At 68.1% G+C, this 114,639-nt stretch carries 101 protein-coding genes, 3 pseudogenes and 3 riboswitches (2 of these 107 cut by a window edge); of the genes and pseudogenes, 44 read left to right on the top strand and 60 right to left on the bottom strand.

Annotated elements, in window-relative coordinates:
- Positions 1–358: the end of a phosphoketolase family protein gene (locus tag G6N26_RS04405; protein ID WP_083020058.1), read on the top strand. Its footprint begins 2,018 nt before the window's first position; the window shows 358 of its 2,376 coding nt (coding positions 2,019–2,376); the start codon falls outside the window, past its left edge; the stop codon is at positions 356–358.
- Positions 359–468: 110 nt separating this feature from the next.
- Positions 469–1,230, top strand: coding sequence for a CPBP family intramembrane glutamic endopeptidase (locus G6N26_RS04410; RefSeq protein ID WP_067175596.1), 762 nt, complete (start codon positions 469–471; stop codon positions 1,228–1,230).
- A 6-nt stretch (positions 1,231–1,236) separates the two neighbouring features.
- On the opposite strand, the gene G6N26_RS04415 is transcribed toward G6N26_RS04410, so the two are convergent.
- The 5 genes from G6N26_RS04415 to G6N26_RS04435 form a co-directional block, all read right to left on the bottom strand.
- Entirely contained in the window at positions 1,237–2,265 is a 1,029-nt protein-coding gene (locus tag G6N26_RS04415) for a zinc-binding alcohol dehydrogenase family protein (protein ID WP_083020060.1), read from the bottom strand.
- A gap of 47 nt (positions 2,266–2,312) precedes the next feature.
- Positions 2,313–2,612, bottom strand: coding sequence for a GlsB/YeaQ/YmgE family stress response membrane protein (locus G6N26_RS04420; RefSeq protein ID WP_067175602.1), 300 nt, complete (start codon positions 2,610–2,612; stop codon positions 2,313–2,315).
- A gap of 147 nt (positions 2,613–2,759) precedes the next feature.
- Positions 2,760–3,851, bottom strand: coding sequence for an alanine and proline-rich secreted protein Apa (locus G6N26_RS04425; protein ID WP_163648719.1), 1,092 nt, complete (start codon positions 3,849–3,851; stop codon positions 2,760–2,762).
- 141 nt (positions 3,852–3,992) lie between these two features.
- A complete protein-coding gene (locus tag G6N26_RS04430) occupies positions 3,993–5,096 on the bottom strand; it encodes a sulfate/molybdate ABC transporter ATP-binding protein (protein WP_083019625.1) in 1,104 nt (367 codons plus the stop codon).
- Between the two features lie 9 nt (positions 5,097–5,105).
- A complete protein-coding gene (locus tag G6N26_RS04435) occupies positions 5,106–5,903 on the bottom strand; it encodes an ABC transporter permease (protein ID WP_179960341.1) in 798 nt (265 codons plus the stop codon).
- A gap of 227 nt (positions 5,904–6,130) precedes the next feature.
- On the opposite strand from G6N26_RS04435, the gene G6N26_RS04440 reads away from it, so the two are divergent.
- Positions 6,131–6,811: a DUF2510 domain-containing protein gene (locus tag G6N26_RS04440; protein WP_083019628.1), complete on the top strand. Its 681-nt coding sequence runs from the start codon at positions 6,131–6,133 to the stop codon at positions 6,809–6,811.
- Positions 6,812–6,846: 35 nt separating this feature from the next.
- Here G6N26_RS04440 and modA read toward each other — a convergent pair whose 3' ends face one another.
- A complete protein-coding gene (gene modA, locus G6N26_RS04445) occupies positions 6,847–7,623 on the bottom strand; it encodes a molybdate ABC transporter substrate-binding protein (protein ID WP_067175619.1) in 777 nt (258 codons plus the stop codon).
- A gap of 187 nt (positions 7,624–7,810) precedes the next feature.
- Here modA and G6N26_RS04450 point away from each other — a divergent pair, with 187 nt between their 5' ends.
- The 4 genes from G6N26_RS04450 to G6N26_RS04465 all read left to right on the top strand — a co-directional run bounded on the left by G6N26_RS04450 (position 7,811) and on the right by G6N26_RS04465 (position 11,532).
- Positions 7,811–8,488, top strand: a complete 678-nt coding sequence (locus tag G6N26_RS04450) for an SDR family oxidoreductase (RefSeq protein ID WP_083019676.1) — start codon at positions 7,811–7,813, stop codon at positions 8,486–8,488.
- Between the two features lie 57 nt (positions 8,489–8,545).
- Positions 8,546–9,469, top strand: coding sequence for an LLM class F420-dependent oxidoreductase (locus tag G6N26_RS04455; RefSeq protein WP_179960342.1), 924 nt, complete (start codon positions 8,546–8,548; stop codon positions 9,467–9,469).
- A 101-nt stretch (positions 9,470–9,570) separates the two neighbouring features.
- Positions 9,571–9,951: a DUF4189 domain-containing protein gene (locus G6N26_RS04460; RefSeq protein ID WP_083019630.1), complete on the top strand. Its 381-nt coding sequence runs from the start codon at positions 9,571–9,573 to the stop codon at positions 9,949–9,951.
- A 195-nt stretch (positions 9,952–10,146) separates the two neighbouring features.
- Positions 10,147–11,532: an NAD(P)/FAD-dependent oxidoreductase gene (locus tag G6N26_RS04465; RefSeq protein WP_067175628.1), complete on the top strand. Its 1,386-nt coding sequence runs from the start codon at positions 10,147–10,149 to the stop codon at positions 11,530–11,532.
- A 69-nt stretch (positions 11,533–11,601) separates the two neighbouring features.
- Here the strand turns inward: G6N26_RS04465 and G6N26_RS04470 are convergent, their stop codons facing one another.
- Positions 11,602–12,024 carry a PaaI family thioesterase gene (locus G6N26_RS04470; RefSeq protein WP_067175631.1) on the bottom strand — a complete coding sequence of 141 codons (423 nt, stop codon included), beginning with the start codon at positions 12,022–12,024 and terminating at the stop codon, positions 11,602–11,604.
- A gap of 337 nt (positions 12,025–12,361) precedes the next feature.
- Between G6N26_RS04470 and G6N26_RS04480 the strand changes: the two genes are divergently transcribed.
- The 7 genes from G6N26_RS04480 (at position 12,362) to mbtN (ending at position 19,837) form a co-directional block, all read left to right on the top strand.
- Positions 12,362–12,781, top strand: a complete 420-nt coding sequence (locus tag G6N26_RS04480) for a BlaI/MecI/CopY family transcriptional regulator (RefSeq protein WP_067175634.1) — start codon at positions 12,362–12,364, stop codon at positions 12,779–12,781.
- Between the two features lie 14 nt (positions 12,782–12,795).
- Positions 12,796–13,746 carry a M56 family metallopeptidase gene (locus G6N26_RS04485; protein WP_083019632.1) on the top strand — a complete coding sequence of 317 codons (951 nt, stop codon included), beginning with the start codon at positions 12,796–12,798 and terminating at the stop codon, positions 13,744–13,746.
- Positions 13,747–13,846: 100 nt separating this feature from the next.
- Positions 13,847–15,316, top strand: a complete 1,470-nt coding sequence (gene gndA / locus G6N26_RS04490; protein WP_067175640.1) for an NADP-dependent phosphogluconate dehydrogenase — start codon at positions 13,847–13,849, stop codon at positions 15,314–15,316.
- 39 nt (positions 15,317–15,355) lie between these two features.
- Positions 15,356–16,792, top strand: a complete 1,437-nt coding sequence (locus G6N26_RS04495) for a GuaB1 family IMP dehydrogenase-related protein (protein WP_083019634.1) — start codon at positions 15,356–15,358, stop codon at positions 16,790–16,792.
- Positions 16,793–16,845: 53 nt separating this feature from the next.
- Complete coding sequence (locus tag G6N26_RS04500; protein ID WP_064943034.1) at positions 16,846–17,100, top strand: acyl carrier protein; 255 nt, start codon at positions 16,846–16,848, stop codon at positions 17,098–17,100.
- Positions 17,093–18,661, top strand: coding sequence for a long-chain-fatty acid--ACP ligase MbtM (gene mbtM / locus G6N26_RS04505; RefSeq protein ID WP_083019636.1), 1,569 nt, complete (start codon positions 17,093–17,095; stop codon positions 18,659–18,661). Before G6N26_RS04500 ends, mbtM begins: the two co-directional genes overlap by 8 nt.
- Positions 18,662–19,837, top strand: a complete 1,176-nt coding sequence (gene mbtN / locus G6N26_RS04510) for a mycobactin biosynthesis acyl-ACP dehydrogenase MbtN (protein ID WP_083019638.1) — start codon at positions 18,662–18,664, stop codon at positions 19,835–19,837.
- Here mbtN and G6N26_RS04515 read toward each other — a convergent pair.
- Positions 19,804–20,427: a GNAT family N-acetyltransferase gene (locus tag G6N26_RS04515; RefSeq protein WP_067165957.1), complete on the bottom strand. Its 624-nt coding sequence runs from the start codon at positions 20,425–20,427 to the stop codon at positions 19,804–19,806. The two genes, mbtN and G6N26_RS04515, sit on opposite strands and share 34 nt — an antisense overlap.
- Positions 20,428–20,737: 310 nt before the next feature.
- Between G6N26_RS04515 and G6N26_RS04520 the strand changes: the two genes are divergently transcribed.
- The 8 genes from G6N26_RS04520 (at position 20,738) to G6N26_RS04555 (ending at position 31,626) form a co-directional block, all read left to right on the top strand.
- Positions 20,738–22,108, top strand: coding sequence for a hemolysin family protein (locus tag G6N26_RS04520; RefSeq protein ID WP_067165961.1), 1,371 nt, complete (start codon positions 20,738–20,740; stop codon positions 22,106–22,108).
- A complete protein-coding gene (locus tag G6N26_RS04525; RefSeq protein ID WP_067165965.1) occupies positions 22,105–23,145 on the top strand; it encodes a hemolysin family protein in 1,041 nt (346 codons plus the stop codon). The genes G6N26_RS04520 and G6N26_RS04525 overlap by 4 nt, the downstream gene beginning before the upstream one ends.
- A gap of 316 nt (positions 23,146–23,461) precedes the next feature.
- Positions 23,462–25,666 carry a malate synthase G gene (locus G6N26_RS04530; RefSeq protein ID WP_083019640.1) on the top strand — a complete coding sequence of 735 codons (2,205 nt, stop codon included), beginning with the start codon at positions 23,462–23,464 and terminating at the stop codon, positions 25,664–25,666.
- Positions 25,667–25,769: 103 nt separating this feature from the next.
- Positions 25,770–27,872 (top strand): substrate-binding domain-containing protein, encoded by a 2,103-nt coding sequence (locus G6N26_RS04535; RefSeq protein ID WP_083019642.1) that lies wholly within the window; start codon positions 25,770–25,772, stop codon positions 27,870–27,872.
- A 203-nt stretch (positions 27,873–28,075) separates the two neighbouring features.
- Positions 28,076–28,927: an oxygenase MpaB family protein gene (locus tag G6N26_RS04540; protein WP_083019644.1), complete on the top strand. Its 852-nt coding sequence runs from the start codon at positions 28,076–28,078 to the stop codon at positions 28,925–28,927.
- Between the two features lie 28 nt (positions 28,928–28,955).
- Positions 28,956–29,846 carry an oxygenase MpaB family protein gene (locus tag G6N26_RS04545; RefSeq protein ID WP_067168347.1) on the top strand — a complete coding sequence of 297 codons (891 nt, stop codon included), beginning with the start codon at positions 28,956–28,958 and terminating at the stop codon, positions 29,844–29,846.
- A 31-nt stretch (positions 29,847–29,877) separates the two neighbouring features.
- A complete protein-coding gene (locus G6N26_RS04550) occupies positions 29,878–30,861 on the top strand; it encodes an oxygenase MpaB family protein (RefSeq protein ID WP_083019646.1) in 984 nt (327 codons plus the stop codon).
- A 120-nt stretch (positions 30,862–30,981) separates the two neighbouring features.
- The gene (locus G6N26_RS04555) at positions 30,982–31,626 is read left to right on the top strand and encodes a TetR/AcrR family transcriptional regulator (RefSeq protein ID WP_067168345.1); all 645 of its coding nucleotides are present in this window, start codon (positions 30,982–30,984) and stop codon (positions 31,624–31,626) included.
- 22 nt (positions 31,627–31,648) lie between these two features.
- Here G6N26_RS04555 and gcvP read toward each other — a convergent pair whose 3' ends face one another.
- The 12 genes from gcvP to G6N26_RS04615 form a co-directional block, all read right to left on the bottom strand.
- The gene (gcvP, locus tag G6N26_RS04560) at positions 31,649–34,489 is read right to left on the bottom strand and encodes an aminomethyl-transferring glycine dehydrogenase (RefSeq protein WP_083019648.1); all 2,841 of its coding nucleotides are present in this window, start codon (positions 34,487–34,489) and stop codon (positions 31,649–31,651) included.
- Positions 34,490–34,544: 55 nt separating this feature from the next.
- Positions 34,545–34,665, bottom strand: a riboswitch (glycine riboswitch).
- Between the two features lie 3 nt (positions 34,666–34,668).
- Positions 34,669–34,766: riboswitch (glycine riboswitch) on the bottom strand.
- 108 nt (positions 34,767–34,874) lie between these two features.
- Positions 34,875–35,504 carry a MerR family transcriptional regulator gene (locus tag G6N26_RS04565; RefSeq protein WP_067168343.1) on the bottom strand — a complete coding sequence of 210 codons (630 nt, stop codon included), beginning with the start codon at positions 35,502–35,504 and terminating at the stop codon, positions 34,875–34,877.
- A gap of 257 nt (positions 35,505–35,761) precedes the next feature.
- Complete coding sequence (locus G6N26_RS04570; protein WP_008256980.1) at positions 35,762–36,256, bottom strand: bifunctional nuclease family protein; 495 nt, start codon at positions 36,254–36,256, stop codon at positions 35,762–35,764.
- Positions 36,257–36,367: 111 nt separating this feature from the next.
- Positions 36,368–37,117 carry a transcriptional regulator FtsR gene (gene ftsR / locus G6N26_RS04575; RefSeq protein WP_067168342.1) on the bottom strand — a complete coding sequence of 250 codons (750 nt, stop codon included), beginning with the start codon at positions 37,115–37,117 and terminating at the stop codon, positions 36,368–36,370.
- A complete protein-coding gene (gene garA, locus G6N26_RS04580; protein WP_014382626.1) occupies positions 37,117–37,590 on the bottom strand; it encodes a glycogen accumulation regulator GarA in 474 nt (157 codons plus the stop codon). The genes ftsR and garA overlap by 1 nt, the downstream gene beginning before the upstream one ends.
- A gap of 237 nt (positions 37,591–37,827) precedes the next feature.
- Complete coding sequence (gene gcvH, locus G6N26_RS04585) at positions 37,828–38,226, bottom strand: glycine cleavage system protein GcvH (protein WP_067168341.1); 399 nt, start codon at positions 38,224–38,226, stop codon at positions 37,828–37,830.
- Between the two features lie 27 nt (positions 38,227–38,253).
- Entirely contained in the window at positions 38,254–39,111 is an 858-nt protein-coding gene (locus tag G6N26_RS04590) for a DUF881 domain-containing protein (protein WP_067168340.1), read from the bottom strand.
- A gap of 24 nt (positions 39,112–39,135) precedes the next feature.
- On the bottom strand, positions 39,136–39,468 hold the full coding sequence (locus G6N26_RS04595; RefSeq protein ID WP_007170008.1) for a small basic family protein: 333 nt from the start codon (positions 39,466–39,468) through the stop codon (positions 39,136–39,138).
- A 49-nt stretch (positions 39,469–39,517) separates the two neighbouring features.
- Positions 39,518–40,444: a DUF881 domain-containing protein gene (locus G6N26_RS04600; RefSeq protein WP_067168339.1), complete on the bottom strand. Its 927-nt coding sequence runs from the start codon at positions 40,442–40,444 to the stop codon at positions 39,518–39,520.
- The gene (locus tag G6N26_RS04605) at positions 40,437–41,066 is read right to left on the bottom strand and encodes a CDP-alcohol phosphatidyltransferase family protein (RefSeq protein ID WP_083019650.1); all 630 of its coding nucleotides are present in this window, start codon (positions 41,064–41,066) and stop codon (positions 40,437–40,439) included. The genes G6N26_RS04600 and G6N26_RS04605 overlap by 8 nt, the downstream gene beginning before the upstream one ends.
- Before the next feature lie 198 nt (positions 41,067–41,264).
- Entirely contained in the window at positions 41,265–43,589 is a 2,325-nt protein-coding gene (secA2, locus tag G6N26_RS04610) for an accessory Sec system translocase SecA2 (RefSeq protein ID WP_083019652.1), read from the bottom strand.
- Positions 43,590–43,684: 95 nt separating this feature from the next.
- A complete protein-coding gene (locus G6N26_RS04615; protein WP_083019654.1) occupies positions 43,685–45,334 on the bottom strand; it encodes an acetolactate synthase in 1,650 nt (549 codons plus the stop codon).
- 70 nt (positions 45,335–45,404) lie between these two features.
- Here G6N26_RS04615 and G6N26_RS04620 point away from each other — a divergent pair, with 70 nt between their 5' ends.
- Positions 45,405–47,324, top strand: coding sequence for an ABC transporter ATP-binding protein/permease (locus G6N26_RS04620; protein WP_083019656.1), 1,920 nt, complete (start codon positions 45,405–45,407; stop codon positions 47,322–47,324).
- A 59-nt stretch (positions 47,325–47,383) separates the two neighbouring features.
- On the opposite strand, the gene G6N26_RS04625 is transcribed toward G6N26_RS04620, so the two are convergent.
- The 3 genes from G6N26_RS04625 to G6N26_RS04635 all read right to left on the bottom strand — a co-directional run bounded on the left by G6N26_RS04625 (position 47,384) and on the right by G6N26_RS04635 (position 50,246).
- Positions 47,384–48,877 (bottom strand): FAD-binding protein, encoded by a 1,494-nt coding sequence (locus G6N26_RS04625; RefSeq protein WP_083019658.1) that lies wholly within the window; start codon positions 48,875–48,877, stop codon positions 47,384–47,386.
- Between the two features lie 49 nt (positions 48,878–48,926).
- Positions 48,927–49,430: a VOC family protein gene (locus tag G6N26_RS04630; RefSeq protein ID WP_083019660.1), complete on the bottom strand. Its 504-nt coding sequence runs from the start codon at positions 49,428–49,430 to the stop codon at positions 48,927–48,929.
- 132 nt (positions 49,431–49,562) lie between these two features.
- Positions 49,563–50,246 carry a TetR/AcrR family transcriptional regulator gene (locus G6N26_RS04635; protein ID WP_194164298.1) on the bottom strand — a complete coding sequence of 228 codons (684 nt, stop codon included), beginning with the start codon at positions 50,244–50,246 and terminating at the stop codon, positions 49,563–49,565.
- Positions 50,247–50,369: 123 nt separating this feature from the next.
- Between G6N26_RS04635 and G6N26_RS04640 the strand changes: the two genes are divergently transcribed.
- Positions 50,370–50,816 (top strand): nitroreductase/quinone reductase family protein, encoded by a 447-nt coding sequence (locus G6N26_RS04640; protein WP_083019662.1) that lies wholly within the window; start codon positions 50,370–50,372, stop codon positions 50,814–50,816.
- A 10-nt stretch (positions 50,817–50,826) separates the two neighbouring features.
- Here G6N26_RS04640 and G6N26_RS04645 read toward each other — a convergent pair whose 3' ends face one another.
- From G6N26_RS04645 to G6N26_RS04770, 26 genes and pseudogenes are all read right to left on the bottom strand, one after another.
- Complete coding sequence (locus G6N26_RS04645; protein WP_067171917.1) at positions 50,827–51,504, bottom strand: Rv1815 family serine proteinase; 678 nt, start codon at positions 51,502–51,504, stop codon at positions 50,827–50,829.
- 94 nt (positions 51,505–51,598) lie between these two features.
- Positions 51,599–52,525: a sterol desaturase family protein gene (locus G6N26_RS04650; RefSeq protein WP_067171919.1), complete on the bottom strand. Its 927-nt coding sequence runs from the start codon at positions 52,523–52,525 to the stop codon at positions 51,599–51,601.
- A 31-nt stretch (positions 52,526–52,556) separates the two neighbouring features.
- Positions 52,557–53,264: an MgtC/SapB family protein gene (locus G6N26_RS04655; RefSeq protein ID WP_276058275.1), complete on the bottom strand. Its 708-nt coding sequence runs from the start codon at positions 53,262–53,264 to the stop codon at positions 52,557–52,559.
- A 131-nt stretch (positions 53,265–53,395) separates the two neighbouring features.
- Entirely contained in the window at positions 53,396–53,713 is a 318-nt protein-coding gene (locus G6N26_RS04660) for a DUF732 domain-containing protein (RefSeq protein ID WP_067171923.1), read from the bottom strand.
- A complete protein-coding gene (locus G6N26_RS04665) occupies positions 53,710–55,110 on the bottom strand; it encodes a PPE family protein (RefSeq protein WP_083019679.1) in 1,401 nt (466 codons plus the stop codon). Before G6N26_RS04665 ends, G6N26_RS04660 begins: the two co-directional genes overlap by 4 nt.
- A gap of 169 nt (positions 55,111–55,279) precedes the next feature.
- Complete coding sequence (locus tag G6N26_RS04670) at positions 55,280–56,524, bottom strand: PPE family protein, SVP subgroup (RefSeq protein WP_082991462.1); 1,245 nt, start codon at positions 56,522–56,524, stop codon at positions 55,280–55,282.
- A 297-nt stretch (positions 56,525–56,821) separates the two neighbouring features.
- Entirely contained in the window at positions 56,822–57,145 is a 324-nt protein-coding gene (locus tag G6N26_RS04675) for a DUF732 domain-containing protein (protein ID WP_067172112.1), read from the bottom strand.
- Positions 57,146–57,246: 101 nt separating this feature from the next.
- Positions 57,247–57,570 (bottom strand): DUF732 domain-containing protein, encoded by a 324-nt coding sequence (locus tag G6N26_RS04680; protein WP_067172110.1) that lies wholly within the window; start codon positions 57,568–57,570, stop codon positions 57,247–57,249.
- Between the two features lie 61 nt (positions 57,571–57,631).
- On the bottom strand, positions 57,632–59,032 hold the full coding sequence (locus tag G6N26_RS04685) for a PPE family protein (RefSeq protein ID WP_083019666.1): 1,401 nt from the start codon (positions 59,030–59,032) through the stop codon (positions 57,632–57,634).
- Between the two features lie 67 nt (positions 59,033–59,099).
- The gene (locus tag G6N26_RS04690; protein WP_083019668.1) at positions 59,100–60,359 is read right to left on the bottom strand and encodes a PPE family protein; all 1,260 of its coding nucleotides are present in this window, start codon (positions 60,357–60,359) and stop codon (positions 59,100–59,102) included.
- A 619-nt stretch (positions 60,360–60,978) separates the two neighbouring features.
- Positions 60,979–61,214, bottom strand: a pseudogene (locus G6N26_RS04695) (type VII secretion protein EsxI); the annotation flags it as partial.
- A gap of 274 nt (positions 61,215–61,488) precedes the next feature.
- Positions 61,489–62,658 carry a PPE family protein gene (locus tag G6N26_RS04700; protein WP_083019670.1) on the bottom strand — a complete coding sequence of 390 codons (1,170 nt, stop codon included), beginning with the start codon at positions 62,656–62,658 and terminating at the stop codon, positions 61,489–61,491.
- Between the two features lie 412 nt (positions 62,659–63,070).
- Positions 63,071–63,246: riboswitch (M-box (ykoK) riboswitch) on the bottom strand.
- A 141-nt stretch (positions 63,247–63,387) separates the two neighbouring features.
- Positions 63,388–65,217 carry a type VII secretion system ESX-5 AAA family ATPase EccA5 gene (gene eccA5 / locus G6N26_RS04705; protein ID WP_083019672.1) on the bottom strand — a complete coding sequence of 610 codons (1,830 nt, stop codon included), beginning with the start codon at positions 65,215–65,217 and terminating at the stop codon, positions 63,388–63,390.
- Entirely contained in the window at positions 65,214–66,413 is a 1,200-nt protein-coding gene (gene eccE, locus G6N26_RS04710; RefSeq protein WP_083019674.1) for a type VII secretion protein EccE, read from the bottom strand. The genes eccA5 and eccE overlap by 4 nt, the downstream gene beginning before the upstream one ends.
- A gap of 16 nt (positions 66,414–66,429) precedes the next feature.
- Complete coding sequence (locus G6N26_RS04715) at positions 66,430–68,253, bottom strand: type VII secretion-associated serine protease mycosin (RefSeq protein WP_145013633.1); 1,824 nt, start codon at positions 68,251–68,253, stop codon at positions 66,430–66,432.
- Entirely contained in the window at positions 68,231–69,742 is a 1,512-nt protein-coding gene (eccD, locus tag G6N26_RS04720) for a type VII secretion integral membrane protein EccD (protein ID WP_067172093.1), read from the bottom strand. The genes G6N26_RS04715 and eccD overlap by 23 nt, the downstream gene beginning before the upstream one ends.
- A 266-nt stretch (positions 69,743–70,008) precedes the next feature.
- Positions 70,009–70,911, bottom strand: a complete 903-nt coding sequence (locus G6N26_RS04725; RefSeq protein ID WP_067172095.1) for an ESX secretion-associated protein EspG — start codon at positions 70,909–70,911, stop codon at positions 70,009–70,011.
- 109 nt (positions 70,912–71,020) lie between these two features.
- Positions 71,021–71,305 carry a WXG100 family type VII secretion target gene (locus G6N26_RS04730; protein WP_020824001.1) on the bottom strand — a complete coding sequence of 95 codons (285 nt, stop codon included), beginning with the start codon at positions 71,303–71,305 and terminating at the stop codon, positions 71,021–71,023.
- Between the two features lie 51 nt (positions 71,306–71,356).
- Positions 71,357–71,653 carry a WXG100 family type VII secretion target gene (locus G6N26_RS04735; RefSeq protein ID WP_036454244.1) on the bottom strand — a complete coding sequence of 99 codons (297 nt, stop codon included), beginning with the start codon at positions 71,651–71,653 and terminating at the stop codon, positions 71,357–71,359.
- Between the two features lie 318 nt (positions 71,654–71,971).
- Positions 71,972–72,271 (bottom strand): PE family protein, encoded by a 300-nt coding sequence (locus G6N26_RS04740; RefSeq protein WP_067167504.1) that lies wholly within the window; start codon positions 72,269–72,271, stop codon positions 71,972–71,974.
- Positions 72,272–72,646: 375 nt separating this feature from the next.
- On the bottom strand, positions 72,647–73,804 hold the full coding sequence (locus G6N26_RS04745; RefSeq protein ID WP_083020610.1) for a PPE family protein: 1,158 nt from the start codon (positions 73,802–73,804) through the stop codon (positions 72,647–72,649).
- A gap of 331 nt (positions 73,805–74,135) precedes the next feature.
- Complete coding sequence (locus tag G6N26_RS04750; RefSeq protein WP_083020613.1) at positions 74,136–75,350, bottom strand: PPE family protein; 1,215 nt, start codon at positions 75,348–75,350, stop codon at positions 74,136–74,138.
- A 497-nt stretch (positions 75,351–75,847) separates the two neighbouring features.
- On the bottom strand, positions 75,848–77,041 hold the full coding sequence (locus G6N26_RS04755; protein WP_163648721.1) for a PPE family protein: 1,194 nt from the start codon (positions 77,039–77,041) through the stop codon (positions 75,848–75,850).
- A 7-nt stretch (positions 77,042–77,048) separates the two neighbouring features.
- A pseudogene (locus tag G6N26_RS04760) lies at positions 77,049–77,195 on the bottom strand (PE domain-containing protein); the annotation flags it as partial.
- A gap of 56 nt (positions 77,196–77,251) precedes the next feature.
- Positions 77,252–78,472, bottom strand: a complete 1,221-nt coding sequence (locus tag G6N26_RS04765) for a PPE family protein (RefSeq protein ID WP_083020118.1) — start codon at positions 78,470–78,472, stop codon at positions 77,252–77,254.
- A gap of 499 nt (positions 78,473–78,971) precedes the next feature.
- Positions 78,972–79,166 (bottom strand): ferredoxin, encoded by a 195-nt coding sequence (locus tag G6N26_RS04770; protein ID WP_067167329.1) that lies wholly within the window; start codon positions 79,164–79,166, stop codon positions 78,972–78,974.
- A 189-nt stretch (positions 79,167–79,355) separates the two neighbouring features.
- On the opposite strand from G6N26_RS04770, the gene G6N26_RS04775 reads away from it, so the two are divergent.
- A complete protein-coding gene (locus G6N26_RS04775) occupies positions 79,356–80,519 on the top strand; it encodes a cytochrome P450 (RefSeq protein ID WP_067167332.1) in 1,164 nt (387 codons plus the stop codon).
- 49 nt (positions 80,520–80,568) lie between these two features.
- Here the strand turns inward: G6N26_RS04775 and eccCa are convergent, their stop codons facing one another.
- Both eccCa and eccB read right to left on the bottom strand, forming a co-directional pair.
- Complete coding sequence (eccCa, locus tag G6N26_RS04780; RefSeq protein WP_083020120.1) at positions 80,569–84,732, bottom strand: type VII secretion protein EccCa; 4,164 nt, start codon at positions 84,730–84,732, stop codon at positions 80,569–80,571.
- Positions 84,729–86,246, bottom strand: a complete 1,518-nt coding sequence (gene eccB, locus G6N26_RS04785; RefSeq protein WP_067167336.1) for a type VII secretion protein EccB — start codon at positions 86,244–86,246, stop codon at positions 84,729–84,731. The genes eccCa and eccB overlap by 4 nt, the downstream gene beginning before the upstream one ends.
- A gap of 426 nt (positions 86,247–86,672) precedes the next feature.
- Here eccB and malQ point away from each other — a divergent pair, with 426 nt between their 5' ends.
- From malQ to G6N26_RS04810, 5 genes are all read left to right on the top strand, one after another.
- Positions 86,673–88,856: a 4-alpha-glucanotransferase gene (gene malQ / locus G6N26_RS04790; protein ID WP_083020122.1), complete on the top strand. Its 2,184-nt coding sequence runs from the start codon at positions 86,673–86,675 to the stop codon at positions 88,854–88,856.
- Between the two features lie 35 nt (positions 88,857–88,891).
- Positions 88,892–89,773, top strand: coding sequence for an LLM class F420-dependent oxidoreductase (locus tag G6N26_RS04795; RefSeq protein WP_067167341.1), 882 nt, complete (start codon positions 88,892–88,894; stop codon positions 89,771–89,773).
- A 5-nt stretch (positions 89,774–89,778) separates the two neighbouring features.
- Positions 89,779–90,249, top strand: coding sequence for a nuclear transport factor 2 family protein (locus G6N26_RS04800; protein WP_169925539.1), 471 nt, complete (start codon positions 89,779–89,781; stop codon positions 90,247–90,249).
- A gap of 194 nt (positions 90,250–90,443) precedes the next feature.
- The gene (locus tag G6N26_RS04805) at positions 90,444–92,297 is read left to right on the top strand and encodes a molybdopterin-dependent oxidoreductase (RefSeq protein WP_232067534.1); all 1,854 of its coding nucleotides are present in this window, start codon (positions 90,444–90,446) and stop codon (positions 92,295–92,297) included.
- A 93-nt stretch (positions 92,298–92,390) separates the two neighbouring features.
- Positions 92,391–92,672, top strand: coding sequence for a hypothetical protein (locus G6N26_RS04810; protein ID WP_067167344.1), 282 nt, complete (start codon positions 92,391–92,393; stop codon positions 92,670–92,672).
- 5 nt (positions 92,673–92,677) lie between these two features.
- Here G6N26_RS04810 and G6N26_RS04815 read toward each other — a convergent pair whose 3' ends face one another.
- The 4 genes from G6N26_RS04815 to G6N26_RS04830 all read right to left on the bottom strand — a co-directional run bounded on the left by G6N26_RS04815 (position 92,678) and on the right by G6N26_RS04830 (position 96,097).
- Positions 92,678–93,106, bottom strand: a complete 429-nt coding sequence (locus tag G6N26_RS04815; protein WP_082991312.1) for a type II toxin-antitoxin system Rv0910 family toxin — start codon at positions 93,104–93,106, stop codon at positions 92,678–92,680.
- A 108-nt stretch (positions 93,107–93,214) separates the two neighbouring features.
- Positions 93,215–93,772 (bottom strand): hypothetical protein, encoded by a 558-nt coding sequence (locus tag G6N26_RS04820; protein ID WP_067167349.1) that lies wholly within the window; start codon positions 93,770–93,772, stop codon positions 93,215–93,217.
- Positions 93,773–93,947: 175 nt separating this feature from the next.
- Positions 93,948–94,757: a DAPG hydrolase family protein gene (locus tag G6N26_RS04825; RefSeq protein ID WP_067167351.1), complete on the bottom strand. Its 810-nt coding sequence runs from the start codon at positions 94,755–94,757 to the stop codon at positions 93,948–93,950.
- A complete protein-coding gene (locus G6N26_RS04830; protein WP_083020168.1) occupies positions 94,757–96,097 on the bottom strand; it encodes an FAD-binding oxidoreductase in 1,341 nt (446 codons plus the stop codon). Before G6N26_RS04830 ends, G6N26_RS04825 begins: the two co-directional genes overlap by 1 nt.
- Positions 96,098–96,177: 80 nt before the next feature.
- On the opposite strand from G6N26_RS04830, the gene G6N26_RS04835 reads away from it, so the two are divergent.
- On the top strand, positions 96,178–96,924 hold the full coding sequence (locus tag G6N26_RS04835; RefSeq protein WP_083020124.1) for an IclR family transcriptional regulator: 747 nt from the start codon (positions 96,178–96,180) through the stop codon (positions 96,922–96,924).
- A 225-nt stretch (positions 96,925–97,149) separates the two neighbouring features.
- On the opposite strand, the gene G6N26_RS04840 is transcribed toward G6N26_RS04835, so the two are convergent.
- Together G6N26_RS04840 and G6N26_RS04845 are read right to left on the bottom strand one after the other, a co-directional pair.
- Positions 97,150–97,437 (bottom strand): ANTAR domain-containing protein, encoded by a 288-nt coding sequence (locus G6N26_RS04840; protein ID WP_067167356.1) that lies wholly within the window; start codon positions 97,435–97,437, stop codon positions 97,150–97,152.
- 266 nt (positions 97,438–97,703) lie between these two features.
- A complete protein-coding gene (locus tag G6N26_RS04845; protein WP_083020126.1) occupies positions 97,704–98,927 on the bottom strand; it encodes a CaiB/BaiF CoA transferase family protein in 1,224 nt (407 codons plus the stop codon).
- 284 nt (positions 98,928–99,211) lie between these two features.
- On the opposite strand from G6N26_RS04845, the gene G6N26_RS04850 reads away from it, so the two are divergent.
- From G6N26_RS04850 to G6N26_RS04885, 8 genes are read left to right on the top strand one after another with little or no spacing between them, the layout of a single operon-like run.
- Entirely contained in the window at positions 99,212–100,075 is an 864-nt protein-coding gene (locus G6N26_RS04850) for a mycofactocin-coupled SDR family oxidoreductase (protein ID WP_083020127.1), read from the top strand.
- Positions 100,075–101,079, top strand: a complete 1,005-nt coding sequence (locus tag G6N26_RS04855) for a thiamine pyrophosphate-dependent dehydrogenase E1 component subunit alpha (RefSeq protein WP_179960291.1) — start codon at positions 100,075–100,077, stop codon at positions 101,077–101,079. Before G6N26_RS04850 ends, G6N26_RS04855 begins: the two co-directional genes overlap by 1 nt.
- Positions 101,080–101,083: 4 nt before the next feature.
- Positions 101,084–102,082: an alpha-ketoacid dehydrogenase subunit beta gene (locus G6N26_RS04860; RefSeq protein WP_083020131.1), complete on the top strand. Its 999-nt coding sequence runs from the start codon at positions 101,084–101,086 to the stop codon at positions 102,080–102,082.
- On the top strand, positions 102,075–102,311 hold the full coding sequence (locus G6N26_RS04865) for a biotin/lipoyl-containing protein (protein WP_067167369.1): 237 nt from the start codon (positions 102,075–102,077) through the stop codon (positions 102,309–102,311). The genes G6N26_RS04860 and G6N26_RS04865 overlap by 8 nt, the downstream gene beginning before the upstream one ends.
- Positions 102,312–102,329: 18 nt before the next feature.
- The gene (locus G6N26_RS04870; protein WP_083020133.1) at positions 102,330–103,202 is read left to right on the top strand and encodes an enoyl-CoA hydratase-related protein; all 873 of its coding nucleotides are present in this window, start codon (positions 102,330–102,332) and stop codon (positions 103,200–103,202) included.
- Between the two features lie 9 nt (positions 103,203–103,211).
- Entirely contained in the window at positions 103,212–104,747 is a 1,536-nt protein-coding gene (locus tag G6N26_RS04875) for an acyl-CoA synthetase (RefSeq protein WP_083020134.1), read from the top strand.
- A gap of 12 nt (positions 104,748–104,759) precedes the next feature.
- Positions 104,760–106,112 carry an aromatic ring-hydroxylating oxygenase subunit alpha gene (locus tag G6N26_RS04880; RefSeq protein ID WP_083020137.1) on the top strand — a complete coding sequence of 451 codons (1,353 nt, stop codon included), beginning with the start codon at positions 104,760–104,762 and terminating at the stop codon, positions 106,110–106,112.
- On the top strand, positions 106,109–107,785 hold the full coding sequence (locus tag G6N26_RS04885; protein WP_067167379.1) for an FAD-binding protein: 1,677 nt from the start codon (positions 106,109–106,111) through the stop codon (positions 107,783–107,785). Before G6N26_RS04880 ends, G6N26_RS04885 begins: the two co-directional genes overlap by 4 nt.
- A gap of 7 nt (positions 107,786–107,792) precedes the next feature.
- Here G6N26_RS04885 and G6N26_RS04890 read toward each other — a convergent pair whose 3' ends face one another.
- Complete coding sequence (locus G6N26_RS04890) at positions 107,793–108,629, bottom strand: enoyl-CoA hydratase-related protein (protein WP_067167381.1); 837 nt, start codon at positions 108,627–108,629, stop codon at positions 107,793–107,795.
- A 112-nt stretch (positions 108,630–108,741) separates the two neighbouring features.
- Between G6N26_RS04890 and G6N26_RS04895 the strand changes: the two are divergent.
- The 4 genes and pseudogenes from G6N26_RS04895 to G6N26_RS04910 form a co-directional block, all read left to right on the top strand.
- A pseudogene (locus G6N26_RS04895) lies at positions 108,742–108,927 on the top strand (nitrile hydratase subunit beta); the annotation flags it as partial.
- Positions 108,928–109,019: 92 nt separating this feature from the next.
- Positions 109,020–109,730: a thiocyanate hydrolase subunit gamma gene (gene scnC / locus G6N26_RS04900; RefSeq protein ID WP_083020142.1), complete on the top strand. Its 711-nt coding sequence runs from the start codon at positions 109,020–109,022 to the stop codon at positions 109,728–109,730.
- A 7-nt stretch (positions 109,731–109,737) separates the two neighbouring features.
- The gene (locus G6N26_RS04905) at positions 109,738–110,109 is read left to right on the top strand and encodes a thiocyanate hydrolase (protein WP_083020144.1); all 372 of its coding nucleotides are present in this window, start codon (positions 109,738–109,740) and stop codon (positions 110,107–110,109) included.
- Between the two features lie 316 nt (positions 110,110–110,425).
- Positions 110,426–111,802, top strand: a complete 1,377-nt coding sequence (locus G6N26_RS04910; protein ID WP_083020146.1) for a DEAD/DEAH box helicase — start codon at positions 110,426–110,428, stop codon at positions 111,800–111,802.
- 18 nt (positions 111,803–111,820) lie between these two features.
- On the opposite strand, the gene G6N26_RS04915 is transcribed toward G6N26_RS04910, so the two are convergent.
- Complete coding sequence (locus G6N26_RS04915) at positions 111,821–112,366, bottom strand: SAM-dependent methyltransferase (protein WP_083020148.1); 546 nt, start codon at positions 112,364–112,366, stop codon at positions 111,821–111,823.
- Between the two features lie 119 nt (positions 112,367–112,485).
- On the opposite strand from G6N26_RS04915, the gene G6N26_RS04920 reads away from it, so the two are divergent.
- On the top strand, positions 112,486–113,100 hold the full coding sequence (locus G6N26_RS04920; RefSeq protein WP_067167393.1) for a TetR/AcrR family transcriptional regulator: 615 nt from the start codon (positions 112,486–112,488) through the stop codon (positions 113,098–113,100).
- A gap of 43 nt (positions 113,101–113,143) precedes the next feature.
- On the opposite strand, the gene G6N26_RS04925 is transcribed toward G6N26_RS04920, so the two are convergent.
- Positions 113,144–114,639 carry the 3' portion of an N-acyl-D-amino-acid deacylase family protein gene (locus G6N26_RS04925; RefSeq protein WP_083020150.1) on the bottom strand. The gene runs 268 nt beyond the window's last position, so the window shows 1,496 of its 1,764 coding nt (coding positions 269–1,764); the start codon falls outside the window, past its right edge; it ends in the stop codon at positions 113,144–113,146.

A 114,639-nucleotide genomic window follows, 5' to 3' on the forward strand; every position in this document is an offset into this window, starting at 1 on the left:
CGACGCGCTGTTCACCCCGGACCGGCCGGTCATCTTCGCCTACCACGGCTATCCATGGCTGATCCACCGGCTCACCTACAGCCGCACCAACCACGCGCATATGCATGTGCGCGGCTTCAAGGAACGCGGCACCACGACGACGCCGTTCGACATGGTGATGCTCAACGATCTGGACCGCTTCCATCTGGTGCTCGACGTCATCGACCGCGTCGACGGATTGGCCAGCCGCGCCGCCATGCTGCGCCAGCGCATGGTCGACGCCCGCCTGGCCGCGCGGATGTACACCCGCGAGCACGGCGAGGACGACCCGGCGATTTCGGGATGGACCTGGGGAGCCGAGCGAGCAGAACGAGCGTAGTGAGTGATGCGAGCGAGGCGACCCATCCGACCGGAACAAAGGGGCAATGAGACATCTGTGACGGCAATCGCGTAGCCGGTCGGGCGCCGGCCCGCCGGTAGACTGGCCGGATGCTTGAGGCCACCGAGACAGCCGACGTTCACCCCGTGGCGTCTCAGCCCTCGGCGTTGCACCGGTTCCGGATCCATCTGGACATCGCCGTCGTCGTCGTCGTTCTCGTCCTGACGGATCTGATCGCGCACTTCACCACGCCGTGGGCGAGCGTGGCCACCGTCCCGGCCGCCGCCGTCGGGTTGGTCATCCTGATGCGGTGCCGTGGTTTGGGCTGGGTGGACCTCGGTCTGGGCCGCGAGCACTGGAAGCCGGGACTGGGTTATGCGCTGGCGGCCGTGGCCGTCGTGGCCTCGGTGATCGCGGTGGGCGTGCTGCTGCCGGCGACCCGGCCGATGTTCCTGAACAACCGCTACGCCACGATCTCGGGCGCGATGGTCGCCTCGATGGTCATCATCCCGCTGCAGACCGTCATCCCCGAGGAGTTGGCGTTTCGCGGTGTGCTGCACGGCGCGCTCAACCGGGCGTGGGGTTTTCGCGGGGTCGCGCTGGCGGGCTCGCTGCTGTTCGGTCTGTGGCATGTGGCCACGTCGTTCGGACTGACCAGCAGCAACGTGGGCTTCACGCGGCTGTTCGGCGGCGGGATCGTGGGGATGCTGACCGGGGTGGCGGGCGCCGTGGTGGCGACGGGAGCCGCGGGGTTCGTCTTCAGCTGGTTGCGCCGGCGCAGCGGCAGCCTGATCGCGCCGATCGCCTTGCACTGGTCACTGAATGGGCTGGGTGCGCTCGCCGCGGCGTTCGTGTGGCACCTGTCCACCTGAGACCGGTCACGCCAGCAGCACCGCCGCCCCCGCGATGCGCCCGGCGCTCAGATCCGCCAACGCTTGATCGGCTTGTCCAAGAGGGTATTCCGGCGTGGTCACCTCGATGTGGTGCTCGCCCGCGAAGTCGAGGAAGGCGCGCGCGTCGGCACGGGTGTTGGACGTGACCGATCGGACCTGGCGTTCCTGAAACAGGTGGCGCTGGTAGTTCAGCGTCGGGATGTCCGACAGGTGGATCCCGGCGATCGCCAGGGTGCCACCGCGATCCAGCGCCTCCAGCGCGGGCAACACCAGATCACCGACCGGAGCGAACAAGATCGCGGCGTCCAGCGGCAGCGGCGGCGGATCCGCCGCGCCCTGGGCGGATGCCGCGCCGAGTTCCAATGCCAACTCGCGGGCCCGGGATCCGCGCGTCATCACGTGCACCTCGGCGCCCTGGGCCAGGGCGACCTGCGCGGTGATGTGTGCGCTGCCGCCAAAACCGTAGAGCCCCAGGCGCCCACCGGGCGGCAACTCGGCGCGAAGGAGCGAGCGGTAACCGATGATGCCCGCGCACAACAACGGGGCGAGTTCGCTGTCACTGTAGCCGGCGGGTAGGGGGTGTGCGAAAGCGGCTGGGACGGTGGCGAATTCGGCGTAGCCGCCGTCAGCGTCCCACCCCGTGTAGCGCGACTCGGGGCACAGGTTCTCGTCGCCGCGACGGCAGTATTTGCACACGCCGCAGGTGTGGCGCAGCCAGGCGATGCCCACCCGGTCCCCCACCCCGAACTCGTCTCCCGCCTCGGAGCCGACCTCGACGACCTCGCCGACCACCTCATGTCCGGGCGTGACCCGGTCGCGGTGGACGGGAAGGTCGCCTTCAGTGACGTGCAGATCGGTGCGGCAGACCCCGCAGGCGCGCACCGCCACCAGCAGTTCGGACGGCCCCGGCCGCGGCACCTCGGTGATGACCTGCTCGAGCGGGCCGGTAGCCATCGGCCCGGGTCGACGCACGCGCCAGGCGTGCATTGCCGTGGTGGTCACCGGTGGGGCCATCGCTCCATCATGCCGCTGACCACCACGGCCGCAACGGGTTCGGTCGGCTAGGTCCTGCGCACCATGCCGACGATCCAGAGCAGGATCAACGAGCCGAGCAACGCGGTGAAGAAGGTGAAGAAGTAGCCACCGCTCGCGGTGTCGACGAAGAAGCTCAAGATGAAGCCGCCGACCAGCGCGCCCACGATGCCGATCACGATGTCCATCAGGATTCCGGCTCCGCTACCGCGGATGATCTTGCTGGCGATCGCACCGGCGATACCACCGATGATGATGTAACCGATCCAGCCCACGCTGGTGAGTGTGCTTGATCGAGCGAGGAATTCCGTAGCTGCCAAGATGTCCATTGCGGGTCTCCTTGCAATCGCTGGCAAAGCCCAGCGCTTTGCTGGGCCGTCACTTCGGTATACCCAGTTTGGGTCACGAAACGAGTGCCGAAACGGAGACGGTTGCCCAACCGGTTTTCCGGCCGGGCCCGCGAAGGGTCCGGCCGGTCAGGCCGACAGCGTTTGCTGCGGCGCCGGCGCGGGGGTGGGGCTGACCTCTACGGCCGGCGCCTGACCCGGGACCGGTGCGGGCGCCGGCGCCGGTGCTCCCGGAGCCGCCGGTGCGGCGGGCGCGCCCGGAGCGGCCGGTGCTGGTGCTGGTGCGGGCGCACCCGGCGGCGCCGGGGCGCCCGGGGGCGGTGGCGGAGCTGCCGGCGGTGTCCACGCCTGGATCGACTCGGTGAGCGCCTTGGCCGCGCCGCGGTCCACCGGGTCGTTGGAGGTGCCGAGCCAGACCACAAACCAGCGTTGCGCGTTCCCGCCATTGGCCGACCCGATCACGCCGGTCCAAATCTGGCCGTTCGGCTTGGAGGCGTCACTGAATTTGACCTCGTAGTACGACCCACTCCCGGTGCTTCCGTTGGCGCCGGCCAATGGGGTGCTCTCCTGGTTGATCCGCGTGCCGGGATAGGGCATGAAGAACTCACCCATGTCCGAACCCAGCCGCACCGCGGCCTTGGCGTTGTCGGCTTCCGCGCTGGCGTAAAGCTTTTGGTCGAGGCGGCCCATCACGATGCGGGTGTCGTTGGCCACCAGCGGTGGCTGGTCGGGCATCGGGGGCGGACCCGTCACCTTGCTCAGCAGCGCCGAGCCGTAGTCCAGGTGGGAGGCGTCCGACTCCACCCAGCCGGCGGGCAGGACATAGCTGAATCCCCCGACGGCGTTGTTGATCCGCCCGGCGTTCGGGTCGACCGGCGGTGGCGGAGGCGCGTTGGGGTCGACCGGCGGCGGGGGCGCGTTGGGGTCGACGGGCGGTGGCGGCGCCCCGTTCGGGCCGAGGGGCGGCGGGACCGCGTTGGGATCACCCGGTGCCGGTTGCGCATTCGGCGCGGGCGCGGCGGGCGCTGCCGGCGCGGCAGGCGCCCCAGGTGCGGGCGGGGCCGTGGCCGTGCTCGGCGGGACGGGGGTCGGGACTTCGGGATCGGCGTTCGAGGTCGCCGGCAACGCGATGGCGAGTGCGCTGGCACCACTGACCGTGGTGATGGCCAGCGTCGTCCACAGTCCTTTGCGGCGTGTCGAAATCGGTTCCACCTGCTCCATGGCGACGAACCTACCGTGTTACCGCTGTGACGCAAGGAGCTTTGCGGACTAATGCAGCGCAGTTGTGTCGATGTTGCCAATGTGCAACCTGCCGCGCGCCGTCCGGACATCGGGTGCCGCCCGAACCTTTTTCGCCGGCGCTCAGTGGGCGGCCGGATACAGCGTCACCTCATGGGCTTTCACCGAGAACCACACCCGATCCCCCGGCGCCAATCGCAACTCCGCGGCGGCGTCCGCGGTGATCTCCGCGGCCAGGCCCGGGGCCCCGTCGGGTTGCTGAGCGCCGCGCACCAACACCGCCGACCCGCGGATATCCAGCTCGGCCACGGTCACCTCAACGGCGTTGCGGGGGCTGCCGTGCGGCTGATCGCGGTAGACGGCGACCACCGTGGGCGGGAACACCGCGATCGCATGCTGCTCGGGTGAGACCAGGTCGCCTCGCGCATCATGGGCCGCGTACCAGCGGTCGCCCGAGGGCGCGAGCAGCGAGCCGTCGCGATCGACCGTTCCGTTGACCAGGTTGATGCCGGCGATGCGGGCCGCGAAATGACTGCGAGGCGCGGTGAGCACCTCGGGCACCGGGCCGATTTCGGCGGCCTTGCCGGACTCGAGCACCAGCACTCGATCGGCCAACGTGAACACGTCCAGCAGGTCGTGGGTGACCAGGATCGCGGCGCAGCCGGTGCGGGAGATGACCTGGCGCAGCACGGCCCGGATCGCGGCGGCCGCGGCGACGTCGAGGCCGGCCAGGGGTTCATCGAGGAGCAACACGTCGGGTTCGGCCGCCAGCGCCCGCGCGATCGCAACCCGCTGAGCCTGCCCGCCGGAGAGCTGTCGCGGTTTTCGGTCGGCGAGGCGCTCGGCGTCCACCTCGCGCAACCAGCGGGCCGCCGTCGCTTTCTCCGCCGCGCGGGCCGGGCGCAGCCTCGCGCGACGACTGTGCGGTCCGAAAGCGACGTTGGCGGCAACGCTCATGTGCGGGAACAACAATGCGTCTTGCAGCAACAGCCCCACCCGGCGGTCGTGCGTCGGGACGTTGATCCCGGCCGCGGTGTCGGTCAAGACCCGCTCGCCCAACCGCACCGCCCCGCGGTCGGGCCGAAGCAGGCCCGCGATGACATGCAGGACAGTCGATTTGCCCGCGCCGTTGGGACCGAGCACCGCGAGCACCTCTCCCGCGGCCACCGAGAACTCCACATCCACCTGACGTTCGGCGACGACCGCGCGCAGCTGCAATTCGCTCATGACCCCGCCCTACCTGGCGTCGGCCCCGGTCAGCCGGCGCGCGCCCAGCCCCAGCACCACCAGGGCCGCCACCACCACCAGCAGGATCGACAACGCCACGGCCGCGTCGGCGTCGGTCACGCGCTGCAAATAAATCTCCAGCGGCAGCGTGCGGGTCACGCCTTGCCGCGAGCCGGCGAAGGTCAGGGTGGCGCCGAACTCCCCCAGCGAACGGGCGAACGCCAACACCGCGCCCGAAACGACCCCCGGCACCAACAGCGGCAGGGTGACGCGCCACCACACCGCGCTCGGCCGCGCCCCCAGCGTCGCGGCCACCACCTCGAAATCGGCGCCCGCGGTGCGCGCGGCGCCCTCCAGCGAGATCACCAGGAACGGCAGCGAGACGAACGTCTGCGCCAGCACGACGGCGGTGGTGCTGAAGGCGATGCTGATGCCGGCGGCCTCCAGGTACCGGCCGAGCAAGCCGAGCCGCCCGAACGCGTACAGCAGGGCGATGCCCCCCACGACCGGCGGCAGCACCAGCGGCAGCAGGATCAGTGGCCGCAGCAACCGCACCGGCCGCGCCGTGCTGCGGGCCAGCACCAGTGCCATCGGCACGCCCAGCGCCACGCACAACGCGGTGCTGGCGGTGGCGGTCTGCAGGCTGAGCGCCAGCGCGGTGCGCGACGAGGAACTCGTGATCAACGACCAGAAGTGCGGCCAGTCGACCTTGATCGCGATGGCCAGCAACGGCAATACCACGAAGACGGTCCCGACGGCCGCGGGCAGATACACCCAGCGGGGCAGATCCGTGCTGTGTGCGCTAATACCTACCCTCCTGCCGGCGGTCACCTCGACAACTCACGCGGGAACAGCTCACCCGCTCCTCGCATTACACCGGAATGCCGTGGGCTGCGCGCGTAGTGGGAGCGAGACCCGCCGACGGGCGTAAGTGGCGCCCCGGCGACCGGTGGTCAGCCGGAGCGACGAGAATGGTTTTGCGCGGCCATCGCCACGGGTAGCCGGAAGATCACCGCCAGGACGAAGGTGCATGGATGCCATCTGAACAGGCGCCGCCCCCGCCCAAATCGGCGCCGGGCTGGTACCCCGATCCCGCAGGGGTTGGACACGGGCTGCAACGGTATTTCGACGGCACCAACTGGACTAGCGAATGGGCTTTCGCCACCGAGCCGCCCCAGAAGGGCGTCTCGGGAAAGGTCGCCCTGGCGCTGTCGGTACTCACCGTGCTGGTTCTCCTCGTCATCGTCGGTAAAAGCTGGGGTTTCGGCGACAGAAACGACAGCCAACCCTCATCGGGCGGTACGACCACGGCGGGGCCGTCGACACCCGCCGAGGCGGCCCCCTCGACGCCGGCCGGCCCCAAGAAGCCCGACGGCGTCACGTTCACGACCGCAGCAGGCCCGGACGGCGAACTCGTCGACGCGTTATTCGCCATCCGCGACAACTACACCGAGCTGCTGATCAAAGACGGTGCGCGGCTGGACACCATCGACATCCTCCGGTACGCCCGGGCGACCTACCCCGACGCCGCCGCGGTGAACGTTCAGGGCACCTTCCCGATGACCGACCCGTACGGCAATACCTCGACCCAGGTCGCCATCGACCTCACCTACTCGCGGGCGACGTTGAACAAGATCAACTTCGACGGCGTGACCAAGAACAGCATTTGGGAGATCCGCGATTCCGGCTCGATCCTCCCGGCGTTCCAGCCTTAGGCGACGACGAGCACCGTCGCCGCGGTGGATCGCGATCAAGGCTTGGCGAAACCCGCCTGGGCCAAAATCTGCTGGCCGGCCGGGGAGGTCACCAAATCGACGAACTTCTGCGCCTGCGCGGAATGCGGAGCCTTCTTCAACACCCCGATGGGATAGACGTTCACGGCGCCGGCGGCCTCGGGGAAGGCCACGGTCGCGACCTTGTCGCCGGCCGCCTTGGCGTCGGTGACGTAGACCAGCGCGGCGTCGGCCTGGCCGCTGGTGACCTTGTTCAGGGCGTCCGTCACGCTGAGTTCCTCGCTGACCGGGTTGAGGTGCACCCCGGTGCTGTCTTCGACGCGATGGGTGGCCGCGCCGCACGGCACCGGGTGCTGGCACGTCACCACGGTGCGGCCCGGCTCGGCCAGATCGGCGAAGGAGCCGATCTTTTTCGGGTTGCCCGGCGCGGTGACGATGACCAACGTGTTCGACGCGAAGTTCCTCGGGTCACCGCTCAGCAGGCCCGCCTTGCTGACCGTGTCCATCTGCGCGGTATCGGCCGACGCGAAGACGTCGGCGGTGGCGCCCTGTGTCAACTGGGTGGCCAGCTCGGAGGAGCCGGCGAACTCGAATTCGACGCCGCCGCCCGGGTTTTCGGCCGTGAACTGCTGGCCGAGCCGCGTGAACGTCGGTTTGAGCGACGCGGCGGCAAACACCATCACCTTCCCAGGGGCTTGCGACGACTGCGCCGGCGGCGGTGGGGAACCGCACCCGACCAGACCCGCCAGCAGCACCGTCGAAAGCAAACCGGCCAGGAACCCGATCCGACGCATGGATGCACCCTAGCCCGCCGATGATGCGGTCGCCCTGGCGGCCGAATCGCCGCAAAAAGTGTCGCCCAAAGAGTTACCCAAATGATCCGCGCGTCGCGGCGGCAAAAATTTCGTCAGCTAGCTACTGTCCAGTAACATATACGGGGATTGACGCCATAACGTGCTGAGGTCCCAGGCAGAGGAGGTCATGGCAGTGGAGGTACTGGTTACCGGCGGAGACACGGAGCTGGGACGCGCGGTGGCCGAGGGCTTCCGCGACGACGGCCACAAAGTGACCCTCGTGGGCGCCCGCAAGAGCGATCTGGAGATCGCCGCCAAGGAACTCGAGGTCGAGGCGATCGTCTGCGACACCACCGACCCGGCCAGCCTCGAAGAGGCCCGCCCGCTGTTCCCCCACCACCTGGACACCATCGTCAACGTGCCCGCGCCCACCTGGGAGGCCGGGGACCCGCGCACCTACTCGATCGCCGACACCGCCAACGCGTGGCGCAAAGCGCTTGACGCGACGGTGCTTTCGGCGGTGCTGACGCTCCAGACCGTCGGCGATCATCTCCGGTCGGGCGGGTCGATCATCAGCGTGGTACCCGAGAACCCGCCGGCGGGCAGCGCCGATGCCGCAATCAAAGCGACGCTGACGAATTGGACCGCGGGGCAGGCCGCCGTCTTCGGCACGCGCGGAATCACGGTCAACGCCGTCGCCAGTGGGCGCAGCGCCCACGCCGGCTACGACGGACTCACTCGCACCCCCGCGCCGGTGGCCGCCGAGGTCGCGCGCCTGGCGCTGTTCTTGACCACGTCGGCGGCGCGCCACATCACCGGTCAGACGTTGCACGTGAGCCACGGCGCGCTGGCTCAGTTCGCCTGAGGCGTAACCCGCGCCGGTCGCAAACCCTTCTCCCCCGCCCGGCCGATCGCTACGGTGATCAGCGTGGCTATTCGACTTGGTTTGCAGATTCCCAACTTTTCCTACGGCACCGGGGTAGAGGAACTCTTCCCCACCGTCATCGCCCAGGCGCGCGAGGCCGAATCCGCTGGATTCGACTCGGTTTTCGTGATGGACCACTTCTACCAACTGCCGATGTTGGGGTCGCCCGACCAGCCGATGCTGGAGGCCTACACCGCGCTGGGGGCGCTGGCCACCGCCACCGAGCGGGTGCAGCTGGGCACCCTGGTGACCGGCAATACGTATCGCAACCCCAGCCTGCTGGCGAAGACCATCACCACGCTGGACGTGGTGAGTCAGGGCCGCGCGATCCTGGGCATCGGCACCGGTTGGTTCCAGCTCGAGCATGACCAGCTGGGTTTCGAATTCGGCACCTTCACCGACAGATTCAACCGGCTCGACGAAGCACTGGAGATCATCTTGCCGATGATCAAGGGCGAGCGGGCGACCTTCTCGGGCAAGTGGTATCGCACCAGCGAGGCGTTCGCCAATCCCCGCTTCCGAGACCACATTCCGCTGATGATCGGCGGCAGCGGCGAAAAGAAGACAATCCCGCTCGCCGCACGGCATTTCGACCACCTCAACGTGATCGCGGGCTTCGACGAACTGCCCGGCAAGTTGGAGGTGGTGCGACGCTCCTGCGAGGAGGTGGGCCGCGACCCGGCCACCCTGGAGACCAGCACGCTGACCACCGTCATGATCGACGAAAACGCGAGCCTCGACCAGATTCCCGCGGAGATGAAACAGCGCATGGTGGTCGGCAACCCGGACTCGGTCGCCGATCAGATCAAGACCAAGGTGATCGACGCGGGCATCGACGGCGTGATCATCAACCTGCCGTTCTACACACCGGGCATCGTCGAGGCGGCCGGCGCAGCGCTGCGCCCGCTCGTCGGGCTCTAGGCCCTACGCGGCTCGCGGATTCGTCGTGGCGCGGTAATACTTCCCGAATAGCGTTTACCTGCGCCACAGTCGCGCAGCGCACAAGAAAAGCCGGGGAGGCCATGAAGAAACGAGCATGGGCCGCGCTCGCCGTCGGCGTGGCGTTGGCCCCCGCCCCCCTCGCGCATGCCGACGACACCTGGATCGCCATGGCGATATCGGACTCCACCGGGCACATCAGCATCGCCGATGGCGCGGCCAGCCAGGGCGCGGCCGAAAAGGCGGCCATGGATACGTGCCGCAAGAGCATCAGCGACTGTCGTCTGCTGGCCAGCGGCCAGGGCGGCTGCGTGGCCCTCGCCTTGAACGGGGCCAAATCCCGATATTTCGGGGGCTGGGGTCCGACGCGCGAGGACGCCGAGGCGGCGGCGCTGGCGCGCGCACCCGGCGGAATGGTCCAGGCCGGCCACGACCACTGCGCGGGAGAAGGTGCCCCCCAATGACGGCCACGCGATGCGCGGCGCTGCTGTCTCAGCGGGATTGATAACTTCACCACAGCGCCGGTCGACGACCAGGCGTGATGCGCACGGTGTGGTTGATTACACATGTTGCCAGTTAGGTTTCGGGTATCCGTCTGACTAGCGTGGTTGCTATCTGCAGTCGCGCGTCCAAAAGCCCTCGTCAGGAGCAGCGGAAACATGAGCCCCCAGCCAGGTAACGCAGCTGGACCGGAGCGTCGCCACCAGGTCGTCATCATCGGGTCGGGCTTCGGCGGGCTCAACGCTGCCAAGAAACTCAAGCACGCAGGCGTCGACATCAAGCTGATCGCGCGCACCACGCACCACCTCTTCCAGCCGCTGCTGTACCAGGTGGCGACGGGCATCGTGTCCGAAGGCGACATCGCTCCGCCGACCCGGGTCGTGCTGCGTCGGCAGCGCAACGTCCAGGTGCTGCTCGGCGACGTCACCCACATCGATTTGGCCGGCAAGTTCGTCGTGTCCGATCTGCTCGGCCACACCTACGAAACCCCTTACGACAGCTTGATTGTCGCCGCCGGCGCGGGCCAGTCGTACTTCGGGAACGACCATTTCGCCGAGTTCGCCCCCGGCATGAAATCGATCGACGACGCGCTCGAGGTCCGCGGCCGGATCCTGTCCGCCTTCGAGCAGGCCGAGCGGTCCCGTGATCCGGAGCGACGGGCCAAGCTGTTGACCTTCACCGTGATCGGCGCCGGCCCCACCGGCGTCGAAATGGCCGGGCAGATCGCGGAATTGGCGACCTACACGCTCAAAGGCTCGTTCCGCCACATCGACTCCACCAAGGCGCGCGTGATCCTGCTCGACGCCGCCCCCGCGGTGCTGCCACCCTTCGGCGACAAGCTGGGCCAGCGGGCCGCCGACCGGCTGGAAAAGATGGGCGTGGAGATTCAGCTGGGCGCCATGGTCACCGACGTCGATCGCAACGGCATCACCGTCAAGGACTCCGACGGCACCGTGCGGCGCATCGAATCCGCTTGCAAGGTATGGTCCGCCGGCGTTTCGGCCAGTCCGCTGGGCCGCGACCTCGCCGACCAATCGACGGTCGAACTCGACCGGGCGGGGCGGGTCAAGGTGCTGCCCGACCTGTCCGTCCCGGGCCACCCCGACGTGTTCGTCATCGGCGACCTGGCCGCGGTCGAAGGCGTGCCGGGCGTCGCGCAGGGTGCCATTCAGGGCGCCAAGTACGTCGCGAACACGATCAAGGCCGAGCTCGACGGCGCCAACCCGGCCGAGCGGGAACCGTTCCAGTACTTCGACAAGGGATCGATGGCCACGGTGTCGCGATTTTCCGCGGTGGCCAAGATCGGCCCGGTCGAATTCAGCGGCCTGTTCGCCTGGTTCGCGTGGCTCGTGCTGCACCTGGTCTACCTGGTCGGGTTCAAGACCAAGATCAGCACGCTGCTGTCCTGGACGGTGACGTTCCTGAGCACCCGACGGGGCCAACTCACCATCACCGAGCAGCAGGCGTTCGCCCGCACCCGCCTCGAGCAGCTGGCGGTGCTGGCCGCGGAGACCAAACGCCCGGTCGCCAGACGGGCCAGCTAGCTCACGTTCCCCAGTCCTGTTCCCGGACTTGGGTATTCGGCGACCCGGGTCCTGGACTCAATCCCTTGATCAGCTGTCGCGCAGCTCGAGATTCTGCAGGCGCACCTGGCCTCGGGCGACCACGCGATCGTCGTCGTCGGTGATGGTGACCAACCACAATTGCTGGCGCCGGCCGCGGTGGATCGGTTCGACGACGCCGTAGACCATGCCCGAGCCGATCGAGCGCAGGAAGTCGGTGTTGTTGTTGACTCCCACGACATTTCCGCCACCACGGGTGGCCAGCCACGTGTAGGCCGCGACGCTGGCCATGCTTTCGATCATCGAGCAGTAAACGCCGCCGTGCACGAGCCCCATCGGCTGCAACAGCTTGGGCGTCACCTCGAGCTGCGCGCGGGCCCCGTCGGGGCTGAGTTCGGTGAATTGCAAGCCGATCTCGCGGTCGAAGGGCGCGGAGAAATGCGGCGGAATGATCGGTTCCTGCGGCTCTGGCACGTCCCTGTGTCTACACCATCGCGGGCGGGACGTCTTTCGCGGCAGGGCAACTGGCTCGAGAACACCCCCGAAAACGGCTGAGCCCCGTGCACAAGGCACGGGGCTCGCCGATCGAGTAGACCGGGGGTCACTGCAGCCCTCAGGACTCTCACGCGGTCCGTTATCGCTCGACTCGATTAGCATAGGCAAGGCTGCCCTAACTTTGCAAGGGGTATTGTTCAACTTGTTCGCGACGGGGCGCGCACGGTGGCCGGCACAGTGATTTGTCAGCTTTCCGTACGACGGCCGGTAGTAAGCGGGAGTAGTCTGGTTTCGACGCTCAGGAGATGAACGAACTATGGCCAAACTGACACGGCTGGGGGATCTGGAACGGGCCGTCATGGACCATTTGTGGTCCACGCCCGAACCTCAGACGGTTCGCCAGGTCCATGAGGCGTTGTCGGCGCAGCGCGACCTGGCCTACACCACGATCATGACCGTGCTGCAGCGGCTGGCCAAGAAGAACCTGGTCTCCCAGATCCGCGACGACCGGGCGCACCGGTACGCCCCCGTGCACGGCCGCGACGAACTGGTCGCCGGCCTCATGGTGGACGCCCTCGCGCAGGCCGAGGACTCCGGGGGCCGGCAGGCCGCGCTGGTGCACTTCGTCGAGCGCGTCGGCGCCGACGAGGCCGAGGCACTGCGGCGCGCGCTCGCCGAACTGGAAGCCAATCAACGCAATAACTTGCCATCTGCTGGCGCGGGCCCGGAGGGCTGAGGGACACTAACAGTGTGTCCGCGCTGGCTTTCATCATTCTCGCGGTGCTACTGACCGGCCCGGTGCCGGCCCTGTTGGCACGCGCGCGCTGGCCGCTGCGCGCGCCACGCGCCGCGATGGTGTTGTGGCAAGCCGTCGCGCTGGCCGCGGTCCTGTCGGCGTTCAGCGCCGGGATCGCGATCGCCACCCGGCTGCTCATGCCCGGACCCGACGGGCGGCCCACGACCAGCATCCTCGGCGCCGCCGACCGGCTCGGCTGGCCGCTGTGGGCGGCCTACATCGGGGTCTTCGCGTTGACTGTGCTGGTCGGCGCCCGATTGGTGGTCGCCGTCGCCCGGGTGGGCATCGCCAATCGGAAGCGGCGCGCCCATCACCGCATGGTCGTCGACCTGGTCGGGGTCGGCCACGGCGCGGCCCTGTCCCAGTCCTGCACCCGCACGCGCGACCTTCGCGTGCTGGATGTCCCCCAACCGCTCGCCTACTGCCTACCGGGTGTGCGCAGCCGGGTGGTGGTCAGCGAAGGCACGCTGAGCACGCTCGCCGACGCCGAGGTCGCGGCCATCCTCACCCACGAACGGGCCCACCTGAGGGCGCGGCACGACCTGGTGCTGGAGGCGTTCACCGCTGTGCACGCGGCCTTCCCGCGGGTGGTCCGCAGCGCCAACGCGCTGGGTGCGGTGCAGCTTCTGGTCGAGTTGCTCGCCGACGACGCCGCGGTGCGTGCCGCCGGCCGCGCCCCGCTGGCCCGGGCGCTGGTCGCCTGCGCGTCGGGGCGGGCGCCGTCGGGCGCGCTCGCGGCGAGCGGTCCCAGCACGGTGCTGCGCGTGCGCCGGCTGGGCGGACGCGGCAACAGCGCCACGCTGTCGGCGGCCGCCTACCTGGCCGCGGCGGCGGTGTTCGTGGTCCCCACCATCGCGCTCGCCGTGCCCTGGCTCACCGAGCTGGAACGCCTGTTCAACCTCTGACGCCGCGCAGGGCCGATCACCCCGGGCGCGCTTGTCTGCGCTGTGCCACAGTGTCACCGAAAGCTTTTCGGAAATGTTCTCCCGATTGAGAGGCGAAGACATGAGTTCGTCGGACACCCAGGCGGGTTCCAAGACCGGCACCGCGCAGATTGGCGTCACGGGCCTGGCCGTGATGGGGTCGAACATCGCCCGCAATTTCGCCCGCCACGGCTACACCGTGGCGCTGCACAATCGGTCGATCGCCAAAACCGATGCGCTGCTCAAAGAGCACGGTGACGACGGCAACTTCGTGCGGTCGGAGACCATCGCCGAATTCCTCGACGCGCTGGAAAAGCCGCGCCGGGTGCTGATCATGGTCAAGGCCGGCGACCCGACGGACGCGGTGATCAACGAGCTGGCCGACGCCATGGAAGACGGCGACATCATCATCGACGGCGGCAACGCCCTCTACACCGACACCATCCGCCGGGAGAAGGCGATGCGCGAGCGCGGCCTGCACTTCGTCGGCGCCGGCATCTCCGGCGGCGAGGAGGGCGCGCTCAACGGCCCGTCGATCATGCCCGGCGGCCCGGCCGAGTCGTACAAGTCCCTCGGCCCCCTGCTCGAGGAGATCTCCGCGCACGTCGACGGGGTGCCGTGCTGCACCCACATCGGTCCCGACGGCGCCGGTCACTTCGTCAAGATGGTGCACAACGGCATCGAGTACTCCGACATGCAGCTGATCGGCGAGGCCTACCAGCTGCTGCGCGACGGGCTCGGCAAGACCGCCGGCGAGATCGCCGACGTGTTCGCCGAGTGGAACTCCGGCGACCTGGACAGCTACCTCATCGAGATCACCGCCGAGGTGCTCAAGCAGACCGACGCCAAGACCGGCAAGCCGCTCGTCGACCTGATCCTCGACGAGGCCGAGCAGAAGGGCACCGGCCGCTGGACGGTCAAATCGGCCCTCGACCTCGGCGTGCCGGTCACCGGCATCGCCGAGGCGGTCTTCGCCCGCGCGCTGTCGGGGTCGGTGACCCAGCGCAAGGCCACCACCGGACTGGCCTCCGGCGACCTCGGCGAAAAGCCTTCCGACGCAACACAGTTCACCGAGGACGTGCGCCGCGCGCTGTACGCGTCGAAGATCATCGCCTATGCGCAGGGCTTCAACCAGATCCAGGCCGGCAGCGCCGAGTACGACTGGGACATCACCCCCGGCGACATGGCCACCATCTGGCGCGGCGGCTGCATCATCCGGGCCAAGTTCCTCAACCGCATCAAAGAGGCCTTCGACGAGAACCCCGACCTGCCGACGCTGATCGTCGCCCCGTACTTCCGCGAGGCCATCGAGGCCTCGATCGACAGCTGGCGCCGCGTCGTGGTGACCGCCACCCGGTTGGGCATCCCGATCCCCGGCTTCGCCTCGGCGCTGTCCTACTACGACGCGCTGCGCACCGAGCGGCTGCCCGCCGCGCTGACCCAGGGGTTGCGGGACTTCTTCGGCGCGCACACCTACGGTCGCATCGATGACGACCCGGACAAGCGCTTCCACACGCTGTGGAGCGGCGATCGCACCGAAGTGCCCGCCTAACTGGGCCACACTGGAGGGCGTAAGGGGGTTCGAGTTGCGATGAGGTTCCTCGACGGGCACCGGCCCGGATACGACTTGACCTACAACGACGTCTTCATCATGCCCAACCGCTCGGAGGTCGCGTCGCGCTTCGACGTCGACCTGTCCACCGCGGACGGCTCGGGCACGACGATTCCGGTCGTCGTCGCCAACATGACGGCGGTGGCCGGCAAGCGGATGGCCGAGACGGTGGCCCGCCGCGGGGGGCTGGTGATCCTGCCGCAGGACCTGCCGATCACCGCGGTCGAGCAGACGGTCGAGTTCGTCAAGGGCCGCGACCTGGTTCTCGACACCCCGGTGGTGCTCGAGCCCGACGACTCGGTCTCCGATGCGATGGCGCTGATCCACAAGCGGGCGCACGGGGTCGCCGTCGTCGCGTTCGAGGGCCGTCCGCTGGGGCTGGTGAGCGAATCGTCCTACCTGGGCGTGGATCGGTTCACCCGGGTGCGCGACGTCGCGATGACCGACTTCGTCACCGCCCCGGTGGGCACCGAGCCCCGCAAGATCTTCGATCTGCTCGAGCAGGCCCCGGTCGGTGTCGCGGTCGTCACCAACGCCGACGGCACGCTCGCCGGCGTGCTGACCCGCACCGGCGCCATCCGCGCCGGCCTGTACACACCGGCCGTCGACGCGCGTGGCCGGCTGCGGGTGGGCGCGGCCGTCGGCATCAACGGCGACGTCGGGGCCAAGGCGCGGTCCCTGGTCGAGGCCGGAATCGATCTCCTGGTCATCGACACGGCCCACGGGCATCAGGTCAAGACGCTGGAGGCGATCCGCACGGTCGCGTCGCTCGACCTCGGCGTGCCGCTGGCGGCGGGCAACGTGGTCTCGGCCGAGGGCACCCGCGACCTGCTCGGCGCCGGGGCGAGCATCGTCAAGGTCGGCGTCGGCCCGGGCGCGATGTGCACCACCCGGATGATGACCGGAGTCGGGCGCCCGCAATTCTCAGCGATCGTCGAATGCGCTTCGGCGGCAAGGGAACTGGGTGGGCATGTGTGGGCCGACGGCGGCGTTCGTCATCCCCGGGATGTGGCGCTGGCGCTAGCCGCCGGCGCGTCCAACGTGATGATCGGGTCGTGGTTCGCCGGCACCTACGAGTCGCCCGGTGACCTGATGCGCGACCGCGAGGACCAGCCGTACAAGGAGAGCTACGGCATGGCGTCCAAGCGGGCCGTCGTCGCCCGCAGCGGCGCCGACACCGCGTTCGACCGCGCCCGCAAAGCGCTGTTCGAAGAGGGCATTTCGACGTCGCGGATGGGGCTGGACCCCGCCCGAGGCGGTGTCGAGGATCTGCTCGATCACATCACGTCGGGGGTACGCAGCACCTGCACCTACGTCGGCGCCGAGACCCTGGCCGAACTGTACGAACGGGTCGTGGTCGGGGTGCAGTCGACCGCGGGCTTCGCCGAGGGGCATCCCCTGCCGCTGGGGTGGTGACACGAGCGGGTAAGGCTAGCCTTGCCTAATAGAGCCTGCTAACCTTCTGCGCCATGACCCCCTCTTCCCCTACCGTCAGCGCCGAACTGCTGAGCATCCTGCGCGAGGACCTCAACGTCGACGCGTCCCGCCTGACCCCCGACGCCCGACTGGTCGACGACGTCGGGCTGGATTCCGTGGCCTTCGCGGTGGGCATGGTGGCCATCGAGGAACGGCTGGGTGTCTCGCTGTCCGAAGAGGAACTCCTCAACTGCGACACGGTCGGCGACCTGCAGGCCGCGATCGCCGCAAAACATCGCGATGAGTGAGCTGGCCGCGGCGCTGACGGACGCGATGCGCGGCGGCACCAGCGATCTGGTGGTCTTCGACCGCGAGGCCTCGGCCTGGCACCGCCATCCCTGGCCCGAGGTGCACGGGCTGGCCGAGAGCGTCGCCGCGTGGCTGCTGGACCGCGGCCGGCCGGCCGCCGTGGGGCTGGTCGGCGAACCCACCGTCGAGTTTGTCGCCGCCATCCAGGGTGCGTGGCTGACGGGCGCGAGCGTCTCGATCCTGCCCGGGCCGGTGCGCGGCGCCGAGGGCCGGCGGTGGGCCGAGGCGACACTGACCCGCTTCCGCGGCATCGGGGTGCGCGCCGTCCTGAGCCACGGCTCGTACCTGGACGGCCTGCAATCGCTGGATCCGGCGGGCCTCGACGAGGGCATGGTCGTCGAAGACGTTGGGCCCGCGGCACACACGGGCCGCTCCTGCGGCGACCTGCCGGCCCGCCCCGGCAACCCCGCGATCCTGCAGGGGACGGCGGGCTCGACCGGTTCGCCCAAGACCGCCGCCCTGTCGGCGCAGGCGGTGCTGGCCAACCTGCGCGGCCTCAACCAGCGCCTCTCGGTGACTCCCGCGGACGTCGGGTGCTCGTGGCTGCCGCTCTACCACGACATGGGTCTGTCCTTCTTGCTCGCGTCGTCGCTGGGGGGCATGTCGGTATGGCTTTCGCCCACTTCGGCTTTCACCGCCTCGCCGTTTCGATGGTTGAGCTGGCTGTCGGAAAGCCGCGCGACGATCACCGCGGCGCCGAACTTCGCCTACAACCTGGTCGGCAGGTACGCCCGGCGGGTCTCCGACGTCGACCTCGGCGCCGTGCGGGTGGCGATCAACGGTGGCGAGCCGGTCGACTGCGAGGGATTCGCGCGTTTCGCCGACGCGATGGGCCCGTTCGGGTTCGACGCCGGCGCCGCGACTCCGTCCTACGGGCTGGCGGAGTCGACGTGCGCGGTGAGCGTGCCCGCCCCGGGCACCGGGCTGCGGTTCGCCGACGTCACCGACGAGACTGGCGCGCGCCGCCACGCGGTGCTGGGCGAGGCGATCCCGGGTACCGAGATCCGGATCGCACCGCGCGACGACGCGCACGGCGACATCGGTGAGATCGAGATCCGCGGCGCCTCGATGATGGACGGCTACCTGGGGCACGACCCCGTCGACCGCGAGAGCTGGTTTCCCACCGGCGATCTCGGCTTCTTCGCCGACGGCGGCCTGGTGGTGTGCGGGCGGGCCAAGGAGCTCATCACCATCGCCGGACGCAACATCTTCCCGACCGAGATCGAGACGGTCGCCGCCGGTGTCCGCGGGGTGCGCGAAGGCGCCGTGGTGGCACTGGCCACCGGCGAACGTTCCGCGCGGCCCGGCCTGATCGTCGCCGCCGAATTCCGCGGGGCAGATCAGGCCGGCGCGCGCGCCGATGTCATTGCGCGCGTCGCCTCCGTGTGCGGCGTCGTTCCTTCCGACGTCATCTTCATGGCACCGGGGTCGTTGCCCCGAACCTCGTCGGGCAAACTGCGCCGCCTGGAAGTGCGGCGCTCTCTAGAGACGGTGGACTAAATGACGGCGCTGCCACAGACATCCCAGACCGACCTCGAGGCCTACCGGGGGCTGCTCGCCGACGCGTTCAACGAGCAAGTCCTGGCGTGGACGACGGACGCCGAAGCGCGGCAACAGTTTCCGCGTGAGCTGATCGAACACCTCGGAGCCCAGGGAGTTTTCAGCGAAAAATGGGGTGAGGGCCCGCTGCCCGACGTCGGCAAGCTGGTCGAGCTCGCCTTCGCCCTGGGTGCGTTGTCCTCGGCCGGCATCGGGGTGGGCGTCAGCCTGCATGACTCGGCCATCTCGGTGCTGCGCCGGTTCGGCAAGTCCGACTACCTGCGGGACATCTGCGAGCAGGCGATCCGCGGGCAGGCCGTGCTGTGCATCGGGGCCTCCGAGGAGTCCGGCGGCTCCGACCTGCAGATCGTCGAGACCGAGATCTCCTCCCGGGACGGGGGTTTCGACGTCCGCGGAATCAAGAAGTTCGTCTCGCTGTCCCCCATCGCCGATCACATCATGGTAGTGGCGCGCAGCGTCGACCACGACTCGTCGAGCAAGTACGGCAACGTCGCGCTGATCGCGGTGCCGACGGCCCAGGTCAGCGTCCAGCGGCCCTACAACAAGGTCGGAGCCGGGCCACTGGACACCGCCGCCGTGCACATCGACACCTGGGTTCCCGCCGACGCCCTGGTCGCGCGGGCCGGCACCGGGCTGGCGGCCATCAGCTGGGGGCTGGCCCACGAGCGGATGTCGATCGCCGGTCAGATCGCGGCGTCGTGTCAGCGGGCGATCGGAATCACCTTGGCCCGCATGATGACTCGACGCCAGTTCGGCCACACGCTGTTCGAACACCAGGCGTTGCGCTTGCGGATGGCCGATTTGCAGGCGCGCGTCGACCTGCTGCGGCACGGCCTGCACGGCATCGCGGCCCAGGGCCGGCTGGACCTGCGCGCGGCCGCCGGTGTCAAGGTGACCGCGGCCCGCCTCGGCGAGGAAGTGATGTCGGAATGCATGCACATCTTCGGCGGCGCGGGTTACCTCGTCGACGAGACGCCGTTGGGTGCGTGGTGGCGCGACATGAAGCTCGCCCGGGTCGGTGGCGGCACCGACGAAGTGCTGTGGGAGCTGGTCGCCGCCGGAATGGCGCCCGATTACAACGGCTATGCGTCCGTGGTCGGGGCTTCCAGCGCGTAGAGCGCCATGCGCCGGTTCGTCGTGTCGTGCTCGCCGAGGAACGCGCATCCGGCGTACTCGCACAGTCTGCGCGCGGCGGTATTGCGGTGATCGGGGTCGAACATGATCCGGCGGCACCGCGGCTCCGCCGCAAGGGCGCTGGCCACGATCCGGGGCAACAGCATCGGGCCCAAGCCCCGGTTCACCAGCTTCACGTCGGCGATGGCGGCGTGCAGCCCCAGATCGTACGGCTCGGCGTCGTAATAGCGAGAGATCAGATCCTTTGCGCCCCAATACAGTTCGAGGTAGGCGCAATCCTTGCCGCGCATGCTCCCGATCAACGGCAGGGAGTAGGTGCCATCGAGTTGGGCATCCAGATGCCGGCGCCAGCGCGTCGCCGGCCAGGCGTACTCCCACGCCTCGGCCAGGTGCGGGCGATTCATCCACTCGGACACCAGGTCCGCGTCCTCGAGCCGGGCGACGCGCAGCGCGAACGGGGCATCCAGCGAGGGCGTCGGCGGCCGCGGGATCTGTGCGACGTCGTCGGCGATGTCGAAGCGTTCGCGCGGCAGGATCTGGACGGGCGGCGTCTCCGGTGGGGCGTCGGGCATAGTGCGCAGAGCGTACCTGAGTAAGGGTAGCCATACCGTGGTTGCCCCCGGTCAGCGGGCGTTTCCGGCGCCACCCCGGACGTCGCCGCGAGCGGTCGGCGCCGTAGCGCCGCGAGCCGGGCTAGCATAAGGCAGCAAAGACGGACGAAACCGCGTCCGCCCGGCCCCCAGGCAGCGAAAGGATCGACGTGCCGCAGGCACCCGCGCAGGCCATCGGCTTGCCGGCGCACGGACCGTCGGACGAGCCGCCCGATGCGGAGCCTCCCCCGGCCACCGGCCCACCACCGTCGACCCGCGGGCGGCGCAATTCATGAACGTCACCGTCACCGTGATCAGCATTGTGGCGATCGCGGTGTTGATCTTCGGCAACGCCGTGTTCGTCGCCGCCGAATTCTCGCTGACCACCCTGGACCGCAGCGCCGTCGAGGCAAACGCCCGCGGCGGCGGCCGCCGCGACCGCTGGATCCGCCGCGCGCACCAGCGGCTGTCGTTTCAGTTGTCGGGCGCCCAGCTCGGGATCTCCGTCACGACGCTGGCCGCCGGATACCTGACCGATCCGATGGTGGAGGACCTCCCGCACCCGTGGCTGGACGCGCTCGACATCCCCGACCGCGTCGGCGACGCGATCATGGCCGCCGTGGTGCTGGTGATCGTGACGTCGGTGTCGATGGTCTTCGGCGAACTCGTCCCCAAATACCTGGCGGTGGCGCGACCGCTGTCCACCGCCCGCGCCGTCGTGGGTGCGCAGGTGTTGTTCTCGCTGCTGCTGACCCCGGCGATCCGGTTGACCAACGGCGCGGCGAACTGGATCGTGCGCCGGCTGGGCATCGAACCCGCCGAGGAGCTGCGGTCCGCCCGGTCCCCGCAGGAGCTGTTGTCACTCGTACGTTCGTCGGCGCGCAGCGGCGCCCTCGACGCCCCGACGGCGGCCCTGGTGCGGCGATCGCTGCAGTTCGGCACCCTCAGCGCCGAGGAGTTGATGACGCCCCGGTCCAAGATCGTGGCGCTGCAGACCGACGACACGGTCGCCGACCTGGTGACCGCGGCCGCCGAGTCCGGGTTCTCCCGCTTCCCCATCGTCGACGGCGACCTCGACGAGACCGTCGGCATCGTGCACGTCAAACAGGTCTTCGCGATCCCGCGGGCCGACCGCGGCCGCACGCTGCTCACGACGGTGGCGCAACCCGTCGCGGTGGTGCCGTCCACGCTCGACGGTGATGCGGTGATGGCCGAAATCCGGGCCAACAGCCTGCAAACCGCGCTCGTCGTCGACGAATACGGCGGCACCGCGGGCATGGTGACCGTCGAGGACTTGATCGAAGAGATCGTGGGTGATGTCCGCGACGAGCACGACGACGCCACTCCCGATGTAGTGCCCGCCGGCACCGGCTGGCGGGTGTCGGGGCTGTTGCGCATCGACGAGGTGGCCACGGCTACGGGCTTCCGGGCGCCCGAAGGTCCCTACGAGACGATCGGCGGGTTGGTGCTGCGCGAGATCGGTCACATCCCGGTGGCCGGTGAAACCGTGAAGCTTCCCGCCCTGGACGCCGACGGGTTGCTGGACGCGGTGACGCGCTGGCAGGCGCGGGTCATCCGGATGGACGGCCGCCGCATCGACGTGCTCGAGCTCACCGAGCTGAGTGGTCACGGCGACGGTCCCGCGGCGGAGGGACACCGATGAGCGACACCATGGGCGTGCTGCTGGCGTGCCTGCTGATCGCGGTGAACGCCTTCTTCGTCGGGGCGGAGTTCTCGCTGATCTCGGCGCGGCGCGACCGCCTCGAAGCGCTGGCCGAACAGGGCAAAGCGGCCGCCGTCGCGGTGATCCGCGCCGGGGAGCAGCTGCCGTCCATGCTGGCCGGCGCGCAGCTGGGCGTCACGGCGGCGTCGCTGCTGCTCGGTCGCATCGGTGAGTCGGCGGTCTCGGAGCTGCTGCGAACGGCGCTCGGGCTGACCGCGATTCACCCGGCGCTGCTGCATACGTTGTCCTTGGCGGTCGCGCTGGTCATCGTGGTGACCCTGCACGTGCTGCTGGGCGAGATGGTGCCCAAGAACATCGCGTTGGCCGGCCCCGAGCGCACCGCGATGCTGCTGGTCCCCCCGTATCTGGCCTACGTGCGGGCGGCCCGGCCGTTCATCGTGTTCTACGACAAGTGCGCCAGCGCGGTGGTGCGCGCGCTCGGGGTCGAGCGCAAGGAGGAGCTGGAGATCACGGTCTCCCCCGTCGAGCTGAGCGAGATGATCGCCGAGTCCGCGTCCGAAGGGCTGCTGGACCAGGAGGAGGGCACCCGGCTGGCGCGGGCGCTGCAGATCCGCCACCGGGTGGTCGGCGACGTGGCGGTGCCCCTGTCCGGGGTGCGCGCCGTGCCGGTGGCCGGCGCGGGCAAAGGCCCGACGGTCGGCGCGGTCGAGGACGCCTTGGCCCAGAGCGGCTACTCCCGCTTCCCCGTGGCGAACGTCGACGGCAGTTTCGTCGGTTACCTGCACATCAAGGACGTGCTGACGCTCGACGACGATCCGCGAACGGTGATCGACCTGGCAAAGGTGCGGCCCCTGCCGGGGCTGCCGCGGTCGCTGCCGCTGGCCGATGCGTTGTCGCGGCTGCGCCGCAACAACAGCCACCTGGCGCTGGTCACTGACGAGAGCGGCGCCGTGGTGGCCATGGTGGCGATGGAAGACCTGGTCGAAGACTTCGTCGGGACCATGCGCGAGGCGTAGCGACACTGGCCGGCGGGCCGGTCCGCGCACAGCCCGTATGATCTTTCACGGCTACCAGTCAAGAAAGTGCTGGAGGGCGCTAGCGGGCCGACGAGGACCCAAGCGCCGCCTGCCCGCGGAATGTGCGTTGCTGGAAACAGATTTCGGTGCCCACCGCAGCATCATTCTTGGGGCTGTCAGCGTCTCCTGACCTGCTATGGCAGGTCAGCGAATAACGCTCGCCAGGCTGGGCTCGGTAGGCTGATGACATTGCCATTCTGGGTCACCTGGGCCTTTGGCCCAGGAGGTCCGGGGCGGCCCATGACGGAGGAGAATCATGACTGATCGCGTGTCGGCGGGGAACTTGCGCGTCGCCCGGGTGCTGTACGACTTCGTGAACGAAGAGGCCTTGCCCGGCACCGATATCGACCCGGACAGCTTCTGGGCCGGCGTCGACAAGGTCGTCACCGACCTCACCCCGAAGAACCAGGATCTGCTGCGCCGGCGCGACGAGCTGCAGGCCCAGATCGACAAGTGGCACCGGCAGCGGGTCATCGAGCCGCTCGACATCGACGCCTACCGCGAGTTCCTCACCGAAATCGGTTACCTGCTGCCCGAACCCGCGGACTTCACGATCACCACCTCGGGCGTCGACGACGAGATCACCACGACCGCCGGCCCGCAGCTGGTGGTGCCGGTGCTCAACGCCCGGTTCGCGCTCAACGCCGCCAACGCCCGGTGGGGTTCGCTGTACGACGCCCTGTACGGCACCGACGTCATCGCAGAGGACGACGGGGCCGAGAAGGGGTCGAGCTACAACAAGGTGCGCGGCGACAAGGTCATCGCGTACGCGCGCAAGTTCCTGGACGAGGCCGTGCCGCTGGAGTCCGGCTCGTGGGCCGACGCGACCGGCCTGTCCGTCGAGGACGGCCAGTTGAAGGTCGCGACCGCCGAGGGCTCCGCCGCCCTGGCCGACCCGGACAAGTTCGCCGGCTACACCGGCGAGCTCGGCTCCCCCAGCTGGTCGGTGTTGCTGGTCAACCACGGCCTGCACATCGAGATCCTCATCGACCCCGACTCGCCGATCGGCAAGACCGACGCCGCCGGCATCAAGGACGTGATCCTGGAATCGGCCGTCACCACGATCATGGACTTCGAGGACTCGGTGGCCGCCGTCGACGCCGACGACAAGGTGCTCGGCTACCGCAACTGGCTCGGCCTGAACAAGGGCGACCTGTCCGAGGACGTCGACAAGGACGGCAAGACCTTCACCCGGGTGCTCAACGAGGACCGCACCTACACGACGCCCGATGGCGAGGGCGAGCTGACCCTGCCGGGCCGCAGCCTGCTGTTCGTCCGCAACGTCGGTCACCTGATGACCAACGACGCCATTGTGTGGAGCGAAGGCGACGAAGAAAAAGAGGTGTTCGAGGGCATCATGGATGCGCTGTTCACCGGGCTGACCGCGATCCACGGCCTCAAGACCACCGACGCCAACGGGCCACTGGCCAACAGCCGCACCGGGTCCATCTACATCGTCAAGCCCAAGATGCACGGACCCGACGAGGTCGCCTTCACCTGCGAGCTGTTCAGCCGCGTCGAGGACGTCCTCGGCCTGCCCCAGGGCACCCTCAAGGTCGGCATCATGGACGAGGAGCGGCGCACCACCGTCAACCTCAAGGCCTGCATCAAGGCCGCGGCCGACCGGGTCGTGTTCATCAACACCGGCTTCCTCGACCGCACCGGCGACGAGATCCACACCTCGATGGAAGCCGGTCCGATGATCCGCAAGGGCGCGATGAAGAGCACCGCCTGGATCAAGGCCTACGAGGACGCCAACGTCGACATCGGCCTGGCCGCCGGCTTCAAGGGCAAGGCGCAGATCGGCAAGGGTATGTGGGCCATGACCGAACTGATGGCCGACATGGTCGAGCAAAAGATCGGCCAGCCGAAGGCCGGCGCGACCACCGCGTGGGTGCCCTCGCCGACGGCGGCCACCCTGCACGCGATGCACTACCACTACGTGGACGTGGGCGCCGTGCAGGAGGAGCTGGCGGGCAAGAAGCGCACCAACATCGACGAGTTGCTGACCATCCCGCTGGCCAAGGAACTGGCCTGGGCCTCCGAGGAGATCCGCGAGGAGGTCGACAACAACTGCCAGTCCATCCTCGGCTACGTGGTCCGCTGGGTCGCGCAGGGCGTGGGCTGCTCGAAGGTGCCCGACATCCACGACGTGGCGCTCATGGAAGACCGTGCGACGCTGCGGATTTCGAGCCAGCTGCTGGCGAACTGGCTGCGCCACGGTGTGATCACCGAGGAGGACGTGCGGGCCAGCCTGGAGCGGATGGCCCCGCTGGTGGACGAGCAGAACGCCAAGGATGCGGCGTATCTGCCGATGGCGCCCAACTTCGACGACAGCATCGCTTTCCTGGCGGCGCAGGACCTCATCCTGACCGGAACGCAGCAGCCCAACGGCTACACCGAGCCGATCCTGCACCGCCGTCGGCGCGAGGCCAAGGCGCGCGCCGCGCAGTCGGATTGAGCCTGCGCTCAAATCGGGTTCGCACGTGTAATAGTGCCGCGGATGACTAAAATCGGCGGCGAGTTCATTCGGATGGATCGACGGAAAGGCCGCGGGCACTGCTATGGGTAGGCACAGTGCGCCCGACCCTGACGACTCCCTCGACGAGCCTTCTCGCGACGATGTGGTCGACGAGCCGTCCCGGGGTGAAGACGCAGGACATCAGCAGCGGGATGCCGGCGCCGACGAGGCGGCCGAGTACTACTCGGACGCCGATGACTACGCGGACGAGGACTACTACTCCGACGAACGTCACTACGCCGACGACGATGAGCCCTACGCCGACGACGAGCCGTACGCCGCGGGCGACGCGTTCGCCGACAGCACCGCCGACGAATACCCGGAGTTTCCGCCGCGCCAGGGCGGTCCGGCGGGTTCGGAGCCACCGGCCGAATCCCCCTCGCTCTTTCGCGGCGGGCATCGGGGGCTCGCCGACCGCCTGGGCGGTCATCGCAGCGAGGGCGGACGCCGGGGCGTCAGCATCGGTGTGATCGTCGCACTGATCGCCGTCGTCGTGGTGGTGGGCTCGGTGATCCTGTGGAGCTTCTTCGGCGACGCGCTGTCCAAGCGGTCACACAAGGCGGCCGGCCGCTGTGTGGGAGGTCAAGAGGCCGTCGCCGTCGTCGCCGACCCCTCGATCGCCACTGCCGTTCAGGAATTCGCGGAAAGCTACAACAAATCGGCGGGACCGATCGGCGACCGCTGCATGGTGGTCAACGTCAAGCCGGCCGACTCCGACGCCGTGCTCAACGGCTTCATCGGCAAGTGGCCCGCGGAACTGGGCGGCCAGCCGGCACTGTGGATCCCCGGTAGCTCGATCTCCGCCGCACGGCTGGCGGGAGCCACGGCCCAGAAAACCATCAGCGAGAGCCACTCACTGGCCAGTTCCCCGGTGGTGCTTGCCGTGCGTCCCGAACTGGCGCCCGCCCTCGCCAAGCAGAACTGGGCGGCGCTGCCCGGGCTGCAGACCAACCCGAATGCGTTGGCCGGGTTGAACTTACCCGCGTGGGGCTCGCTGCGGCTGGCGCTGCCGACGGGCGGCAACGGGGACGCCTCGTTCCTCGCCGGCGAGGCGGTGGCGGCCGCGTCCGTACCCCCGGGCGCCCCGGTGACGCAGGGCACCGGCGCGGTGCACACCCTGCTGAGCGCGCAACCCAAACTCGCCGACAACTCGTTGACCGAGGCGATGAACACGCTGCTGAAGCCCGGGGACGCGGCGACCGCGCCGGTGCACGCGGTGATCACCACCGAACAGCAGCTGTTCCAGCGCGGCCAGTCCCTGCCAGACGCCAAGAGCGCCTTGGCTTCCTGGCTTCCGCCCGGCCCCGCGCCGGTGGCCGACTACCCCACCGTGCTGCTCAGCGGTTCGTGGCTCACCCGCGAACAGGCCTCGGCAGCCAGCGAGTTCTCCCGTTTCATGCACAAGCCCGACCAGCTGGCCAAGCTGGCCAAGGCGGGCTTCCGGGTCAACGGGGAGAAAACCCCCAGCAGCCCGGTCACCACGTTCCCGGCGCTGCCGTCGACGCTGTCGGTCGGCGACGACCCGATGCGCGCCACCCTTGCCGAGGCCATGGCCGCCCCGGCGACCGGACAGGCCACGACCATCATGCTCGACCAGTCGATGCCCGGCCAGGAAGGCGCAAAGTCCCGGCTGGCGAATGTGATTGGGACGCTTCAGGACCGGATCAAAACCCTGCCGCCCACCGCCGTCGTCGGGCTGTGGACGTTCGACGGCCACGAGGGCCGCTCCGAGGTCGCGAGCGGGCCGCTGGCCGATCCCGTCGGTGGCCAGCCGCGCTCGGCGGCGCTGTCGGCCGCACTGGACAAACAGTATTCGTCGGGCGGTGGCGCGGTGTCGTTCACCACGCTGCGCATGATCTACCAAGACATGCAGGCCAACTACCATGCCGGCCAAACCAATTCGCTTCTGGTGATCACCGCCGGCCCGCACACCGACCAGTCCTTGGACGGCCCGGGGCTGCAGGATTTCATTCGCAAGAGCATTGACCCGGCCAAGCCGATCGCGGTGAACGTCATCAATTTCGGCGCCGATCCGGACCGATCGACCTGGGAAGCGGTCGCCCAGCTCAGCGGCGGCAGCTATCAGAACATCGCCTCCTCGGCGTCGCCCGAGCTCGCGACGGCGGTCAACGCGTTCTTGAGCTGAAGGCCGACCCGACGCCACCGCGCGGCGTCGTCGGCCAGTGATAGATCCCAGGCTCGGATCTACCGCGATCGACGGCATCAAGCCACGGAAAACGTGGAAAATTGCGGCCGCCACCTATCCAATCCCGGTCGGCTGTGCCACACTCTGTGATAGAACAAACCGTTCTTTCTATCAATGGTGATCTAGGAAGACGCAGCGCAAAGATGTCCTCGGCACAACTGGACGCCGCCGCGACGCCGGCGTTGCGCCCGCTCGGACCCGGTTCGGCCACCTGGCGGCGCGGGATCGACTGGCGCGCCCTGCTCGGCAGCCGTGCGGCGCTGCTGCTGGAAGTGGCCCACCCGGTCGTGGGCGCCGGCGTGATCGATCACTCGGAGTTCCTGAGGGACAGGTGGGGCCGCATCTCGCGGACCTTGGCCGCGATGCGCCGCTACACCGGCTTCCACGGACCACAGGCCGCCATCGACGAGGGGCAGCGATTGCGCGACCTGCATCGCCACATCTCCGGCGTCGATGCGCTCGGACGTAGCTATCACGCGCTCAACGCCGACGCCTATCTGTGGGTGCATGCGGTCGCCTATGCGAGCGCCGCCGACGTCCGCCGGGTGTTCGGCGGGGTGCTCGACGACGGCGGTGAGGACGCGCTCTTTCGTGAATGGCGCGACGTCGCCGCGATCTTGCGCGTCCCCGAGCGGGTCATCCCGCACACGCGCGGCGAGTTCTGGGCCTACTACCACGAGACCGTCGAGCACCGCCTCGAACGCAACGCCGCAACCGAGCTTCTGCTCGAACTCGACCGCCATCCGATGCCGGCACCGCCGACGCTGCGTGTGCCGCAACTGATGTGGAACTCGGCCGCGATCCCGCTCGCCGCGTTGCTGAGGTTGACCACCGCCGGCTTGCTGCCCGACATCGCCCGGGCCCGGCTTCGCGTCGAATGGTCCGCCGAACGCGAGCAACGGTTCCAGCGCACCGTGAGCGTGGTGCGTGCGCTGGACAGGGCGCTGCCCGACCGCATTCGCTACCCCGCCGCACACCGCACCGAAACTCGTTGAGCGCTTGGCCAACCCAGGAAGGCACACCATGGCCCATCCCCTGCCCACCGATCCGGAGGACGTTCCGGGCCGGTTCGAGCGGCGCGCCCGCCGGGCGGACACGGATTCCGCCGACACATCGTTTCTCGCCGAGGAGATCTCGCCGTGGCTGTCCCCCGCCTACGGCGCGGCGAATGTCGTGATGCAGCTGGCGAATTCCGGCGTGGCCTACGGCGTGATGGAAAGCAAGGTCGACAGCGGCAACCTGTACAAGCACCCCTTCAAGCGGGCCCGCACCACCTTCACCTACATCGCCGTGGCCATCGCCGGTAACGCCCAGGATCGCCGGGTGTACCGGGAGGCCGTCAACGCCGCACACGCCCAGGTGCGCTCCGGGCCGCAAAGCCCGGTGCGTTACAACGCCTTCGACCCGGGACTACAACTCTGGGTCGCCTCCTGCATGGCCGCGGTGTTCGAGGACACCCGCAGGCTGCGGGGCGGCCGTTCCCGACGCGACCCCGAAACCGTGCACCGGGCGGCGTCGGTTTTCGCCACCACACTGCAGGTGCCGCCCGAAATGTGGCCCGCCGACCGGGAGGCCGCCGACCGCTACTGGCAGGAGCAGCTCGGTCGGCTCGAGTTCGACGACCGCATGCGCAGCTACCTGATCGGCATCGCGCGCCTGAATTTTCTGCCCGCCCCCATTTCGGCCGTGTTCGGCGGCTGGAATCTCTTCATGACGCTGGGATACCTGCCGCCGCAGCTGCGCGAAAAACTCGGGTTCGAGTGGTCGGCCGCGCAGCAACGCCGATTCGACCGCTGGCAACGCCTCTTCGGGGTGTTGGACCTGTTCACGCCGCGGTTCTTGACGCGCCTCGGCGTGCAGGCGGTGGTATGGGACATGCGACTGCGGCACCGCATCGGGGCAACCGTCGTGTGATGACCTACCGAGGCGCACAAGGAGGAAGGGTATGACGACGACAAGCCGAATCGAGCGGCGCGGCAACGCTTCCGCGGCGACGTTCGTGCCGCCCGAAACGGAATGGAATTCCGCGCACCGGGCATTGGCCAACGACGTCAGGTGGTTCGCGGGGTCGCCGCTGGCGGCGGCATTCGGCCGCCTGGCCCTCGACCAGGTGGCGCACCGCGAAATCGCGGCCGCGGTGGATCGCAGCGGGCGCTTCGCCGAGAACTTCACCGACCGCGGGATCCGCAGCGCCGCGTTCACCGCCCTCGCCGCCTTCGGCGACAGCTCGGACGTGCGGGCGTCGCGCGCCGATCTCAAACGGTTGCACCGCGACGTCCGCGGCACGGGCAAGGATTCGTTCAGCGACACCCGCTACAGCGCGCTCAAGCCCGAGGTGTGGACGTGGGTGGCCGTGAGCGGGCTCAACCTGTTGTATCAGGGTTATCTGCGGGTGTGCGGGCGCCGCCTCACCCTGGCCGAGCAGGAAGTCGTCTACCAGACGCTGCGCTCCGAACTGCAGTTTCTGGAGCTGCCCAGCAAGCAGGGGAAGCTCCCGGCGACCCTGCACGACATGCTCGAGTACTACAACTCTGTCGCGGCGAAAGACTTGGCCGACAACGACTTTCTGCAATTCGCCAATCGCAGCTTCGTCGCCCCGCCCATCCCGAAGCTGCTGGTTTCCCGGCAGATGCGACCCGTGCTGCAACTGGTCTGGCCGGTGCTGACCACCCTCGCGTCGCGCCCGGTTGTCGTCTGTTCGGCCGCCGTCGCCCACCCCACGATGCGCCGGCTGCTCGGGGTGCGGTGGGGCGCCCGCGAGCAGGTCGAGTTCGTCGTCTACGTCGCCGCGTTGCAGATGGGTTGGCGTTGGTTGCCGCGCCGGCTCACGCTAGAACCGCTGGCCTACAACCGCTACCAATACGAGCGGCTCCGCGACCGCTACCGATCGGTGCTGCTGGATTCCTTCGCGGCGCCGAGCGCGACCTGAGCCGCACACCCCATTTGTCGGCGGTGCCGGCAACACACCCGCAGCCGCGCGGCGCCCATGCGGGTGAATACGCTGACGGAGCGCAGAATTGACCTGATACCCCAATCGGCTGGAGGGCAGATGGTAGACCCCGCGATGCTGCTCGGCGCGCTGCCCGACGGTCTGGCCACCCTGGATCCGACCGCCCGCACGATCGTGACCGCGGCACGCACCTGCTTCACCGAGCGCGGATTCTCCGACACCACCATGCAAGACATCGCCGACACCGCCGGTGTCGGCGTCGCCACCGTCTACCGCCGATTCCGGCACAAGCGAAACCTGGTGCGGCTGACCATCATGGACGAATCCCTGCGGCTGAGCACGCTGGTGTCCGAGGTCGCGGGCCGGGCGGGGTCACCGGAAGAGGGGATCGCCGAAGTCTTCGCCGCGTTCGTGCACGAAGCCTCCGCCCCCAAGCTGCTGACCCGCAGCATCCGCGAATCCCCCGCCGCCGGGGAGCTGTCCGCCTACCTGACCGACGAGAACCTGATCGCCATGACGCGCGGCTACATCGCGACGTGGCTGCGCCGCTGGCAGGAGCGGGGCGAACTGGCCGCCGACCTGGACACCGAGGTCGTCGGGGAGATGATCGGACGGCTGATCATCTCGCTGATCAAGACGCCCAAGTCCGTCATCCCGATCTACAACCTGAACAAGGCCCGCGATTTCGCCCGCCGGTATCTGGTGCCGCTGGCGTTGCAGTCCCCGGCGCCAACGCCGGGATGATGCTCCCGCATCAACCCGATCGTCAGGCGAAGGCCTCCACGGGCGGGCACGAGCAGACCAGGTTGCGGTCGCCGTAGGCGCCGTCGATGCGACGCACCGGCGGCCACACCTTGGGCCGGAAATCCTTGCCCAGCGGATAGGCGGCCTCTTCGCGGCTGTACGGGTGGTCCCACGCGCCGATCACCAGGCATTCGGCCGTGTGCGGGGCGCCCCGCAGCGGGTTGTCATCCACCGGCCACTGCCCCGCGCCCACTTTGTCGATCTCGCCGCGAATGGCGATCATGGCCTCGCAGAAGGCGTCGACTTCGGTCAGGGTCTCGCTCTCGGTGGGTTCCACCATCAGCGTGCCCGCCACCGGGAAGCTCATCGTGGGGGCGTGAAAGCCGTAGTCCGCCAAGCGTTTTGCGACGTCGTCCACGGTCACGCCGGTGGCCTTGGTGATGCCGCGGAGGTCCAGGATGCACTCGTGGGCCACCATGCCGTTCTCGCCGGTGTAAAGCACGGGGAAGTACTCGTCGAGGCGACGGGCGATGTAGTTGGCGGACGTGATCGCGGTCAGTGACGCCGCGCGCAGACCCTCTGCGCCCATCATCCGGATGTAGGCCCAGCTGATCGGCAGGATCGAGGCGGACCCGTACGGCGCCGAGGACACCGGACGCCCCTGGGGCAGCTCGGGGGCATGCGGGTGTCCGGGCAGGAACGGCGCCAGATGCGAACGCACCGCCACCGGCCCGACGCCCGGGCCGCCGCCCCCGTGCGGAATGCAGAACGTCTTGTGCAGGTTCAGGTGGCTGACGTCGCCGCCGAACTTCCCCGGCCGCGCCAAGCCGACCAGCGCGTTGAGGTTGGCGCCGTCGACGTAGACCTGGCCCCCCGCGTCGTGCACGGCCGCGCAGATGTCGGCGATGTCGTGCTCGTAGACGCCATGGGTGGACGGGTAGGTGATCATCAGGGTCGACAGCCGCTCCCCGTGTTCACCGACCTTCGCGCGCAGGTCGTCGAGGTCGACGTCGCCGTTGTCGTGGCAGCCCACCACGACCACCCGCATCCCGGCCAGCGCCGCGGACGCCGCGTTGGTGCCGTGCGCGCTGGACGGGATGAGGCAGATATCGCGGTGCGGTTCGCCGCGGCTGGCGTGGTAGTCGTGGATGGCAAGCAGGCCGGCGTACTCGCCCTGCGACCCGGCGTTGGGTTGCAGCGAGACGGCGTCATAGCCGGTGATGTGCACCAGCCACGTCTCCAGGTCGGCGATCAGGCGCCGCAGGCCCGGGGTGTCGGAGGCCGGCGCGAACGGATGCTGGCGGGCGAATTCCGGCCAGGTGATCGGTTCCATCTCGGCCGCGGCGTTGAGCTTCATCGTGCACGAGCCGAGCGGAATCATGCTGCGGTCCAAGGCGATATCCTTGTCCGCCAGCGTGCGCAGGTAGCGCATCATCGCCGTCTCGGTGCGGTACTGGGTGAAGGCGGGATGGGTCAAGAACTCCGACGTGCGGTTGACGATCCCCGCACACACGGGTTCGGCGGCCGGAACGCCGAAGGCCTCCAACACCGCGGCGACATGCTCGTCGGTGGTGGCCTCGTCGCAGGCCACCGACACGTGGTCGTCGTCGACCCGCCACAGGTTGATTCCCTTGGCCTTGGCCGCGGCGATCACCTCGGCGGCGCGCCCGGACACCCGCGCCAGCACCGTGTCGAAGTACTTGTCGTGCACCAGGGCCGAGCCGAGCCCCGCGGCGATCGCCTCGGCGTGACCGTGCACGCGGCGCGCGATCGCGGTCAGCCCCTCGGCGCCGTGGTAGCTGGCGTACATCGCGGCCATCACCGCCAGCAGCACCTGCGCGGTGCAGATGTTGCTGGTCGCCTTGTCGCGGCGGATGTGCTGCTCGCGGGTCTGCAGCGCCAGCCGGTAGGCCGGGTTGCCGTCGGCGTCCAGCGACACCCCCACCAGCCGGCCGGGCAGTTGGCGCGCGTGGTTGGCGTGCACGGCCAGGTAGCCGGCGTGCGGGCCACCGAATCCCATTGGCACACCGAACCTTTGGGTGGTGCCGAAGGCGACATCGGCGCCGATCTCACCGGGCGGGGTGATCAGCGTGCAGGCGAGCAGGTCGGCGCCGACGGCGATCAGCGCGCCCCGGTCGTGCGCCTGCTGGACCACGGGTGTCCAGTCGGTGACCCGGCCGCTGGCGCCGGGCAGCTGCGCGATCACGCCGAAGAAGTCGCCGTCGGGCAGGCCCTCCCGCAGGTCGGCGGTGACGATCTCGATGCCCAGCGGCTGGGCCCGGGTGGCCAGGATGGCCGCGGTCTGGGCGAACACGTCGGCGTCGACGGCGAGCCGGTTGGCGCTGCCCTGCGACGCGCGACGCGTCGCGGATCGGTGCATCAGCGTCATGGCCTCGGCGGCGGCGGTCCCCTCGTCGAGCATCGAGGCGTTGGCGACCTCGAGGCCGGTCAGGTCGGCCACCATCGTCTGGAAATTCAGCAGCGCCTCGAGCCGGCCCTGGCTGATCTCCGGCTGGTACGGCGTGTACGCCGTGTACCAGGCCGGGTTCTCCAGGATGTTGCGCAGCAACACCGGCGGCGTGAGCGTGTCGTAGTAGCCCTGACCGATCATCGACACGGCCACGGTGTTGGCCTCGGCCAACGCCCGCAACTCGGTCAGCGCCTCGGTTTCACTGGCGGGCGCCGGCAGCCGGTCGAGGCCCGGCGCGGCGCCGCTGTCGGTGAGCCGATCCAGGATGCCCGCCGGGACCGCCTTGGACGCCAGCTGTTCGAGGGAGTCGACACCGATGACCGCGAGCATGGCCGCGACGGCCTGGCTGTCCGGGCCGATGTGCCGGGCTGCGAACGTGGATTGATCGGGCACTGGAAACTCCTGAGTAGGCGGGCAACGACAGATCGAGGCAGAGGACGAACGGCCCTCTCCCTCTGTCTTCACCCTTCGCCGGGCGCCTGAGAGATTCGGCGCCGGATGCTGCTCCCGGGCGCCTTTCCCCATCGGCGGGTGTCGACCCGCAGGGTCTCCACCGCTTTCCAGAGGCATCATTGTTTCGCGCGGTCCGGGTGCCTGAGAGGTTGACGGAGAGGTGTTGCTCCTTCGGCGTCCGTGACTGGCCGTCACGGAACTCTCCCGCTCGAATACGATGCGCGGCCCAGTTTACTCGGCCGTCCGAATCCCCCGACGAGCGTGCGTGTCTGTACGTCGGCGCGCGGTGAGACGCGGCATTTCGCGCACCCTCGCGCGGCGAAAACTAGCCGATCTTGCGGTCGCGGTGCTTGCGCCGGGACGCCAGCTCGTCCTCCGGCTCGGCGATCGACTCGCCGCCGTCGGCCCGCTCGCCCGGGAAGTCCGCGATGACGCCGGTCAGCTCGCGCATGGCGCCGGACACGGCGATGCCGAACACGCCCTGCCCACCTTGGAGCAGGTCGACGACCTCTTCGGCCGACGTGCACTCGTAGACGGTGGTGCCGTCGGAGAACAGGGTGATGTTGGCCAGATCCTGGACACCGCGCTGGCGCAGGTGGTCGACCGCGACGCGAATGTTGTGCAGTGAGATGCCGGTGTCGAGCAACCGCTTGACGATCTTGAGAACCAGGATGTCTTTGAACGAGTAGAGCCGCTGGCTTCCGGAGCCCGCCGCGCTGCGGATCGACGGGACCACCAGCGAGGTACGCGCCCAGTAATCGAGCTGCCGGTAGGTGATGCCGGCGATCTGGCATGCGCTGGGACCGCGGTAGCCGACCAGTTCGTCGGGTACGGAGTCGTCCGGGAATAGGCCGGGCTGCACGGGGGGGCTGGCCGCGGTGATGCTGCGGTCGCTACTCGCGTCGGTTCCCTGCTCAGCTAGGTTGAGCTGCTCTTGGCGTGGCTGCTCGCTCACGGTGGTTCCTCTCCGCGATCGCGCTCTCGTCGTTAGCTGCGTCTTTGGCTGCACCGCAGCCACGTCTGCTCAGGCCCGAGTGCTAGTGAGCTTACGCTTTCCGATAGCCGCCGCGCCTGAAGTCGTGATCAAAGTATGGCCGCCTCGGGGCCAACTGGGCGGGCTATCCGCCAGCGTGTCGACATCACGTTGCCAGTTGAGACGCATCCGTGATGTCCCCACCAGGCTAGTCGAGCGCCACCGGCCCGCCGCGCCCGCTACGTGGCTTTGAAATCGTCGGGAGACACGCTGTCGAGAAATTCCTTGAACTTCTCCACCTCGTCCTCGCGGACGGCGGTGCCACCCTCTTCGTCGGTCTCGTCGGGGATCAGCAGCCCGGCCTGGGCCAGCACGGGCTCCTCGACGTAGATCGGAACGCCGACGCGCAGCGCTATCGCCACCGAATCCGAGGGGCGCGCCGACACGGTGATGTTGCGGTCGAACACCAGGTCGGCGTAGAAAGTGCCCTCCTGCAGATCGACGATCCGCACCTCTTTCAGCGAATGCCCAAGCGCGGCAATGACATCCCTGATCAAATCGTGCGTCAGCGGACGAGGCGGCTCGACGCCCTGCTGTTCGAGGGCGATGGCGGCAGCCTCCGACTGGCCGATCCAGATCGGCAGGTAACGGTCACCGTCGGTTTCGCGCAGCAACAACACCGGCTGGTTTTGTGGCTGCTCTACGCGAATGCCGACAACACGAACCTCACCCATTTGTGTCTGTCCTCCGCATTCGTGGCGCCGGTTGGATTGGTATTTCCAGCGACGGCGTGGTCAAAAATTCGCCCGACCGCCGCAACCAAGCTGTCGACCGAAGTCTAGTCCTCAGCGATCCAGAACGTCGCGAACGGCGGATTTGATCAACGACGTGTGCAACGTGATGGCCAGTGCCGCAACTTCACGCGCCAAATCGTCGGCGCGATCGCGCGCGCCGGCCTTGCCGGCTTTGACTACCGGCCCGGCGATTTGGGCGATCAAGTCCGACTGCCGATCGGCGGCCGACCGGAATGCGCGCAGATGCCGCGGCTCGACGCCGTAGTCCGACAGCGCCCGCGCGCATTGCAGGATGACGACGGCGTGCTCGTCGAAGAAGCCCGCGGGTCCGGTGGTGATGACGCCGGCCTTGAGCAAGGAGGTCAGCAGCTCGTCGTCCACGCCCGCACGCGCCAGCAGCTCTTCGCGGCTCAGCCGGACGTGCGTGGGCGCCACCGCCGACGTGTCGGAACGCGCGTCGTCCCCGGCCTCCCCGGTGCCCGCCACCGACACCAGGCGCGGGACGGAATACGGACCCTTAACGGGTGGCAGCTCGCCGTCGGGCTGGGCGTCCAATTGCGCCCGGATGACCTTCAGCGGCAGGTAGTGATCGCGCTGCGCGGTAAGGATGAAGCGCAACCGCGCGCAGTCGTACGCGGTGAACCTTCGGTAACCCGACGCAGCCCGTTGCGGCGTCACCAGCCCCTCGGCCTCCAAGAAGCGAATCTTGGAGATGGTGACATCGGGGAAGTCCGGCCTCAACAATTCCAGGACCGTCCCGATCGACATCCCGGCCAGTGCCGAGCTATCGGGTGCGCTCACTAGCCTGAAGATCCTCCATCCTCACCCTGCTTGGGTCCGGTCAGAAACACCAAGCGGAACTTGCCGATCTGCACTTCGTCGCCGTTGGCAAGGACCGCGGAATCCACGGGCTCCCGGTTGACGTAAGTGCCGTTGAGACTACCAACGTCGACAACGCTGAATTCGTTGTTTTCCAACCTGAATTCGGCGTGGCGGCGGCTGACGGTCACGTCGTCGAGGAAGATGTCGCTGTCGGGATGCCGGCCGGCCGACGTGGTGGGCTGGTCGAGCAGGAACCGCGATCCCGCGTTGGGACCCCGTTTGACGACCAGCAACGCCGAACCCGCCGGGAGTCCTTCGACCCCGGATACCGCGCTTTCCGTGCCCGCTTGCGCGGGTGCGTCGAGCTCGTTGAGGAAGTCGGCACGAAAGACAGAGGTCGTCTCTACCGTGACTTCGTCCGAATTCTGGTCTTGCTGACTTCCTGAGTCCATGTCCGTCACGCGCTGCTCCTCACTGGCCGCTGTGGCGTTGTCTGTCCGGGCCGCCCGGCCGGCTTCCGCACCAGGTCTTGTTGCCCGGTTTGCCGGTCTTCAAAAGGTAGATCTGTCGACGGTACCGCGCACCTGCCTGGAATGCGCCCACCACCTGACGATCCGAAATTTCGGTCCCCCATGTGCCGGCTGCACCGTTCGCCTCGCCGTGCGGGGCTGCAGGGACATTAGCAATCGTCATTCGGTCAGCGTTCCGCGGTAGGCCTCCGCGTCGAGCAACGAGGAAATGGCAGACTCCGCTTCGGCGACGTCGGATACCTGCACATCCAGCAACCAGCCGGCCCCGTACGGATCGGAGTTGACCAGCTGCGGGCTGCCGTCGAGATCGGTGTTGACGGCCGACACTTTGCCCGACACCGGGGCGTACAAATCCGACACCGATTTCGTGGATTCGACCTCGCCGAAGGATTCACCCGCGGTCAGCTCGGCGCCCACGTCGGGCAATTGCACGAAAACGACATCACCCAGGGCCGACTGCGCAAAGTCGGTGATGCCCACCCGCACGGTGTCATCACCACTTCGACGAACCCACTCGTGTTCGGCCGTGTAGTGCAGATCGGGCGGGATATCGCTCACGAGTGATCCTGTCTGTTCGGAAATTGCTCACTTGACGGGCTGAGCGTATTGGTGCGGTTTTGGTTGCCGCAAGGTGGTCACGTCCACCCGGTCGGCCTGCTGGACGGACATCCGCGCGCCGACCCGCTTGACCGTGTCCTGTGCGCCACCGGGAATGTTCATCGCCGCGGCCAGGGTGGGCGGATCACCAATCGCCAGAATCGAATACGCGGGCGACAGCGTTTTGGAATCGATGGTCAGCGACCCGGGCATGCCCGCGACCCAGGTGTCGACGCCCACCCGCACGGACTGGTGCGCATCGTTGACTTCGATCGCCTCGGCCCCGGCGGCACGCAGCTCGTTGAGCACGTCGAGCATCGCCTCGGGAGACACCCCCGGCCCGGGGTCCTCGATCGTGACGGTGACGCCGGGCCCGGTGGCGCCCACGGCGCCGACCAGGATCGACAGCGCCGCCAGCCTGGATTGAGCGGACTGGATGGCGGCCTGGTCGTTGTTGCCGGACGCCTGCAGCGAATTCAGCGTGTTCTCCAGCTCGTTGACCTCGCCGCGAAGTGTGCCTTCGCGCTGCCGCAACGAATCCAGCAGCACCAATAGGTCGGCGGGGCGGGCCGTGTCCAGCGAGTCGCCCGACTCGGTCTGGCGGACCTGGGTGACGATCGCGATGCCCAGGAGCAGACACAGCAGGACGGCCAACGTGCCGAAACCGAGCCGGGATCGACCGCCGCGCAGCATGCCGGACAGTCCGGTACGGGCGGGCTTCCCGCGCAGTTCGTGACGTCCGCGCGGCGCGCCCTGATCCGGTGTCGCGTCGGCGTCCGGGTGCGCGGGCCGCGTTGGCTCGCCAGCACTTTGGCCGGCGTCGTGGTCCGCGGGATCCCGGTTCACGCTGAGCTCAATCCGGTCATGGTGTCACGCCCCGAACAGCCGCCGGCGCAAGGCCGCGGCGTTGCCGAAGATGCGGATACCCAGCACGACGATGATGGCCGTGGACAACTGGGTGCCCACGCCCAGTTGATCGCCGACGTAGACGATGAGCGCGGCCACGAAGACGTTGAACACGAACGAGATCACGAAGACCTTCGGATCGAAGATCCGTTCCAGATAGGCACGCAGCCCACCGAATACGGCATCGAGGGCCGCGACCACCGCGATCGGCAGATAGGGCTGCACGACCTCGGGCACCGCGGGGTGAAAAACCAGGCCCAGCACGATGCCGATCGCCAGCGCCGCGATACCGATCATGCGGGGTTTCCCGTCTCGCACAGGCGAAGTTGTCTGTTCGGGACTTTTCTCACTGTGGCCCAATCTGCTTGGCGAACTTGACATCCCGGACGGATCCGGCAGGCAGCGAAAGACCGTCGGCGACATCCACCGTAACCACCACGCCGTAGGAAATCTCCAACAGCCTCAGCCGCTGCAGCCCCGGGCTGTTGTCGAAGACGTCGCGCATCGACCGCGGCGGTCCGATCGCCAGGATCGTGTAGGGACTGCTGGTCGGGGTGTTGTCGACGAGGATCGCGCCGCCGGCCTGCCGGATGGTCACGTTGGGTCCGATGCGCACGCCGCCGACCGAGATCGCCTCGGCGCCGCTGGCCCACAACGAGTTGACCACCAGCTGCAGGTCGCGGTCGAGGATGATCTGTCTGCTGCCGCTGACCCGCTGCTTGGACACGTCGGAAAGGTTCGGGCCGGCGCCCGGATCCGTCACGGTCAGTTTCAGGCCGGGACCGATGACCGCCGTGCTGGCGGCCGCCAGGCTGAGCGCGTCGAGGCGTTTGAGCAGCCGCTGCCCCTCGGCGTCGTCGGCCAGCGCGTGGCGCTGCACGTCGTCGAGCCGCGTGGAGAGCTGGTTGCGCCGCTGGGCCAACTTGGTCGCGGAGCCCTCCGTCGCGCGCACGTTGCCCAACAGCAGTTGCTGGGCGTCGCGCACCCCGGGGGCGACCGAACGGGCCTGCGCGACCGCGGCGGCGAAGACCGTGGCGATCAGCAGCGCCGCCAACGCCTGCCAGAGCCAGCCGAACGCGCGGTGGCGTCCGCCACGCGGGCCCTCGGTGGCGGCTCGCTTGGCCGTCGCCGCGGCGTAGCCGGGGTCCAGGTGCTCGGACAGCAGCGCGCGCAGCAGCGAGGGCACCGGAATCTGGGGTGGCCGCGCCGCCACGTGCGCGCTGTGGCCGGCGTTGGGGTCGTACCCGCCGAGCAGGCGATCCGCGTCAGCCATGGTCGGTCACCTTCGCCGCCGCCGGCGGGCGCGAACCCCGATCCACCTTGGGCATGCGCCGCAGCACCAGCGTCATCTGCACCGCGTACTGCACGAACGCCCACAGGTAGCCATACAGACCCCAGATCAGGAAGCCCCACCCGCAGGCGCCCACCACCCGGCTCCACAGCGCGTCCCAGGTGCCCAGCAGCACCAGCGGGAAGCCCGACATGAGGGCGAACGTCGCGGCCTTCCCGATGTAGGTCACCGGCAGCGCGGAGAGCCCGCGGCTCCACAGCAGCGGGAGCGTCGCGGCCAGCAGGCCGTCGCGGGCCAGCAGGATGGCGACGAACCACCACGGCACGATCCCGCTGAACGCCATCACGACCGGAATGGCGAGCATGTAGAGGCGGTCGACGGCCGGGTCGAGCAGCACACCCAGCCGCGAGGACTGATTGAGCAGTCGCGCGATCTTTCCGTCGGCCCAGTCCGAGGCGCCACTGAACATCAAGATCGCCACCGCCCACCCGTGGGCGTGCGAGACCAGCAAGGCATAGATGAACGCCGGAATGAGCGCCAGGCGGATAGCGCTGAGCGCGTTCGGGACCGTCAGCACCCGGTTGGGCGGAAGCACCGGCTCCATGAGCCGTGACCTTAGCCCGGTGACGATGCGGTCCGCAGCGCGGACCGCTGAGGAGGCGGGCAATCGGGCCAGCCCGGTGACGATGCGGTCCGCAGCGCGGACCGCTGAGGAGGCGGGCTTAACCGCGGCCGAACGTGCGGCTGGCCGCGCAGTCGAACTCGAGTGTGCGGCGGCCCGCGCACTCGGCGACCAGCTCGCTCAGCGGAAGACGCCGGGCAGGCTCAGGGTGGACAGCGTGTCATCCGACAGCGGGTTGTCGTTGACCATGTACGTCCACGTCGACGTCGGCCGCGCCAGCTTGGACAGGTCGAGGCCCGGCTCCTCCTCGACGACGTTCGCGGTCTCGAAGGTCTGCTGGGCGGCCTCGATGGCGTCGGCGGCCAGCGAGGCGAACGCGTCCACCGCCAACCGGTGAAACTCGTCCAGCGGATTCTGCCGGCCCAGCGCCCGCAAGTGGATGCTCTCGCGGATATCGGCGAGGTACGCCAGATGGTCGGCCCAGCCGCGGTCGAGGTGATAGAGCATGATCTGCCGGCAGATCGTTTCGAGGCGTTCTTCGGAGATCTCCTCGGCCAGTTCCTCGTAGCGCTTCGGCGCCAGCTCGGCGAGTTCCTCTCGCGCGGTCGCGGTGCGCAGCAACGTATCCCGTCGATCGACGATGATGGCGCGCTGCTGGGCGATCAACTGGTTGTAGCGCCAGGTGTTCGCGTGCACGTCGAGCATGCGGCCCTCGGCGACCCGCTGGGCATGGTCGAGCAGCCCGGCTGCCTTGGGGCTGACGATCCGGCCGTCCTCGTCGGTTTCCATCGGCAACTTGTTGTGGTCCAGGTTGGCCGCTACGACGTCGTCCTCCCAGCTGGAGAAGAACACCGACGACCCGGGGTCGCCCTGCCGCCCGGCGCGCCCGCGCAGCTGGTTGTCCAGCCGCTCGGTGTGGTGCCGGCCGGTGCCCACCACGTGCAGCCCGCCCAGCTTGGCGACGCGGTCGTGGTCGGCCTCGTCGGAGCCCCCGAGCCGGATGTCGGTACCGCGCCCGGCCATCTGCGTCGACACGGTGACCACGCCGAACTTGCCTGCCTCGGCGATCACCTGGGCTTCCTCGGCGTCGTTTTTCGCGTTCAGCACGACCGCGGGCACACCGCGGCGGACTAGTCGTTCGTGCAGGTCCTCGGACTCGGCGACATCGCGGGTGCCGACCAGCACCGGCTGCCCGGTCTCGTTCACGTCGGCGATGTGCGCGACGATCGCGTCGTTCTTGGCCGCACCCGTGATGTAGACCCGGTCGGACTCGTCTTCGCGAATGTTGGGCTTGTTCGGCGGAATTGGCGACACACCGAGCTTGTAGAACTGGCGCAGCTGCTCCCCGGCGGCCAGCGCGGTGCCGGTCATGCCGCACACGGTGGCGTAGCGGTTGATCAGCGCCTGCACGGTGATGGTGTCGAGCACCTCGCCGGTCTCGGTGGTCTCGATGCCCTCCTTGGCCTCGACGGCGGCCTGCAGCCCGTCGGGCCAGCGCTGCAGTTGCGCGATGCGCCCGCGTGAGGAATTGATCAGGTGCACCGCGTCGTCGCGCACGATGTAATGCACGTCGCGTTGCAGCAGCACGTGCGCGTGCAGCGCGACGTTGACCTCGGTCAGCGTGGTGCCGACGTGCTCCTCGGAGTACAGATCGATGCCGCCGAGCGCCTTTTCGACCTTGCGCGCGCCGGCCTCGGTCAGGTGGACGTTGCGACTGTCTGAGTCCGTGTCGAAATCGGCGTCGGCGTTGAGTTCCCCGACGAGCTTGATGATTTCGAGTCGCGGGGTCTCCCGATGGGTGGTACCCGCCAGCACCAGCGGCACTAGCGCCTCGTCGACCAGCACCGAGTCGGCCTCGTCGATGAGGGCCACGTCGGGGTTGGGCGACACCAGGTCGTCGACATCGGTCACCAGCTGATCCCGCAGCACGTCGAAGCCGATCTCGTTGACCGAGGCGTAGGTGACGTCGCAGCCGTAGGCGGCCCGGCGCTCCTCGCTGGACGACTCGGCGGTGATCCAGCCGACCGTCAGCCCCATGGCTTCGATCAGCGGACCCATCCATTCGGCGTCACGACGGGCCAGATAGTCGTTGATCGTCACGACGTGCACGTGCCGCCCGGCGATCGCGTACCCGGCGGCGGCGATCGCGCCGGCCAGGGTTTTGCCCTCACCGGTGGCCATCTCGATCACGTCGCCGGCCAGCATGCGCAGCGCGCCCAGCAGCTGAACGTCGAACGGCCGCAACCCACTGGCCCGCTCGGCGGCCTCCCGGGCGATGGCGAGGAACTGCGGAATGTCCTCGGAGTCCGCGAGGTCCTCGAGGTTGAGCAGCCCGGTCGCCTTGCGCAGTTGCTCGTCGGTCAGACCGGCCGCCTCGTCGTTGTATTCCGACGAGTCGTTGACCTGGGTGAGAGAGCGGCTGCGGTCCTTTTCGGTACTGGCGCCGAGCAGCTTCCAAAAGCGGCTGCTCAGCCGGCCGGGTTGAGCGCGGGTGGTCTTAGGCACAGGTCAACGGTACGTGACCCCTTAGCGGCCGCGAGCGTGCGTGTTTGTCCGCAACACGCCCAGAAGCGGCGTGCAACCGCGCACGCTGGCGACCGTCACGCGAGGTTGGATCGGCGTGGATAGGCGATGTTCGGGTCGGTGAGTACGTTGACCACGGCGGGCAGGCCGCTGGCGAAGGCCCGCTCCAGGGCGGGCCGCAGCTCGCCGGGCGCGCCCACCAGCTCGCCGTGGGCGCCCAGGGCGCGCGCCACCTCGTCGTAGCGGGTCCCGGGGCGCAGCTCGGCCACCACCGAATAGCCGTACAGCGCTTCCATGGGGTGTTTTTCCAAACCCCAGATTCCGTTGTTGCCGACCACGGAGACGACGGGCACGTTGTGGCGAACCAGGGTGTCCCACTCCATCCCGCTGAAGCCGAACGCGCCGTCACCCTGCAACAGGACCACCTGCCGATCCGGGTGGGCCAGCTTGGCGGCCAGGGCGTAGCCCGGGCCCGACCCCAGGCAGCCGAACGGGCCACTGTCCAGCCAGCATCCCGGCAGGTAGCTGTCGATCACCCGGCCGGCATAGGACCCGAAGTCGCCGGCGTCGATGACGACGATGGCGTCGCGATCCAGCATGGGCGCCAACTCCGCGTACACCCGCATGGGGTGCAGGGGGACGCGGTCGTCGGCGAGCTCGGCGTTCTCCTTGGCGCGCGCCGCGGTCTCGGCCGTCCGGAGTTCCTCGATCCACTCCCGGTGCCCGGTGCCGCCGGCGGTGGCCAGCGCCGCCAGGATCGTCAGCAGGTCGCCGTAGAGCTCGGCCTGCACCGGCCGCGGATGGCGGCGCTCAGGTTGGGCACGGTCGACCACCACGAGTTGGGTCTCTCGCCCGAACACCCCACCGAAGCCCAGCCGGAAATCCATCGGCACGCCGACGACCAACGCAACGTCGGCCTCCCCCAACGCTTTTCCGCGAACCCGGGAGAACGCCAGCGGATGATCGGCCGGGACCGCGCCGCGGGCCATCCCGTTCATCAGCACCGGGATCTGGAGTTCCTCGGCCAGGCGCAGCAGCGCGGCTTCCCCGTGCCCCCACCACACGTTGGTGCCGGCCATGATCACCGGTCGCTTCGCCGCGGACAGCAGAGCGGCGGCACGGGCCACCGACTGGTCATCGGGTGGGGGCCCGGGCGGCACGTCGACGAGGGCCCCGGGGCGCCCCAACACATCGAGGTTGTCCGCCATGGAGAACACGTGGTCCATCGGGAAGTCGACGAATCCCACGCCGGACGGCGCACCGACCGCGGCGCGCAGCGCGTCATCGACCAACCGACCGGCGTCGTCCGCCGACTGTGCGGTGGCGGCGAAACGGGCCAGGGGCGCCACAAATGGCACATGGTCGATCTCCTGCAGCGAGCCCATGCCCCAGCGCTGCGCAGGGGCCCGCCCACCCAGCACCACCAGCGGCGACTGGTTCTGCTGCGCCGCCGCCATCGCGCTCATCCCATTGGTGATGCCCGGCCCCGCGGTCAGCGCCGCCACGCCCGGCAGCCGGGTCACCTTCGACCAGCCCTCGGCGGCGAAGGTCGCGGTCTGTTCGTGGCGGGTGTCGATCAGCCGGATACCCTCGTCGCGGCAGCCGTCGTAGATCGAGAACAGGTGACCGCCGGACAGCGTGAAGACGGTGTCGATTCCGCTGGCTTTGAGCCGGCGCGCGACGAGTCGGCCGGCATGTACGGTCTGGCTGGACGGATCGGCGCTCATCTGCGCAGCCTATCGAGAACCGCTCGGGTAGCTTGCGGGGAAGTGCCGACCGCAGAAGGAGACGCCGAAATTGGACTCGAAGCTGTTCAAACCGTCCATCGATTGGTCGTCGGCATTTCAGGATTCCCTCCAATGGCTCGCCATCGCGTGGGTTATCGGTGCCGTCTGTCTGCTGGCCGCGCTGGTCGCGGCCAGGTATCTGACCCCGTGGGGCCGCCAATTCTGGCGGATCACGCGCGGCTACTTCGTCGGGCCGACCAGCGTCAAGGCGTGGCTGGGGCTCGGTGTGCTGCTGCTCTTGGTGCTCTTCTCGGTCCGGCTCAACGTGCTGTTCAGCTATCAGAGCAACGACATGTACACGGCCCTGCAGGTGGCACTAAAGGGGCTTGCCACGGATAACGACGCGGTCAAACAGTCCGGGATCCACAACTTTTGGGTCTCGCTCGGGATTTTCATCCTGCTGGCGGCCATCTTCATCGCCCGGGTGATCCTCGACATCTACCTGACGCAGCGCTTCATCATCGCCTGGCGGATGTGGCTGACGGGCCATCTCACGGACGACTGGCTCGCGGGTCGGGCGTATTACCGGGATCTGTTCATCGACAACACCATTGACAACCCCGACCAGCGCATCCAGCAGGATGTCGACATCTTCACCGCGGGAGTGGGCGGCACCCCGAACATTCCGTCCAACGGGACGACCAGCACCCTGCTGTTCGGTGCCGTCAACGCGGTGGCATCGGTGATCTCGTTCGCCGCGATCCTGTGGAATTTGTCCGGGAACTTCGATCTCTTCGGTGTGAACGTGCCGCGTGCGATGTTCTGGACCGTCCTGGTCTATGTCTTGATCGTGACGGTGGTCGCGATTTGGCTTGGGCGCCCGCTGATTTGGCTGAGCTTCAACAACGAGAAACTCAACGCCGCGTTCCGTTACGCCCTGGTGCGGCTGCGCGACGCCGCGGAGGCAGTGGGCTTCTACCGCGGCGAGCGCGTCGAACGCACCCAACTGTGGCGGCGCTTCACGCCGATCATCGACAACTACCGCAGGTTCGTGCGCCGGACCATTATCTTCAACGGATGGAACTGGTCGGCGACGCAGACCATCATTCCGCTGCCGTTGGCGATTCAGGCGCCGCGCCTGTTCGCCGGGGAGATCGCCTTCGGCGACGTCACCCAGACCGCGCAGGCTTTCGGCAACATCAACGACTCACTGTCGTTCTTCCGCAACAACTATGACGCGTTCGCGGCCTTCCGGGCGGCGATTATCCGGTTGCACGGCCTCGTCGACGCCAATGACAAGGGTCGCGCGCTGCCCACTATTTTGGTAAAGCCCAGCGAGGAGACCGCGGTGGAGCTACGCGGCATCGAGGTGCGCACGCCGGAGGGCGACCAGCTGGTCGACTCGCTGGACATCCAGCTCGATGTGGGCGACAGCCTGGTGATCACCGGACGCTCGGGAGCCGGCAAGACGACGCTGCTGCGCAGCCTGGCCGAATTGTGGCCGTACGCCTCGGGGACGCTGTGCCGTCCTGATGGCGACAACGAGACGATGTTCTTGTCGCAGCTGCCGTATGTGCCGCTCGGTACGTTGCGCACCGTGGTGTGTTACCCGAATTCGCCGGACGGCGTCTCCGATGACCAACTGCGCGACGTGCTCAACAAGGTGGTTCTGGCGCCGCTCATCAGTCGGTTGGACGAGGACGAGGACTGGGCCAAAGTGCTCTCTCCCGGCGAGCAGCAGCGCGTCGCGTTTGCGCGCGTCCTGCTGACCCGACCGAAGGCGGTCTTCCTCGACGAGGCGACCTCCGCGCTGGACGTTGGCCTGGAATACGCGCTGTACCAATTGGTTCGGGCGGAGTTGCCGGAGTGCGTGATGGTCAGCGTGAGCCATCGGCCCGCCGTCGAGCAGCACCACGAGCAGCAGCTGCACCTGCTCGGCGGTGGCGCGTGGCAGCTGGGTCCGGTCGAAAAGGAACCCGCAAAGGTCTAACGCCTACGCTCCCGCGGACCTGCGGGCCGCGTGCGCTCCAGCGCTGGGTGGTTGCGCGCCTACGCTCCCGCGGACCTGCGGGCCGCGTGCGCTCCGGCGCGGCGCCCGAAGAATGAGCCCTCACCCAGCTGCGTTCCGCTGGCGTAACCCTTGCCGTCCTGGGCGAGGTTGGACGCGCAGGCGCCGGCGGCGTACAGGCCGGGCACCACGGTGCCGTCGGCCCGTTGCACCTCGCCATCGACTGTCACCGCGAGGCCGCCGATCGTGAACCCCGAGTACATCGCGCGCCCGAGCGACAAATCGAACACCGCCCACGGGCCATTGTCCTGCGGCGCGAGGAATTCCGGCTGCTTGTGGAAATCGGGATCCTCACCGGCGGCGGCGAACTCGTTGTAGCGGTCCAGCGTGGCCGCGAGGTTGCCGGCCGGGATGCCGAGCGCGGTTTCCATTTCCGCGATCGTCTCGTAACCGTCGAGGAACCGGATCAGCGGCATCGCCGGCATCTCGGTGTGTGCCTCGTCGACGATCAGGTATGCGGTCTGCTCGGGCTGCTCGAGCACGAACGCCGAAGTGCGCGAATGGTAGGAGTCCTCGGTGACGAAGCGCTTGCCCTCCTTGTTGACGATGATGCCGGTCAGCAGGACCTCGGGCGGATAGGCCGCCGCGGTGATGAACAACTCGTCCATGTTCTTGGTGGCCCCGCCCGCCGAGACCCCCATCCGGATGGACAGGCCATCGTCGTTGGGGTTGCCCAGGATGTAGGGCGCCGCCAGGCCGTGATGCTTGGTGCGCCTTGGCTGACCCAAGGCGGGAGTGTGCTCGGCAACCATCTCCGTATTCATCGCGAACCCACCGGCCGCGATGATGACGGCCTTGGCCTTGATGGCCCCCGTCTCGGTGAAGTGCTTCCAGGCGACGCCGACCACGGCGCCGTCGTCGTCCAGGACGAGGTTGGTCGCCCCCGTCTCGTAGCGGGTCTGCACGCCCAGCGCGTCGGCGCGTTTCACCAGGAGGTCGATGACCATGGCCGCGCCGCCCAGCTCGCCGGGGACCGGCACGGAGTGCCCGCGCGGCGCGGGCTTGGCCCGCTCGCAGAAGGGCCAGACTTTTTCGTTGCCCGTGTAGCTGAGGCCCTCGGTGCCCGGCGGCACGACCACTTTGCCCGGGTAGTAGCTGCGCTCGAACTGAAAACCCAAGTCTTCCAGCCAGTTGAAATGCTCGACGCTGCCGTCGCAGTAGGCGCGGATCTTGTCGAGTTCGGGCTCACGCGACACCTCGACGAGGTACTTGTACATCTCCTCGGCGGAGTCGTCCTGACCGGTGGCCTGCTGCACCGCGGTCCCGCCGCCGAGGTAAAAGTGGCCTCCCGCAAGCGAAGTGGTGCCGCCTGCTGCGGCCGCCCGTTCGAGTATCAGCACCTGCGCACCCTCGGCCGCCGCGCTGACCGCGGCGCAGCCGCCGGCGATGCCGAAGCCGATCACCAACACGTCGACCTCGTCGGACCACGACGTCACGTCGTTGGCACTGAGGGTTGCCGGGATCTCGGTGCTCATTGGCGCCACTCCTCCTCATCGCTGCGCTCTGCATCGTCGCCGGCGCTGCTCATTGGTGCTGCTTTTGTTTGATGTAGTCGTAAAACGCCCTCATTTCGGGCGTGACGTACGCGAACTCCACGAACGGCACACCCGCCTGCGGCGCCGCGACGTAGGCGAACTGGATTCCGCCCGGCATCACGCCCTGCTGCACGACCGCGGCACCTCGCTCAGCGGCCTGAACCAACGCCGCGTCGAATTGCTCGGGGCTTTCGGCCTCCATGCAGACGTGGTGCAAACCCGGACCGCACTCGCGCAAAAAGTCACTATAGATGTTCTCGCCGCGCACCGGTTGGATCAGCTCTAGCTGCATGTCGCCGAGGTAGCTCAGGGAGATGCTGGCGACGAAATCGGCGGGCGCGCCATGGTAGCTGCAGGCGTCCGGAGCAAAGTGCACGTCGGGAATGCGCACCCACTCCCGCACGCCTAACAAGCCGGTGAGCGCCGTTTCTGTGGCGTCGAGGTCGGCGGTAACCCAGGCGATCTGCGTCGGGGATTCAACGGGAAGCGTCATCGCCTCGCAGAATAGTCCAGCCGCCGGGCGGCCAGAAAGGGGCCGAACGACTTTGCCGTGCCGAGCCCTTCCGCGCCAGAAATCCCGGGGTGAACACGTTCTAATTCCGCATCGTCGATGACCCTCGCGGCATCAGTGTTGGCTCAGCACGTCCACCAGCAGCCGGACCTGGGTGTCGAAGATCGCTTCCGGGTCGGTGAGGGTGTCCGCGCCGTATTGCCCGAACACCTCGAGGCTGATCGCACCGAGCACACCGGCCCATAGCAAGAAGCACTTGGTAAGCACCTGATCATCGCCGGGGAAGCCGAATTCGTGCCGGATCCGTTCGAAGTCCGACGACATCGGTTGTGGCGCAAGATCATTGGTCAGCCGGATGTCCCCGGTCGCTATTCCGGCCGCGACGGCGTCGAACAGCGCGGCGACGACCCGGGTGCCGACGGCGATCGTGCGCTCCGGGGGTGCGTGATATCCCGGGACCGGGCTGCCGTACAGCAGTGCCCAGCACGCCGGGTGCGCGACGGCCCACCGCCGGGTCGCCCGCGCGATGGCGATGACGTCGTCGCTCCACAGTTCCCCCACGGTTTCGCGGGCGCATTCGACGGTGTCGGCCAGGTCGGAATAGGCGTCGACCAGCAGCAGGGTGAGCAGCTCGTCGCGGCTGGAGACGTAGCGGTACACCGCCGAGGACACCATGCCCAGGTCACGGGCTATCGCGCGCACCGATAATCCGCCCGCGCCGCGCTCGACGAGCTGGCGGCGACCGAGTTCGATGATGCGCGCCTCGATCTGCTCGCGTGACTCCCGGCGTTTGCCCACGCGGTCAGTCTGACACAACCGAGAACACTGCTCTTGATTTCCGGGCCGGGTTGTGGCAGCTTCAACGGAAGAGAGAGCGCCGCTCTCTAAAGATCCGACGAAAATTCGCCGAGAGGACCCGCCATGTCCACGCGTTATGAGGAGCCGAACCGGGCCGCTCGCGCGGCCAACGTCGCGATCCGCTGGCTTGCCGACGCCGGGATCAGCATCGCCGGGACCCGCGCGTTACGCGTTCGCGGCCGCAAGACCGGCAAGCAGCGCGCGGTCGTGATCAACCTCCTGCGCGTGGACGGCGTGGACTACCTGGTCTCACCGCGCGGCAATACCCAGTGGGCCCGCAACGTCCGGGCCGCGGCTGTCGTCGAGCTGGGCCCGCGCTGGCGCCGGCAACGTGTTCGGGCCAGCGAGGTCGACGACACGGTCAAGCCCGAACTGCTGAGGCGTTACCTGGGGCGGTGGTACTGGCAGGTCAAGGATTACGTCGCCGGGCTGACACCGGACAGTAGCGACGAGCAGTTGCGCGCCGCGGCGCCCACGATTCCGGTGTTCGCGCTGACCAAGTCGAGCTGACAGGACCCGCCTACCGGACGTTGTCTCGCACCCCGAGGTCTTGGCGAACCTCCTCCGACGTGGCCCGCCACGACACCGCCGCGGGATAGTCCCCCCAGACGCTGTTGAAGATGCCGACCAACTGTCCCGGGCCGCCATTGGGCGCCAGATACACCGGCCCGCCGGAATCCCCGTTGTGGCTCTGCACGCCGTTGGTCATGGTGAACCAGCCGTTGTTCACGCTCTGCACCGTGCCGCAGGTTTCGCCGGTGATCACGCCGTAATGGCAGATCGGCTGACCGGGCGTCAGTGCCGGCGCGGGGTCGGAGACCAGCGGACGACCGCCCGGCAGGACGTTGTTCGCCGTGACGTCGTTGTCCAGCACGATCGCCTCGTAGTCGCTGATCACCTGGCTCGTGGACACCGTCGTCCCGCTGGGGGTGTTGTCCCGGAATGCGGCCAGGCGGCCGATGACGGTCCCGCCCCGGTCCGTGACCACTCCGCCCCCGCCCCGGCAGTGGCCCGCGGTGAAGGCGATCTTCAGGCTGGGGTCGACATACCCCAACGTGCAGACGCGGTTGTCCTGGCGGATCTCCATGCCCGGATACACCAGGACGTCGGCCTTTGCGGGCGCAGCGGGCAGCGAGGAGGCGAGCGCGGCGACAGTAACCGACGCGGCGAATGCGCGGGTTGCCAGGCGATGCACCATGAACTCCGATCCATCGGGCGGATACCGACGGGAGGTCGAGGTTACGGCGTAACCGTCCTCCCCGTTCAGCTTTTCGCGCCGCGCAGCGCCGATGTTACAGAGAGGTCACGAGCGAGGCGGTGGCCTCGGTTCGACCAGCGGCGCGCGGCGCCCAGCCGGGCGGGCCGAACACGTAGCCCAACCGGTCCCTCAGCCGGTTCGCCGTGCGCCAGTCGCGGGCGATCGCGACGTATTCGCGCGTCTGCAGCTTCCAGATGTTGAAGGTGTCGACCTGCTTCGTCAGGCCGTAGAGCGGGCGGAACAGCTCGGGCTGGAAGGTGCCGAACAGCCGGTCCCAGATGATGAAGATGCCGCCGTAGTTTTTATCGAGGTACACCTTGTCCATTCCGTGGTGCACCCGGTGATGCGACGGTGTGTTGAAGACGAACTCGAAGGGCCGCGGCATCTTGTCGATGCGCTCGGTGTGGATCCAGAACTGGTAGATCAAGTTCACCGAGAAGGCGAAAAACACCATCCAGGGTGGAATTCCCAACAGCGGCAACGGAATCCACATCAAGATCTCGCCGCTGTTGTTCCATTTCTGGCGCAGCGCGGTGGCGAAGTTGTAGTACTCGCTGGAGTGGTGGGCCTGGTGCGTCGCCCAGATCAACCGCACCCGGTGGGCGGTCCGGTGGTAGGCGTAGTACAGCAGGTCCACGCCGAGAATCGCGATCACCCAGGTGTACCAGCGGGTCGCCGAAAGGTGCCACGGCGCAACGTAGGCATAGATGGCGGCATAGCCGAGCAGGGCGAGGGTCTTCCAGGCGGCGGTGGTCGCCACCGACACCAGCCCCATCGAGATGCTGGTCAGCGAGTCGCGGGCGCGGTGCGCCCCCGAGGCCGGGCGCGCCTCGAGGTGTTCCAGTTTGCGGGCGGCGGTCCATTCGAGGGTCAGCAGCAACAGGAAGAACGGAACGGCGACCAGCACGGGGTCCCGCATCTGCGGGGGCAGCGCGGACACGAAGCCGGAAAGGGCACTCACACAGGTAAGACTACGACGTACACCGCGACGCTCAGCGACGATCGTCGGACTGCACGTCGTTCCCGGCGTACCACTGGACCGCCCGCACTCCGGGCAGCAGGGAGAGCTCCGCCACCAGGCGCTCCAGCCGGGCCGGGGCGTCACCATCCATCAGCAGGTGGGCGGTCAAGGTGATCTCGTCGTCGGCCGGGTGGCCCGTGTGGATCCCGCGAAGCGTGATGTCATTGCCGCCGGCATGCTGGACGATTTGGGCGCGCGCGTATTTCTCGTGCTTGGGGCGGGAGACCACCTGCACCAGATAAGGCAGCAGGCTTTCGTCTTCGTCGGCACTGTTGTCGCGGTCGATCAACCGGCCCAGCGGACGCCCCAGCACGTGAATGCCGATGACCGTGCCGGTGCCGATCAACGCGAAGACCAGATGCCCGGACGCGGCCAGCACGCCGATGGCCGCCGAGCACCACAGGGTGGCGGCGGTGTTGAGGCCCCGGACGTTGACGCCCTCTCGCAGGATCACGCCACCGCCGAGGAAGCCGATACCGGACACCACATAGGAGGCGACCCGGGTGGGGCTGGAATCCGACGTGGCCGCCGCGTACAGGACGAACAGCGTCGCGCCTCCGGCCACCAGCGCGTTGGTGCGCAGGCCGGCCCGGCGGGCCCGCCACTGCCGCTCCAGGCCGATCAGTGCGCCGCACCCCACGCCGACGCCGAGGCGTAGCGCGAAATCGACGGCGCTCATCGTTTCCACGACACGCTCCTTCCCGGATGGCAGACGGCGAAGGGAGCTAACCAAATCCGGGTTAACCGCAAGTGGAGCCCAACCGAACCGCTGGCGTCGGGCGTCTTCCCCGGCGGGCGGCGAGTCTCAGGCTAACCGGCCTTGGGGGCGATGTGGTGCGGGCAGTAGGCGCTCGATGCGAGTGCCGCGAATTTGGCGGCGGCGTCCATCGTCATGCCGGGGTTCTGGTCCTTGATGTCGCTGACGACCTGCAAACCGGTTTCGCCCCGGCCCATCAACCCGCATACGGCTTTGGCGGATGTGATGACTTGGCTGGGGTTGCTGTAGGTGATGCCGGAGTTGCTGAGGTTGGCCAAAAACGCCGCATCGTCGCCCTCGGGCTCGGCGTGCGCGGGCGCCGCGAAACCGATCACTGCGACGGCGCCGAGCAGCGCAACGAGATTTTTCATGCCGATCCCGCCTTTCCGAGGCCGTCGGGCACGGTCATTTTGGGCTTGTCTCCGCTGGACACGTGCACCGCATGGATGCCGGGCTTTTTCGACAGGCGGTCGAGCAGATCGTCGAGTCCGGCCTTGTCGACGTTCCAGTGCTGCACGGCTTCCGGTTGCTTTTGCAGCTTGGCGATGACGTCGTCGAGTTTGACGGGCTCGGCGGGCGTCGCCGCTCCCCCGGCGCGGGCCCGGACGCCCCGGGCGCTGACGACGTGCGGCGTGACGGAGCCGAGAGCTCCTCCGGTCAGGCTTCCCAGTGCCATCTGGCCGAGCAGGCTGCCCGGGATTCCGGCCGCGGGCGCCGCGGCGATGCCGGCGCTCGGCGCCAGGCCGCTGGCCAACCGGATGGCCGGGGTCGCCGACGCCCACGTCGGCGGCACCGATAGCTTGCCCACCACGTTCGCCTCGCCCATGCCTGCCGATGCCGCGCTGGTCAGCCCCGCGCCGGCCGACCGCATGCCGAGCCCGGCTCCCAGCGCGGACTTCGGGATGTCCATGCCCTCGACGGGCAGGTTGTAGAAGTATTTGAACTCCGTCATGGCGAGGTTGAACGGGGCCAGGGCTTCGCTGGCTACCGTGTTGAACCGGCCGATGTCGGCGAGGATCCCGAAGGTGTTCTGCCATGTCGTGCCCGCCAGGGGGGACCCGGTCAGGGTGTTGAGCACCTGGTCCCAGAACTCCATGTAACCGCGGGACGCGTTGCCGATGGCCTCGAGCAAGTCGCTGATGATGCCCGAGGGTGGGGCCGCCGCGTCCGCGGCCGTGGCGCTGGCGCTCGCCACGCCGGTGGCCTCGCCCAGCGCGGCCGCCTGGGCGGCGATCCCCGTCTGGTTGGTGGTCTGCGGTGGCTCGGGGAACGGCGCCAGCCGCGTGGCGGCCGCGGACGCGCTGGCGTAGGCGTACATCGCGGCGGCGTCCTGGGCCCACATTTCCCCGTATTCGGCCTCGGTGGCGGCGATCGCGGCGGTGTTCTGCCCGAAAACGTTGGTAGCCAACAGCGTTGCGAGCCGGACACGGTTGGCCGCGATCTCGGGTGGCGGCACCACCGCCGCGAACGCGCTCTCGTAGGCGCCCGCGGCCGCCGTGGCTTGGACGGCCGCCGTCTTAGCCTGCGCCGACGTCGCCGACATCCACGCCACGTACGGCGCGGCCGCGGCGGCCATGGCGGCGGCAGACGGGCCGGCCCACGCCTCGCTGGCCAGACCCTCGACAATCGACCCGTAGGACGACGCCGTGGACTGCAGTTCGGCCGCCAGCGCGTCCCACGCCGCGGCGGCCGCCAGCATCGGTCCCACCCCCGGACCCGTGTACATCTGGCCGGAGGTGATTTCGGGGGGCTGGAGCGCGAACGTCATCGGCATGGCCTTCCCGCGCCCGTCGGGCCGATGGCCGCCACGGACCGACCGGGGGTGCTGGCAAACATCCCGTGCCTCGCCGGCGTTTGCGGCGGTGAGGTCACAGGAGACATTGGTCGTTCCCCCCGGTCGGGTGCGGCGATGCCAGTGGTGTCATGTCGAACGCCCATCAATCCGCCGGCACCACGATGATCGTGGCGGTGGTCGCGACGCCATCGGCGGCCGCTGCGGCGACGCCGGTCGTGCCGTTGCTGACGGTGCGCACGCCCGCGCCCGCGAGCGCGCGTCCGGCCACACTCGCCATGGCCATCTCGCCGAACATGGCCCCGTGCGACGTGGCGGTCATCGCCGGGACGGCGCCCAAGCTCGCGCCCGGCAGTACCGAGGCGACCGTTCTCATCACGGGCGCGGCCGTGGCCCAGCCCTGCGGGACCGACAGCGACCCGACCAGGGTCGCGCGGCCCATCGACCCGGCCACGCCCCCGATCTCTGGTGTCACCGCGGAGACGTAGCCGCCCCGCAGCGGCGCCAGCGGCGACAATCCCCCGGCGATGTCCTTCCCACCGCCAAGCAGTTCGGCCACGCCCGGCACGTTTTGGGCTACACCGAGGGGCTGGAGGGCAAACAGGAACCAGCCGCCGGGCACGATGAGAGCCCCGATGGGGCTGTAAGCGCCGGTGACGGCGGCGAAAAAGGGGCGCAGCGCGGCCGTGATGGGATAGATCGCTTCGATGATCGATGCCGCCGGCGTCGCCGCCGCTGCCGACGGGGTCGTCGCCAGGCCTTGCAGCATCGTCGGCGTCACGTTGATCAGCTCCGACAGCTGGGATGGGATGTCCGAGGCGGCACCTTGCGCGATCGCTGCGGATTGCCTTGCCGCCGCGGACGAATCGGTGGTCTGCGGTGGCTCGGTGAACGGCGTCAGCTGTGTGGCCGCGGCCGACGAGGCGGCGTAGGCGTACATCGCGACGGCATCCTGGGCCCACATTTCGGCGTACTCGGCTTCGGCCGCCGCGATGGCCGCGGTGTTCTGGCCGATGATGTTTGTGGCGATCAGCGTCATCAACAGGCTGCGGTTGGCGGCGATCACCGGTGGGGGCACCGTCGCGGCGAACGCGGTCTCGTAGGCTGCGGCGGCGAGCCCGGCCTGCGTCGCCACCTGCTCCGCCTGCGCGGCCGTCGTCGTGGCCCACGCCACGTAAGGTGCGGCCGCGGCACTCATCGCCGTCGCTGCCGGTCCCAGCCAGGACCCCACGGTCATGCCGGCGATCGCCGAGCTGTAGGCCGCCGCATAGGAATACAGTTCGGCTCCCAGCGCATCCCATGCCGCGGCGGCCGCCAGCAAGGGTCCCGATCCGGCCCCCACGTACATCCGTCCTGAATTGACCTCTGGCGGCAGCGCCCCGAAGTCCACCCGTCGCCTCCCGTCCTGCTCTGGTGCCAGGGTAGGGACGAACATGGGGCCATTTCGCAAATGAGCTGCGGCTCAAATGGAATTCATGAGATTTGCCGGTGGAGCATATGTATATTCCATGTGTTTTACCGGCAGCGCTCTAACGCGTCGTGCGACTGAGAAATTCTCAGGATCCGCATGGGGGGCGCAATCAGCTGACCTGTGGACCGAGTGGGTTCCATGCGTGGCCGGGCAATGTACTTCGAGCGCAATGTATTTCAGGTGCCCTCGGCCGCACCGTCGCCATGGGCTACGGAGCTATCTCCTGTTGAGTTGCTGCGGGCAATAATATTTCGCCGCGATCGCCAAGAACGACGTCGCATGCTCGTTGGTGAGTCCGGGATTCTGGCTCTTCAATTCGTCCATCATCTGGGGCCCCAGTTCGCCGTTCCCCATCGACACGCATACGGCCTTGGCGAACTTTATCGCTCCGTCCGGGGTCGAATACGTGATGCCCGCGCTACGCAGGGACGCAAGGAAACCGGCCTCGTCGCCGCCGGTTGTCCCCGGTTCACCGTGCGCGAGCGAAGCCAGGCCGACGGCAGCCGAAACGCCGACGCCCAGCGCCAGCAGCAGTCTCATGATCCTGATTGTCGCATGCCGGGGCGCCACGCGCAGCGCCGGATATAAGGGCGCAGACATGTTGTGCAACAACGCATTTAGGGCCTAGGCCGGTCGGCGCGTCACGTTTTGGAGAGTTGCTGGGGGCAGTAGAACTTCGCGGAAAGCAGGGCGAAATTGGATGCCATCTCCATATCCATGCCGGGGTTGTGGGTCTTCACGTCGTGGACGACCTCCAGGCCGGATTCGCCGTTGTTCAAACACGAGCACACTGCCCGCCCGGCGGCGACGGCCGAACCCGGCGTGGCAAAGCTGAAGCCGGATTGCTGCAGCGCCGCGACGAAGCCGCCGTCGTCACCGCCCGGGTCTGGCCCGGGATCGGCGTAGGCCGGTGCGGCAAGGCCGATCGTCGCGAAGGCACCCAGGAGTGCCAGTAGTCTTGTCATCGCTTATCACCCTTCTGTCATCACGCACGCTCGGCCGCGTGCACACCGATTGCCTTGTCCCCTAACCCAACTGCGCTTCCGTCGGCAGGATTGCGGACTTGCCCGGCTTCTTCAGATGCACCGCGTGAATGCCGGGCTTTTTGGCCAACTGCTCGAGCAGCGCGTCGAGGTTCTCCTGATCGACGTTGTGGTGCTGCACGCTTTCGGGCTTCTCCGAGATTTGGGCGACAAGGCGTTTCAGCTGTTCGGGTGATTGCTTGTCTTTGACGTCCTTGATCGCGGCCATCCGGTTGCGGACGCCGCCGCGGACCACGGTCGGCCCCCCGGAGCCCAGTGCGCTGCCCAGCATCCCGGCCAGCCCCATCGAACTGAACAAGCTGCCCTCGCCCAGCGCGGCGGCCGGCACGGCCTCGCTGCCTGCGGCCGACAGGGCGGCGGCGACAGTCCTGACCGACGGTGTGGCCGTGGCCCAGCTGGGCGGGATCGAAAGCTTGCCGACCAGGGTGCCGGCGTTCCCCATGCCAGCGGTCGGGCTGATCGCGCTGTACAGGGTGCCGCGTCCGAAGCCCAACGCCCCGAGCCCGGCGCCGAGCGCGTCTTTGGGCAACGCACCGTATGCGATGGGCGGCGCGAACTTCAGCCACTGCGACACCGGGAAGTTAACCAACAGTCCGATGTCGTTGAACTGCGTGGTCAGGCCCAACGGCACCTTCACGGCGTTGTACATCGCCGTGTAGAAGCTCGCCCCGCCGGGGACGGTGTTGAAGAGATCCGTCATGAAAGTCTGGTAGAGGTAGGCCAGGTTCGCCGCTCCGGAGAAGGGCCCGCTGTAGGGCAGCGTGGTCGTCCCTGCCGCCGCGGCATTCGCCACGTTGGCCGCGGGGGTGCTGGCGGCCGACGTCACCGCCGCCGCTTGCATCGGTTCGGCCGCCTCGTTGGTGGTCTGGGGCGCCGGGCTGAATTCGGTCAGTTTGTTGGAGGCGGTCGCCGAGGAGGCGAAGTAGGTGTCCATCGCCGTGGCGTCCTGCGCCCAGAACTCACCGTATTGGGCCTCGTTCGCGGCGATCGCCGAGGTGTTCTGCCCGAAGAGGTTCGTCGCCATTAATTGCGCCAGCAGCGCACGGTTTTCCGCGATCACCGCCGGCGGCACGTGTGCGGCGAACGCCGCCTCGTACGCGGTCGCCGCCTCGGTCGCCTGGGTTGCGGATTCCGCTGCGTAGACGGCGGTTTGCTGCATCCAGGCCACATACGGGGCGGCCGCGGATGCCATGGCGACCGAGGACGGCCCGACCCAGGGCCCGGAGGTCAGGCTCGAGAGCACTGACGAATAAGACGCCGCCGCGGACTGCAATTCGGTGGCCAAACTCTGCCAGGCCGTCGCCGCGGCCACCAGCGATCCGGCGCCCGGACCGCTGTACATCCGGCCCGAGTTGAACTCCGGCGGAAAGGCTCCATAAAACATCCCTGCTACCCCCTACCTCGGTGTTCGGACGGAAGGGCTTGGCTGCCAAGCGGTTTGGTCATCGTGGTCATTCCTCGATGCACGGGATCACGATGATGGTTGCCGCGGCGGGATCGGCCTCCGCGGCAACCCCGCCCAGCGCGCCCACCGTCGAGGCGGCGCCGCCGACCGGACGGGCCGCCGCGGCGGTGACGGCGCGGCCGGCCAAGCTGGACAGGGCCATCTGGCTGAACACGCCCTCCTCGCCGGCCAGCGCGGCGGGCGCCGCCGCCACGTTGGCCGGCAACACCTGGGCGACCGTTCGGAGCGCCGGGGCGGCGTCCGTCCAGCCCTGGGGCACCGACATGCTGCCGACCAGAGCGGCTTTGCCCATCGACCCCGACGCCTGCCCCGCCCCGACCGCGGAGCTGAGCATGGGCTTGACGGCGCTGGTGCCGCTGGTCAAGGGGGCCAGCGCGCCCGAAATGGCTTTCGGTCCAGCCAGATAGGCGGCGGCGGCCTGCCCGTTCTGCCCCCACGCGTAGGCCTGGCCGAACGACAAGAAGGGCCCGCCGGGGATGGTGGTCCACGACTGCGGCGAGTACACCCCCGTCACGACCGACCAAAACTCGTTCCAGTTGGTGATGAAACTCGGCGTCGTCAGCTCGGTCGAGGTGGCTCCCGTCGAGGTGCCGTTGGTCACCGTCTGCACCGCCGGTTGCATCGTGGTGCTCAACTGGGACAGCTGCGACGCCGTGTTCGAACCGGACTGGGCGCTCGACTGAGTAACCGCAGCCGCCTGCGTCGCGCCGGTCGAGTCGTTGGTGGTCTTCGGCGGCTCGCTGAAGGGCGCCAACGCAGAGGCGCTCGCCGAAGACGCCGTATAGGCGTACATCGCGGCGGCATCCTGTGCCCACATCTCCATGTATTGGGTCTCGGTGGCGGCGATGGCCGGGGTGTTCTGGCCCAAAATGTTGGTGGCGATCAACGTGGCGAGCAACGCACGGTTGGCGGCGATCACCGGCGGCGGCACGGTGGCGGCGAATGCCGCCTCGTAGGCGCTGGCGGCAAGCTTGGCCTGGGCCCCCGCCTCTTCGGCCTGCGCGGCCGTCGCATGGATCCACGCCACGTACGGAGCAGCCGCGGCGGCCATCGCCATCGATGACGGGCCCGTCCACGGACCCGTCGTGAGCGTCTCAACGGTCGAGCTGTACGACGCGCCCGTCGTCTGCAGCTCCGCGGCCAATTCGTCCCATGCGGCCGCGGCGTCGAGCAGTGGCCCCGATCCGGCGCCGACGTACATCCGCCCCGAGTTGTATTCCGGCGGATATGCACCGAAATCCAGCATCTAGGACCTCCTCGAATGGCGCCTGTGGTGATCACGGCGTCGCGGGCCACGTCTTGACAAACACGCAGCGCTGAGCACGCTCGTGAAATCCGCTTTCAAGCGCATGTAGGTTCCGCGTGTTGAAGACAGCAAGCGCCCCCTTCCCTACTGCGAACCGGGAGCCATAATTGGCAAACAAACTAGTGGCTAAGCCTCATTGCTTTTGCACTGACAAGGGTGCACGAAAGTTATTCAGTCGGCGTTCCCGTCAGGTAAACTCAGGTAAAACATCCATGTCGCGGGCCTGCTGCCGCGTGTGAGATTGGCTGGTGAATACCGCCAGGCCAGTGGCGTAAATCACTCGTCCTCTTCCCTTTTAGCGAGGCTTCACCCACGGGTTATGGGGCCAATGCGTTGATCGGACCACCTGCCGATAATAATTGCTCAGGCAGCATCGATCGATATGCAAATTCCTTCTATAACCACGCCTTAATATGGCGCCCAGAAGCGTCCTATCACATTCACCCCTGACAACACTTGCGTAATGTTTCGCGCATTGATAAGCCGCTTTGGTTCGACATCACTGTCGTGTACCACGCGTCTCATCCGTCTGATTCCGCAATTCCGCGGAATACGACCACGCCCAGCTAGAGCCCGACGACGCTGTCGGCGGCGGCCAGATTGCTACCCGCGGACCGCCGAATCGTCTGTCCGTGGGAGTTGGCCCCCCGTAGATCACCAGGAGTCGCCCCCGAACTCGAGCCGCCCCAACGTCGACGGCAGCAAGCCCCGATGCTCGGGATCCAAAAACACGGCCTGGGCACGGATCAGGGCACCATGGGCGTCGACATTGTCGAACTGGCGGTTGATCGTCACACCGGCCTCCTAAGGTCTACTCATACGACTAGACGCGTCGAGCCTGATGTGGCACTGATTAGCGACTGGTAGTTCGCTGTGAATGGGTTATCTTCACACACAACGACATTCGATTGTGATATGACCCCATCGAGCGAAGATCGGCCCGGCGCCGGCGCCGACAGTTTCTCCAACCGCCGATGTAAAGATCTGGGCGGCAGCGATTTTCCCGCCGCCGGGCACGCAGTTAGGCCGGGACTTCGCCGGTCGGCGAGCGCCGGGCCCGCGTCAGTGACTATCCGGCCGCGGGCGGGCGAACCACGAAGTTCGGCCGGAAGCCGTACTGCGGTACAGCGCGTCCGAGTCCCTGGCTTCCCATGCCGCCGAAGGGAATTCCGGGCATACCGGCTGCCATCGCCGGCTGCGGCGCAACCATCGGGGTACCCCCCAACGTCGACGCCAACGGACCGGCGACCGGCGCGGGCGGGGCCCAGCTCGGCGGCACCGAGAGCGGACCCACCAGGGATGCCCGGCCCAGTCCCGCCGAGACCGACGCGCCCGCATTACCCATGCCCGCCAAGCCCGACAGGCCCTGGGCGCCCGTTCCGATGCCCGTCGCCACCGGCGCGCCGCTCGCCAGGTCGTTGAGGGCGCCGGCGCTGGCGCCGATCAGCGTCGAACTCGTCACGGTCTGCACAACCTGGGCCGGATCAAGCGCGCCGGTCGACGTGATCGTGTTCCAGAAATTGCTGTTCGGGTCCAGGATCGACGACAGACCCGACGTCGACGGCGTCGACGATTCCGTCGGCGACGACAGGGTCTGCAGCGCGTTCGGTACGGCGGTGTTCAGTTGCGACAACGTCGCCTGCTGGTTTCCCGCCGAGGCGCCCGTGGCCTGGGCGACCGCGCCGGCCTGGCGGGCCTGCCCGTCCTGGCTGGTCGTCTGCGTCGGCTCGGTGAACATCGCCAGGCGGGTCGCGGCGGCCGAGGAGCCGGCGTAGCCGTACATGGTTGCCGCGTCCTGGGCCCACATTTCGCCGTACTGCGCCTCGGTGGCCGCGATCGCCGGCGTGTTCTGGCCCAGCACGTTCGTGGCGATCAGCGTAGCGAGCTGCGTGCGGTTCGCCGCGATCACCGGCGGTGGCACCGTGGCCGCGAACGCGGCCTCATAGGCGGCCGCCGCGGCTTCGGCCTGGGCCGCGGCCTGCTCGGCTTGCGTGGCGGTGCTGCTCATCCAGGCCACGTACGGCGTGGCCGCGGCGGCCATCGCCGCCGATGCGGGGCCATGCCATTCCTCGCTGGTCAACGACGAGAGCACCGACCCGTACGACAGTGCGGCCGAACGCAATTCCGCGGCCAGGCCATTCCACGCCGACGCGGCGACCAGCATCGGACCCGATCCCGGTCCGGCATACATACGCGCGGAGTTGATTTCGGGTGCGAGCATCGCGAAGTCCACGAACATTGCCGGGTCCCTCCCCTAGCTCGCTGCGACTGGCGTCGGGCACGCGGCGGCGTGGACGCTGAATTGTGTTGGCATTGACGCTGATAACGCAGCGGCCATAGCCGCCGACACGCAACGCGACATCGGAGTTCTCCTCACCAAGAGACCGAACTCAGCCGTGGTTCGCCAGCCGGGCTAATTCCGCGCACGCTCACGCACGCACGCGTAAAGCGTTGGCGTGCGCGAGAATATGTGGAACGAGCCGAATCGGGCTACGAAACGTGGCCGGGGTCGGATCGCAACGAAATGGTCATCGATCTGGGATACGGACTATCGCCGGGACTCACTTCGCTCTCACCTCCTCGCGGCCAGGGCATACGGGGATGCCATACGTTGCACGCGGGGATAAGCGCCCAACGCGAGAACCGTTGGGCGCGCACCCCTCTCGTCAGAGCTTCGGCACCACACGGCGTATCCGGCCCGCCAGGGCCGGAAGCCACTTGGGCTCAACCCTTAATCCGGGAGGAGCTGTCCTGACCCTGGGCGTCTCTCGACGTTCGAGGTCAGTGGCCTATGTCCGTGCAGACGCCTCACCTAGCGAGGTGCTTGCACAGGCCATGGTGGCACTCGGGCTTCGCTGAGTCAAATTGACGTGCAACACAATCACAATCACTTACCCGCGACCGGCGCGTCACTCGCGAACCCGGCCCGCGCCCGGCCAGTTCGATGGTGGCGACCCGCTGCGCCCGGCTAGTTGGCCTTCTCGGCCACCGCTGCGCTGAGGCCCTCGGCGAGATCCTCGCGGGTCAGCTCCTTGAACCGCAGCAGCTGGCGCTCGCTGAACTCGGTCACGTCGCTGGCCAGTACCGCATCCAGATCCTCGTCGTCCAGACGGAAACTGCGGTGATCGCGGGCCTTTTCCACCACGTTGCGGACGAAACCGGCATTGCCGAGCGTGTCGATGCCGCGGATGAGATCCCCGTCCTCCGAATACGTTTCGTCGAGATAGAACTTGGTGTATGACGGCAGCAGGGCCTGTGCCGATTCATCGGTGATGACGTCTTCGTTCTCCTGGCCCATCAGCCGCGTCAGCGCGACCAGTTCGTCCGGGGTGTAGCTGAAGAACTCGATCACGGTCGAAAACCGCCGCCGCAGGCCCTGATTTACTTCGAGCATCTTGTCCATGGCCTTGGCGTAGCCGGCGCCGAAGACGACCAGCTCGTCGCGATGGTTCTCCATGTACAACAGCAACGTGTTGATGATCGCGTTGCCGTAGGGGTCACCCTGCTGGTAGCCCTTTTCGTGCAGGGTGTGCATCTCGTCGAAGAACACCGCGCCGCCCAGGGCGCCCTCGAGCATCTCCTCGGTGTTCTTCTCCGCGTCGGCCATGTAGCGGCCCAGCAGCTTGGTGCGGCTGGTCTCGACCACCACCGGTTTGCGCAGCACGGTCAGCCCACACAGCTGCTTGCTGAAAGCCCTTGCCACCGAGGTCTTTCCGGTTCCGGGCGGACCGAGCAGCAAGGTGTGGCGCGACGTCACCGGCACCGGCAGGCCCATCTTGGCGCGCGCCAGGTTCACCTTCGTCGTCGACTTGATCAGCTTGATTTCCCGCTTGGCCCGCTCCATGCCCAGCATGGCGTTGAGCTCGGCGTCGCCCTCGGCCAGGTACTTCGCCGCCTCCTCGGCGTGGCGGGCGGCCTCCGTCTCCGCCCGGGTGGGCGCGCTCTCGGGATCCCACGGGTCGGTGCGGGCCTCGATCGTTTCGGGGTCGGTCAGGATCAGGCGAAAGTTCGGGTTGTCCAGCGCCTCGCGGGCCGGGGTGAACTTCGGATCCCGCGAATAGACGCGCCGCAGCAGCTCGACGGCCTCGTCCTCGCGGCCCAGGTGGCGCAAACACATGCCCTGCGTGTACAGGGCGATGTTCGCGGCGCCGGGCACCCGGTCGCCTTCGATGGCCTCCTGGCCGCGGCGCAGGGCCTCTTCGAACACGCCGAGCGAGGCCAGAGCCGTGGTGGCCATCGCCGCCCCCGCGGCCTTCAGCTCGGGCTGGCGCCATCCCTTGCCCTCGCCGAACTGATTGAGCACGTCCGGCCACCGCCCGGTGCGGAAGTACAGCACGCCGCGCACATAGCTGACCAGCTCCTCCTCGAAGGCCTGGCGGGGTTCGACGCCGTCGAGCAGTTTCGCCGCCTCCGCATAGTGTTTGGCCTCGGCCAGCACGGCGGCGTAGGCGCAGGCCAGCGATTCCACGCTGGTCACCGCAAGCTTCAGGAACAGCCCGTCGGACACCTCGGGGCGGAACTGCAACTCGGTGACCCCGAGGCGACGGGTCTCCCACCCCAACGTCCGGATCGACGACCAGGCGCCGGCGAGCACGTCGAGGGTCTGCTCCCCCGCGAGCATCCGCGCCAGCCAGGCGTCGCACATCGACGGGTCCAGGTTGGTCGCCGTGGTGAACATCTGCGACGCAACCTGCGGGTTGTGGCTGGGTTGCAGCCCGTTGACCGACACGCCGGATGCCAGCAGGCCGGCGACCATCGCGTTACGGGCGCTTTCAGCGGTTGATTGGGGCCTCGTCATTGCGCTACGGATACGCCCGCCGAGCTCCCCTGCAGCTGGTCGACGGACAGCGAGAGCTCATCGTCGTCCGCGCGCAACGGACGGCTCGGCACGACCAGCAGGGTGCGGGCCGTCGGGGCGGGCAGGCTGGCCCGCACCGCGGCCAGCTGACGTCCGGTGAGGCGGTTGAGCCCCGACGAGACGTTCCTGCGCAGCCGCTTCTCGGTGTGATAGCGCACCCACGCCGACACCTGCGGACGGCCGCCGCGCGAGGTGAGCCGAATGGTCAGCACGGTGGCGAACGTGTCGTCCTCCCACAGCTCCTCGAGCTTGTCGGTGGTGATGTCCGACGGCGTCAGCCACAGGCTCGTCACGAACCCGTTGAAGTGCTTGAGGCGGCGCCACCCGGGCCGGCTCCACGTGGGCTCCAGGTCGGCGAGTACCGCACGGTCGACCTCGGCGAGCTCCTCGGCGGTCAACGGCCTTGCCGCACAAGTCAGCCCGTCGAGATCTTGCGCGAGCCGTTCGGTGGCCGCCACCAGAGTCGACGCCAGTGAATCCCGGGCCGCCACCGCGGCGACGTTGCGCTGCGGGTTCATCCGCAACACCAGCCAGGTCCGGCGCACGTAGGAGGTGGGCTGATCGTTCGCCACCTCCCATTCCTCGGGGCCCCAATCGTCGAGCTTCGACAACTCGGCGGCGTTCCCGCCGCGGCGCACCTTGAGCGACACGATGTCGATGTCATCGAGGTGGATGTCGAACTGGCGCAGTCCCGACGCGACGGCCTGGACCAGCAAGGTGGGGCGCGACGTCCGGTGACGGTGGCGCGACGCCGGGTCGTCCTCGCCGCCGTTGACGGCGATCACCGTGACGAGCCGGCCCTGGTACTCGCGCACGCCCACCGTGTCGCGGCCGAATGTGCGTTGGTGATCGATGGCCGGGGTGCAGCCGGCGGCCAGCGCGGACCCGGGATCGGCGGACCAATCCCACAGCCACGTCGCCAGCCCCGACGTCACCGTCAGCCCGTGGTAGGTGACCAGCGACAGCAGGGTGATCAGGGCGGCCAGGCCGACGCCCACCCAGAACGCGATGCGGTAGGTGCCCTGCCAGGATTCCGGGCAGTGACTGGCCACCGCCATGATCACGACGTCGACCAGGAACACCGTGGTCAGCCGCGGAAACGACAAAGACAACCCAAACCTGCGTTGCGACTTCATGAGTGCTGCTCCGCCCCTATTGCTGTTTGCGCGATCGCTTCATCAACATCGCCGTACCGAATACTCCGCCGCCGATGAGCAACGCCACGAACAGTCCTGCGGCGGCAACCCATACAGGCACCATATCCCGCTGCGGGGCCGGCTTCGGAACGGTCAGCGGCGCCGAGAGCTGCTGCGGCGGCTTCACCGGACCGTCGGGCACGTCCCAGGTCAGCGCCGCGACGGGGTCGACGACCCCGTGGCCGACCTGGTTGTCCACGCCGCGCGCGGGCGCGCGGGCGGTGCGCGTCAACCGGTTGATGACCTGATAGGCCGACAGCTGCGGGAACTTGGCGCGCACCAGCGCCGCCACCCCCGACACGATCGCCGCGGAGAAGCTGGTGCCGGACGGGACCAGCAGCGTGTTGTCGGGTCCGTCGATCGCGTTGATGAGCCCGTCGTCTCGCGGCGACAGTCCGACGACGTCGGTGCCGGGCGCGGCGATGCCCACCCAGGGGCCCGCCACGCTCGTCGATGCCTGGCCCTGATTGCCCTGGCTCAGCGGGCGGCCTTCCTCGTCGACCGCCCCGACGGTCAGGACGTAGTCGCTGAACCAGGACGGTGTCACGACGGTGGTGACGGAATTCCAGTTGCGAGGATCGTTGGGCTGCAACGGATCATGCGGCGGATTTTGCTTGCAGTCCTTTTTGCTGGTGTCACCGGCCGCGGCCACGATGACGACGTTCTTGTCGACGGCCGCATAGCGGACCGCGGCGCCCAGCGAGCGCTGGTCGATGACGTTGCGCGCGCTCATGCACGTCACGTCGGAGATGTTGATGACCGACGCGCCCATGTTGGCGGCGTGCACGATCGCCCGCGCCATCGTCTGGATGTTTTCGATCTTCGCCGAGGTCTGCGGATCCTCATCGCCGGTGTAGGCGTCCTTGAGGCCGAAGGCCTGGCTGGTCTGCCGGATCGCGATGATGTCGACGTCCGGCGCGATCCCGCTGAACGCATCCGGGCCGCCCTTGGGCGGCGCGGGTGGCGGCGGCGCCGGTGGCGGCGGGTCGAGCGGGCGCGGATTGTCCACGTTGACCACGTGCGCGCCACCGGAGTAGCCCGGGATGGTCACCGTGCCGCTCCCATGGTTGCCCGCCGGGGCCTGCCCGCCCTGGGGCGGGCCCGGGGCGGGTCCGCCGGGCGCCGGGGCCGCGGGTGGCGGCGGGGGCGCCCCGAAGGGGCCCGGAGGCGACTGTTCCTGGGGCGGCGGGGGAACCATCGTCACGGTCTGGGGCAACGGTGACAGGGTGACCGTCTGCGGGGGCGGCGCTTTCGGCGGTGGCTCCGTGGTCGGAATGGTGACCGGCTTGCGCGGTGCCGCCGGCGGCACCCCCGCGCCGTTGGCCGGGGCCGCGCCGATCATCGACGCCACGATGGTGCCGTGCGCGTCGCAGTCGGACAGCCCATCACCGGACATGATGTAGTCGCCGCCCGGGATCAAGTGCGGAAACCGGGGGTGCGGGGTGACGCCGGTGTCGATGACGGCCACCTTCTGGCCGGCGCCGCGACCGAACTGCCACGCCTCCTGCAGGTTCAGCATGTCCATGTATTTGGGCTGCAGCCGAAAATCGGTCCCGGGCAGCACGCCCACCTCGGTGCAGTACGAGTTCTGCTTCATCGGCGCCCCCGGCCCGGGCGTACCGTCGGGCGGCACCGCCGCGGCGTCGATCGTCGGGGGCGAAATCGCATAGGCGGGCGGCAGATTCGCCAACGCACCCGAAGCGATCAAGACGGCGGCGATGGTCGCGGCGGTCGCGCGGCCGCGCCACACTGTGCGGTCAGCGATAGCGGATTGCTGCATAGACATTCATCAACCACAATGCCAGCGGGAAAATTGGCATCAGGCAGAGGTATTCAATCCATTCCACGAATTTGCGGAATAGCGGGCTGTAGACCGTGTTCGGCACCACGGCCGCGGAGGTAAGTCCCGCCACCGGCACCAAAACCAGGATCGCCGCGCAGATCGAGACCGCCAGCGAGGACTGCAGCACCAGCGCGTAGCGCACCACGACTGCACCGACGATCAGCACCCCGGTGCCGGCCAGGGTGATCGCCTGCCAGCGGTCGACGTACGAGCGGCCGCGCAGCAACAAAAATCCCGCGCTGAAGCCGGCCAGCAGGACCGGCAACCAGCGCTGCCCGGTGTGCGGGTCCGACAGGGCGGTCAGCGAGACGACCATCAGCACGCCGAGCCCGATCAGCAAACCTGACAGGAAGGAGCGGGCGCGTTCGGCCTGCGTCAGCACGTCGCGGACCGAGGCGGGCCCCTCCAGCACCGGGGGGCCGCCGTCGGAGCGCACCACGGTGGTGGGCAGGTCGGGCCGGGCCTCGAACACCCATCGGCTGGTGGCCGACGGGAAGACGGGCAGGCGGATGCCGGCCAGCCGCCGCGAAATCGCCGGTGCACTTTGGTAGATCAGGACCGACACGAGCACGACGCAGGTCAGCAGGGTCACGGCGCTGGTCATGGCCACCATGCGCGCGAGCGCGGCGAGCGCCGCGATCGAGCTGACGGTGACGATCGCGGTGTAGATCGACAGCCGGCGTCCGGTGAAACGCAGCGCGAGGATGGCGGCGATGGTGAGGACGCCGAAGCCCAACACCGCTTGGGGCGACCCCACGCCGCCGGGCGGCGCGGACGCCGCGGCGATCGACAGGGGCGCAAGGCTGCTCAACAGCATGATGTCGCCGACGCGCCGCTCCTGCTGGGTGCTCGCCCGCATCAGGAGCAACAGCGAAACGCCCAGCATCAGCACGCCGATCACACCCGCGTAGACCGTCGGCAGCCACGAGTTGTGGTGCCAGCGCCACCAGCCGAGCAGACCGGTCGCGGCCGTCACCCCGATGGCCACCATCGACGCACCGACCTGCACGGCAACCACCGGGTCGATGGCCGCGAAGCGCTTGCTGAGGTCCGCCGCGACCGCGGTGGAGATGTGCTCGATGACCTGCGACCGGTGCTCGGTGTCCGGGATGAACCGGATCCACAGCCGGTCGCCGTCGTAGACGTCCTGCTCGCTCAGCGATTGGGTGGCCCGCAGCGGCGATCCGTCCACCAGGCACAGCGCCCAGCGGCCCCGGCCGGCGGCTTCCAGCGGAGCCTCGCCGAGCTCGCGGAGCCGGCTGTTGACCACCTTCAGCAACGGGTCGGTCATCACCGAGACAGGGGCGTTCGCGTCCAGCAGGACGCCGATCTGGACACCCGTGCCGGCCATCACGCCGACGACGACAGCCTGGGGCTGTGAGATGCCCTCTACGTCAGGCTGTGGTACTTCAACGACCGCAGTCATCGCCTTGCACTCCCTACCGTGATGAATGTGTGAGCCCGTGCCGTTCGCGTGCCGGCCGGCGCCGGTGTTCTCGCCGACGTGCTGCGAGCCCCCGCGCAGCGCATTCCGACTAATTGGAATTCCATCTGCCTCGCCTTGCGATTAAGAGTTGTGGTTGACACCCGTGTTTGAGATTTGCTGATGCCTTGACAGAAGTATGCCGTGTTCGCAGCTCAACCGCATGTTGAGTGCGGCGACATTGATGAAATCTGTGTTTCGCGTGAACGTCACACCCGGCGGTGAGTTTTCCACTCGCCATAGGGAAGTGTGTCGAGCACGGTTTTGACGCCGACCTGCACCAGCTGCGGGGTCGCCGGGCAGATGGCGAGCCACGCCTCCCCCGAGCCCGCGGTCCGGGCCTGCTGGTAGAGCGCGATGCGGCCACCGGAGCCGTCTTTGAGCGACAGCACGGACGCGCTGGGGCCCTTGGCGTCGTCCTGGTACTGGCGGGCGTACACGGCGACCTCCGCGGCGGGGTCCGACAACGCCTGGCCCAACGCGGCCACGGTCGCGGCGCTGATGCCCATCCGGCGCAGGTCCCCGCCGGAGAACACGTTGAAGCCCGACTCCTGCCACGACTTCGTCGCTTCCAGCATCTCTTCGAGCGGCACGTTGACCGCGTTGATCGCGGCGGGCTCGGCGTGGTGGATCGACTCCAGCGCGTCGATCACCAACGACGCGATCGAGGCGCTGTCCGCGACGGCGACGTCATCGACGGTGATCTCGCCGCCGACCCGAACCGCCGAAACCCAATGCTGGCCGCGGCGGGCCAGGACGACGCGAAACTCGTTGTCGGGGATATCGCGCGAGCCCGGAGGCTGGTTCTCGTCATCGAGGACGCCGTAGGCCAGCTTGCCCCGCGACAGCAGGGCGACCACCTCGAGGTCGGGTGCGGCGAGCACTTTCATCCGGGCGGCCACCTGCTCGTTGACCTCGTCGTTCTCGACGATGCCCTGCTCACGCATGACGGCCATGCCGGGGTGCTCGTTGAGCCAGTCGTTCGAGTCGGTGGAAACGTAGGGCCGGCACCGCAACTCCGGGGCGACGTGCCGAATGTCCAGCAGCGCCTGGAGCATCCAGAAGCCGTCGACGTTGACGGTGATGTCGGTGCGGGTGCTCTGTTGGTCCATCAATCCCTCAACTGATCCCTGAATTGCTCAAGCGTCACATTGCACGGTAAACCGCAGGACGCGGCAGCACACCGACGGGTGGTGTGCTGCCGCGCCTGTGGTCGAGGCGTCAGGCCCAGCTGGACCCGACGGCGCTGTCGGTGCTGGCCATGTTGTTGCCCGCGGACTGAACCTTCTGTCCGTGGGAGTTGGCCTGCTCGTAGATCACCTGGAAGTTGCGACCCAACTGGGTGATGAACTCCTGGCACGCGACCGAACCGGCACCGCCCCAAAAGTCACCGGCAGCAAGCACATCGCGAACGATGGCCTGGTGCTCGGCCTCCAAGGACGCGGCCTGGGCGCGGATCAGGGCACCGTGGGCGTCTACGTCGCCGAACTGGTAGTTAATGCTCATATCGGTGTTCTCCTAATGTCTCGAAATGTTACGCAGCGGCGATTTTCGGCGCTAGCTGCTGAGGATCTGCTGCGAGGCCTGCTCTTGCTGCTCGTAGTTGTTCGCGTCGCGGATCAACCCGTCGCGCACCGAGTGGAGCATGTTGACGATGTTGCGGAAGGCCTGGTTGACCTGGCCCATGGTGTCATACGACGTCGCCTGCGCCTGGCCGCTCCAGCCCGCGCCGGCGATGTTCATCGACGACGCCCACATCTTGCGAGCCTCGTCCTCGACGGTCTGGGCGTGGACCTCGAAACGGCCCGCCATCGCCCGCATCTCGTGCGGGTCGGTCATAAAACGTGTTGCCATGTCGGCTGTCTCCTTATTACGTAATGAGTGGTTGGTGTGGTTTACGACGGTGGCCGGATCGTTTACGGATTACGCAACCGCCGTGCCGAATCGATAGAAATGACCCCCCCTTCCCGTCAACCGGCGGCCACCGGGTGTTGTCACGGTGAAACGGACGTCAGACCCGAACCGCGGCGTTTGAGTTGACGGAGTGCGTGTTGCTGTGGAGGTTGCTGTGCGGAAACAGCCCTGCGGCCCCGCACCCAGCCCCCGTTGGGCGGCTACTTTGGAACCCACGTCGGTGACAATCTGCCCCAAGCCCCGAACCGCCGATACGAATCAGCCGGCGGCGGCCGCGTTGGCTGCCTCGGTCGCAGCGTACGAACCGGAGCTGGTGGACAGGGTGTTCACGAACGCCTCGTGGATGGCCGCAGCCTGGGCGCTCACCGCCTGGTACATCTGCGCGTGGGCGGCGAACTGAGCGGCGGTCAAGGCCGACACCTCGTCGGCAGCAGCGGGTACTACCCCCGTCGTTGGGGCTGCAGCGGCTGCGTTCTGGGCGCTCAAGGTCGACCCGATAGCCTGCAGGTTCCCGGCCGCCGCGGCCAAAGCCTCCGGCTGTGTGGTCACGAACGACATGTTTGTTTCCCTCCTAGTTCATTCCCCGACTCTGCGAGAGTAGATGACTGCGACCCCCGAGGCCGGGGTGGACGCAGCGTGTTTGCAATTGTTCACGTAGTGGTACGGCGAATTCACTTTCGTTAACGACACAGTAACAGCCTCTGACCTCGACCGCAGCCCTTCGCGCGACAGCCGGAACAAACGGAGTTCGGCCCCGGTCGAAAAAGTTGCTGATCGCTGTCAAATAGGTTGCTGCGGTTGCATCGGCCGTCATAAAAACAATCTGCCGACGGACTCGTCGCACCGAGTCCCCGCAGTAACCGTTGCCCGTTCTGCGTCGCTCGAACCTCCTTTCCTCCATGTCAGCTGGTTGATCGCACCGCTGGCCACGGCTCAGCCCGCGAAGGGTGGTCGGGCCATGACGGTGGGGCGGAAGCCGTATTTGGGGCCGGCCACGCCGTGGCCGCCGGCACCGGCGCCGGCCAGGGGCATGCCTCCGAGCAGGTTGCCGGGTCCGCCGGCGGCTTCGGGGGCCGCGCTGATGGTGCTGACCGGGATCGCATGACCTAGCGCCGGCGCGACCGCCGGTGCTCCCGACCAGGCGACCGGCACCGACAACTTGCCCCCGATCGAGGCCGCACTGCCCAACGCGGCCACCGGATGCGCCGCGGCCGCACCGCCACCGAGCACCCCGCCCAAACCCCCCAGCGCAGGCAGGGCCTTGGCCGCTGCGGGGGCCGCACTACCGATCAACCCCAACGACTTGGAGATCTGCACAAAGTTGTTCCCCATACCAATGCTGAAGTACGGCAAACCCTCAGTGCTATAGAAGATGCTGGCCCAAGGGCTGTAGCTACTGGCAAACGATGACAGAGACGAGGAGGACGAGGACCCCGACGACCCGCCGGGCGCCGTGCCCGCGCCAGGCTGCGCCATCGACTGCAACACCTTGGAGGTGTTGGTCGCCGTGGAATTCGTCGTCGCATTGGTGGCCGCCGCTTGTTGGTTGGCTTCCCCCGACGGGTTGGTGATCTCGGGCGCCTTCTGAAACGGCGTCTGCTTGGTCGCCGACGACGACTGGCCCGCATAGCTGTACATCGCGCCGGCATCCTGGGCCCAGTACTCGCCGTACTGGGCCTCCAACTGCGCAATCAGCGGCGTGTTCTGCCCCAACACGTTGGTCGCCTGCAATTGCTGCGATTGCATGCGGTTCGACGCCACCAACGGCGGCGGCACCGACGACGACAACGCCGCCTCATAGGCCGCCGCCGCCGCACGCGCCTGCACGGCGGCCTCTTCGGCCTGCGCGGCCGCCGCAGTCATCCACTCGACATAGGGAGTCACCGCCTGGGCCATGGTCGCCGACGCCGCACCCAACCACTCCTCACTACTGAGCGCGGTCACTTGCTTTTCGTAGCTGAGGGCGGCCGAATTCAACTCCGCCGCCAACGCACTCCACGCCGACGCCGCAGCCACCAACGAGCCCGATCCCGGACCGGAATAGATCCGCGCCGAATTGAACTCCGGCGGAAAGGCCCCATAATCCAGCACGAATAGCCCCTTAACCTGTGTTGCGCGAATCGATGCGTCGAGTTGCAAAAGACGCTAATGGGCTGGTGGCCGCCCCCGCCGCGCTCGGCTCGCGGGCGGCTTTCCTGCCCGCCGCTCGGGCGCCCGGTGCCACGAGCCCCTCCCCGCCGGCAGACGACGCGCAACCTGGCCCCATCAACGGCGTCGAGCTGCGGAAACGACCGGAGCCGAAGATTCGCCCGCCCGTCCCACCCCGGTGCGATGTCGTGGTGGCTCGGGGTACGCGTGCGCCGACCGGGGATAAAATCCGGTCGCGAATAAAGGTGCGGGTGCGCATGCCGAATTCTGCCGCTTATCCGGCCGAGGGTGGGCGTGTCAGCACGCTGTAGCGGAATCCGTATTTGTTGACATAGCCGGCGGTGGCGCCCCGACGACCCAGCGCTCCGGCGGGCATGCCCCGCAGCAGCCCGTTGGCCGGCCCGGTGGTCCCCGTCGCGGCGGCCTGCACGGGAGTGGCGTCCATCTCGGACACCGTCGCCGGGCTGACCGCCGAGGTCAACGTCGCCCAATGCTGGGGCACCGACAGCGCCCCGACCCGCGCGGCCTGCCCGGCACTCGCCGTTACCCCGCTCAGGTGGCCCACACCGCCACCACCGAGGTTGCCCAGGCCCAAACTCGCGAACTGCGGAGTGGGGAACCACGCACCACCGGCACCGGCCGTGCTACCACCGGGACCAAAGGTCAACTGCTGCGCGATCGACGTAAAGAAACTCGTCATACCGTTGGAGAAGTACGCCAGGCCCACGGTGTTTTTCATAATTGTCGCGTAGGTTGTCGAGGCCGAACTCGAAGTCGAGGTCGAGGTAGCCGCCGGTGGCGTCATGTTCGCCGTCGCAGTCGTCGAGGCGTGCTGAACCGTTTGAGAGGCGTTCAGCGACAACGCTTGTGGCGATGCCAGCTGTGACGTGTTTTGTGCCGTGTTGCCCGCCGGCTCGGCGACGGCCTTCGCCACCGCGGCGGCCTGGTTGCCTGCCGCGTCCGGCGTCGAGGTTTTCGGCGGCGGCGCGAACGGGGCCAACTCCGAGGCGGCCAGCGACGAACCGGCGTACCCGTACATCGCGCCGGCGTCCTGGGCCCACATCTCCATGTACTGCGCCTCGGTGGCCGCGATCGCCGGGGTGTTCTGCCCGAGGAAGTTCGTCGCAACCAGATTCGCCAGCAACACCCGGTTGGCCGCGATCACCGGCGGCGGCACCGTCATCGCAAACGCCGCCTCGAACGCCGCCGCGGCAGCACGGGCCTGGCCGGCGGTCTCCTCGGCCTCCGCGGCGAGAATGCCCAGCCAGCTCACATAGGGCATGATGGCGGACAACATCGACTCGGATGCGGGCCCCACCCAGGGAGCATGGGTCAATTCCGCAACCACCGACGCGTAACCGCTTGCGGCGCTGTCTAACTCGGCGCCGAGGCCATCCCAGGCCGCGGCCGCGGCCATCATCGGCCCCGAACCCGGACCCGCATAGAGGAGACCGGAATTGATCTCCGGCGGTAATGCCCCGAAGTCCATCGCTATGAGGCGCCGGGCTCGAACGACATGTATCCCCTCGTACGTGGTCGTGTGTCGATGACATTGCGCATTTGCTTGCTTGGGAAGGCTAAATCGGCGCACCGCCCCCCGCCGCTTCCTCGCCCGGCCGCGGCTGCGGCGACGACCTCTCTCAAAGCGGTGTCGCGGGCGCGCGCCGACGTGCGGCCGCCATGGCGCGTGCCTCGCGAGCGGCGACCATTACCTGCGGGAACGGCGCGTCAATGACCTATGGGGCGGGCCGTCGTCCCGGTGAGGCGGCCTGACTCCGAGCGTCTCCGCGGAGGTCAAAACCCGCGCTGCGGGATAAAAATCCGGCCGCAGATAAAGCCGAATACGAGGTTTCGCCGCCGCGACAGGCCGACAATCCCCTCTCGGGCGGCGGCGCGGTGGCAACGGAAACGCCGAAACGCGCCCTGCCGGTGATGCTTTCGGGGCAGGGCGCGTTTCGGATCGCGCGGTGTCGCTGGGCCTGGAAGCTATCCGGCGAAGGGTGGTCGGGCCATGACGGTGGGGCGGAAGCCGTATTTGGGGCCGGCCACGCCGTGGCCGCCGGCACCGGCGCCGGCCAGGGGCATGCCTCCGAGCAGGTTGCCGGGTCCGCCGGCGGCTTCGGGGGCCGCGCTGATGGTGCTGACCGGGATCGCATGACCTAGCGCCGGCGCGACCGCCGGTGCTCCCGACCAGGCGACCGGCACCGACAACTTGCCCCCGATCGAGGCCGCACTGCCCAACGCGGCCACCGGATGCGCCGCGGCCGCACCGCCACCGAGCATCCCGCCCAAACCCCCCAGCGCGGGCAGGGCCTTGGCCGCCGCCGGGGCAGCGCTGGTGATCAACCCCAACGACTTGCCGATCTGCACAAAGTTGTTCCCCATACCGATACTGAAGTACGGCAGACCTTCGGTGTTGTAGAACAGGCTGGAGAACGGGTTGTAGGCGCTCACGAGGTCACTCAGGCTCCCGCTCGTGCTCCCGCCCGAGGCGGCCGGGGTCGCGGTCGGGGTCGTGCCGCCCGCGGTCGGGTCGGTCCCGCCCGAGCCGGGTGTCGCCATCGTCTGCAAGATTTTTGACGTGTTGGTCGCCGTCGAGTTGCCTGTCGCATTGGTGACCGCAGCGGTCTGATTGGCCGTCCCGGAATCGTTGGTGATCTTCGGCGCTTCTTTGAACGGCGTCTGCTTGGTCGCCGACGACGACTGGCCCGCATAGCTGTACATCGCGCCGGCATCCTGGGCCCAGTACTCGCCGTACTGGGCCTCCAGTTGGGCGATCAGCGGGGTGTTCTGCCCCAACACGTTGGTCGCCTGTAACTGCTTGGATTGCATGCGGTTCGACGCCACCAACGGCGGCGGCACCGACGACGACAACGCCGCCTCATAGGCCGCCGCCGCCGCACGCGCCTGCGCGGCGGCCTCTTCGGCCTGCGCGGCCGCCGTGGTCATCCACGCGATGTAGGGCTCCACCGCTTGGGCCATCGTCACCGAGGCGGTGCCCAACCACTCCTCACTGCTCAGCGAGGTCACCACCTGCTCATAACTGAGCGCTGCGGAATTCAGCTCCGCCGCCAACGTGCTCCACGCCGACGCCGCAGCCATCAACGACCCCGACCCCGGGCCCGTATAGATCCGCGACGAATTGAACTCCGGCGGAAATGCCCCGTAATCCAACATCATTGACTCCTCAACTAGTCGCGGCCGCGTTGGCCGCCTCAGTCACCGCGTACCACCCGGAGCCGGTGCTCAGGGCGTGGTCGAACGTTTCGTGGATCGCCGTCGCTGGAGCGCTGACGGCCTGCTGCATCTGTGCGTGGGCAGCGAACTGCGCCTCCGGGAAGAGGTTGATCACGAGGGCATCGCCTCCGTATGTCGAGGTGTCCATGCGGGTCATCCGGCCGAGGGTGGGCGTGTCAGCACGCTGTAGCGGAATCCGTATTTGTTGACATAGCCGGCGGTGGCGCCCCGACGACCCAGCGCTCCGGCGGGCATGCCCCGCAGCAGCCCGTTGGCCGGCCCGGTGGTCCCCGTCGCGGCGGCCTGCACGGGAGTGGCGTCCATCTCGGACACCGTCGCCGGGCTGACCGCCGAGGTCAACGTCGCCCAATGCTGGGGCACCGACAACGTCCCGATCCGGGCGGCCTGCCCGGCACTCGCCGTTACCCCGCTCAGGTGGCCCACACCGCCACCACCGAGGTTGCCCAGGCCCAAACTCGCGAACTGCGGCGTCGGGTACCACGCACCACCGGCACCGGCCGTGCTACCACCGGGACCAAAGGTCAACTGCTGCGCGATCGACGAACTGAACTGCGCCAGACCATTCGAGAAATAGCCAAGACCCGAGGTCTGTTTGAAAACGATGGTGTTGAAGGTCGGGTCTCCGAAGATGTTCTTGAGTGAGGTCGTGGTCCCGGCAGATGCCGTATTCGTTGCGGTCGTCGTCGCCGGCGCTTGCACGGCTTGAGAGGCGTTCAGCGACAACGCTTGTGGCGATGCCAGCTGTGACGTGTTTTGTGCCGTGTTGCCCGCCGGCTCGGCGACGGCCTTCGCCACCGCGGCGGCCTGGTTGCCTGCCGCGTCCGGCGTCGAGGTTTTCGGCGGCGGCGCGAACGGGGCCAACTCCGAGGCGGCCAGCGACGAACCGGCGTACCCGTACATCGCGCCGGCGTCCTGGGCCCACATCTCCATGTACTGCGCCTCGGTGGCCGCGATCGCCGGGGTGTTCTGCCCGAGGAAGTTCGTCGCAACCAGATTCGCCAGCAACACCCGGTTGGCCGCGATCACCGGCGGCGGCACCGTCATCGCAAACGCCGCCTCGAACGCCGCCGCGGCCACCCGGCCCTGGCTGGCGGCCTCTTCGGCCTGCGCGGCCACGGCACTGAGCCAGCTGATGAACGGCGTGATCGCCGAGATCATCGAGATCGACGCCGGCCCCACCCAGGGCCCGCTGATGAGCTCCGTGACCACCGAGTTGTAGCCGGTGGCCGCCACGCCCACCTCCGCCGCGATCTCATCCCAGGCGGCGGCCGCGGCCATCATCGGCCCCGAGCCCGGTCCCGCGTACATGCGACCTGAATTGATTTCGGGCGGTAACGCACCGAACTCAAGCACCTATCCTCCTCAGTCGGCCGAGCCCGCAGGCGATTTCGGCTGGCACATGGGAATCAGTGGTGGCGGTAATCACGGCTCTGTAAACGACCCCACCGGTCGATCGCTGCCTCCACGGGAGCCCGCCAGCGGCCCTTCGGCTCGCGACTCGGCAGGCCGGGCGGGCCGGCGCATGCTGACCAAAAGGCTGCGCCCGGAAAGGTGGTCTGCCACCACGCTTCTCGGACGTCTGGTCAGGAACGACATGCACCTTCTGCCTCGGCCAATCCCGTTTTCAGCAACCGAGCGACAGCTCCATGTCTCCGAACTGCCGCCCGGCACTGAGATTAGTTCGTTATGGGGCGAACGCCGACACGCAAAGGCCGCTGTTTATCAATGGCCAACCACTGTTCATTCCCGGTCGGAAGCAGTTCATATAGGGCAACGGTTTGTTCATTTACCGTTTGCTTGCCACCGCGCCGCGACGCGGTTTCGCGGCGGGCCGGCCAGCGCCGGCGCGCGGTCAGTCCTCGTCGAGAATCAGCGCCATTTCGGGGCAGGAAGCGACGCCATCTCGAGTCAGTTGCTCGTCTTCGGGCCGGACGTCGCGCTCCTGAAGAATCGAATAGCCGGACTCGTCAATGGGAAAAAGATCGGGGTCGACGGCATAACACTGGGCGTGACCCACGCATTTCGACTGATCCAGACGAACCCTCACGAAGTTCCTCCCTCGGCGGCCCGATACGGCGCTTCACGGTCCGATACCCAGATTAGTCGGTCGGTAAAGTAGCGAAGATGTTCGCCATCGAGGACGGGCGCCGAATGGTTCGGATGGGCTCGTCTGTTCGGATCCGTGTTCCTTTGCCCCCCAGGCAAATTTGATGCGCCCCCAGATGTCGGTGCCGGCATGAGCGACGGCCAATACGGCGCGTTCCATTTACCCCGGCTGGAATTCGCCAAACTGCCGATGAGCGCCGATCGCGGACTGGGATGGAAGACGTTGCGCGACGCGGGGCCGGTGGTGTTCATGAACGGCCATTACTACCTCACCCGCCGCGAAGACGTGCTGGCCGCGCTGCGTAACACCAAGGTCTTCTCCTCGACGGTGCTGCAGCCCCCCGGCAACCCGCTGCCGGTGCTGCCGCTGGCCTTTGATCCGCCGCAACACACCCGCTACCGCAAGATCCTGCAGCCGTATTTCAGTCCGCACGCGTTGGGCAAGTCCCGTCCCGTCCTACAGCGCCACGCCCGCGACATGATCGCGGCGCTGGCCGGCCGGGGTGAGTGCGAGGTGATGGCCGATCTCGCGAGCCTGTACCCGTTTCAGGTGTTTCTGGACCTCTACGGTCTGCCCCTCGAGGATCGCGATCGCCTGATCGATTGGAAAGATTCGGTCGTCTCCGACAAGCCTTTCCTCACCCAGGCCGACATGGCGAAGGGCCAGCAGCTGCTGCAATATCTGATCGACGCCATCGCGCAGCGCCGGCAGAACCCGGGTTCGGACATGTTGTCGCAGGTAATGACCGGCGACGGCGACTTCAGCGACATCGAGCTGCTCGGCATGAGTCACCTGCTGATCCTCGCCGGACTGGACACCGTCACCGCGGCGATCGGATTTTCGCTCTTCGAACTGGCGCGCCGGCCGCAGCTACGCGCCGAGCTTCGCGACAATCCCAGGCAGATCAGGGTTTTCATCGAAGAGATCGTGCGGCTGGAACCGTCGGCGCCGGTGGCGCCGCGGATCACCACCGAGTACGTCGAAGTCGGCGGCATGACGTTGCCGCCGGGCACGTCGGTGCGGCTCTGCATGGCGGCCGTCAACCGTGACGACAGCGACCCGATGTCCACCAACGAGCTCAACATGGACGGAAAAGTGCACCGGCACTGGGGATTTGGCGGCGGCCCGCATCGCTGCCTGGGCTCGCACCTGGCGCGCATCGAGCTGACGGTGCTCGTCGCGGAGTGGCTCACCCAGATTCCGGATTTCGAGCTGCCCGCGGACTACTCCCCCGTGATCAACTACCCCTCACACAGTTTCGCGCTCAAGGAATTGCCGCTGCGCTGGGGCTGAGCCCGGCGATCACCAGGCCGGCCCCGGCGCGGCGGCCGTCGCACCCGTCCTACTTGCGTATCTCCGTCGCCGCGACCTGAACGAACACGCCGGTGTCCTCGGCCATCAGCAGGCCACGGCCGCGGGGCAGCGGACCACCCTTCATCTTGCCGCGGATGAAGCCCTCGTCGGGGTCGGCGTCCATCACCAGCAGGGGCGCGTTCGCCTGGGCCAGGGCCCGCAACATCGGGTCGCTGCCCGCAGACGACCAACCACCGAACGTCCGGGTGACGATCACGTGCAGGCCGACGTCGGCGGCGCGGGTCACCCAAGGCGCGGCCTTGTGCAGCGGCGAATCGAAACCCGCCGGCAGCTGCTGGATGTCGTCGACGATCAAGAAGATCTCCGGGCCGCTCCACCAGTTCCGCGAGAGCAGCTCTTCGGCGGACAGGCCGGGCGGCGGCTCGCGGCCGGCCAGGACCGCGGCCAGTTCGCCCATCATGGCCTGCACGCCGTCGAGGTTGTAGGCGAACTTCTCCACGTAGTCCGAACCCAGCGTGGTCAGCAGCTGACGCCGCGGGTCCACCAGCCATACCTGCGCCGAGGGCTGCCCCGCAGGCGGCGGCGGTGCGCTCGTCGCTCCCGGCGCGTACAGCCGCCCGATCTCGGACATGATGGTGGCCAGCGTCGTGGTCCGCCCACATTCGCGGCGACCGGTGACCATCAGGTGCGCGTTCTCGGCGAAATTGAGATAGACCGGCGACAGGTCCAATTCCGAGATGGCCCAGGCGATTCCGCCCGCGCCGACACCCTGGCGGGTGTCTCGGGCGGCAATCTCGCGAAGTTGTTCCACGCCGAACGTCGCCGGCAGCCGGCGCACCGGCGGGGCCTGGCCGGTCGCGATGCGGCTGACGGCTTCGACGATGCTGTCGGACTCGAATCGGTTGTCCGGCGTGCTGGCCAGCGCGGGCCGGGCCACCAAGGTGTGCAGACCGGACTGCGGGTCGGCGTCGAGGCGGACGTAGTTGACCGCGACCATGCCGCGGCCCGGCTTGACCGGAACGTCCTTGGCGAACCGGGACCGCACCAGCTTGGCGTCTTCGACGGCGGCCAGCCGCAACTCGACCCGGGAGCCGAAACCGCTGCGGACCGGCGGTCGCAACTCGGACTCGCGATCGGCGGTGACCACTACGTGCACCCCGAACGAGGGGCCCTGGTTGATGATCACGTTCACCTGCTCGATCAGCACCTCGTTCTCTTCGGCCAGCGCCCGGTAGTTGTCGACCACCAGGTAGACGTCGCCGAACCCGTCGTTGGGCACGGGGCCCGCCTCACCGGCGAACTTCCGGCGCCGGAACACCTCCATCGAGGCGATCCCGTACTCGAGGAAGGTGCGTTTGCGCTCCCGCACCAACGCCAGCAGCTCGGCCACCGTGCGGCGCACGCCGTACGGGTCGGTCGGACCGGCCACCTCGCCGACGTGCGGCAGCCGGGCGACGGTGGTCAGCGCGGTGCTGCTGTAGGCCAGGCAGTAGAACTGGATCTGCTCGGGCGTGTGGGTCAGCGCCGCCGCGCAGATCAGGGTCTGCAGCGCGGTGGTTTTGCCCGAGCCGCCGGCCCCCAGGATCAGGACGTTGGCACCGGGCCCCGACGTGTCGACCGTCCACGGCGGCTGGTCGTGCTTGAACGGGCGGTCGATGATCCCGATCGGGAAGACCAGATCCCGCGCGGTGCCGTAATCCTGCTGCCACGGGTGACCGAGGAACCGGTTCACCAATTCGTCAATGGCGACCGGCTGGTTCAGCGGCGGCTGCCACAGCCGGTAGGGCTGGAAGTCGATCTTGCGCAGCTGATCGATGATGACCGTACCGACCTTGGGCGTCCTGATCCCTTCGACGTCCTCGTCTCGTCCCTCGACCTCGAGCAGGTCGCCATCGGCGGGGATGGCCGGGGCAGTGACCTCGGGTCCCCCAACGCTCACCTCGAGCGGGGTGAACGAGTTGGTGAACAGTTGCGGGCGGACGTAGTCGATGCTGTGCACCAACGCCGGCGCCTCGTCCCCGTCGTCGGTGAGGCCGCGCGGGAAGTAGTCCCGCCACAGGAATTCGGCCTGGAACCGGACGATGTCCTCCAGGCTGCGGCGGAAGTAACCCAGGCCGGCCTGGGCGGGCAGGTTGACGGCGTTGGGCACGCCGGCCGCCTGTGCCGCACCGGCGGTGCGCGCCTTGAGCACCAGCCGGTAACCCATGTTCTCCATGAGCTTTTCGGCGCGGCTCTCGATGGTCTGCGACGCCATCATCAGGTGGATCCAGTACGCGCGGCCCTGCCGGCCGATCGAGTCGAGGACGTCGACCGCCGTCGGCATGATGCGGAACCACTCGTAGAACTCGTCGATGACCACCACGAGCATCGGCAGCGGCGCCATGTCCTGGCCGCGGGCCCGCATCCGGCCGCGCACCGAGTTGTATTCCTTGGCGTCGTCGACCCCGGCGCTGTCGCAGATCGCCTTACGACGCGCGATCTCACCCCACAGTGCGTCGAGGAAGCGCTCCATCAACGCCTGGTCTTCTTCCAGGTCGGTGATGATCCGGGACACGTGCGGGACCCCGGCGAACGGCTTGACCGCCGACCCACCCTTGAGGTCGGCCAGCACGAACTGCAGCTCTTCGGGCGGGTGGCTGAGCATCAGCGATTCGATCACGGTCCGCACCAGGGTCGATTTCCCCGAACCCGTCGTCCCGGACATGACCCCGTGCGGGCCGTCGCCGCCTTCGTCCAGCGACTTCATGTCCAAGAACAACAGCTCGCCGTTGTCGGAGCGAACACCGAACGGGGCGCGCAACCGCGACCTGCCCATCGAGTCGTTGCGGCTGCCCCACAACGACTCGAAGTCGATGCGGCCGGGATCGTCGATTCCGTAGTAGGCCATGATGTCTCGGGCGCCGATGTGCGCCACCCGCTGGCCGATCTCTTCGTACGCCTCGGCCAGGCGCCAGCGCGCCAGCTTCTGCGAGAACTCCTCCGCCTCGGCGATGCTGATGTGGTCGGTGAGGGCGAAGAACCAGGGCTTCTCGTCGATCACCATCCAGGTGTCGCGGTCGCGGGGCAGCGCCTCGATCACACCCTTCTTGTCGAACTGCAGGGTCCGCTCCGGGACGGCGCTCCACATCGCCGAGCCGGTGAGATCGAAGAACGTCACCCCGTCGACGCCTTCGCCGCTGATCACGTACTCCCATTGCGGGTCAACGACATCGGCGATGATCACCGTGTGCGGCGTCGGGGTCTGGGCGGCCGAACTGGCGTGCCGCGGAGTGAAAGACCCACGGCCGGCGAACAATTCGGCCTGCTCGGCGGCGAACTCGCGCACCGAGCTGTAGACCATCCGCGCATTGCCCGCGGCGTCCTGGCGGCGCGGATCACCGAAGTGCGGCAGCCATTTGACCCAGTCCCATTCGTCCAGATCCGAACTGACCACGATCATCCGCACGTGGTCGGGACCGTGGGAGAACGCCAGCTGGCAGACGATCGCCCGCATCAATCCCAGGACCTGCTCGCGGTCCCCGGCCAGCGAGTACCACGGTTCGACCAGCACCGAGATCATCTTGGGCAGGTTGTACACGACGCTTTGATAGCGCCCGAATTCCTGCAGTGCCTTACCGGTCACCGGCTCGAGCTCGATGTCGGTCGGCATGTTCTGGGGCTCACCCCAGGTCACCTCGGGGCGCGTCATCCCGACGCCGACGCGGACGACGCCGAAGTTGAGGTCCTTGCCGTCGGGCTTGCGTTCCCACATGCGCGACGACCCGACCGCGGCGGCCAGCGTGGTGGGCGCGGGGTGGAACCAGCGGTAGTTGGCGTCCATGCTGTCGGCGGACTCGTGGGCGGTCTCGCGCAGCATGTCCAGCATCAGCATGAACTGGGCCCGCATCGAGTCCAGCTTGGGCCTGCTCATCTGCTGCTGGCCGCCGAATCGCCCGCCGAACATCATCATCGCGACGCCGCCGATCATGAAGATCGGGAAGATGGCGCCCGCGCCGCCGAACACGTGCGAGCCGCTGGCGAAGGTCATGCCGACCATGCCGATCAGCAGGCCGACCACCAGGACACCGACCACGACCAACCACCAGGGCTTGCCCTCCGGCGGCGGAATGCTCAGCGGGGTCGGAAGGACGATGTTCTCCGGCTTGATGACCGGGGGCTTCTCCGGCGTCGGCCGGGCAAATCCACGTTTCACTTCGGTACCGTCAACTCTCCTGGGGACATATCCATCGGCAGCGTGTCGTGCTGCACCAGCGCATCCGCGCGCGACAACGTCGGCCCCTGCGGCAGCAGTCGCAGCGCCACCCACGGCGCCAGCGCTGGTTTCGTCTTGAGGCCCAATGCTTCTCGGACCTCGCGGGTGTCGTCGACCCCGAACCGGGCGCCCGCATCCGTGAGCCACCACAGCGATTCGGTCGTCTTGGCGCCGGGATCGTTTCCGGTGACGGCGACGAAGTTCGCATAGTCGGGCCCGAAGAACACCTGGTCTGCTTCGCGGCCCGTGGTGTCGGCCTTGACCAGCGACACCACCCGGTTGGCGTCCTTCGTCTCGACCGGGATGGTCGCGCCCGAGATGACCTGCACCCGGGCCCGGTTTTCACCGGAGGTCTTCTGCCACCACCAGCACGTCGCCGGGTTCTCGCGGATATCCATCACGTTCAGGGGCGCATCCGGGTAGGACGACAGATCCAGCTTGTTGACCACCGGCATCTTCGCCAACGCGGACGGTTCCACCGTCACCGGTTTGGTGTTGCCCGGCCCGGCGTTCTGCAGGATCTGCGCCACCAGCGGCGGCAGCGTCTGCACACCGTCGGCCAACACCAACGAATACTGTTGCGGCCCACTGATTTGCGGGGTAACGATCACCGTGCCGATCGGTCCGGGTGCACCCGGGAACGACGCACCGGTGCCCGCGTTCTGAATCTGGGGCACCGTCAGTTCCGGACCCACCGGCAACGCGTCATACAGGGCGCGGCTCATCGGCTTGGCCATGCTGACCTGCTCGGGGGTCAGGCCCAGCGGCAGCAGCACCGAGCGGTTCGCGGCGTCGATGCGGGAGCGGCGCCCGTCACGGATCACCCACGCGTCGCCGCCGTAGTTCAACACCACCGCGTCCGTCCCGGTCAGCACCCGCCGGTGGTGGCTCAGATCGGGGTTGCCGTCGATCACGGTGACCGTCACGCCGGACGGCGCCCCGGCGCCGGTCGAGTTCGCCACGGTGTCGCAGACCAGCCACGATGACGCGCCCGGGCTGGTGGGGTGGAAACTCGACGGCGCGCCCGGGATGCCGACCATCGGACCGCGCGGCAGGCTGGCGATCTGGCTCGACCGAACCAAGTGGGGGTTGTCGGGACGCCCGGTGATCAGCCGCGCCGACGCCAGGTTCAGCGCGGGATACAGCCGGTCCCCCACGCGGACATACAGGGCGCCCGAGTCGCGGTCGGCGATGATCGGCGACTCGTTGATCTGGCCGGCCGGGCTGATGAAGGAGTAGAGCAGCGCGCCCAGGCAGATCACCAGCGCGGCCGATATCGATGCCACCACGGCCAGGTTCTGGCGCCGGCCGGGCTCGACCTCCATGCGCACGCGCCACCGGGTCAGCGCTATCGCGGTCCGGCGGGCAAGGAACTGATAGCCGGTGACCTGGGTCCGCGTCGACAGCCCAAGGCCGTACCCCGACCCGCGCTGCCCGCGACTCTCTTCCGCCACTAATTCACCATCCGGGTTGCTCGAACGCCTGGATTTCGCCTCGTTGAACCGATCCAGCGCGAATTACATGACAACGGTAAGGCACCTGCACGGACCTCGCCATGCGGCGCGAAGCGCCTGCACTTCTCCATCTGTTCACCGCACCCGAACCGGTGCCGTTCACCGTGCCGGAACCCGCCGCGCGGACGGCGACGGCTGACGCCACTGAGCTGGCAGTTTCTGTTCCCCCACGGATCGGTTCACCGGATTCTTGTCGGTCTCCTCAGAGAATCGTAGTGGCCCACGGTGCCGGCGTCCTGTCGAGCGCGCGAGCGGGTTACCGACGAGCGAAACAGGTGAACGGCAGGGGGACGTCCAGCAAAGAAAACGCAAACGTGCGTCGGGTCCGGGTCGCCGGTCGGCGAAACCTGGCAGCAAGATGGCCCTATGACCGAACTCGCGCCGTCGCTGATCGAACTCGCCCGGAGGTACGGCATCGCGACGGACTACGAGGACTGGAGCGGGGCTCGGGTGCGGGTTCCCGAGGCGACGCTCAAGGCCGTGCTGGCCGCACTCGGGGTCGCGGCCGACGACGAACAGGAACGCAACGTCGCGCTCACCGCCAAGCGGCGGTCGCACTGGGCGCGGCGGCTGCCGGCGACCATCGTCGGACGCACCGGCGAACAGATCCGGTTCTGGGCCCACGTCACCCATGGCGATCCCGCCGAGGTGTGGCTGGAGCTCGAGGACGGCACGGTGCGCGGTGACGTCGCGCAGGTCGACAACTTCACCCCGCCGTTCGACCTGGACGGGCGCTGGGTCGGCGAGGCCAGCTTTCTGCTGCCCACCGACCTGCCGCTGGGGTATCACCGGGTGCACCTGCGTTCCGGTGACTCCGAGACCAGCACCGCGCTGATCGTGACACCAAATTGGCTCGGGCTGCCGGAGCGGCTGGGCAATCGCCGCGCCTGGGGCCTGGCCACTCAGCTCTACAGCGTGCGGTCCCGGCAGTCCTGGGGCGTCGGGGATCTCACCGATCTGACCGACCTCGCGGTGTGGTCGGCGTCGCGCCACGGCGCCGATTACCTGTTGGTCAATCCGCTGCACGCGGCGGCGCCGCCGGGACCGAAGGGCCGGATGGAGCCGTCGCCGTACCTGCCGACGTCGCGTCGCTTCGTCAACCCGATTTATCTTCGCGTCGAGGCGATCCCGGAATTCGCCGACCTGAACAAGCGCAGCCGGGTCCGCCGGCTGCGCTCGGACGTCCAGCAGCGCGCCGGGCGTGTCGACGCCATCGACCGCGACAGTTCGTGGGCTGCCAAACGGGTCGCCCTGAAGCTGCTGCACGAGGAACCGCGATCGGCGGGCCGGGAGCTGTCCTATGCGGCGTTCCGCGGCCGGGAGGGTCGCGCGCTCGACGACTTCGCCACCTGGTGCGCGCTGGCCGAAAGGTACGGCGACGACTGGCATGCCTGGCCCGAATCGCTGCAGCACCCCGACGCGTCCGGGGTCGCGGACTTCGTCGAAAAGCATTCCGACACAGTCGATTTCCACCGCTGGCTGCAGTGGCAACTCGACGAGCAGCTCGCGGCGGGGCAGTCGCAGGCGACCCGGGCCGGGATGTCGCTGGGCATCATGCACGATCTGGCCGTCGGTGTGCATCCCAACGGCGCCGACGCCTGGGCGCTGCAGGATGTGATGGCGCTGGGCGTGACGGCCGGCGCGCCGCCGGACGAGTTCAACCAGCTCGGCCAGGATTGGTCGCAGCCGCCGTGGCGGCCCGACCGGTTGGACGAGCATGAGTACCGGCCGTTTCGCGCGTTGATCCGCGCGGTGCTGCGGCACGCCGGCGGGGTGCGCATCGATCACATCATCGGGTTGTTCCGGCTCTGGTGGATCCCGCGGGGCGCAGCCCCCACCGAGGGCACCTACGTGCGCTACGACCACGAAGCCATGATCGGCATCGTCGCGCTGGAGGCACATCGGGCCGGCGCGGTGGTGGTGGGCGAGGATCTCGGCACGGTCGAACCGTGGGTACGCGACTACCTGTTGCTTCGGGGTCTGCTGGGCACCTCGATCCTGTGGTTCGAGCTGGATCGCGACGGGAACGGCGGCCCGCTGCCCGGCGAGCGCTGGCGGGAGTACTGCCTGTCCTCGGTCACCACCCACGACTTGCCGCCGACCGCCGGGTACCTGGCGGGCGACCATGTGCGGCTGCGCGATTCGCTGGGATTGCTGACCCGGCCGGCCGCCGAGGAACTCGAGGCCGACCGGGCCGACCTGGCGGCGTGGCTGGCCGAGTTGTGCCGGGTGGGACTGCTCGAGGACGGCGTAGACGACCCCGAACAGGTCATCTTGGCGCTGTATAGGTATTTGGGCAGGACGCCGTCGCGGCTGCTGGGGGTGGCGCTGACCGACGCCGTCGGTGACCGCCGCACCCAGAACCAACCCGGCACCACGGACGAATACCCCAACTGGCGGGTCCCGCTGACCGGCCCGGACGGGCGCGATGTGCTGCTCGAAGACGTGTTCGCCGATCCCCGGGCCGCGACGCTGGCCGAGGCGGTGCGCGGCGCGATCGCCCCCGTCGCGGCGGAAAGCACGCAAAGCCCGCAAACCGCGACCCGCTGACCGGGCGACCGGTCGGCTTGTTAGCTTCACCAACCATGAAGGTCTCAGTGGTGGCCCCGGTCGCCGACGGCGTCACCGCGGACCCCGAATGGATGGTGGCCTTCGCGCGCCACCTCGAAGTGTGCGGGTTCGAATCTATCGTCGCCGTCGAGCACACCGTGCTGCTCACGCGTTATGAGAGCGTCTATCCCTACGACCGTTCCGGGCGGGTCGGGCTGGCCCCCGCCTGCCCCATCCCGGACCCGCTCGACCTGCTCGCGTTTCTGGCCGGCCACACCACCAGCCTCGGGCTGGCGACCGGGGTGCTGGTGCTGCCCAACCACCACCCGGTGGTGCTCGCCAAGCGGGTCGCCACCCTCGATGCGCTCTCGGGCGGAAGGCTGCGGCTGTGCGTCGGCGTCGGCTGGCTCAAGGAGGAGCTGCAGGCCTGCGGCGCGGACTTCGACAACCGGGGCAGGCGGGCCGACGAACAACTCGCGGTGATGCGCGCGCTGTGGGCCGACCAACCGCAGGGGGCATCGTTTCACGGCGAATTCTTCAGCTTCGAGGATGTGATGAGCTATCCCAAACCCGTTACCGCGGAACGATTTCCGGTGCACATCGGCGGCCACAGCCGAGCGGCCGCCCGCCGTGCGGGGCGATTCGGCGACGGCTTCCAGCCGCTTGGCGTCACCGGGGACCGGCTCGCGTCGCTGATCGGGCTCATGCGCGACGAGGCCTCGGCGGCGGGCCGCGATCCCGCGGCCCTGGAGGTCTCCCTGGGTCACAGCGTCACCAAGGTCGACGCCGAGCGCGCGGCGGGCCTGATCGATCAGGGCGCCGACCGGCTGGTGTTGGCCATGCCGCCGATCGCCGACCTCGAGCAGGCCAAAGACACCCTGTCGGCGTGTGCGCAGCGGCTGTCACTGGTTTCGTGACGGCGATGACGCTTGCCGCCGACGAGCGAATGGCGCTCAGTGACGTGGTCCACCGGTACGCCGCCCACGTCGACGACCGTGAATTCGCCGCCGTCGCAGACCTTTTCACGGTTGAGGCTGAGTTGGTCGTGCCCGCGCCGCCGGCCGATCTGTTGCCGATCCATGCGCATCGCGGCCGGGAAGCCATCGCGGGCGCCGTCGCCGCCGTCGCGGCGGTCGCGCGCACCGAGCACGCGATCGTCGGCGAGGTGTACGAGGCGGCCGGACGGCCCGGCGCCGCGCGGGGGCGCGTCGCGTGCGTCGCCCACCACTGGAACCAGCGGGGCGACGAAGTGGTGGACGTGGTGTGGCATCTGCGCTACGACGACGCCTACGAGCTGACGGCCGCGGGTTGGCGGATCGGGCGCCGGGCGTTGACGGTCAATGCCATCGAGACGCGCCCGGTGCGCCGGCTGTTACCGCGCGACACCGCCTAGCCAGCCGCGACTTGCTAGGAGGTTGTGAGAAAATTCACAGCAATCGGCAAGGAACCGAGTTTGCGGAGAAAATCGAGCCACGCAGTAGGCAGGTGCGGCAATCCGTCTCCGCGCCGACGCGGATTCTGCCCCCTTGCAACTATTGCCGATGACCACACGGCCCGAACGCGCGACACGACCACGGCGTTTTTCCAATGAAACTTGGATTTATCCAGGTGTTTTCGTGTATTTTCAACCCCGTGACGCATGCCGAAAGCAAACATGTTGACCCGGTGGGGAACGGCTCAGTCTCGACGTTGGCGGTAGGCACGCCGCTGACATCCGATCCGGACTTCCGGAGCGAGATCCATACCGCCCACGACACCATCGATGTCGAGCATTACGGCGGTGGCTTCGATCTCACCAGGCGGGCGACCGCCCCGAAGTTGCGTGTCGGCCGCGACCGGTGGTTCAACCTGCTCTGGCTGATCCCGATCGGCTTCGCCTTGTTGATCGCGTCGGTGGCGATCGGCAAGGGCCTGCACAACGTGCCGGCGGTGCAGTCGTTCATCGAGCGCTACCCCGGGACCGATCCGAACAACCATGCCCCCGAGGGCCTGCCCGCGTGGATCGGCTGGACCCACTTCTTCAACCTGTTCATGATGATGTTCATCATCAGGACGGGCATCCAGATTCTTTGCGACCATCCCCGGCTGTATTTCAGCCGCAACGCGACCCCCGGCAAGGATGAATGGCTGCGGGTTGGCCCACCGGTGCCCGACGACGAGCTCTGGACCGCCAACGCCGACACCGTCGCCCTGCCACCGCAACTGGGATTGCCCGGCTTCCGGCACTCCATCGGGCTGGCCCGGTGGTGGCATCTCGGCGTCGACGTGTTGTGGCTCGTCAACGGCGCGGTCTTCTACGTACTGCTGTTCGTCACCGGACAGTGGCGTCACATCGTGCCGACCAGCTGGGACGTGTTCCCCGACGCCGCGTCGGTCGCGATCCAGTACATGTCACTGGACTGGCCGAAGGACAACGGCTGGGTCGCCTACAACGGTCTGCAGTTGCTGTCGTACTTCGCCACCGTCTTCATCGCCGCCCCCGCCGCGTTGATCACCGGGCTGGGAATGTCGCCCGCGTTGTCGCAGCGGGTCCACTGGCTGAGCAAGCGGCTGAGCATTCAGCACGCGCGGTCGCTGCATTTCGTGGTGCTGGTGTACTTCCTGTTCTTCATCCTGGTGCACGTGACGATGGTTTTTGCGACCGAGGCGCTGCGGAACCTCAACCACATGTTCGCCTCCCGCGACGACAACAGCTGGATGGGTTTCTGGATCTTCGCCGCGGCCATGGTGGTGACGGCCGTCGCGTGGGTGTGGGCCACTCCGTTCACCATCAAGCACCCCCGGGTGGTGCAGCGGGTCGGCTATGCGCTCGTCGGCCCGTTCCAACGGGTGCTCGAACGGCTGGACCCCAAGCCCGGCGCCTTCACCGAGAAGGACATCTCGCCGCACCACTGGCGCAACGGCCGCCTGCCGGAGACCGTCGAGTACAAGGAACTCGAGCGCGACGACTTCAAGGACTGGCGCCTCAAGGTCTACGGCCTGGTCGAGCACCCGATGGAGTTCTCGCTCGAGGACTTGATGGCCCTGCCCTACCACGAGCAGATCAGTCAGCACTTCTGCATCCAGGCGTGGTCGGGCGTCGCCAAATGGGGTGGCGTGCAAATGAAAACGATCATGGACATCGTCAAGCCGCTGCCCGAGGCGAAATGGGCGGTGTTCTATTCGATGGGCCTGGGCGCCACCGGGGGTATCTACTACAACGCCCACCACATCGGTCAGATGGACCACCACATGACGATGCTGGCGTACAACATGAACGACCAGCAGCTGCCCTACATGCACGGGAGGCCGCTGCGGCTGCGCAACGAGCTGCAGCACGGCTTCAAATTGGTGAAATGGATCAAGGGAATCGAATTCGTCGCCGACTATCACGACATCGGAAGCGGGTACGGCGGCTACAGCGAGGACCACAAATACTTCGGGCGGCACCAAACGCTGTAGGGCTCGTCAACTCCGCCAAGTCGTTTGTCCAACCGGCGTTTTGGGTAGCTCCAAAGCATCGGCCGGACGGAAGCGACCGCAGAGGAGACGCCCATGAGGCACAGCCCTGTCAACGATGATCGGACCGCCGCCCGCCACGCCGACGATTCGGAGCGTGATGCGGCGCGGACGCCCGCGCTGCTCGTGGTCGGCGCCGCCGCGCTGGCGTTTGTGGCGTGCCTCGCGAATTTTGCGTTGGGACAAGCCGGGGCGGGCGTGGCCGCCGCGATCGTCGCGATGCTCGCGTTCGGAGCCGGTCTGGCGTGGCTTGCGATGGACCGCAGGCGGATCCGCGAGGCGCAGCGCGAATGGGCGATCGGTCACCCGGGCCGGTAGACCCGCTACCGCAACGACGCGAGGTTGTTCACCGACTTTTGCACGTCCGATTTCAGCACCCGGGCGACCAGTCCCCCGATCGGCCCACTGAGCAGGCCGCCTTTGAGGTCGGCGGTGAGGTGGAACGTCGACCCCGGGTCGTCGGCCGAGACCGACATCTGGACGTTGAGCCGGATCCCGCCACGGCCGCGGCCTTGCAGCTCAATCGATTTCGGCTCGTCGTACCGGGTTACGGTCCAATGGATGACGTTGCGGAAACCCTTGACTTTCACGCACGACGAGACGCAGGTCCCTTCCTCGATCGTGTCGGGGACCGGGCTGCGCCATCCGGCGAAGATCGTCATCCACTCGCCGAATCGATCGAGATCCGACGCCAGTTTCCAGGCCGCCTCCGGCTCCACTTTTGAGGACACCGAAACATCTACCCGAGCCAAGGCATTCCTCCGCTTCTCCCCAGGTACCAGCGTCGCCACCCCACGGGTGACAAACGCACAACCGTGGCTGAATACCCGAACATCGGCGGCCCTATTCGTGGGCCAGGCTCAGGGCCACGCCTCTTGGAGTTGCGCAGCGACGTCGATGATCTGCGCGGCCTGCGACGCCGGCGCGTCGATCTCGGTCGCGACGTACTGCGCGATGAACCGCCGGATCTCGCCGTCCACCCCCGCCAGGATCCGCAGCACCTCGCCGCGGATGGAATTCGACGAGACATTGACGGTGATGTCGGAAGGCCGCGGTTTGGCGACGTCGACGATCAACAGCAGCGGTTCGGCCGCGCGCGCCGTCGCGCGCAGGGCGATGTCGCCCGAGACCACAAAGCGCTGCTTGTCGAGCCACAGGTCCACCAGCAGATCGATGGACAGCGGAATGTGAATGACGAAGGTGATGCTGTCGCCCAGCCGGCGGGTGACCCGGGGTTCCTGGATCGAGACATTCGCACTGACTTTGGCGATCTTGCCCGGCCCCTGGGCGATCGGCTCCATGGCGAACTCGCTGCCGGCGATGTCGGCGAATGCCGCGGCGACACGCTCGGGGGTGACGGCGACCTCGAAGAACCGGCGACCGAATTCCTCGTAGGTGACAAAATCGTGATTCGACATAGGCTTATACCGTCTCACGTCGCCTGCCCGAACGGCCGCTGATCCGCTCGCGTCGCAGGAAATGCGGGTCCGCTCGCGCCCCACGGGGCCGGGTCCGCCCGGCCGATGCCCGGCGGGTGATCTCCCTCGATCCCGCCGGATTGTGAAGCCCGCCACACCCGGTCGCTTCGTGGCGCTACTGCGCACCGAAGGCGGCATGGAGCTCTGGCAAGAAGCCGGCCAGATGGTTCATCTCCTGGGCGCAGTGCACCATCAGATTGCGGGCATTGGTCTCCGAGTTGCCCAGCAGCCGCGACGCGAACGGCCGCACCGGCCGCGACGCGCCACCGGGGACGTTGCGCACCGCGATATACCGGCCGCCCATCCAGAAGCGCGACCGCATCTCGGCCCCGCTCGGGGTCGACCGGACGTGGTGGATGAACCATCCGACGTCCACGGGCGCGGCACTGGAACCCAGCCGGGCACAGATGGCCACCGCGTCGTCGCTGTCGGGGGGACAGCCCACGGTCTCCGGGTCGACGAATTGGATTGCGCCATTGAGCATTGCGGAGCCGATGTATTCGCTGATCAATGACCAGCGGCCGATGTAGCGCTGGGCGCCCTGACGTCCGGCGTCGTCGCCGTCCTTCCAGGCGGCAAAAAGATGCGCCCGCGGATGCCACAGCTTGTAGCGGCGAGTGTCGCATCCGTGCCAGCCGAACCACCACGACCACATCGCCGGAGTTACGCCCGGCATGTCGGTGCGTACCGACACGTGGTAGGCCCCGTCGTCGAGCACCCCGTAGCCATTTTCGGTCTGCTGGTAGCCGTCGTCGGCGACGCGGGCGGCGTCGTCGAAGGCCGGCAACGCCATGCCGCCTTGCGGTCCGTGCTGCAGCGCCTCGACGACATGCCGTGGCAGCGGCGCCATTTCGGGCGTGAAGAACTTGCCGAACGGTGTCTTCGCGTCGTCGTCGCGGTAGCCCAGATAGCGGTCGGCGGCCATCAGAGCCGTCCCATCCAGCTGTTGAACAAGCCGTCGGGGTCGTAGTCGGCGCGCACACGGTCGAGCTTGGCCATGGCGGCGTCGCTGGCGAACCGTGCCGGACGCCGGCCGAGGTTCTCGTCGGCGAGCTGAATCCCGATGGCGTGCTCGGACATCGCGGCCATGTTGGACCGCGCCCAGTCGCAGTACTTGTCCTCGTCGGACGGGTCCTTCCAGGAGCCGTAGAGCGCCAGGTAGATGTCGCCCTCGATGCTGTACGCCATGTCCTGGCGGGCGGGGCACGGGCCCCAGTTCAGCCACAGGAAGTGCGCCGGATGCGGGGGCATCGTGTCGAGGATGGTCCGGATGCCCGGCAGCAGGTCTTCGGCCGGCGCCGACGTCCACATGTTGTCCACCGCGTAGTGGTGGTCGGACAGGTAGTGGCTCATCGCGACGTCATACCAGGTCGGCAGATCGGTTGGCAGGTAAGGGACTTTGACGAGCGCCCGGTCGGCGACCGGGCAGGTGCCGAACAGGGCGAGGGCCGCTTCGGCCTCGGCGTCGGAGTCCGCGAACGCCGGCGACGCGAAGGTGATGACGGGGACGTCGATGCCCATGTTGGGCTCGCCGCGCGAGGCGACCGCCTGCAGCTCGACCCGCGGGTCCACCTCGGCGCTGACGGCGCGCGCCCAGGTGAAGACCTCGTCGGCCAGCTCGAACGGGTAGGCATAGACGCTGGTGCCGCAGGCGGCCGGGCGCGGGTAGAGCCTCAGGTAGAACGACGTGACGACGCCGAAAAAGCCGGGGCCGGCGCCGCGGGCGGCCCAGTACAGGTCGGCGTGATGGTCTTCGTCGCAATGGATCTGCTCGCCGTCGGCGGTGATGACGTCGAGGCCGATAACGCTCTCGCAGGCCGGGCCGTAGATCCGGCTGTTCCAGCCGTAGCCGCCTTGCAGCAGGTAACCGCCGAGGCACACGCCCTTGCAGTGGCCGCCGGGGAAGAACAGGTTTTGCGCTTCCAGGTCCGCCATCAGCAGGCTGCCGCCCTTGCCCGGACCCGCGACGGCCAGGCCCCGGTCGGCGTCGATGTCGGCATGGTCCAGGCGGCTCAGGTCGAGCAGCACGGAGCCGTCGCGCAGGTGGCTGGCGGCGAAGCTGTGTCCCCCGGAAACGACGCTGACCTGTAGACCGTTGGCCTTGGCGTGGCGCAGACCGGCGACGATATCGTCGGCGCAGCGGGCCTGCACGATCACTTCGGGATAGCGGTCGGGGACCCGCTGATGCCACACGGTGCCTCGCCGCGCCTCCTCATAACCGTCGTCGCCGCGAAAACAATGCCGCCCAGCAGGTAACACGCTCATCGGGAGCTCCTTTGATCCCATCCCTTTGATCCACAAAGCGGATCTTGGCGATCCGTGATGCGGATCACTATAGTGGTCCTGTGCCGGAAACGGGAGACAATTTTCCAACTGGTCGCGACGAGGGCATCCAGGTGTTACGCCGCGCCGCGGCCGCCCTGGACGAGATCGCCGCGGAACCGGGCCGACTGCGCCTGGTCGACCTCGGCGAACGGCTCGGGCTGGCCAAGTCGACGGCACGCCGGTTGCTGGTCGGGCTCGTCGAGGTCGGGCTGGCCAGCGTCGACGCCCAGGGCCGGTTTTCGCTGGGCGAGCGACTCCTCGGGTTCGGCAAGGCCGACGCGGCGCAGGTCTCGGCGATGTTCCGCCCGACGATCGAGCGGGTGGCCCGGGCGACCGACGGCGAGACGGTCGACTTGTCCATCCTGCGCGGGCAGCGCATGTGGTTCGTCGACCAGATCGAGTCGACGCATCGGCTCCGGGCCGTCTCGGCCATCGGCGTGCGCTTCCCCCTGGAGTCGACCGCGAACGGCAAGGCCGCCCTCGCCGCGCTCGACGAGTCCGACGCCGAGGCGGTGTTGACCCGGTTGCGCCCCGACGACGCGGATCGGCTGCGCGCCGAGATCGCCGAGATACGGCGCACCGCCATCGCTTTCGACCGCGACGAACACACGCCGGGGATCTCCGCTGCGGCCGTTGCCGGCCGGGCCGCCGGCGACATCGTCGTCGCGATCTCGGTGCCGGCGCCCACGGAACGCTTCGCCGAGAAGGAACGGACCATCGTCGACGCGTTGCGGTCGGCCGCCGACTCGCCGGCCTGGGCGCGCTAGCTGCGGCCACTCAGCGGAACAGGCTTATGCCGTAGTCGATTTCGGAGATCGGTCGGTTGGCCGCGCGTGCCTTCCGCCAGCGCCTGCTGCCCCGCCCGCGGGCCGGCCAATAGAGCTCGAGGCCGAAGGCGCGGCCCGCGGAACGTGCCGGTGCTTGGTCGAAAGAGTTGGAGACGGCCGGGTTACCCCTCGAAAGCTCGGCCGTCCCAACGTCTTGGTGCGCGCTCAACAGGGCGCTGCGGCGGAATCGAACAGCGGGCCCCACTCGTGCCGGGCGGCCGACTGCGCATCGATGAAGCTCGGTGTCTGCTGGCCGGCGCCGGCGAGGTGCACCAGGGCCCAGGCCATCGCGAACACCGGAACCTTGTGCCGCAGTGCCGCGCTGTGCAATTCGTCCAGGGCCGCGTCGGACGGGCACCGGCGCAGGCCGATGAGAATGCCCCGCGCGGTGTCCAGGATGCGACCGGAATGCGGGCCGCACGAAGTCTGGGCGGGAACCCAGTTCGTTGTCATGCTGTGGATACCTCCTGCGGCGCCGTCAATGAATCCGCCACTCACGTACCGGACGAGGAATTCGTGTGTGCTACGCATCGTCGCGGCCGCATACCTCAAAAGCGCCCTGTGCCATGATTTGTCGATTGCCTGCGTTCTGCCAGACCGCGGAAGACATTGATATGCGCCCGTGACCGTTTCGGAATCGGCTGCTCACCAAAGAATCCGAGACGCGTGGTAGCGAAACGGGTTGCGAAGACCGCGATTAGGCCGCTCCTGCCCGCGCCCTAGAGGATCGCCCCGAGCTCCTTCGCCTTGGCGATGTCGTCCCAATCGATGTCGAGTTCCAGCAGGATCTCCTCGGTGTGCTGGCCGTGTTCGGGCGCCCGTGCGGGTGCGGGCGGCGTCTCGTCGAATTGCACTGGTGCGGCGACGATCCGGTACTTCTCGCCGTGGTCGTCGACGTTGGTCACCACGTATCCGTTGGGCTCGACCTGCGGGTCGTTGAGCGTCTCGCGCGGCGTCGCCAGGGCGCCCCAGACACCGGGTTCGTCCGCGAGCACCGTTTGCCAGTGCGCGAGGTCGTGGCGGGCGAACGCCGTCGCGAAGAGCTCGGTCGCCGCGGCCGCGTTGGCGATCAAGTTGCTCGACGGGACGAAGCGCCCGTCGTCGGCCAGCTCGGGCAGGCCCATGCGCCGGCAGAAGCCCGCCCAGAACTTGTCCGGCTGCAGGAAGACCAGCTGGATCCACCTGCCGTCCTTGGTCTTGTACCGGTTGACGAGGGGGTTGAGGGCCAGGCCGGGTGGGGCGCCCGGGATACCGTCGATGTCGAAGAAGTCGGCCGCCGAAATGGACGGCGCGATCGACCACATCGCCTGGGCCAGCAGCGAGGAGTCGACGATCGTCGGTTCGCCGGTGCGTTCGCGGTGAAACAGGGCGGCGCAGACGCCGCCGGCCAGCGTCGCACCGCCCTGCAGGTCACCGAAGCCGGGCCCCTGGACCGCTGGGGTCTCGGTGCCGAACGGGGTGAGCGTGTACGCGACTCCGCCGCGCGCGAGGTACGTCGCGGCGTCGAATCCGCCCCTGTCCCGGTCCGGTCCCCGCACTCCCAGCCCGGTGCCGCGCGCGATGATGATCTTCGGGTTGAACGACCGGATGTCGTCGACGGTCAGGCGGGCCCGCTCGAGCGCGCCCGGCAGCCAATTGGTCAAGAACACGTCCGCGCTGGCCAGCAGCCGGCCGAACAGCTCGCGGCCGGTCGCCGATTTGATGTCGATCGCGATGCTGCGTTTGCCGCGGTTGCCCAACTCGAGGATGAAGTCGGCATCGGGGCGGGCGGCCTGCCGGGTGAAGCCGCCGACGACCAGGGCGCGGCCGGGGTCACCCGAGGTGACGCCCTCCACCTTGATGACATCGGCGCCCCAGTCCGACAGGGCGGCACCGGCCGACGGTACGTAGGTCCACGACGCCAATTCGATTACCCGCACGCCGCGCAGAACACCGTCGGACATCGCCAACCCCCTCGCTCGCCGCCATTCCTTGCTATTTTAGATATTCTAGCTAGTCTTGGGCGTAGTGATAGCCCATCCGCAGGTCAGCGCAGTTTTTCGGGGAAGAGATGCGATGGAGCCGGCCGTAGGTCTCATTTCACCGCCCGCCGCGGTCACCGCGTGTCCCCTCCCGGCCCGAACGGGTAATCGACCCGCTCATGTCCGTCGCGATCGCTGCTGTCGAATCGAATGCCGTTGGGCCCCAATGCGGATAGCGATGTAGCCGCACGGACGAAGGACGAGGGATGGGCAGAGTAGCGGGCAAGGTGGCCGTCATCAGCGGCGCCGCGCGAGGTCAGGGCCGTTCCCACGCGCGGCTGCTGGCCGCCGAAGGCGCGGACATCATCGCGGTGGACCTGTGCGCGGATATCGAGACCAACGAGTATCCCCTGGCCCGGCCGGAGGACCTCGACGAGACGGCGCGGCTGGTGGAAAAGGAAGGGCAACGCGCGTACACCGCCGTCGCGGACGTCCGCGACCGCGTGGCCTTGTCCGCGGCCATCGATGCCGGGGTCGCCGAGTTCGGGCATCTGGACATCGTGGTCGCCAACGCGGGCATCTGCCCCCTGACCGCGGGCCTGCCGCCGCAGGCCTTCGCCGACGCCGTGGACGTGGATCTCATCGGCGTGCTGAACCTGGTGCACGCGAGCCTCAAACACCTGGGGCCCGGCGCGTCGATCATCGTCATCGGCTCCAACGCGGCCTTCATGTCGTCGATGAACACCGGCGGTATCGACGGGGGCCCCGGCGGGGCCGGGTATGCGTTCGCGAAACTGGCTGCCGCACACTACGTCAACGACTTCGCGTTGGCGCTCGCCCGATTCTCCATCCGGATGAATGCGGTGCATCCGACGAACGTCAACACCGACATGCTGCACAGTCCGCCGATGTACCGCGCGTTCCGGCCGGATCTGACAGAACCGGCCCGCGAGGATGCCGAGCCGGTGTTCCCGCTTGTTCAGGCGATGCCGGTCCCCTACGTCGAACCCGAGGACATCAGCGAGGCGGTGCTGTTCCTCGCTTCGGATGCGGCGCGCTACATCACCGGACAGCAGTTGCGCGTCGACGCCGGGGGCTTCCTCAAGGTCAAACCCTGGTCGGGAGCGTGATGACCACCGAACACGCTGCACCGCAATCGGGCTCAGAAAACATTGAGCGTCGCCTGTACGAACTGATGGTGTTGATGAAGGCGGCCGACGATCGACTGTCGAAGGGCATCGGCACCGGCGAGTTCATGTGCGTGTACTGGCCGTCGCGGGGCCAGGAGGCGATCGCGGCCGCGATGGGGCTGGCGCTGCGGCCCGACGACCAGTTGGTGACGACCTACCGCGGTCTGCATGACCTGATCGGCAAGGGTGTCCCGCTCGAGGAGATCTACGGCGAGATGATGGGCCGCACGGTCGGCGCCGGCCGGGGCAAGGGCGGCACCATGCACATCGCCAATCCCGCGAAGGGCGTGATGCTTTCGACCGGCATCGTCGGGGCCGGGCCGCCCGTGGCCGTCGGGCTGGCGATGGCCGCCCAACGCAAGGGCATCGACCGCGTCACGGCGGTCAGCTTCGGCGACGGCGCCACCAACACCGGCTCGTTTCACGAGGCGGCCAACATGGCCGCGCTGTGGGACCTGCCGATCGTCTTCGTCTGCCAGAACAACCTCTACGCCGAGATGACACCGACCGCCGACACCATGAAGCTCGAACACGTCGCGGACCGGGCCGCCGGCTATGGCATGCCGGGCGTTCGCGTGGACGGCAACGACCCGCTGGCCGTGAAAGCGGCGCTCGACGACGCGCTGCGGCGGGCGCGCGACGGGGGCGGCCCGACGTTCCTGGAATGCGTCACGTTCCGCTTCCGCGGCCACTACTTCGGCGACCGAACGCCCTACATCCCCGCCGAACAACTCGAGGCGGCGATGGCCGCCGATCCGGTGCCCCGGTTCCGCAGCCGCTTGGCCGAGACCCGCGTGTGCGATCACGCCGAGCTCGACCGCATCGACAGCGACGCGGCGGCGGCGGTGGAGGCGGCCCTGCGCACGGTGCTGGGCGCGGACCCTCCGTCGCTGGACGAACTCGACCGCGACGTGTACGCCACTGCAATCACGTTCCCGGTGTAATCGCATGGACGACAACGAGATGACGATGCGCGAGGCGCTCAACCTCGCGCTCGACCAGGCGCTCGCCGCCGACGACCGCGTGTTCCTGCTCGGTGAGGACATCGCCGATCCCGGCGCCTCCGGGCCGACGGCGGGCCTGTCGACGAAGTACGGCCACGACCGCGTCCTCGACACGCCGATCTCGGAGGCCGCGATCGTCGGTGCCGCGATCGGCGCGGCGATCGACGGTCTGCTGCCGGTGGCCGAGATCATGATCATGGATTTCATCGGGATCGCCGCCGACCAGCTGATCAACAACGCCGCCAAGCTGAGGTTCATGACCGCCGGGCGCACGTCGGCGCCCATCACCATCCGCACCCAGGTGTACGCCGGATTGGCCACCGGCGCAACGCATTCGCAGAGCCTCGAGGCGTGGTTCATGCACATCCCCGGGATGAAGGTGATCGTGCCGTCGACCCCGCGGGACGGCAAGGGGCTGCTGACCGCCGCGATCTTCGACCCCGATCCGTGCCTGTTCATCGAAACGATCCGGCTGCAGAGCAAGAAGGGCTCCGTCCCCATTGAGCCCGGGTTCTCCATCCCGCTCGGCCAGGCCGACATCAAACGGCCGGGCACCGACGTCAGCGTGATCGCCTACGGCCGCTGCGTGCACGACGCGCTGAGTGCCGCGGCGACGCTCAGCGAACAGGGCGTCAGCGCCGAGGTGATCGACCTGCGCACCCTGGTGCCGCTCGACGTCGACACCATCGTGGCGTCCGTGCGCCGAACCCGGCGGGCCGTGGTCGTCCATGACGCGGTGCAATTCGGCGGCCCCGGAGCGGAGATCGCCGCGATCCTGCACGCAGAGCTCTTCGGGGAGCTCGCCGCGCCCGTCGAACGGGTCGCCGCACGGTTCGTCCCCAACCCGGCCGCGGCGGCGCTCGAGGCCCAGATGTATCCGTCGCCGGCGCGCATCGTCGACGCAGCCCAGCGCGCCTGCCGGAAGGCGGCGGCACATGGGTGACTTCATCATTCGCATCCCCCGGGTCTCGGTGGCGGTCGCGGAGGCCGAACTGACCGGGCTGCTCGTGGGCGCCGGCGAGCACGTCGAGGCGGGCACGCCGATCTACGTCATCGCGACCGAGAAAGTCGAGCAAGAGATCGAAGCCGGGGCGACGGGCACCGTCCGGTGGACGGGCCAGGTCGGGACCACCTACGACATCGGCGCCGAAATCGGCGTCATCTCGTCATAACGAAGGAAGGTAAGCCCTATGGATCTCAACGAGACCCGCGACAGAATCATCTACCAAAAAGACGGACCCATCGCCCGCATCACCCTGAACTGGCCGGAGAAGGCCAACGCCCAGGACCAGAAACTGGCCGAGGAAGTCGACGCCGCGCTGGCCGACGCCGACCGCGACTACGACATCAAGGTGCTCGTCCTCAAGGCCAACGGCAAGGGCTTCTGCTCGGGCCACGCCATCGGCAACAACGCCGTCGACTACCCGTCGTTCGTCGAGAACGCCATGGTCACCGGCCACCCGTGGAAAGCCCAGAGCGACCTGTTCGTCAAGCCGACGCTGAACCTGTGGGAATTCTCCAAACCCACCATCGCCCAGGTGCACGGCTACTGCGTGGGCGGCGGCACGCACATGGGCCTGACCACCGACATCGTCATCGCCTCCGAGGACGCCTACTTCTCCTACCCACCCCTGCAGGGGTTCGGCATGCCCTCGGGCGAATGTTCCATCGAGCCTTGGGTGTTCATGAACTGGCGGCGCGCCGCCTACTACCTGTTCACCGCCGAGGTGATCGACGCCAAGAGGGCGCTGGAAGTCGGCCTCGTCAACGAGGTGGTCAGACGTGAGGACCTCGACGATCGGGTGGACGCGATCGCCCGCCACATCGCCCAGGCGCCGCTGACGACGCTGATGCTCACCAAGGCCAACCTCAAGCGCGCCTGGGAGCTGATGGGCATGCGGGTGCACTGGCAGAGCTCCAACGACCTCGTCGCACTCGCCTCGATCAGCAAGGACGTGCAACAGCTGATCCAGACCGTCTTCAAGGACAAGGTGTTGCCCTCCGAGCACGCCCGCCGCCAGGCCGCCGCGGCCGCCCAGACCGACGGCGCCGCAGCCACTTAAGCCCCGCCGGTGAACATCGCCGACCACGCCCGCAGTGCCGCGCAGTCGCCGGCACTCATCGTCGCTGACGGTGCGGTGATCTCGTACTCCCAGCTGCATGCCCGCAGCCGGCGGGTCGCCGCGCTGCTACACGACGCCGGGCTGCGGCGCGGCGACGGCGTGGCGCTGGTCCTGTCGAACCGACCGGAGTTCTTCGAAATCACCTGGGGCGCTCAGCTTTCCGGCCTCTACTACACCACCGTCAACACCCACTTCACCCCCGACGAGGTCGCCTACGTCATCGACGACTGCGACGCAAGGGCGGTCTTCGTCGACGCCACGATGCCCGAACTCGCCGCGCACCTCCGTTCCGCCGGCGCCGCGGTGGTCGCCTACCTCGCCGTCGGCGGCTCGCTCGCCGGCTGGCGCTCCTATGACGACGCCATGGCCGCGGCGGGCGAAGCGCCACCGGTGTCGGACGGATCGGAGATGCTGTATTCCTCGGGCACCACGGGACGGCCCAAGGCAGTGCGGCGGCCGCTGCCCGCGGACGGCAACGGGTCCTGGGCGCAGGCGGTGCTCGAGCTGGCGCTGAGCCACAAATACGGGATGACCCCATCGAGTGTGTACCTGTCCCCCGCGCCGCTGTATCACGCCGCCGGGGTGAACTACACCATGGCGGCCAACCGCGTTGGTGCCGCCTCGATCCTCATGAAGAGGTTCGACGCCGAGACCACGCTGCGGCTGATCGAGACCCACCGGGTGACCCACGCCCAGTTCGTGCCGACGATGTTCGTGCGCATGCTCAAGCTGCCCGCGAAAGTCCGGGAGCGCTATGACGTTTCGAGCCTGCGATGCGTCATCCACGCCGCCGCGCCCTGCCCCGTCGATGTCAAACACCAAATGATGGACTGGTTCGGGCCGATCATCCACGAATACTACGGAGGCACCGAAGGATTCGCGGGAACCACGATCGGGCCCCAGGAATGGCTTGCCCATCCCGGCTCGGTGGGCATCCCGACGGCCCCGGTGCACGTGCTCGGCGAGGACGGGCTGGAACTCCCGGTCGGCGAATCGGGCGAGCTTTATTTCGAGGGTGGACCCGAGTTCGAGTACTTCAAGGACCCCGCCAAGACCGCGTCGGTGTACAACGATCGCGGCTGGCGCTCGCTCGGCGACATGGGCTACGTCGACGCAGACGGCTACCTGTACCTCACCGACCGGTCGACGTTCATGATCGTCTCCGGCGGCGTCAACATCTACCCGCAAGAGGCGGAGAACCTGCTCGTCATGCATCCGAAGCTGGTCGACGCGGCCGTATTCGGGGTCCCCAACGAGGAATTCGGCGAAGAGGTCAAGGCTGTCGTGCAGCCGGCGCGCGGCGTCGCGCCCGGGCCGGACCTCGAGGCCGAACTCATCGACTACTGCCGCGCCCACCTGGCCGGCTACAAGTGCCCGCGCAGCGTGGATTTCGACGCGGAGCTGCCGCGGGACCCGAACGGCAAGCTGTACAAGAGGCGCATCCGCGAACGGTACTGGCAGGGGCGGGTATCGCGAATTGTGTGAACGAGGATGGCTATGAACGCTAGGAACGTGCCGTGGGCGGTTCGCACCGCCGACCGGATCCCCAAACAGCGCTACTACGACCCGGAGTTCTACGCGCTGGAAGCCGAGATGTTGTGGCCCCGGATGTGGCAGATGGCCTGCCGGCTCGAGGAGATCCCCAAGCCCGGCGACTTCGTCGAGTACGAAATCCTCGACCAGTCCGTCATCGTGGTACGGGTGGACGGCCAGACGGTGCGCGCGTATCACAACGCCTGCCGGCATCGCGGCGTGAAGCTGGTGGAGGGCAACGGAAATCGGCGCACCTTCGTGTGCCCCTTCCACGGCTGGTGCTGGGGCCTCGACGGCCACAACACGTTCGTGCTGCGGCCCGAAGCGTTCGCCGACGAAAACCTGGCCGCCGACGACCTTCGACTCGTGGCGGTGCGTTGCGAACTCTGGGGTGGTTGCGCGTGGATCAACCTCGACGACGGCGCGCCGGCGTTGCGTGACTGGATGGAGCCGTTCGCTTCGGTGTACGACGCCTGGCAGGTCGAGTCGCTGCGCGTCGAGTGGTGGCAATCGTGCCGGCTGCCGGTGAATTGGAAGCTGGCCGCCGCGGCGTTCATGGAGGGCTATCACGTTCCGCAGACCCACCCGCAGCTGCTGCCGTCCGCGCAGACCGAGAAAGGCACCGCGGCGACCCACCCCGTCGTCGCGAGCAGCCTGTATTTCATGCGCACCCTCGGTGCGGGCATGGGCGGCATGACCCACGAAAACGACATCCGCATCGCCGAGGGCCTGCAGAACATCGACCTGCCGTCCGACCCGGCCGCGGCCATCGCCGCGTGGCGCAGCGCCCTCAACGACGCCGTCGTCGACTGGCATCGCGCCCGCGGCAGCGGCATGCCCGACCTCAACGAGCTGGTGCGCCGCGGCATCACCGACGCCATCGGGTTCGCCTTCCCGCACTACTTCATCCTGCCGACCTACAGCAGCGCGTCCTCGTACCGGATCCGGCCGCTGGGACCCGAGGACACCCTGTTCGAGATCTGGTCGCTCACCCGGCTTCCCAACGACGCGTCGACCGGCAAACCGACGCCACCCGTGCCGATGGCCCCCGACGACCCGCGCTGGCCGCCGATTCCCGCCCAGGATTTCTCCAACCTTCCGCGGCAACAAAAGGGGCTGCATTCCAAGGGATTTGACTTCATGCGGCTGTCCAACCAGATCGAGGGATTGATCTCCAACTTCGAGCGCCTCGTCGACGGCTTCCTGGCCGGCCTGACCTACGACGAGCTGGTGCCCGCGATCCAGAAGACCAACACCACCATCGATGTGCCGATCGTCGATCTCGGCTTCACGACGAACTCCGTGGAGGCGCGGTGAGCCCGCAGTGGGACCGCTCCGTGGACCTGCTCATCGCGGGCAGCGGTGGCGGCGGCATGGTCGCCGGGCTGGCCGCCCTGGACTGCGGGCTCGAACCCCTCATCGTCGAAAAGCAGTCACTGGTCGGCGGTTCGACGGGCCTGTCCGGTGGCATCGTCTGGCTGCCGAACAACCCGCTGATGCGGGCCGATGGCATCGCCGACTCGCACGAGGACGGTTTGGCCTACCTGGCCGACGTCGTCGGCGACGTCGGTGCGCCGTCCTCACCCGAGCGGCGCGAAGCGTTCCTCAGGGCGGGCCACGAGATGATCAACTTCCTCACCCGCAAGGGCGTGCACCTGATCCGGTGTGCAGGCTGGAGCGACTACTACCCGAACCATAAGGGCGGCAACGCGTCCGGCCGCGCGGTCGAGGGCATCCCGTTTGACGCCGCACGGCTGGGCGATTGGCGCGACAAGGTGCAACCACCGCTGGCCAAGAACTACGGATACGTGGTGCTGACCAACGAGTTGCGTTCGGTCCAATATTTCAACCGCTCACCGCGGGCGTTCGCGGTGGCAGCCCGGGTGTTCCTGCGCACCGCGGCAGCGCGGGCCATGCGGCGCCACATCCTTACCAACGGCGCCTCGCTGATCGCGCAAATGCTCAAGGCGCTGATGGATCTCAGCGACGGGCACCCCCCGTTGTGGACCGGCGCCGCGATGGCGGACCTCGTCGTTGAGGACGGCCGCGTGGTGGGCGCGCGCATCGTGCGCGACGGCACGCCGTTGAACGTCGAGGCGCGCAAAGGAGTCCTGCTGGCCGCCGGCGGATTCGGCCACAACAAGGAGATGCGCCGCCGCTACAGCGGTGACCAGCCCAACGAAGGGCAGTGGTCGATCGCCAACGCCGGTGACACCGGCGAGGCGCTCGAGGCGGCGATGCGCCTGGGCGCCAAGACCGATCTGCTCGACGAGGCGTGGTGGCTGCCTTCGGTTTTCATTGCCAACGGGGGGGCCGTCGCCGCCTCGCTCGGGTCGGGCCGCCAGCGGCCCGGCGCCATCTACGTCGACCCGAGCGGCCGGAGGTTCTGCAACGAGTCGAACTCCTACGTCGAGGTCGGCAAGGCGATGTACGCCAACAAGGCCGTGCCCTGCTGGATGATCTTCGACGAGGGATACGTCCGTCGATACGTCACCAGCGCCAACCCGCTCAAGCGAAACCAGCCATTGCCGCCCGAGCTGATCGAGTCCGGCGCCGTCCGGCGAGCCCCGACCATCGCGGAGCTCGCCGGCGAAATCGGCCTTCCCGCCGACGAATTGGCCCGCACCATCGCGCGGTTCAACCGGCACGCGGCCAAGGGGCTGGACCCGGACTTCGGTCGCGGCCAATCGGCCTACAACGACTGCCTCGGCGATCCGGGGTATCGGCCGAACGCCGCGATCGGGCCGCTCGACACCGCGCCGTACTACGCGACCCGGGTGCTCCCGTCCGACGTCGGGACGTGCGGCGGTGTGCTTACCAACGAGCACGCGCAGGTCCTCGACCAACAGGATCAAGTGATCGAGGGCTTGTACGCCACCGGCAACACCACGGCGACGGTGATGGGGCGGACGTATCCGGGCGCCGGGGCGAGCATCGCCAGCTCGATGGTGTTCGGTTACGTCGCCGCGCGCCACGCCGCCGGCAGATAACGGCGAGCTAGGAACTTTCGTCGCGGTCGAGGAATTCGCGCGGCTTGAGGCCTGACTCCATGAGCTGCGCCCGCCTCGCCTGCACGTCGGACGCGGCGCCAACCATGTTCGTCAGGATGTGACTGACCTGCAGGTGCACCCGCATCCCCATCAATTCCCATGCGCGCTTCACGTTGTTCTTGACCGCCATCAGTGTGGTCAACGGGATTTGGGCGATCTTGCGCGCCATCTCTTCGACGGTGTCCTCGAGCTGATCGCGCGGCACCACCCGGTTGAGCAGCCCCCAGTCCAGGGCCTGCTGCGCGGACAGGGTCGGCGCCAGCAACAGCCAATCCATGGTGCGGTGCCAGTTCATCAGCAGCCACGGCTCGATCATGGTGTGCCCGCCGGGCTCGCCGAGGCTTTGGGCAAGGGGCATCTGGAAATACGCGTCCTCGGAGGCGACGCAGAAGTCGGTCAGCAACCCCAGATAGATTCCCCCGCCCATGCAATAGCCGTGGATTTGCGAGATGGTCGGCTTGGGAAATTCCCACAGGTACAACGTCGGCCACAGGAACAGGTCGGCGGTCCCCTTGTAGAGGTCCTCGAACGTCTCCCCGAAATCCGGATACGGGTTTTCGTCGGGACCCCAACGGGCCACGTGCCCCCCGCAGAATCCCTTGCCGTTGGCTTTGAGGATGACGACCTTGATGTCCTTGTCGCGGTCGGCCTCGTGCAGGCAGTCGTCGACCTCGGTGACCAGGACCGCGTCTTTGGTGTTGGCCCTGTCGACCCGGTTCAGGATGATCCGCGCAATCGGCGGTTCGCGTTCGTAGATGACCGCGTCGAGCTCGCGCCGCTCCATGGTCGGACCATACCCTTTTGCACCCCGCCCACCGCCGATTTGACGGTTGCGCGATCGCGACGCGAGGAGTGAGCTGTAGTGGGGGTGCGCAGCGACGACGGATAGGGCTGAAATGGCGACTCCTCTCGACCGCGTGCAGCAGCTGGACCTGGTGGCCCGGCTCAAATCCGCCTACCCCGAACTTCCGGACGCTCCCACGCCGGATCTCATCGACCACGACCGTTTCGCCGCCTACGTCAAGACCCCGCACGACGTCGGCGGTGAGCCGGACGCCCCGATCGAGTTCGGCGAACAGGAGGCACGCTACGGAACCACCGTGCAGACCGAGCTGCCGGAACGGTGGCTCGAATCGGCCTAGCGACGGGCGCTGAGTTCGGAAAGGACGACGGCATGAGCGCTGACGAACACGATCATGACCACGAGCGCACCGCTGCGCCGATGGTGGATGAAATCACCGACTTCGAAGTCCTCGAGATCGCGCTGCGCGAATTGTGCATCGAGAAGGGACTTTTCACCGCGGAGGATCATCGTCGCTTCACCGAGTTCGCCGAACAGATCGGCCCCACGCCCGCGGCGCACCTGGTGGCGCGGTCCTGGCTCGATCCCGGCTATAAGGAGCTGGTGCGCTCGGATCCGCTCGCCGCCAGCAAGCAGGTGGGCGTCGACTGGCTGGAACCGACCGGCTTTGGGACGCCCAGCGACTTCACGGCCCTGCACGTGCTCGAAGACACCCCGACGCTGCACCACGTGATCGTCTGCACGTTGTGTTCGTGCTATCCGCGGCCAATCCTGGGCAACTCCCCCGAGTGGTATCGGACTCCCAACTATCGCCGCCGCATCGTGCGCTGGCCCCGCCAGGTGCTCGCGGAGTTCGGCCTGATCCTCCCGGAGGACGTCGAGATCCGGGTGGAAGACTCCAACCAGAAGCACCGGTTCATGGTGATGCCGGTCCGTCCCGACGCAACGCAGGGCTGGACCGAAGATCAACTCGCCGAAATCGTCACGCGCGACTGCCTGATCGGTGTCGCGCTGCCCAAGCCGGGTGTGACCACCAACGCCGTCACCCAGACCCGCCCCGCCGTCCATCCCGTCGAGCAATGAGACACCGATGAGCACCGCGCACACCCCACACCCGATAGAGGGCTGCACAGTCGTGCCGCTGACGAAAATCGTTGAACGCAACCAGGTCTGGGGTCTCATGGCGGCGAGGTACGGGGTCGACAACCCGGTACCGCCCTGGCAAACGAGTCTCGACGGCATGTGTGATGCGATCGACCAAAGCTCCTGTGGCGACGAGGTTCTCGGTTTTGCCGAACGGCGTGACGACGAGGACGCGCTATCGGCGACCGTCTACTCCGGGCTGCCCTACCCGGAGAACCGGCTGGTCGCGTTGGCCCACTCGCTGGTGGCGCGCGGCGTCATCGACGAATCCGAACTCGAGGAAAAGCTGGCCGCGGTGCGGGCCAGGCTGGAATCCTGACAAGCCGCACTGCGGCGGACATCACACCGGAGTTCCCGGGCGCTTTCTCGTCTTGTGCACCGGGTGCGCTATGCTGACACCAACGTTGGCTTCACTCCCTTGATGTCAACTACGTCGTGGAACGCTTCTTCATCCCACTGGTGCCGCCCCGAAATTCGGGTTCAACCACCACGTTCAGATGATCCGTGCACCCGCACTAGCATGTCTCGCGGCGATCGATTTTGCCCTCCGGCAATCTCGCCAACTTGTGCCCAGAACCGTGCGCGACAACCACGTTGCCGGTCCGGCATGACCGATGCCTGAAAGGCACCGAAAAGTGACTACCGACAAAACCTTTGCCGACCTCGGCGTGCGCAGATCAATCGTTGATGCGCTCGCGAAGCGCGGCATAACCGATCCATTCCCCATTCAGGTTGCGACCCTGCCCGATACGCTGGCCGGCCGCGATGTACTCGGCCGCGGGAAAACGGGCAGCGGGAAGACCCTTGCGTTTTCGATTCCGCTGGTCAGCCGACTCTCCGAACGCAGCGGCCGCCGCTCGCGGCCATCGGGTTTGGTGCTCGCGCCCACCCGTGAGTTGGCGAGCCAGATCACCGCGACGCTCGAGCCGTTGGCAGCCGCCTGCGGTCTGCGCGTCACCACGATCTTCGGCGGCGTTTCACAACACCGTCAGGTGGCCGCACTCAAATCCGGCGTCGACATTGTGGTGGCTTGCCCCGGTCGGCTCGAGGACCTGATGAAGCAGCGCTTGATCAGTCTCGAGGCGATCGAGATCACCGTGATCGACGAAGCCGATCACATGGCGGATCTCGGCTTCCTGCCCGGCGTCACCCGGATCCTGGCGGCCACTCCGAATGGCGGCCAGCGGCTGATGTTTTCGGCGACCCTGGACAACGGCGTCGACAAGCTCGTCAACCGATTTCTCCGCGACGAGGTGCTGCACTCGGTCGACGGGGCCGACTCACCCGTGGCTCAAATGACCCATCACGTATTCCACGTCGCCAATGCGGACGCCAAGAAGGAGCTCGTGCACCGGCTGGCGTCCGGCACCGGGCGTCGAATTCTGTTCATGCGCACCAAGCATCAAGCGCGCAAACTCGCCAAACAGCTCACCGAATCGGGAGTTCCGTCGGTCGACTTGCACGGCAACTTGTCTCAGCCCGCCCGCGAGCGCAACCTGGCGATGTTCGCCTCGGGCGGCGCACGGGTGCTGGTGGCGACCGATATCGCCGCGCGGGGCGTGCACGTCGACGAGGTCGAGCTTGTCGTGCACATCGACCCGCCGGCCGAGCACAAGTCCTATTTGCATCGCTCCGGGCGCACCGCGCGGGCCGGAAGCGCCGGTGACGTCGTCACCGTGGTTCTGCCTGAGCAGCGCCGAGACACCCAGGCGCTGCTGCGCAAGGCCGGCATCCAGGTCGCTCCGCAGCAGGTGACCGCGTCGTCGGATGCGGTGCAGGCGCTCGTGGGTGAGGTCGCGCCCTACCAGGCGCCCGCGCCCGCCAATGTTCTTTCGCGCTCGTCGCGGCAGCATCGACCGAACACCGGCGGTCAGCGGCGCCGCAATAACCGCAATACCCGGTCACCCAAGACCAACGCACCCACCGATTCGGCGATATCGCACCGCAGCGCCACACCGACGCGGCGGCTGGATCGTCGGCGTTCGAGCCGCGCGCAGGGAAGCACCGGGTAGTTCGCTGCCTGGAACGAGTCAACCCCGCGCGAGCAGCCAGGCCTGACCCTCCGCTTCGCCGTCGGCGACGACGTCCAGTTCGGCGAACGCTGCGGTCAGCTCGCCGGGTAACGCGCGGAAAGGCCCCGGGGCCGCCCCCACCTCGCTGAGCACGGCGATCGCCAGCAGCCCACCGGGCGCCAGGCGTTCGATGATCGCACCATCGAGGCGACGGTCCCGGAATTTGCAGCAGGCGATGACATCGGCCGGCTTGCCCGCCGGCAGGCCGTCGTCGAAATCGACGACGGCGAAGCGGCAGCGGTCGGCCACCCCGGCGCGCCGGGCCAACTCCCGCGCGTGGGCGACAGCCACCGGCGAAATGTCGAGCCCCACCACGTGCAGGCCCCGCGACGCCAACCAGACCGACGCGGTGCCCTGCCCGCAGGCCAAGTCGAGCGCCGTGCCGGTGGTGGGAAACTCCTGGGCGTAGCGCGCGAAAACACCGGGCGGCCCAACCGAATCCAGCGACGGCGGCGCCATCGCCGCATACCGCTCGTCCCAACGACGCCGGTCCGAATCGCCCATACGCGACACTCTAGGGCCCGGCTTCTTCTGGACAGCTGTCCGTTATCGCAATCGCCCGGCCCGGTCGAACGCGATGAATGCGGGTTGTTGGCGGCCGCCCGCCTTCCTAGACTGGACGGGTGTCCAAAGAGGCGTCGTTCCCGGCCGTTGCCGCCAGAACTGCCGCCAGCACCGCCGCCGGTGCGGCCCGCAGGTCGGATCGCCGCCCGGGCCAGACGATTCGCAAGGTCCTCGACGCCGGGCTGGAGGAGCTGCGGGAATCGTCGTACGCGAACCTGACGATGCGGGCCGTGGCGACGCGCGCCGGGGTGTCCCCCGCCAGCGCCTACACCTACTTCCCGTCGAAAAGCGCACTGGTCGCGGCGGTGTACCTGCGCTTCCTGCGCGACCTGCCGCTGCACACCGACGTCAACGAGACGACCAAGACCCGGGTCAGCGCCACCCTGCGGGACATGGCGGTGATGGTCGCCGACGAGCCGGAGTTGACCGCCGCCTGCGGCGCGGCCCTGATGGCCGACGATCCGGCCGTCACGCCGCTTCGGGAACAGATCGGCGAGGAGGTAGCCCGGCGGATCGGTGCCGCGTTGGGGCCGGGTTGGCCGCGGGCGGTGAAGGCCACGCTGCAGATGACCTTCTCCGGTGCGCTGATGACGGCCCGGTTCATCAGTTTCGCCGAGATCGCCGGACAGCTCGACGAGGCCGTCAACCTCATCCTGGGTGCCTCGGTGGCGTGAAAGCCTATGCGGCCCAAGCTGGTCCGCACGGTGTGCCGCGTGACTAGCCGGTGGCGGCCAGCTTTCGCGACGGGAGCCCCGCCCGCAGGAACTGACCGAATCGTTCCTTGCCCAACGCCGGGGCGGCCTGGCCCGCGCCGAACGCGAGTTTCCCGGATACCAGCACGGCCGTGACCGTCTCGTCGTTGCGGTTGACCATCCGCGACAGCCCGCCGTAGGACTCGACCGGGTGCTCGGCGTAGCGGTCGAGCGACTCGTCGAGCTTGGCGGGGTCGATGACGACGATGTCGGCGCGGTCACCCTCGCGCAGGGTGCCGGCGTCGATGCCGTACCACTCCCCGAGCTCGCCGGTCAGCCGGTGCACGGCGTGCTCCATCGAAATGAACGGCTTGCCGGCCTTCTCGGCATCGTGCGCGTGCCGCAGCAGGCGCAGTCCGGAGTTGTAGAACGCCATATTGCGCAGATGCGCGCCCGCATCGGAGAACCCCATCTGGATGGTCGGGCTCTGCGCCAACTTCTTGAGGACCTCGGGGCGGTGGTTGGAGATCGTGGTGCGCCAGCGCAGCTGTTCGCCGTGTTCGACGACCAGGTCGAGGAAGGCGTCCACCGGGTGCACCCCGCCCCGCTCCACGCCGACCTGCCCGAACGATTTGCCGACGACGGACTCATCGGGGCAGCCCACGATCTCGGCGTCGAAGAAGTCGCGGTGCCAGACCCGCGGCCCGTATTTGCTGTCGTAGTCCTTGCGGAACGTGCGCCGGTACTCCTCGTCGCGCATGAGCTGGTTGCGCTCGACCTCGGTCTGCAGGTGCAGGGCCGCAGCACCCGAGCCGAACTCTTCGAACACCACCAGCGAGATCCCGTCGGCGTAGACCTCGAACGGCACCGGCAGATGCTGCCAGCGGAAGTTGCCGCCGAGGGCGTTGACGACGCGGGCGAGGCGGTCCATGACGTGGATGACGAACGGGATGGCTTTGATGTCGGCCGCCGACAGGAGGCTGGTCTTCAGCCGGGGCCGGCGGTACCCGAGCGACGTCAGCAGCTGCGAGACCACCGACAGCGGGTTCTTGATGTCGGGGCCGGACTGCAGGATCTTGTCGCGGCGCCGCAGGATCGCGTTCAGGCGGCGCAGCTCACGCGATGACGCGTACGTCGACGGCAGGGTGCGCGATCTGCAGACCTCGCCGTCGAGCTTGTCGAACAGCAGTTGCTGCGACGACATCCCGACGAAGCCCTCGTCGAGCGCGTCGTTGAGCATCGATTCCATGCGGGCTTGTTCGGCCGCGGACGGCCGGACGCCCTTGCGCGTGGCCCGGTCCAGCCCCATCGTCGCCGCGCGCAGATCGGAGTGCCCGATGAAGGCCGCCAGGTTCGGACCCAGGTTGAGGCGTTCGAGTTCGGCCACGTACTCCCGGGGATTGGTCCAGGAGCGCGCCGCGTCGAGGTGCTCGATGACGTAGCGGCGGGGAATCGCTTCGACCCGGCCGAAGATGTCACCGGCATCGACGCTGTCCAGGTAGACGGTGGACAGCGAACACG

The sequence above is a fragment of the Mycobacterium marseillense genome (assembly GCF_010731675.1).
GTDB classification, from domain to species: domain Bacteria; phylum Actinomycetota; class Actinomycetes; order Mycobacteriales; family Mycobacteriaceae; genus Mycobacterium; species Mycobacterium marseillense.

Excerpts from the sequence above, each read along its gene's own strand:
- G6N26_RS04410 (WP_067175596.1), top strand. The coding sequence starts at position 469 with ATGCTTGAGGCCACCGAGACAGCCGACGTTCACCCCGTGGCGTCTCAG.
- G6N26_RS04415 (WP_083020060.1), bottom strand. The coding sequence starts at position 2,265 with ATGGCCCCACCGGTGACCACCACGGCAATGCACGCCTGGCGCGTGCGT.
- G6N26_RS04420 (WP_067175602.1), bottom strand. The coding sequence starts at position 2,612 with ATGGACATCTTGGCAGCTACGGAATTCCTCGCTCGATCAAGCACACTC.
- G6N26_RS04425 (WP_163648719.1), bottom strand. The coding sequence starts at position 3,851 with ATGGAGCAGGTGGAACCGATTTCGACACGCCGCAAAGGACTGTGGACG.
- G6N26_RS04430 (WP_083019625.1), bottom strand. The coding sequence starts at position 5,096 with ATGAGCGAATTGCAGCTGCGCGCGGTCGTCGCCGAACGTCAGGTGGAT.
- G6N26_RS04440 (WP_083019628.1), top strand. The coding sequence starts at position 6,131 with ATGCCATCTGAACAGGCGCCGCCCCCGCCCAAATCGGCGCCGGGCTGG.
- modA (WP_067175619.1), bottom strand. The coding sequence starts at position 7,623 with ATGCGTCGGATCGGGTTCCTGGCCGGTTTGCTTTCGACGGTGCTGCTG.
- G6N26_RS04450 (WP_083019676.1), top strand. The coding sequence starts at position 7,811 with ATGGCAGTGGAGGTACTGGTTACCGGCGGAGACACGGAGCTGGGACGC.
- G6N26_RS04460 (WP_083019630.1), top strand. The coding sequence starts at position 9,571 with ATGAAGAAACGAGCATGGGCCGCGCTCGCCGTCGGCGTGGCGTTGGCC.
- G6N26_RS04465 (WP_067175628.1), top strand. The coding sequence starts at position 10,147 with ATGAGCCCCCAGCCAGGTAACGCAGCTGGACCGGAGCGTCGCCACCAG.
- G6N26_RS04480 (WP_067175634.1), top strand. The coding sequence starts at position 12,362 with ATGGCCAAACTGACACGGCTGGGGGATCTGGAACGGGCCGTCATGGAC.
- gndA (WP_067175640.1), top strand. The coding sequence starts at position 13,847 with ATGAGTTCGTCGGACACCCAGGCGGGTTCCAAGACCGGCACCGCGCAG.
- G6N26_RS04495 (WP_083019634.1), top strand. The coding sequence starts at position 15,356 with ATGAGGTTCCTCGACGGGCACCGGCCCGGATACGACTTGACCTACAAC.
- G6N26_RS04500 (WP_064943034.1), top strand. The coding sequence starts at position 16,846 with ATGACCCCCTCTTCCCCTACCGTCAGCGCCGAACTGCTGAGCATCCTG.
- mbtM (WP_083019636.1), top strand. The coding sequence starts at position 17,093 with ATGAGTGAGCTGGCCGCGGCGCTGACGGACGCGATGCGCGGCGGCACC.
- mbtN (WP_083019638.1), top strand. The coding sequence starts at position 18,662 with ATGACGGCGCTGCCACAGACATCCCAGACCGACCTCGAGGCCTACCGG.
- G6N26_RS04515 (WP_067165957.1), bottom strand. The coding sequence starts at position 20,427 with ATGCCCGACGCCCCACCGGAGACGCCGCCCGTCCAGATCCTGCCGCGC.
- G6N26_RS04520 (WP_067165961.1), top strand. The coding sequence starts at position 20,738 with ATGAACGTCACCGTCACCGTGATCAGCATTGTGGCGATCGCGGTGTTG.
- G6N26_RS04525 (WP_067165965.1), top strand. The coding sequence starts at position 22,105 with ATGAGCGACACCATGGGCGTGCTGCTGGCGTGCCTGCTGATCGCGGTG.
- G6N26_RS04530 (WP_083019640.1), top strand. The coding sequence starts at position 23,462 with ATGACTGATCGCGTGTCGGCGGGGAACTTGCGCGTCGCCCGGGTGCTG.
- G6N26_RS04535 (WP_083019642.1), top strand. The coding sequence starts at position 25,770 with ATGGGTAGGCACAGTGCGCCCGACCCTGACGACTCCCTCGACGAGCCT.
- G6N26_RS04540 (WP_083019644.1), top strand. The coding sequence starts at position 28,076 with ATGTCCTCGGCACAACTGGACGCCGCCGCGACGCCGGCGTTGCGCCCG.
- G6N26_RS04545 (WP_067168347.1), top strand. The coding sequence starts at position 28,956 with ATGGCCCATCCCCTGCCCACCGATCCGGAGGACGTTCCGGGCCGGTTC.
- G6N26_RS04550 (WP_083019646.1), top strand. The coding sequence starts at position 29,878 with ATGACGACGACAAGCCGAATCGAGCGGCGCGGCAACGCTTCCGCGGCG.
- G6N26_RS04555 (WP_067168345.1), top strand. The coding sequence starts at position 30,982 with ATGGTAGACCCCGCGATGCTGCTCGGCGCGCTGCCCGACGGTCTGGCC.
- G6N26_RS04570 (WP_008256980.1), bottom strand. The coding sequence starts at position 36,256 with ATGGGTGAGGTTCGTGTTGTCGGCATTCGCGTAGAGCAGCCACAAAAC.
- garA (WP_014382626.1), bottom strand. The coding sequence starts at position 37,590 with ATGGACTCAGGAAGTCAGCAAGACCAGAATTCGGACGAAGTCACGGTA.
- G6N26_RS04595 (WP_007170008.1), bottom strand. The coding sequence starts at position 39,468 with ATGATCGGTATCGCGGCGCTGGCGATCGGCATCGTGCTGGGCCTGGTT.
- G6N26_RS04600 (WP_067168339.1), bottom strand. The coding sequence starts at position 40,444 with ATGGCTGACGCGGATCGCCTGCTCGGCGGGTACGACCCCAACGCCGGC.
- G6N26_RS04605 (WP_083019650.1), bottom strand. The coding sequence starts at position 41,066 with ATGGAGCCGGTGCTTCCGCCCAACCGGGTGCTGACGGTCCCGAACGCG.
- G6N26_RS04615 (WP_083019654.1), bottom strand. The coding sequence starts at position 45,334 with ATGAGCGCCGATCCGTCCAGCCAGACCGTACATGCCGGCCGACTCGTC.
- G6N26_RS04625 (WP_083019658.1), bottom strand. The coding sequence starts at position 48,877 with ATGAGCACCGAGATCCCGGCAACCCTCAGTGCCAACGACGTGACGTCG.
- G6N26_RS04630 (WP_083019660.1), bottom strand. The coding sequence starts at position 49,430 with ATGACGCTTCCCGTTGAATCCCCGACGCAGATCGCCTGGGTTACCGCC.
- G6N26_RS04640 (WP_083019662.1), top strand. The coding sequence starts at position 50,370 with ATGTCCACGCGTTATGAGGAGCCGAACCGGGCCGCTCGCGCGGCCAAC.
- G6N26_RS04645 (WP_067171917.1), bottom strand. The coding sequence starts at position 51,504 with ATGGTGCATCGCCTGGCAACCCGCGCATTCGCCGCGTCGGTTACTGTC.
- G6N26_RS04655 (WP_276058275.1), bottom strand. The coding sequence starts at position 53,264 with ATGAGCGCCGTCGATTTCGCGCTACGCCTCGGCGTCGGCGTGGGGTGC.
- G6N26_RS04660 (WP_067171923.1), bottom strand. The coding sequence starts at position 53,713 with ATGAAAAATCTCGTTGCGCTGCTCGGCGCCGTCGCAGTGATCGGTTTC.
- G6N26_RS04665 (WP_083019679.1), bottom strand. The coding sequence starts at position 55,110 with ATGACGTTCGCGCTCCAGCCCCCCGAAATCACCTCCGGCCAGATGTAC.
- G6N26_RS04675 (WP_067172112.1), bottom strand. The coding sequence starts at position 57,145 with ATGAGACTGCTGCTGGCGCTGGGCGTCGGCGTTTCGGCTGCCGTCGGC.
- G6N26_RS04680 (WP_067172110.1), bottom strand. The coding sequence starts at position 57,570 with ATGACAAGACTACTGGCACTCCTGGGTGCCTTCGCGACGATCGGCCTT.
- G6N26_RS04685 (WP_083019666.1), bottom strand. The coding sequence starts at position 59,032 with ATGTTTTATGGAGCCTTTCCGCCGGAGTTCAACTCGGGCCGGATGTAC.
- G6N26_RS04690 (WP_083019668.1), bottom strand. The coding sequence starts at position 60,359 with ATGCTGGATTTCGGTGCATATCCGCCGGAATACAACTCGGGGCGGATG.
- G6N26_RS04700 (WP_083019670.1), bottom strand. The coding sequence starts at position 62,658 with ATGTTCGTGGACTTCGCGATGCTCGCACCCGAAATCAACTCCGCGCGT.
- eccA5 (WP_083019672.1), bottom strand. The coding sequence starts at position 65,217 with ATGACGAGGCCCCAATCAACCGCTGAAAGCGCCCGTAACGCGATGGTC.
- eccE (WP_083019674.1), bottom strand. The coding sequence starts at position 66,413 with ATGAAGTCGCAACGCAGGTTTGGGTTGTCTTTGTCGTTTCCGCGGCTG.
- G6N26_RS04715 (WP_145013633.1), bottom strand. The coding sequence starts at position 68,253 with ATGCAGCAATCCGCTATCGCTGACCGCACAGTGTGGCGCGGCCGCGCG.
- eccD (WP_067172093.1), bottom strand. The coding sequence starts at position 69,742 with ATGACTGCGGTCGTTGAAGTACCACAGCCTGACGTAGAGGGCATCTCA.
- G6N26_RS04725 (WP_067172095.1), bottom strand. The coding sequence starts at position 70,911 with ATGGACCAACAGAGCACCCGCACCGACATCACCGTCAACGTCGACGGC.
- G6N26_RS04730 (WP_020824001.1), bottom strand. The coding sequence starts at position 71,305 with ATGAGCATTAACTACCAGTTCGGCGACGTAGACGCCCACGGTGCCCTG.
- G6N26_RS04735 (WP_036454244.1), bottom strand. The coding sequence starts at position 71,653 with ATGGCAACACGTTTTATGACCGACCCGCACGAGATGCGGGCGATGGCG.
- G6N26_RS04740 (WP_067167504.1), bottom strand. The coding sequence starts at position 72,271 with ATGTCGTTCGTGACCACACAGCCGGAGGCTTTGGCCGCGGCGGCCGGG.
- G6N26_RS04750 (WP_083020613.1), bottom strand. The coding sequence starts at position 75,350 with ATGGACTTCGGGGCATTACCGCCGGAGATCAATTCCGGTCTCCTCTAT.
- G6N26_RS04755 (WP_163648721.1), bottom strand. The coding sequence starts at position 77,041 with ATGATGTTGGATTACGGGGCATTTCCGCCGGAGTTCAATTCGTCGCGG.
- G6N26_RS04775 (WP_067167332.1), top strand. The coding sequence starts at position 79,356 with ATGAGCGACGGCCAATACGGCGCGTTCCATTTACCCCGGCTGGAATTC.
- malQ (WP_083020122.1), top strand. The coding sequence starts at position 86,673 with ATGACCGAACTCGCGCCGTCGCTGATCGAACTCGCCCGGAGGTACGGC.
- G6N26_RS04795 (WP_067167341.1), top strand. The coding sequence starts at position 88,892 with ATGAAGGTCTCAGTGGTGGCCCCGGTCGCCGACGGCGTCACCGCGGAC.
- G6N26_RS04800 (WP_169925539.1), top strand. The coding sequence starts at position 89,779 with ATGACGCTTGCCGCCGACGAGCGAATGGCGCTCAGTGACGTGGTCCAC.
- G6N26_RS04805 (WP_232067534.1), top strand. The coding sequence starts at position 90,444 with ATGAAACTTGGATTTATCCAGGTGTTTTCGTGTATTTTCAACCCCGTG.
- G6N26_RS04810 (WP_067167344.1), top strand. The coding sequence starts at position 92,391 with ATGAGGCACAGCCCTGTCAACGATGATCGGACCGCCGCCCGCCACGCC.
- G6N26_RS04820 (WP_067167349.1), bottom strand. The coding sequence starts at position 93,772 with ATGTCGAATCACGATTTTGTCACCTACGAGGAATTCGGTCGCCGGTTC.
- G6N26_RS04825 (WP_067167351.1), bottom strand. The coding sequence starts at position 94,757 with ATGGCCGCCGACCGCTATCTGGGCTACCGCGACGACGACGCGAAGACA.
- G6N26_RS04830 (WP_083020168.1), bottom strand. The coding sequence starts at position 96,097 with ATGAGCGTGTTACCTGCTGGGCGGCATTGTTTTCGCGGCGACGACGGT.
- G6N26_RS04840 (WP_067167356.1), bottom strand. The coding sequence starts at position 97,437 with ATGACAACGAACTGGGTTCCCGCCCAGACTTCGTGCGGCCCGCATTCC.
- G6N26_RS04845 (WP_083020126.1), bottom strand. The coding sequence starts at position 98,927 with ATGTCCGACGGTGTTCTGCGCGGCGTGCGGGTAATCGAATTGGCGTCG.
- G6N26_RS04850 (WP_083020127.1), top strand. The coding sequence starts at position 99,212 with ATGGGCAGAGTAGCGGGCAAGGTGGCCGTCATCAGCGGCGCCGCGCGA.
- G6N26_RS04855 (WP_179960291.1), top strand. The coding sequence starts at position 100,075 with ATGACCACCGAACACGCTGCACCGCAATCGGGCTCAGAAAACATTGAG.
- G6N26_RS04860 (WP_083020131.1), top strand. The coding sequence starts at position 101,084 with ATGGACGACAACGAGATGACGATGCGCGAGGCGCTCAACCTCGCGCTC.
- G6N26_RS04865 (WP_067167369.1), top strand. The coding sequence starts at position 102,075 with ATGGGTGACTTCATCATTCGCATCCCCCGGGTCTCGGTGGCGGTCGCG.
- G6N26_RS04870 (WP_083020133.1), top strand. The coding sequence starts at position 102,330 with ATGGATCTCAACGAGACCCGCGACAGAATCATCTACCAAAAAGACGGA.
- G6N26_RS04880 (WP_083020137.1), top strand. The coding sequence starts at position 104,760 with ATGAACGCTAGGAACGTGCCGTGGGCGGTTCGCACCGCCGACCGGATC.
- G6N26_RS04890 (WP_067167381.1), bottom strand. The coding sequence starts at position 108,629 with ATGGAGCGGCGCGAGCTCGACGCGGTCATCTACGAACGCGAACCGCCG.
- scnC (WP_083020142.1), top strand. The coding sequence starts at position 109,020 with ATGAGCGCTGACGAACACGATCATGACCACGAGCGCACCGCTGCGCCG.
- G6N26_RS04905 (WP_083020144.1), top strand. The coding sequence starts at position 109,738 with ATGAGCACCGCGCACACCCCACACCCGATAGAGGGCTGCACAGTCGTG.
- G6N26_RS04915 (WP_083020148.1), bottom strand. The coding sequence starts at position 112,366 with ATGGGCGATTCGGACCGGCGTCGTTGGGACGAGCGGTATGCGGCGATG.